This is a genomic window from Streptomyces sp. NPDC018263 (genome assembly GCF_055562575.1).
Window position 1 is genome coordinate 1 of sequence record NZ_JBVHFA010000002.1, and the last position, 110,783, is coordinate 110,783.

The 110,783-nt window shown below is 72.5% G+C and carries 109 protein-coding genes and 2 tRNA genes (1 of these 111 running past the window's edge); 67 read left to right on the plus strand and 44 right to left on the minus strand.

Translation table 11 applies throughout. The features are described from left to right. The 5 genes from ACZ3HQ_RS04755 to ACZ3HQ_RS04775 form a co-directional block, all read left to right on the plus strand. The coding region (locus tag ACZ3HQ_RS04755; protein WP_467508022.1) for a flavodoxin/ferredoxin-dependent (E)-4-hydroxy-3-methylbut-2-enyl-diphosphate synthase at window positions 1-408 on the plus strand (408 nt) is incomplete at its 5' end. 34 nt (window positions 409-442) lie between these two features. After that, window positions 443-2,341, plus strand: coding sequence for a 1-deoxy-D-xylulose-5-phosphate synthase (gene dxs / locus ACZ3HQ_RS04760; protein ID WP_467508024.1), 1,899 nt, complete (start codon window positions 443-445; stop codon window positions 2,339-2,341). Further along, window positions 2,342-3,727 (plus strand): aspartate aminotransferase family protein, encoded by a 1,386-nt coding sequence (locus tag ACZ3HQ_RS04765; protein WP_467508026.1) that lies wholly within the window; start codon window positions 2,342-2,344, stop codon window positions 3,725-3,727. It abuts the gene before it with no gap. Between the two features lie 75 nt (window positions 3,728-3,802). Further along, a complete protein-coding gene (locus tag ACZ3HQ_RS04770; RefSeq protein WP_467508028.1) occupies window positions 3,803-4,426 on the plus strand; it encodes a helix-turn-helix domain-containing protein in 624 nt (207 codons plus the stop codon). Next, window positions 4,423-4,545 (plus strand): DUF6126 family protein, encoded by a 123-nt coding sequence (locus ACZ3HQ_RS04775; protein ID WP_391293363.1) that lies wholly within the window; start codon window positions 4,423-4,425, stop codon window positions 4,543-4,545. The genes ACZ3HQ_RS04770 and ACZ3HQ_RS04775 overlap by 4 nt, the downstream gene beginning before the upstream one ends. Window positions 4,546-4,560: 15 nt before the next feature. Here the strand turns inward: ACZ3HQ_RS04775 and ACZ3HQ_RS04780 are convergent, their stop codons facing one another. Further along, window positions 4,561-5,358, minus strand: coding sequence for a tyrosine-protein phosphatase (locus tag ACZ3HQ_RS04780; protein WP_467508030.1), 798 nt, complete (start codon window positions 5,356-5,358; stop codon window positions 4,561-4,563). Window positions 5,359-5,618: 260 nt separating this feature from the next. Here ACZ3HQ_RS04780 and ACZ3HQ_RS04785 point away from each other — a divergent pair, with 260 nt between their 5' ends. Then, complete coding sequence (locus ACZ3HQ_RS04785; RefSeq protein ID WP_366572586.1) at window positions 5,619-6,404, plus strand: SGNH/GDSL hydrolase family protein; 786 nt, start codon at window positions 5,619-5,621, stop codon at window positions 6,402-6,404. A gap of 246 nt (window positions 6,405-6,650) precedes the next feature. Then, window positions 6,651-7,847 carry an MBL fold metallo-hydrolase gene (locus ACZ3HQ_RS04790; RefSeq protein ID WP_467508032.1) on the plus strand — a complete coding sequence of 399 codons (1,197 nt, stop codon included), beginning with the start codon at window positions 6,651-6,653 and terminating at the stop codon, window positions 7,845-7,847. A 232-nt stretch (window positions 7,848-8,079) separates the two neighbouring features. Here the strand turns inward: ACZ3HQ_RS04790 and ACZ3HQ_RS04795 are convergent, their stop codons facing one another. Both ACZ3HQ_RS04795 and ACZ3HQ_RS04800 read right to left on the minus strand, forming a co-directional pair. Further along, window positions 8,080-8,526 carry an SRPBCC family protein gene (locus ACZ3HQ_RS04795; RefSeq protein WP_467508034.1) on the minus strand — a complete coding sequence of 149 codons (447 nt, stop codon included), beginning with the start codon at window positions 8,524-8,526 and terminating at the stop codon, window positions 8,080-8,082. A gap of 34 nt (window positions 8,527-8,560) precedes the next feature. Next, window positions 8,561-10,495, minus strand: coding sequence for a hypothetical protein (locus ACZ3HQ_RS04800; RefSeq protein WP_467508036.1), 1,935 nt, complete (start codon window positions 10,493-10,495; stop codon window positions 8,561-8,563). A gap of 460 nt (window positions 10,496-10,955) precedes the next feature. On the opposite strand from ACZ3HQ_RS04800, the gene ACZ3HQ_RS04805 reads away from it, so the two are divergent. The 4 genes from ACZ3HQ_RS04805 to ACZ3HQ_RS04820 are packed head-to-tail and all read left to right on the plus strand — an operon-like array spanning window position 10,956 to window position 14,623. After that, window positions 10,956-11,801: an ABC transporter permease gene (locus tag ACZ3HQ_RS04805; protein WP_467509039.1), complete on the plus strand. Its 846-nt coding sequence runs from the start codon at window positions 10,956-10,958 to the stop codon at window positions 11,799-11,801. Window positions 11,802-11,839: 38 nt separating this feature from the next. Next, on the plus strand, window positions 11,840-12,895 hold the full coding sequence (locus ACZ3HQ_RS04810; protein ID WP_467508038.1) for a taurine ABC transporter substrate-binding protein: 1,056 nt from the start codon (window positions 11,840-11,842) through the stop codon (window positions 12,893-12,895). Continuing rightward, window positions 12,882-13,688, plus strand: a complete 807-nt coding sequence (locus tag ACZ3HQ_RS04815) for an ABC transporter ATP-binding protein (RefSeq protein WP_467508040.1) — start codon at window positions 12,882-12,884, stop codon at window positions 13,686-13,688. The genes ACZ3HQ_RS04810 and ACZ3HQ_RS04815 overlap by 14 nt, the downstream gene beginning before the upstream one ends. 59 nt (window positions 13,689-13,747) lie before the next feature. Continuing rightward, a complete protein-coding gene (locus ACZ3HQ_RS04820) occupies window positions 13,748-14,623 on the plus strand; it encodes a TauD/TfdA dioxygenase family protein (RefSeq protein ID WP_467508042.1) in 876 nt (291 codons plus the stop codon). Window positions 14,624-14,673: 50 nt separating this feature from the next. Here ACZ3HQ_RS04820 and ACZ3HQ_RS04825 read toward each other — a convergent pair whose 3' ends face one another. Both ACZ3HQ_RS04825 and ACZ3HQ_RS04830 read right to left on the minus strand, forming a co-directional pair. Further along, window positions 14,674-16,716 (minus strand): FAD/NAD(P)-binding protein, encoded by a 2,043-nt coding sequence (locus tag ACZ3HQ_RS04825; protein WP_467508044.1) that lies wholly within the window; start codon window positions 16,714-16,716, stop codon window positions 14,674-14,676. Then, complete coding sequence (locus ACZ3HQ_RS04830; RefSeq protein ID WP_467508046.1) at window positions 16,713-17,702, minus strand: amino acid ABC transporter permease; 990 nt, start codon at window positions 17,700-17,702, stop codon at window positions 16,713-16,715. Before ACZ3HQ_RS04830 ends, ACZ3HQ_RS04825 begins: the two co-directional genes overlap by 4 nt. Before the next feature lie 609 nt (window positions 17,703-18,311). On the opposite strand from ACZ3HQ_RS04830, the gene ACZ3HQ_RS04835 reads away from it, so the two are divergent. The 10 genes from ACZ3HQ_RS04835 to ssuE are packed head-to-tail and all read left to right on the plus strand — an operon-like array spanning window position 18,312 to window position 27,710. Beyond that, window positions 18,312-19,436, plus strand: coding sequence for an LLM class flavin-dependent oxidoreductase (locus ACZ3HQ_RS04835; protein ID WP_467508048.1), 1,125 nt, complete (start codon window positions 18,312-18,314; stop codon window positions 19,434-19,436). Beyond that, window positions 19,433-19,972, plus strand: a complete 540-nt coding sequence (locus ACZ3HQ_RS04840) for a GNAT family N-acetyltransferase (RefSeq protein ID WP_467508049.1) — start codon at window positions 19,433-19,435, stop codon at window positions 19,970-19,972. Before ACZ3HQ_RS04835 ends, ACZ3HQ_RS04840 begins: the two co-directional genes overlap by 4 nt. Beyond that, the gene (locus tag ACZ3HQ_RS04845; RefSeq protein ID WP_467508051.1) at window positions 19,969-20,919 is read left to right on the plus strand and encodes an ABC transporter substrate-binding protein; all 951 of its coding nucleotides are present in this window, start codon (window positions 19,969-19,971) and stop codon (window positions 20,917-20,919) included. The genes ACZ3HQ_RS04840 and ACZ3HQ_RS04845 overlap by 4 nt, the downstream gene beginning before the upstream one ends. An 18-nt stretch (window positions 20,920-20,937) precedes the next feature. Next, window positions 20,938-21,942, plus strand: a complete 1,005-nt coding sequence (locus ACZ3HQ_RS04850; RefSeq protein WP_467508053.1) for an amino acid ABC transporter permease — start codon at window positions 20,938-20,940, stop codon at window positions 21,940-21,942. Then, window positions 21,939-22,703, plus strand: coding sequence for an amino acid ABC transporter ATP-binding protein (locus ACZ3HQ_RS04855; protein ID WP_467508055.1), 765 nt, complete (start codon window positions 21,939-21,941; stop codon window positions 22,701-22,703). Before ACZ3HQ_RS04850 ends, ACZ3HQ_RS04855 begins: the two co-directional genes overlap by 4 nt. Window positions 22,704-22,740: 37 nt before the next feature. Next, window positions 22,741-23,721 (plus strand): ABC transporter substrate-binding protein, encoded by a 981-nt coding sequence (locus tag ACZ3HQ_RS04860; RefSeq protein WP_467508057.1) that lies wholly within the window; start codon window positions 22,741-22,743, stop codon window positions 23,719-23,721. Between the two features lie 14 nt (window positions 23,722-23,735). Next, entirely contained in the window at window positions 23,736-24,722 is a 987-nt protein-coding gene (locus ACZ3HQ_RS04865) for an LLM class flavin-dependent oxidoreductase (RefSeq protein ID WP_467508059.1), read from the plus strand. Beyond that, window positions 24,719-26,044, plus strand: coding sequence for an NtaA/DmoA family FMN-dependent monooxygenase (locus ACZ3HQ_RS04870; protein WP_467508061.1), 1,326 nt, complete (start codon window positions 24,719-24,721; stop codon window positions 26,042-26,044). The genes ACZ3HQ_RS04865 and ACZ3HQ_RS04870 overlap by 4 nt, the downstream gene beginning before the upstream one ends. Continuing rightward, a complete protein-coding gene (locus tag ACZ3HQ_RS04875) occupies window positions 26,041-27,108 on the plus strand; it encodes an LLM class flavin-dependent oxidoreductase (RefSeq protein ID WP_467508063.1) in 1,068 nt (355 codons plus the stop codon). The genes ACZ3HQ_RS04870 and ACZ3HQ_RS04875 overlap by 4 nt, the downstream gene beginning before the upstream one ends. A 47-nt stretch (window positions 27,109-27,155) precedes the next feature. After that, window positions 27,156-27,710 (plus strand): NADPH-dependent FMN reductase, encoded by a 555-nt coding sequence (gene ssuE / locus ACZ3HQ_RS04880; RefSeq protein WP_161146584.1) that lies wholly within the window; start codon window positions 27,156-27,158, stop codon window positions 27,708-27,710. Between the two features lie 64 nt (window positions 27,711-27,774). On the opposite strand, the gene ACZ3HQ_RS04885 is transcribed toward ssuE, so the two are convergent. Further along, on the minus strand, window positions 27,775-29,268 hold the full coding sequence (locus ACZ3HQ_RS04885; RefSeq protein ID WP_467508065.1) for a SulP family inorganic anion transporter: 1,494 nt from the start codon (window positions 29,266-29,268) through the stop codon (window positions 27,775-27,777). Window positions 29,269-29,439: 171 nt separating this feature from the next. On the opposite strand from ACZ3HQ_RS04885, the gene ACZ3HQ_RS04890 reads away from it, so the two are divergent. Further along, on the plus strand, window positions 29,440-29,784 hold the full coding sequence (locus ACZ3HQ_RS04890) for a barstar family protein (RefSeq protein WP_467508067.1): 345 nt from the start codon (window positions 29,440-29,442) through the stop codon (window positions 29,782-29,784). A gap of 50 nt (window positions 29,785-29,834) precedes the next feature. Here ACZ3HQ_RS04890 and ACZ3HQ_RS04895 read toward each other — a convergent pair whose 3' ends face one another. Further along, window positions 29,835-30,935 (minus strand): hypothetical protein, encoded by a 1,101-nt coding sequence (locus ACZ3HQ_RS04895; protein WP_467508068.1) that lies wholly within the window; start codon window positions 30,933-30,935, stop codon window positions 29,835-29,837. 333 nt (window positions 30,936-31,268) lie between these two features. Here ACZ3HQ_RS04895 and ACZ3HQ_RS04900 point away from each other — a divergent pair, with 333 nt between their 5' ends. The 9 genes from ACZ3HQ_RS04900 (at window position 31,269) to ACZ3HQ_RS04940 (ending at window position 39,588) form a co-directional block, all read left to right on the plus strand. Further along, window positions 31,269-33,710 carry a sensor histidine kinase gene (locus ACZ3HQ_RS04900; RefSeq protein ID WP_467508070.1) on the plus strand — a complete coding sequence of 814 codons (2,442 nt, stop codon included), beginning with the start codon at window positions 31,269-31,271 and terminating at the stop codon, window positions 33,708-33,710. Window positions 33,711-33,799: 89 nt separating this feature from the next. Continuing rightward, window positions 33,800-34,234, plus strand: a complete 435-nt coding sequence (locus ACZ3HQ_RS04905) for a roadblock/LC7 domain-containing protein (RefSeq protein ID WP_467508072.1) — start codon at window positions 33,800-33,802, stop codon at window positions 34,232-34,234. A 2-nt stretch (window positions 34,235-34,236) separates the two neighbouring features. Beyond that, window positions 34,237-34,608 carry a DUF742 domain-containing protein gene (locus ACZ3HQ_RS04910; RefSeq protein ID WP_467508074.1) on the plus strand — a complete coding sequence of 124 codons (372 nt, stop codon included), beginning with the start codon at window positions 34,237-34,239 and terminating at the stop codon, window positions 34,606-34,608. Then, on the plus strand, window positions 34,586-35,230 hold the full coding sequence (locus ACZ3HQ_RS04915; RefSeq protein ID WP_467508076.1) for a GTP-binding protein: 645 nt from the start codon (window positions 34,586-34,588) through the stop codon (window positions 35,228-35,230). The genes ACZ3HQ_RS04910 and ACZ3HQ_RS04915 overlap by 23 nt, the downstream gene beginning before the upstream one ends. Then, entirely contained in the window at window positions 35,227-35,790 is a 564-nt protein-coding gene (locus ACZ3HQ_RS04920; protein ID WP_467508077.1) for a GAF domain-containing protein, read from the plus strand. Before ACZ3HQ_RS04915 ends, ACZ3HQ_RS04920 begins: the two co-directional genes overlap by 4 nt. A 193-nt stretch (window positions 35,791-35,983) precedes the next feature. Beyond that, on the plus strand, window positions 35,984-37,012 hold the full coding sequence (gene tdh, locus ACZ3HQ_RS04925; protein ID WP_161200805.1) for an L-threonine 3-dehydrogenase: 1,029 nt from the start codon (window positions 35,984-35,986) through the stop codon (window positions 37,010-37,012). A gap of 29 nt (window positions 37,013-37,041) precedes the next feature. Continuing rightward, window positions 37,042-38,241: a glycine C-acetyltransferase gene (locus tag ACZ3HQ_RS04930; protein WP_467508078.1), complete on the plus strand. Its 1,200-nt coding sequence runs from the start codon at window positions 37,042-37,044 to the stop codon at window positions 38,239-38,241. Window positions 38,242-38,282: 41 nt separating this feature from the next. Then, the gene (locus tag ACZ3HQ_RS04935) at window positions 38,283-39,188 is read left to right on the plus strand and encodes a LysR family transcriptional regulator (protein WP_031181517.1); all 906 of its coding nucleotides are present in this window, start codon (window positions 38,283-38,285) and stop codon (window positions 39,186-39,188) included. 40 nt (window positions 39,189-39,228) lie between these two features. Next, window positions 39,229-39,588: an MmcQ/YjbR family DNA-binding protein gene (locus tag ACZ3HQ_RS04940; protein ID WP_467508081.1), complete on the plus strand. Its 360-nt coding sequence runs from the start codon at window positions 39,229-39,231 to the stop codon at window positions 39,586-39,588. Window positions 39,589-39,746: 158 nt separating this feature from the next. On the opposite strand, the gene ACZ3HQ_RS04945 is transcribed toward ACZ3HQ_RS04940, so the two are convergent. Together ACZ3HQ_RS04945 and ACZ3HQ_RS04950 are read right to left on the minus strand one after the other, a co-directional pair. Then, on the minus strand, window positions 39,747-40,661 hold the full coding sequence (locus ACZ3HQ_RS04945) for a transketolase family protein (protein WP_467509040.1): 915 nt from the start codon (window positions 40,659-40,661) through the stop codon (window positions 39,747-39,749). 31 nt (window positions 40,662-40,692) lie between these two features. Then, the gene (locus ACZ3HQ_RS04950; protein ID WP_467508083.1) at window positions 40,693-41,391 is read right to left on the minus strand and encodes a transketolase; all 699 of its coding nucleotides are present in this window, start codon (window positions 41,389-41,391) and stop codon (window positions 40,693-40,695) included. A 124-nt stretch (window positions 41,392-41,515) separates the two neighbouring features. On the opposite strand from ACZ3HQ_RS04950, the gene ACZ3HQ_RS04955 reads away from it, so the two are divergent. The 3 genes from ACZ3HQ_RS04955 to ACZ3HQ_RS04965 all read left to right on the plus strand — a co-directional run bounded on the left by ACZ3HQ_RS04955 (window position 41,516) and on the right by ACZ3HQ_RS04965 (window position 43,594). Further along, a tRNA-Pro gene (locus tag ACZ3HQ_RS04955) sits at window positions 41,516-41,589 on the plus strand. A gap of 130 nt (window positions 41,590-41,719) precedes the next feature. Further along, on the plus strand, window positions 41,720-42,316 hold the full coding sequence (locus ACZ3HQ_RS04960) for a TetR/AcrR family transcriptional regulator (protein WP_467508084.1): 597 nt from the start codon (window positions 41,720-41,722) through the stop codon (window positions 42,314-42,316). A gap of 87 nt (window positions 42,317-42,403) precedes the next feature. Next, window positions 42,404-43,594, plus strand: a complete 1,191-nt coding sequence (locus tag ACZ3HQ_RS04965) for an MFS transporter (protein ID WP_467508086.1) — start codon at window positions 42,404-42,406, stop codon at window positions 43,592-43,594. Window positions 43,595-43,620: 26 nt separating this feature from the next. On the opposite strand, the gene ACZ3HQ_RS04970 is transcribed toward ACZ3HQ_RS04965, so the two are convergent. From ACZ3HQ_RS04970 to ctaD, 4 genes are read right to left on the minus strand one after another with little or no spacing between them, the layout of a single operon-like run. Further along, window positions 43,621-43,896: a cupin domain-containing protein gene (locus ACZ3HQ_RS04970; RefSeq protein ID WP_467508088.1), complete on the minus strand. Its 276-nt coding sequence runs from the start codon at window positions 43,894-43,896 to the stop codon at window positions 43,621-43,623. Further along, window positions 43,889-44,635, minus strand: a complete 747-nt coding sequence (locus ACZ3HQ_RS04975) for an SDR family oxidoreductase (protein WP_467508089.1) — start codon at window positions 44,633-44,635, stop codon at window positions 43,889-43,891. Before ACZ3HQ_RS04975 ends, ACZ3HQ_RS04970 begins: the two co-directional genes overlap by 8 nt. A gap of 47 nt (window positions 44,636-44,682) precedes the next feature. Then, on the minus strand, window positions 44,683-45,036 hold the full coding sequence (locus ACZ3HQ_RS04980) for a cytochrome C oxidase subunit I (protein WP_467508091.1): 354 nt from the start codon (window positions 45,034-45,036) through the stop codon (window positions 44,683-44,685). 14 nt (window positions 45,037-45,050) lie between these two features. After that, on the minus strand, window positions 45,051-46,745 hold the full coding sequence (gene ctaD, locus ACZ3HQ_RS04985; RefSeq protein ID WP_467508092.1) for an aa3-type cytochrome oxidase subunit I: 1,695 nt from the start codon (window positions 46,743-46,745) through the stop codon (window positions 45,051-45,053). A 311-nt stretch (window positions 46,746-47,056) separates the two neighbouring features. Here ctaD and ACZ3HQ_RS04990 point away from each other — a divergent pair, with 311 nt between their 5' ends. Beyond that, on the plus strand, window positions 47,057-48,688 hold the full coding sequence (locus ACZ3HQ_RS04990) for an alkaline phosphatase D family protein (protein WP_467508093.1): 1,632 nt from the start codon (window positions 47,057-47,059) through the stop codon (window positions 48,686-48,688). Here the strand turns inward: ACZ3HQ_RS04990 and ACZ3HQ_RS04995 are convergent. From ACZ3HQ_RS04995 to ACZ3HQ_RS05030, 8 genes are all read right to left on the minus strand, one after another. Further along, window positions 48,683-49,006: a CU044_2847 family protein gene (locus ACZ3HQ_RS04995; protein WP_467508095.1), complete on the minus strand. Its 324-nt coding sequence runs from the start codon at window positions 49,004-49,006 to the stop codon at window positions 48,683-48,685. The genes ACZ3HQ_RS04990 and ACZ3HQ_RS04995 overlap by 6 nt on opposite strands. Before the next feature lie 17 nt (window positions 49,007-49,023). Beyond that, window positions 49,024-50,238, minus strand: a complete 1,215-nt coding sequence (locus ACZ3HQ_RS05000; protein WP_467508096.1) for an ABC transporter substrate-binding protein — start codon at window positions 50,236-50,238, stop codon at window positions 49,024-49,026. After that, on the minus strand, window positions 50,235-51,086 hold the full coding sequence (locus tag ACZ3HQ_RS05005; RefSeq protein ID WP_467508098.1) for a hypothetical protein: 852 nt from the start codon (window positions 51,084-51,086) through the stop codon (window positions 50,235-50,237). Before ACZ3HQ_RS05005 ends, ACZ3HQ_RS05000 begins: the two co-directional genes overlap by 4 nt. Then, complete coding sequence (locus tag ACZ3HQ_RS05010; RefSeq protein ID WP_467508100.1) at window positions 51,080-52,480, minus strand: VWA domain-containing protein; 1,401 nt, start codon at window positions 52,478-52,480, stop codon at window positions 51,080-51,082. The genes ACZ3HQ_RS05005 and ACZ3HQ_RS05010 overlap by 7 nt, the downstream gene beginning before the upstream one ends. A 106-nt stretch (window positions 52,481-52,586) precedes the next feature. Next, complete coding sequence (locus ACZ3HQ_RS05015; protein ID WP_467508101.1) at window positions 52,587-54,695, minus strand: tetratricopeptide repeat protein; 2,109 nt, start codon at window positions 54,693-54,695, stop codon at window positions 52,587-52,589. A gap of 3 nt (window positions 54,696-54,698) precedes the next feature. Continuing rightward, window positions 54,699-56,399, minus strand: coding sequence for a trypsin-like serine peptidase (locus ACZ3HQ_RS05020; protein WP_467508103.1), 1,701 nt, complete (start codon window positions 56,397-56,399; stop codon window positions 54,699-54,701). 60 nt (window positions 56,400-56,459) lie between these two features. Further along, window positions 56,460-56,723, minus strand: coding sequence for a DUF3253 domain-containing protein (locus tag ACZ3HQ_RS05025; protein ID WP_467508104.1), 264 nt, complete (start codon window positions 56,721-56,723; stop codon window positions 56,460-56,462). Window positions 56,724-56,741: 18 nt separating this feature from the next. Further along, window positions 56,742-57,605 carry a LysR family transcriptional regulator gene (locus ACZ3HQ_RS05030; protein WP_467508106.1) on the minus strand — a complete coding sequence of 288 codons (864 nt, stop codon included), beginning with the start codon at window positions 57,603-57,605 and terminating at the stop codon, window positions 56,742-56,744. A gap of 93 nt (window positions 57,606-57,698) precedes the next feature. Here ACZ3HQ_RS05030 and ACZ3HQ_RS05035 point away from each other — a divergent pair, with 93 nt between their 5' ends. Beyond that, a complete protein-coding gene (locus tag ACZ3HQ_RS05035) occupies window positions 57,699-58,436 on the plus strand; it encodes an SDR family oxidoreductase (RefSeq protein WP_467508108.1) in 738 nt (245 codons plus the stop codon). Between the two features lie 30 nt (window positions 58,437-58,466). Here the strand turns inward: ACZ3HQ_RS05035 and ACZ3HQ_RS05040 are convergent, their stop codons facing one another. Next, a complete protein-coding gene (locus ACZ3HQ_RS05040) occupies window positions 58,467-59,231 on the minus strand; it encodes an SDR family NAD(P)-dependent oxidoreductase (RefSeq protein ID WP_467508110.1) in 765 nt (254 codons plus the stop codon). A 48-nt stretch (window positions 59,232-59,279) separates the two neighbouring features. Further along, window positions 59,280-59,864 (minus strand): TetR/AcrR family transcriptional regulator, encoded by a 585-nt coding sequence (locus ACZ3HQ_RS05045; RefSeq protein WP_467508112.1) that lies wholly within the window; start codon window positions 59,862-59,864, stop codon window positions 59,280-59,282. Window positions 59,865-59,939: 75 nt separating this feature from the next. On the opposite strand from ACZ3HQ_RS05045, the gene ACZ3HQ_RS05050 reads away from it, so the two are divergent. The 6 genes from ACZ3HQ_RS05050 (at window position 59,940) to ACZ3HQ_RS05075 (ending at window position 63,651) form a co-directional block, all read left to right on the plus strand. Next, window positions 59,940-60,488, plus strand: coding sequence for a TetR/AcrR family transcriptional regulator (locus ACZ3HQ_RS05050; protein ID WP_467508114.1), 549 nt, complete (start codon window positions 59,940-59,942; stop codon window positions 60,486-60,488). After that, window positions 60,485-60,844, plus strand: a complete 360-nt coding sequence (locus tag ACZ3HQ_RS05055) for a DMT family transporter (protein WP_467508116.1) — start codon at window positions 60,485-60,487, stop codon at window positions 60,842-60,844. The genes ACZ3HQ_RS05050 and ACZ3HQ_RS05055 overlap by 4 nt, the downstream gene beginning before the upstream one ends. After that, entirely contained in the window at window positions 60,841-61,164 is a 324-nt protein-coding gene (locus ACZ3HQ_RS05060) for a DMT family transporter (protein ID WP_467508117.1), read from the plus strand. The genes ACZ3HQ_RS05055 and ACZ3HQ_RS05060 overlap by 4 nt, the downstream gene beginning before the upstream one ends. 170 nt (window positions 61,165-61,334) lie before the next feature. Next, entirely contained in the window at window positions 61,335-61,919 is a 585-nt protein-coding gene (locus ACZ3HQ_RS05065) for a hypothetical protein (protein ID WP_467508119.1), read from the plus strand. 130 nt (window positions 61,920-62,049) lie between these two features. After that, on the plus strand, window positions 62,050-62,379 hold the full coding sequence (locus ACZ3HQ_RS05070) for a DUF3040 domain-containing protein (protein WP_467508121.1): 330 nt from the start codon (window positions 62,050-62,052) through the stop codon (window positions 62,377-62,379). 75 nt (window positions 62,380-62,454) lie between these two features. Then, window positions 62,455-63,651 (plus strand): SpoIIE family protein phosphatase, encoded by a 1,197-nt coding sequence (locus ACZ3HQ_RS05075; RefSeq protein ID WP_467508123.1) that lies wholly within the window; start codon window positions 62,455-62,457, stop codon window positions 63,649-63,651. An 11-nt stretch (window positions 63,652-63,662) separates the two neighbouring features. On the opposite strand, the gene ACZ3HQ_RS05080 is transcribed toward ACZ3HQ_RS05075, so the two are convergent. Continuing rightward, the gene (locus tag ACZ3HQ_RS05080; RefSeq protein WP_467508125.1) at window positions 63,663-64,139 is read right to left on the minus strand and encodes a flavodoxin family protein; all 477 of its coding nucleotides are present in this window, start codon (window positions 64,137-64,139) and stop codon (window positions 63,663-63,665) included. 241 nt (window positions 64,140-64,380) lie between these two features. Between ACZ3HQ_RS05080 and ACZ3HQ_RS05085 the strand changes: the two genes are divergently transcribed. The 8 genes from ACZ3HQ_RS05085 (at window position 64,381) to ACZ3HQ_RS05120 (ending at window position 74,276) form a co-directional block, all read left to right on the plus strand. Beyond that, the gene (locus ACZ3HQ_RS05085) at window positions 64,381-65,307 is read left to right on the plus strand and encodes a glycosyltransferase family 2 protein (protein WP_467508126.1); all 927 of its coding nucleotides are present in this window, start codon (window positions 64,381-64,383) and stop codon (window positions 65,305-65,307) included. Next, window positions 65,304-65,801 carry a hypothetical protein gene (locus tag ACZ3HQ_RS05090; protein WP_467508127.1) on the plus strand — a complete coding sequence of 166 codons (498 nt, stop codon included), beginning with the start codon at window positions 65,304-65,306 and terminating at the stop codon, window positions 65,799-65,801. The genes ACZ3HQ_RS05085 and ACZ3HQ_RS05090 overlap by 4 nt, the downstream gene beginning before the upstream one ends. Window positions 65,802-65,878: 77 nt before the next feature. Continuing rightward, on the plus strand, window positions 65,879-66,970 hold the full coding sequence (locus tag ACZ3HQ_RS05095; RefSeq protein WP_467508129.1) for a glycosyltransferase family 4 protein: 1,092 nt from the start codon (window positions 65,879-65,881) through the stop codon (window positions 66,968-66,970). Beyond that, a complete protein-coding gene (locus tag ACZ3HQ_RS05100; RefSeq protein ID WP_467508131.1) occupies window positions 66,967-69,357 on the plus strand; it encodes a hypothetical protein in 2,391 nt (796 codons plus the stop codon). The genes ACZ3HQ_RS05095 and ACZ3HQ_RS05100 overlap by 4 nt, the downstream gene beginning before the upstream one ends. Next, on the plus strand, window positions 69,354-70,499 hold the full coding sequence (locus ACZ3HQ_RS05105) for a glycosyltransferase family 4 protein (RefSeq protein WP_467508132.1): 1,146 nt from the start codon (window positions 69,354-69,356) through the stop codon (window positions 70,497-70,499). The genes ACZ3HQ_RS05100 and ACZ3HQ_RS05105 overlap by 4 nt, the downstream gene beginning before the upstream one ends. Further along, window positions 70,496-71,899, plus strand: a complete 1,404-nt coding sequence (locus ACZ3HQ_RS05110) for a lipopolysaccharide biosynthesis protein (RefSeq protein ID WP_467508133.1) — start codon at window positions 70,496-70,498, stop codon at window positions 71,897-71,899. The genes ACZ3HQ_RS05105 and ACZ3HQ_RS05110 overlap by 4 nt, the downstream gene beginning before the upstream one ends. After that, window positions 71,896-73,140 carry a polysaccharide pyruvyl transferase family protein gene (locus ACZ3HQ_RS05115; RefSeq protein ID WP_467508134.1) on the plus strand — a complete coding sequence of 415 codons (1,245 nt, stop codon included), beginning with the start codon at window positions 71,896-71,898 and terminating at the stop codon, window positions 73,138-73,140. Before ACZ3HQ_RS05110 ends, ACZ3HQ_RS05115 begins: the two co-directional genes overlap by 4 nt. Next, window positions 73,137-74,276: a glycosyltransferase family 4 protein gene (locus ACZ3HQ_RS05120; RefSeq protein ID WP_467508135.1), complete on the plus strand. Its 1,140-nt coding sequence runs from the start codon at window positions 73,137-73,139 to the stop codon at window positions 74,274-74,276. The genes ACZ3HQ_RS05115 and ACZ3HQ_RS05120 overlap by 4 nt, the downstream gene beginning before the upstream one ends. Here the strand turns inward: ACZ3HQ_RS05120 and ACZ3HQ_RS05125 are convergent. Next, window positions 74,273-75,562, minus strand: a complete 1,290-nt coding sequence (locus tag ACZ3HQ_RS05125; protein ID WP_467508136.1) for a cellulase family glycosylhydrolase — start codon at window positions 75,560-75,562, stop codon at window positions 74,273-74,275. The two genes, ACZ3HQ_RS05120 and ACZ3HQ_RS05125, sit on opposite strands and share 4 nt — an antisense overlap. 220 nt (window positions 75,563-75,782) lie before the next feature. Here ACZ3HQ_RS05125 and ACZ3HQ_RS05130 point away from each other — a divergent pair, with 220 nt between their 5' ends. Together ACZ3HQ_RS05130 and ACZ3HQ_RS05135 are read left to right on the plus strand one after the other, a co-directional pair. Then, a complete protein-coding gene (locus ACZ3HQ_RS05130; RefSeq protein ID WP_467508137.1) occupies window positions 75,783-76,103 on the plus strand; it encodes a hypothetical protein in 321 nt (106 codons plus the stop codon). 23 nt (window positions 76,104-76,126) lie between these two features. Further along, window positions 76,127-76,414 carry a hypothetical protein gene (locus ACZ3HQ_RS05135; RefSeq protein WP_030811979.1) on the plus strand — a complete coding sequence of 96 codons (288 nt, stop codon included), beginning with the start codon at window positions 76,127-76,129 and terminating at the stop codon, window positions 76,412-76,414. Between the two features lie 23 nt (window positions 76,415-76,437). Here the strand turns inward: ACZ3HQ_RS05135 and ACZ3HQ_RS05140 are convergent, their stop codons facing one another. Both ACZ3HQ_RS05140 and ACZ3HQ_RS05145 read right to left on the minus strand, forming a co-directional pair. After that, on the minus strand, window positions 76,438-77,199 hold the full coding sequence (locus tag ACZ3HQ_RS05140) for an IclR family transcriptional regulator (RefSeq protein ID WP_467508139.1): 762 nt from the start codon (window positions 77,197-77,199) through the stop codon (window positions 76,438-76,440). A 101-nt stretch (window positions 77,200-77,300) separates the two neighbouring features. Next, entirely contained in the window at window positions 77,301-78,632 is a 1,332-nt protein-coding gene (locus ACZ3HQ_RS05145; RefSeq protein ID WP_467508141.1) for an MFS transporter, read from the minus strand. A 74-nt stretch (window positions 78,633-78,706) separates the two neighbouring features. On the opposite strand from ACZ3HQ_RS05145, the gene ACZ3HQ_RS05150 reads away from it, so the two are divergent. Then, entirely contained in the window at window positions 78,707-79,657 is a 951-nt protein-coding gene (locus ACZ3HQ_RS05150) for a 2-hydroxyacid dehydrogenase (protein WP_467508143.1), read from the plus strand. Between the two features lie 79 nt (window positions 79,658-79,736). Here the strand turns inward: ACZ3HQ_RS05150 and ACZ3HQ_RS05155 are convergent, their stop codons facing one another. Both ACZ3HQ_RS05155 and ACZ3HQ_RS05160 read right to left on the minus strand, forming a co-directional pair. After that, window positions 79,737-80,561: a DUF1684 domain-containing protein gene (locus ACZ3HQ_RS05155; RefSeq protein ID WP_467508145.1), complete on the minus strand. Its 825-nt coding sequence runs from the start codon at window positions 80,559-80,561 to the stop codon at window positions 79,737-79,739. Window positions 80,562-80,607: 46 nt separating this feature from the next. Next, on the minus strand, window positions 80,608-81,531 hold the full coding sequence (locus tag ACZ3HQ_RS05160; RefSeq protein ID WP_467508146.1) for an LLM class F420-dependent oxidoreductase: 924 nt from the start codon (window positions 81,529-81,531) through the stop codon (window positions 80,608-80,610). Between the two features lie 128 nt (window positions 81,532-81,659). Between ACZ3HQ_RS05160 and ACZ3HQ_RS05165 the strand changes: the two genes are divergently transcribed. Next, on the plus strand, window positions 81,660-82,124 hold the full coding sequence (locus tag ACZ3HQ_RS05165) for a hypothetical protein (protein WP_467508147.1): 465 nt from the start codon (window positions 81,660-81,662) through the stop codon (window positions 82,122-82,124). Window positions 82,125-82,195: 71 nt separating this feature from the next. Here the strand turns inward: ACZ3HQ_RS05165 and ACZ3HQ_RS05170 are convergent, their stop codons facing one another. From ACZ3HQ_RS05170 to ACZ3HQ_RS05190, 5 genes are all read right to left on the minus strand, one after another. Next, on the minus strand, window positions 82,196-83,263 hold the full coding sequence (locus tag ACZ3HQ_RS05170) for an alcohol dehydrogenase catalytic domain-containing protein (RefSeq protein ID WP_467508148.1): 1,068 nt from the start codon (window positions 83,261-83,263) through the stop codon (window positions 82,196-82,198). 146 nt (window positions 83,264-83,409) lie between these two features. Further along, window positions 83,410-84,267, minus strand: coding sequence for a universal stress protein (locus ACZ3HQ_RS05175; protein ID WP_467508149.1), 858 nt, complete (start codon window positions 84,265-84,267; stop codon window positions 83,410-83,412). Window positions 84,268-84,284: 17 nt separating this feature from the next. Then, the gene (locus ACZ3HQ_RS05180; RefSeq protein WP_467508151.1) at window positions 84,285-85,211 is read right to left on the minus strand and encodes a universal stress protein; all 927 of its coding nucleotides are present in this window, start codon (window positions 85,209-85,211) and stop codon (window positions 84,285-84,287) included. Window positions 85,212-85,378: 167 nt separating this feature from the next. After that, the gene (locus ACZ3HQ_RS05185) at window positions 85,379-85,906 is read right to left on the minus strand and encodes an NUDIX hydrolase family protein (RefSeq protein ID WP_467509041.1); all 528 of its coding nucleotides are present in this window, start codon (window positions 85,904-85,906) and stop codon (window positions 85,379-85,381) included. 93 nt (window positions 85,907-85,999) lie between these two features. Then, window positions 86,000-86,812 (minus strand): SAM-dependent methyltransferase, encoded by an 813-nt coding sequence (locus tag ACZ3HQ_RS05190; protein ID WP_467509042.1) that lies wholly within the window; start codon window positions 86,810-86,812, stop codon window positions 86,000-86,002. 199 nt (window positions 86,813-87,011) lie between these two features. On the opposite strand from ACZ3HQ_RS05190, the gene ACZ3HQ_RS05195 reads away from it, so the two are divergent. Next, window positions 87,012-87,872 (plus strand): Cof-type HAD-IIB family hydrolase, encoded by an 861-nt coding sequence (locus ACZ3HQ_RS05195; protein WP_467508153.1) that lies wholly within the window; start codon window positions 87,012-87,014, stop codon window positions 87,870-87,872. Here the strand turns inward: ACZ3HQ_RS05195 and ACZ3HQ_RS05200 are convergent. Next, window positions 87,869-88,675, minus strand: coding sequence for an alpha/beta hydrolase (locus ACZ3HQ_RS05200; RefSeq protein ID WP_467508154.1), 807 nt, complete (start codon window positions 88,673-88,675; stop codon window positions 87,869-87,871). The genes ACZ3HQ_RS05195 and ACZ3HQ_RS05200 overlap by 4 nt on opposite strands. 186 nt (window positions 88,676-88,861) lie before the next feature. Between ACZ3HQ_RS05200 and ACZ3HQ_RS05205 the strand changes: the two genes are divergently transcribed. The 4 genes from ACZ3HQ_RS05205 (at window position 88,862) to ACZ3HQ_RS05220 (ending at window position 93,238) form a co-directional block, all read left to right on the plus strand. Next, window positions 88,862-90,049, plus strand: coding sequence for a thiolase family protein (locus tag ACZ3HQ_RS05205; RefSeq protein ID WP_467508155.1), 1,188 nt, complete (start codon window positions 88,862-88,864; stop codon window positions 90,047-90,049). Between the two features lie 74 nt (window positions 90,050-90,123). Continuing rightward, window positions 90,124-91,635 (plus strand): long-chain-fatty-acid--CoA ligase, encoded by a 1,512-nt coding sequence (locus ACZ3HQ_RS05210; RefSeq protein WP_467508157.1) that lies wholly within the window; start codon window positions 90,124-90,126, stop codon window positions 91,633-91,635. A 46-nt stretch (window positions 91,636-91,681) separates the two neighbouring features. Next, the gene (locus tag ACZ3HQ_RS05215; protein WP_467508159.1) at window positions 91,682-92,443 is read left to right on the plus strand and encodes a sulfite exporter TauE/SafE family protein; all 762 of its coding nucleotides are present in this window, start codon (window positions 91,682-91,684) and stop codon (window positions 92,441-92,443) included. Between the two features lie 21 nt (window positions 92,444-92,464). Then, window positions 92,465-93,238 carry a cobalt-precorrin-6A reductase gene (locus tag ACZ3HQ_RS05220; protein ID WP_467508160.1) on the plus strand — a complete coding sequence of 258 codons (774 nt, stop codon included), beginning with the start codon at window positions 92,465-92,467 and terminating at the stop codon, window positions 93,236-93,238. On the opposite strand, the gene cobF is transcribed toward ACZ3HQ_RS05220, so the two are convergent. After that, window positions 93,195-93,968, minus strand: coding sequence for a precorrin-6A synthase (deacetylating) (gene cobF, locus ACZ3HQ_RS05225; protein WP_467508162.1), 774 nt, complete (start codon window positions 93,966-93,968; stop codon window positions 93,195-93,197). The two genes, ACZ3HQ_RS05220 and cobF, sit on opposite strands and share 44 nt — an antisense overlap. A 128-nt stretch (window positions 93,969-94,096) precedes the next feature. On the opposite strand from cobF, the gene ACZ3HQ_RS05230 reads away from it, so the two are divergent. Then, the gene (locus tag ACZ3HQ_RS05230) at window positions 94,097-94,978 is read left to right on the plus strand and encodes an SDR family oxidoreductase (protein ID WP_467508164.1); all 882 of its coding nucleotides are present in this window, start codon (window positions 94,097-94,099) and stop codon (window positions 94,976-94,978) included. A gap of 99 nt (window positions 94,979-95,077) precedes the next feature. Here the strand turns inward: ACZ3HQ_RS05230 and ACZ3HQ_RS05235 are convergent, their stop codons facing one another. The 3 genes from ACZ3HQ_RS05235 to ACZ3HQ_RS05245 form a co-directional block, all read right to left on the minus strand. Further along, a complete protein-coding gene (locus ACZ3HQ_RS05235; protein WP_467508165.1) occupies window positions 95,078-96,253 on the minus strand; it encodes a glutathione-independent formaldehyde dehydrogenase in 1,176 nt (391 codons plus the stop codon). 228 nt (window positions 96,254-96,481) lie between these two features. Further along, window positions 96,482-97,615: a hypothetical protein gene (locus ACZ3HQ_RS05240; RefSeq protein WP_467509043.1), complete on the minus strand. Its 1,134-nt coding sequence runs from the start codon at window positions 97,613-97,615 to the stop codon at window positions 96,482-96,484. A gap of 160 nt (window positions 97,616-97,775) precedes the next feature. Continuing rightward, a complete protein-coding gene (locus ACZ3HQ_RS05245; RefSeq protein ID WP_467508167.1) occupies window positions 97,776-98,291 on the minus strand; it encodes a DUF309 domain-containing protein in 516 nt (171 codons plus the stop codon). 106 nt (window positions 98,292-98,397) lie between these two features. On the opposite strand from ACZ3HQ_RS05245, the gene ACZ3HQ_RS05250 reads away from it, so the two are divergent. The 3 genes from ACZ3HQ_RS05250 (at window position 98,398) to ACZ3HQ_RS05260 (ending at window position 100,960) form a co-directional block, all read left to right on the plus strand. Continuing rightward, window positions 98,398-98,471, plus strand: a tRNA-Pro gene (locus tag ACZ3HQ_RS05250). Window positions 98,472-99,073: 602 nt separating this feature from the next. Next, window positions 99,074-99,919, plus strand: a complete 846-nt coding sequence (locus ACZ3HQ_RS05255; protein WP_467508168.1) for a GNAT family N-acetyltransferase — start codon at window positions 99,074-99,076, stop codon at window positions 99,917-99,919. An 84-nt stretch (window positions 99,920-100,003) separates the two neighbouring features. Then, entirely contained in the window at window positions 100,004-100,960 is a 957-nt protein-coding gene (locus ACZ3HQ_RS05260) for a polysaccharide pyruvyl transferase family protein (RefSeq protein ID WP_467508170.1), read from the plus strand. Window positions 100,961-100,971: 11 nt separating this feature from the next. On the opposite strand, the gene ACZ3HQ_RS05265 is transcribed toward ACZ3HQ_RS05260, so the two are convergent. The 5 genes from ACZ3HQ_RS05265 to ACZ3HQ_RS05285 are packed head-to-tail and all read right to left on the minus strand — an operon-like array spanning window position 100,972 to window position 106,783. Further along, window positions 100,972-101,640 carry a Type 1 glutamine amidotransferase-like domain-containing protein gene (locus tag ACZ3HQ_RS05265; protein ID WP_467508171.1) on the minus strand — a complete coding sequence of 223 codons (669 nt, stop codon included), beginning with the start codon at window positions 101,638-101,640 and terminating at the stop codon, window positions 100,972-100,974. A gap of 12 nt (window positions 101,641-101,652) precedes the next feature. After that, the gene (locus tag ACZ3HQ_RS05270) at window positions 101,653-103,590 is read right to left on the minus strand and encodes an amylo-alpha-1,6-glucosidase (RefSeq protein WP_467508173.1); all 1,938 of its coding nucleotides are present in this window, start codon (window positions 103,588-103,590) and stop codon (window positions 101,653-101,655) included. Further along, complete coding sequence (locus tag ACZ3HQ_RS05275) at window positions 103,587-104,927, minus strand: MGH1-like glycoside hydrolase domain-containing protein (protein WP_467508175.1); 1,341 nt, start codon at window positions 104,925-104,927, stop codon at window positions 103,587-103,589. The genes ACZ3HQ_RS05270 and ACZ3HQ_RS05275 overlap by 4 nt, the downstream gene beginning before the upstream one ends. Beyond that, window positions 104,924-105,724, minus strand: coding sequence for a sugar phosphate isomerase/epimerase family protein (locus ACZ3HQ_RS05280; RefSeq protein WP_467508177.1), 801 nt, complete (start codon window positions 105,722-105,724; stop codon window positions 104,924-104,926). The genes ACZ3HQ_RS05275 and ACZ3HQ_RS05280 overlap by 4 nt, the downstream gene beginning before the upstream one ends. Before the next feature lie 12 nt (window positions 105,725-105,736). Then, window positions 105,737-106,783, minus strand: a complete 1,047-nt coding sequence (locus tag ACZ3HQ_RS05285) for a zinc-dependent alcohol dehydrogenase (protein ID WP_467508178.1) — start codon at window positions 106,781-106,783, stop codon at window positions 105,737-105,739. A 127-nt stretch (window positions 106,784-106,910) separates the two neighbouring features. Here ACZ3HQ_RS05285 and ACZ3HQ_RS05290 point away from each other — a divergent pair, with 127 nt between their 5' ends. The 4 genes in view from ACZ3HQ_RS05290 to ACZ3HQ_RS05305 are tightly spaced (at most 36 nt apart) and all read left to right on the plus strand, a layout consistent with a single transcriptional unit that may run on beyond the window. Beyond that, window positions 106,911-108,314, plus strand: a complete 1,404-nt coding sequence (locus ACZ3HQ_RS05290) for an ABC transporter substrate-binding protein (protein ID WP_467508179.1) — start codon at window positions 106,911-106,913, stop codon at window positions 108,312-108,314. 23 nt (window positions 108,315-108,337) lie between these two features. Next, window positions 108,338-109,357, plus strand: a complete 1,020-nt coding sequence (locus tag ACZ3HQ_RS05295) for a carbohydrate ABC transporter permease (RefSeq protein WP_467508181.1) — start codon at window positions 108,338-108,340, stop codon at window positions 109,355-109,357. Between the two features lie 14 nt (window positions 109,358-109,371). Next, window positions 109,372-110,238, plus strand: coding sequence for a carbohydrate ABC transporter permease (locus ACZ3HQ_RS05300; protein ID WP_467509044.1), 867 nt, complete (start codon window positions 109,372-109,374; stop codon window positions 110,236-110,238). A 36-nt stretch (window positions 110,239-110,274) separates the two neighbouring features. Beyond that, a protein-coding gene (locus ACZ3HQ_RS05305) for an ROK family transcriptional regulator (RefSeq protein ID WP_467509045.1) crosses the window boundary here: on the plus strand, window positions 110,275-110,783 show its start. It continues 691 nt past the right edge of the window; 509 of the gene's 1,200 nt are visible here — the first part of the coding sequence; it begins with the start codon at window positions 110,275-110,277; the stop codon falls past the right edge of the window.

Here is a 110,783-nt window from a genome sequence, read left to right on the forward strand (position 1 = left end):
ATCGGCGACACCATCCGCGTCTCCCTGTCGGCGCCCCCGGCGGAGGAGGTCAAGGTGGGTCTGCAGATCCTGGAGTCGCTGAACCTCAAGCAGCGTGGCCTGGAGATCGTGTCCTGCCCCTCCTGCGGGCGGGCCCAGGTGGATGTCTACAAGCTGGCCGAGGAGGTCACGGCGGGCCTGACCGGCATGGAGGTCCCGCTCCGCGTCGCGGTCATGGGCTGTGTGGTGAACGGTCCCGGCGAGGCCCGCGAGGCCGACCTCGGGGTGGCCTCCGGCAACGGCAAGGGGCAGATCTTCGTGAAGGGCGAGGTCATCAAGACCGTCCCGGAATCGAAGATCGTGGAGACCCTCATCGAGGAGGCCATGCGGCTGGCCGAGAAGACCGGCGCCGCGGATCAGGTGAGTTGAGGCAGAGCACGGCACGGACCGAGAGGGGGCCGGCGTGACGATTCTGGAGAGCATCCGGGGACCACGCGACCTGAAGGCGCTGTCACAGGACGACTTGGGCGAACTGTCCGGTGAGGTGCGGGAGTTCCTGGTGGAGGCGGTGTCGAGGACCGGGGGGCACCTCGGCCCCAACCTGGGCGTGGTGGAACTGACCATCGCCCTGCACCGGGTCTTCGAGTCACCGGCCGACCGCATCGTGTGGGACACCGGGCACCAGAGCTATGTGCACAAGCTGCTGACGGGCCGTCAGGACTTCTCCAAGCTGCGCGGCAAGGGCGGCCTGTCCGGCTATCCCTCGCGCGAGGAGTCCGAGCACGACATCGTGGAGAACAGCCACGCCTCCACCTCCCTCGGCTGGGCCGACGGCCTCGCCAAGGCGCACCAGGTGCTCGGGGAGCGGGGGCATGTCGTCGCGGTCATCGGGGACGGCGCGCTGACCGGCGGCATGGCCTGGGAGGCGCTGAACAACATCGCGGCCGCCAGGGACCGCCCGCTGATCATCGTCGTCAACGACAACGAGCGCTCCTACGCGCCCACGATCGGCGGCCTCGCCAACCACCTCGCCACGCTGCGCACCACCGACGGCTACGAGCGGGTCCTCGCCTGGGGCAAGGAGGCGCTCCAGCGCACCCCGCTCGTCGGCGGCCTGCTGTACGAGGCCGCGCACGGCGCCAAGAAGGGGTTCAAGGACGCCTTCGCCCCGCAGGGCATGTTCGAAGACCTGGGGCTGAAGTACGTGGGCCCCATCGACGGCCACGACATCGGCGCCGTCGAGTCCGCGCTGCGCCGGGCCAAGCGGTTCCACGGACCGGTGCTGGTGCACTGCCTCACCGAGAAGGGGCGCGGATACGCGCCGGCCCTGGCGCACGAGGAGGACCACTTCCACACCGTCGGCGTGATGGACCCGCTGACCTGCGCCCCGCTCAGCCCGTCCGGCGGCCCGTCGTGGACCTCGGTGTTCGGCGAGGAGATCGTCCGGATCGGGGAGGAGCGCGAGGACGTCGTCGCCATCACGGCGGCCATGCTGCACCCGGTGGGCCTCGGTCCCTTCGCCGCGCGGTTCCCCGACCGGGTCTGGGACGTCGGGATCGCCGAACAGCACGCGGCCGTCTCCGCGGCGGGCCTGGCCACCGGGGGAGTGCACCCGGTCGTCGCCGTCTACGCGACCTTCCTCAACCGCGCCTTCGACCAACTGCTGATGGACGTGGCCCTGCACCGCTGCGGGGTGACCTTCGTGCTGGACCGCGCCGGGGTCACCGGCGTCGACGGCGCCTCGCACAACGGCATGTGGGACATGTCGATCCTCCAGGTCGTGCCCGGCCTGAGGATCGCCGCCCCGCGCGACGCGGCCCAGCTCCGCGCCCAGTTGCGCGAGGCGGTCGCCGTGGACGACGCGCCCACCCTGGTCCGCTTCCCCAAGGAGTCCGTCGGCCCCGAGATCCCGGCCCTCGGGCACATCGGCGGCATGGACGTCCTCCACCGGGACGACGAGCCGGACGTACTCCTGGTCTCCGCCGGTGTGATGGCGCCGGTCTGCCTCCAGGTCGCCTCGCTGCTCGGGGCGCGGGGAATCAACTGCACGGTGGTGGACCCGCGTTGGGTCAAGCCCGTCGACCCGGCGCTGCCCGGACTGGCCGCCGTCCACCGGCTGGTGGCCGTGGTCGAGGACAACAGCCGTGCGGCGGGCGTGGGTTCGGCCGTGGCGCTGGCCCTAGGGGACGCCGACGTGGACGTGCCCGTACGGCGGTTCGGCATCCCGGACCAGTTCCTCGCGCACGCCAAACGGAGCGAGGTGCTGGCCGACATCGGTCTCACGCCGGTGGAGATCGCCGGACGGATCAGCGCGAGCCTCGCCGTCAAGGACGTCGGCGCACGGCAGAACCAGGAGAGCTGAATGAGCACGGAGTTCGACCTCGAAGCCCTCCTCGCCGCGCGCGGAGCCGAGCGCTACGACCTGCACACGCGCCATCTCAACCCCCAGCTCCCGCGCATGCTGCACACCATCGGCTTCGACAAGGTCTACGAGCGCGCCGAGGGCGCCCACTTCTGGGACGCCGAGGGCAACGACTACCTCGACATGCTCGCCGGGTTCGGCGTGATGGGCCTCGGCCGCCACCACCCGGTCGTCCGCAAGGCCCTGCACGACGTGCTCGACCTGAACCTCGCCGACCTCACCCGCTTCGACTGCCAGCCGCTGCCCGGCCTGCTCGCCGAACGCCTGCTGGCCCACAGCCCGCACCTGGACCGGGTGTTCTTCGGCAACAGCGGCACCGAGGCCGTGGAGACCGCGCTGAAGTTCGCCCGCTTCGCCACCGGCCGCCCCCGCGTCCTCTACTGCGACCACGCCTTCCACGGCCTCACCACCGGCTCCCTGTCGGTCAACGGTGAGAACGGCTTCCGGGACGGATTCGCGCCCCTGCTCCCCGACACCGCCGTACCTCTCGGTGATCTCGACGCCCTGGCGAGGGAGTTGAAGAAGGGCGATGTCGCGGCCCTCATCGTGGAGCCCATCCAGGGCAAGGGTGTGCACGAGGCCCCGCCCGGTTGTCTCCGCGCCGCACAGGAGCTGTTGCACCGGCACAAGGCACTGCTCATCGCCGACGAGGTGCAGACCGGGCTCGGCCGTACCGGTGACTTCTACGCCTACCAGCACGAGGACGGCGTCGAGCCCGACCTGGTGTGCGTCGCCAAGTCGCTCTCCGGCGGCTATGTGCCGGTCAGTGCCACGCTCGGCAAGGACTGGATCTTCAAGAAGGTCTACTCGTCCATGGACCGGGTCCTGGTGCACTCCGCGAGCTTCGGCGCCAACGCCCAGGCCATGGCCGCCGGGCTCGCGGTGCTCTCCGTCATGGAGGACGAGCAGATCGTTGCCCGCGCCCGGACCATGGGCGAGCTGCTGAAGTCCCGGCTGGCCGCGCTCATCGGCACGTACGAGCTGCTGGCCGACGTGCGCGGGCGGGGGCTGATGATCGGCATCGAGTTCGGCCGCCCCGACTCGCTGAAGCTGCGCGGCCGCTGGACCATGCTCCAGGCCGCCCGCAAGGGGCTGTTCGCGCAGATGGTCGTCGTCCCGCTGCTCCAGCGGCACCGGATTCTCACCCAGGTCTCCGGCGACCACCTTGAGGTGATCAAGCTGATCCCGCCGCTGGTGATCGACGAGGCGGACGTGGAGCGGTTCGTGGACGCCTTCACCGCCGTCATGGACGACGCGCACAGCGGCGGCGGCCTGATGTGGGACTTCGGGCGGACGTTGATCAAGCAGGCGGTCGCCGGACGCTGAGGCTCCTCAGCCGCGGATTTTTGCCTCTGAGGCAAGGAAATTGCCCGACAGGCAAAAGTCGGGCTCAATGGAGGCATGAACGCCTCCGAAGCGGCCTCCCCGGCGGGCCAGGGCGACGACCTGCCCGCCGTGGCGCCGCAACTGCGCGCCCTGCGCCGCCGGGCCGGCCTCACCCTGGAGGCCGCGGCCGGGGCCGCCGGGCTCTCCCCGGCGCACCTCTCCCGGCTGGAGACCGGACACCGCCAGCCCTCGCTGCCGATGCTCCTGGCCCTCGCCCGTATCTACGGTACGACGGTCTCCGACCTGCTCGGTGAGACGGCCGCCGACCGGGACGCCATCGTGCGCGCCGCCGACATGGAACCCACCCGCGCCGCCGGCTGGACCTACTTCCAGGCCGGCGCCCCCGGCCGCGGCATGCAGGCCCTGCGGGTACGGGTGCCGTACCGCGCCCAGGGCGACATCGTGCGCGTCCACCCCGGCGAGGAGTGGCTGTACGTCCTCACCGGCCGGCTGCGGCTGCGCCTCGGGGACAGCGCGCATCTGCTCACGCCCGGCGACAGCGCCCACTTCGACTCGCTGACCCCGCACCGCCTCAACGCCGACGACCCCGACGGCGTGGAGCTGCTGTTCGTCCACACCCTGCTGCAGAGCCCCACGGCCACCCTGTGCCTGGGCCATCCGACCGGAGAGCCGTCATGAGTGACATGGAAGAGAAGCTGCCCCGCTCCCTGTGGGTCCGGCTCGTCGTGTACGTCGCCCTCGGCCATGTCCTGGCCGCCTTCCTCTACCTGCTGTTCTCCCTGGGCGCCAAGGGCTGAGGCGCTGCCCTCGGGTCAGTCCACCAGGCGCTCGCGCAGCCGCTCCCGCGCGGCGTCCGACAGCCGCAGCCCCCGCTCCAGGTACGCGTCCACGCCGCCCCAGGTGTCGTCGATGCTGTCGAAGGCCGCCGCCAGGTACTCCGCGCGGGCGTCGAAGAGCGGGCTGAGCAGCTCCATCACCTCGGGCGTGTACGCGCTGGCCTGGTCGCCGCTGCGGCGGACCTTGTAGCGGCGGTGCTTGGCGTTGGACTCCAGGTAGTCGGCGGTGATCGCGTCCCGCTCCACGCCCACCGCCAGCAGCGTCACCGCCACCGAGATGCCCGCCCGGTCCTTGCCGGCCGCGCAGTGCATCAGCGCGGGCACGCTGTCCTCGGCCAGCGCGTGCAGCACGCGGGAGTGCTCGGCGGTGCGCTCGGTGACGATCTTCCGGTACGAGGCGATCATGCGGCCCGCGCCCTTGCCGTCGGACAGGATGTGCCGCAACTGGTCCAGGTCGCCGTCGCGGACCATCCGCCAGAACTCGGCGCCGTCGGCCGGGTCGCTCAGCGGGACGTTCACGTTCCGCACGCCGGGCAGCTCGACGTCGGGGCCCTCCAGGCGCTGGTCGGCCGAGTTGCGGAAGTCGAAGACCGTGTGCAGGCCGAGGGAGGCGAGGTAGGCCGCGTCCTCCTCGGTCGCGTGCGCCAGGTGCCCGCTGCGGAACAGCACCCCGTGCCGTACCTTGCGCCCGTCCACCGTCGGCAGGCCGCCCACGTCACGGAAATTGCGGACGGCGGACAGCTCGGGTTCGGTCGAGGGGACCTGCTGCGTCACGGGTGCTCCTGGAGGCTCCGCCCCGCCACGCGGCTCGTCGACGGGCGCACCGCCGACGATACGACATCGGATTTCCGCCGCTCCGACCCCGTGATCGCCCGTCCAACAGGACTGCGCACAGCGCTATTCCGGGATTGGCAAATTCTTTAAGCGTGGCTTATCTCACCGTTCGTCAACCCCTGCTTACGGTCGCGTAGGTCACATCCCAAGGTGAATCATGGTCCGATGTGGCAGACGATATGGAGAATGACAACAGGACAGTGATCGGGTCGTACGTCGCGGTGGGGGACAGCTTCACCGAAGGCGTCGGCGACCCCGGCCCCGACGGGGCGTTCGTCGGCTGGGCCGACCGGCTCGCGGTACTCCTCGCCGACCGGCGGCCCGAAGGCGACTTCAGATACACCAACCTCGCCGTGCGGGGGAAGCTGCTCGACCAGATCGCGGCGGACCAGGTGCCCAGGGCGGCGGCGCTCGCCCCGGACCTCGTCTCCATCTGCGCCGGAGGCAACGACATCATCCGCCCCGGCACCGACCCCGACGAGACGGCCGAGCGCTTCGAGCGCGCCGTGGCCCAGCTCGCGGCGGGCGCCGGCACCGTGCTGGTGGCGACCGGCTTCGACACCCGCGGCGTCCCGCTGCTCAAGCATCTGCGCGGCAAGATCGCCACGTACAACGGTCATGTACGGGCCATCGCTGACCGGTACAACTGCCCCGTGCTGGACCTGTGGTCCCTGAAGTCCGTGCAGGACCGCCGGGCGTGGGACGGCGACCGGCTGCATCTCTCGCCCGAGGGCCACACCCGGGTCGCGCTGCGCGCGGGCCAGGCGCTGGGGCTGGAGATACCGGCCGACCCCGAGCAGGAGTGGCCGGTACTGCCGCCGCGCGGCACGCTGGAGATCCGGCGCGACGACGTGCACTGGGCGCGTACGCATCTGGTGCCGTGGATCGGGCGCCGGCTGCGCGGCGAGTCCTCCGGGGACCACGTGGTGGCCAAGGGCGCGCTGTCGCCGAGCGACATCCGGATGCGGATCGCCTCGGTGGCGTGAGGTCTGTCGTCGGTGAGGTCTGCCGCCGCCCCCGCACTGTGGGGGCGGCGGTTTCGTCGCCTGGACGTCGTACAGGCGCAACGGGACCGACCCCTCGTGGTGGGGCGGGGCCGGAACACTGTCCGGGAACAGTGAGGGCCGCGTGGGCGTTGGGACTTGTGGCCGGGCAGCCCGGCCCGCGGCGGCTTCGGGCCGCCGCAGTCGCCGTCGACCATGGAGCCCTGAGCGACTCCACCTGGAGGTACCGTGTCCGGTCCGCTTTCCCTGAGCTCCGGGCTCCGCGCGCTACAGCCCGAAGCCTTCGGCGCGGAACCGAGCGGTGAGCGCCTCGCCCGCATCCGGCGCTCCCCGCACTTCAAGGACGGCGTCTTCCAGAACCCCGGCGGCACGGCCCGTACCCGGCCCTCCGGCTCCACGCTGGATCTCGCCAAGGCGTTCTTCGACAAGGACACGCGTCCCGTCCGCGCGCCGCGGGGCACGATCCCGGTGCATCCGACCACGGTGGCCGATCTGGCCAAACCGCCGGTGAGCGGCCTGCGGGTGACATGGCTCGGACATTCCAGTGTGCTGGTGGAGATCGACGGGCGCCGGGTGCTGTTCGACCCGGTCTGGGGTGAGCGGTGCTCACCGTTCCCCTTCGCCGGGCCCAAGCGGCTGCACCCCGCCCCGCTGCCGCTGGCCGCGCTCGGCCCGGTCGACGTGGTGGTCATCTCCCACGACCACTACGACCACCTGGACCTGCCCACCATCAAGGCGCTGGCCGGCACCGACACCCTGTTCGCCGTCCCGCTGGGCGTGGGCGCGCACCTCGAACACTGGGGGGTGTCCCCGGACCGGCTGCGCGAGCTGGACTGGCACGAGTCCACCGAGGTCGGCGGGGTGCGGCTCACCGCGACCCCGGCCCGCCACTTCTGCGGCCGCGGCCTGCGCAACACCCAGCACACCCTGTGGGCCTCCTGGGTCGTCGCGGGCGAGCGGCACCGCGTCTACCACAGCGGCGACACCGGCTACTTCGACGGCTTCAAGGACATCGGCGCGGCCCACGGCCCGTTCGACGTCACCATGATCCAGATCGGCGCGTACAGCCCCTACTGGCCCGACATCCACATGACCCCCGAGGAAGGCGTCCGCGCCCACCTCGACCTCCAGTCCGACACCCCCCACGGCGTCCTCCTCCCCATCCACTGGGGCACCTTCAACCTGGCGATGCACGCGTGGGCGGAACCGGGTGAGTGGACGAAGGACGCGGGCGAGGCGGTCGGCCAGGTCGTCGCCTCCCCCCGCCCGGGCGAGCCCTTCGAGCCGGGCGACCGGGTGCCGTCCGACGCGTGGTGGCGGTCGGTGTCGGGGCCGATCGCCCACCCGTGGCGCGGCCCACGAGCGGTCGTGCCGGCCGGCGCACCGGAGCGGAGCGACGATCTCGACCGCGTGGGCGACGTGTGACGTCGCATGTGAGCTGACACAGAGTCTGCCGCTCCCCGGAGCGCCCCTCTCGGGTTGTTCGCCGTTCGCATGCGCATCCGCGCCGCGCTGAGCCGGCGAGAGAGGGTCGGCCGGGCAGCGGCGGCTGCGCTGCCCGGAGTTGCCCAGTACGACTGCTGACCGTGGAAGGGCTCAGTCAGCCGCGCAACCGGGTCGAGGCTGATCCGTCCGAGGTGGAACTTCACCATCCACCTCAACTCGGCGGCACCGCCGACTCGATGGCCTTAGGCATGGTGTGGGTGATCTTGTCGCCGAGGCGTTCGAACTCGTTGCGGAGGAAGGGGTCGGCGAGGCGGGCCAGGCCGTGGAACCGGATGGTGGCGTCGTAGGTGATCTCGGTGCCCTCGGGGGTGGGGCGGAGGGTGATGTCGTCGGTGGAGGTGGCCGTCTTGTTGGTGCCGATGAAGGTGAGGCGGTCCTCGGAGCGATGGTCGAGGCGGTACTCGAGTTCGGTGCTCCGGCCTCGGAACTCGGAGACGTTGTGCCAGGTGGCGCCCTCGGTGGGGGTGCCGGTGCCGTTCGTGCGGTCGCACTCCTGGGTGCCGGGATCCCAGTCCACGGCGTGGGCGAAGTCCGCCAGGTAGGCGTTCACCGCGGGCAGGGGGCGGGGGACGGTGAAGGAACGTCGGACGTGGACCATGGTCGATCTCCCGGGGTCGGGCAGCGGGTCGCCGCTACGGCCGGGTACCCCCGGACGGCCCGGAACCGACCTCCGGCAGCCTCTCGCCCGAGGTCAGGCGGGCCCGGACCCTCGCGGAGGCGTCCTTGGGTGCCCGGACCGCCAGGGTGTGCCCGCTCCGGGTGGCCGACACCTCGCCGGTGAGGGTGAGCGAGGTGACGGCGCGGCTGCCCGCCGCCAGCACGTACCAGTGGCCGCGCGGGGACCTCCAGTGCGTGGCGGCGACGACATGTCGGCCGAACCTGCTGCACGCGGCCGTCGACCGCACCCGCGTCACCACCTGCGCCTTCTCGCCCGGCCGGCGCAGCGAGACGGTGATGTTGCCCGGACCCTGCCAGGTGTCCGCCCGCGCGCACGTCCACACCGCGTGGCCCCCGCCGTCCGGGAGGTTCTGCTCGGCGAAGTCCCAGGCGTTGACCGCCCGTACCCCCGAGCCGCCCGCCGAGTCCAGGTCGCAGCCGGTCTGCCCCCAGGCCCGCAGCGCGGCGGGACCGGTCGCCTCGCGCGGCTGGCGGGCGGGCGGTGAGCCGTGGCCCGGCAGGGGGGTGTACGTCAGGTGCGCGAGCGTGAGTCCGCCGAGGTCGGCCAGGAGGAACGCGTGGTGCTCGGCGATCGCCGGGGACGACCGCAATTGCAGCGCCGGGCGCCGTCCGCAGCCGCCGCCCGTCCACCGGGGCACCGGTGCGGTGACCCCGTCCCACGCCACGGAGAGCGGCCGCGCGGGAGAGTCCGGCCGGGTCAGATCGCGCACCGAGGACTCCGTCACCCACGGCGCCAGCAGATACCGCACCGCGCCGCCCCGCTCCTCCAGCACCACGGCCGCGGCCGTCGTCACGTCGGCGTCGTCCACGCGGGCCAGCGCGAGCCGCTCACCGGTGCCCGACTCGCCGTACCGCACGAGGCGTTGGCCGTCGTGGAAGACCACCACCGCGTGCCCGCTCACCGACCCGGCGTACAGCAGGCGCGGGGCGCGCGGCGGGGGATCGGCCGGGGTGCCCGGGGCGCGGTCGACCCGCGTACCGGACGGCGGGTCGGCCCAGACGGCCAGCGCCCGGTCCAGCAGCGCGCGGTCGCGCACCCGGTCCCCGCGCGCGGGCCAGGCGGTGAAGTCCACCCGCGAGGTGTCCGCCCACTCGGCCGGCCCGACCCGGACGAGATCGGCGGACCGGGGCTTGAGCGCGTACGACCCCGGCGTGTCCGGCGCCGAGTGCCGGACGGCGGCCAGTCCGCCCACCGCGAGGGCGCCCGCCAGGACGGCGAGCGCGGCCAGGCGCGCCCGGCGCCGGCGGCGGACCAGGTCGGTGGGGTGGGCGCGCAGGGTGCAGGCGTCGAACTCGTCCGAGGTGAGCACCGCCGCCGCGGTCGCCCCCAGCGAGGTGTCGAGCCGGGCCGCGTCCCGTACCGCCACCTGCGCCCCGTCCACCCCGGCCGCCTCCAGGACACCGCGCGCGTGGTCGGCCGTGAGGCCCTCCACGCGGAGCAGGACGAAAGCGGCGCGGGCCGGGGCGGAGAGGTCGGAGAGGGCCTGGCCGAGCGCCATCTCCTCGGCCCCACCCGAACGCGGCGCCAGCCGCAGCCCCAGCACCACGGGCAGCCGGGGCACCAGCAGCCTGGGCGGCCGGGCCCCCTCGGGCCACAGCCGGGGCCGCCGGCACTGGGCCAGCGCCCCGCGCACCACCGCCACCCGCAGCGACCGGTCCCGGTCGGCCTTTGGCGCGCGGGGCGCCGGTACGGCGGGCGTGGCGTCGGGCAGGCTGCGCTGCACCAGCGAGTGCGCGGCGAGCACCCGGCGGTGCCGGCCGAGGGAGGCCGGAAGGACGAGGTAGGCGAGGCGGACCAGCTCCGCGTACCGCTCGCCGAGTCTGCGCTCGGCGTGCAGCAGGCGGCTGCGCGAACCGTGCGGGGAACGGCTGAGCGAGGACAGGACCATCGGGCGACTGCCTTCCACGACCGGGGGCGGGCGGAGCTGGTGCTACGGCAAACGAGTGAAAGCCGCTCGGGTCACCGGGCGGTTCGGCGCCCTGTCCAGTCAGAACGTTTCTCCCGGCGCCCTCTCGCGCCACCCGTCCCGCCCTGTGGTCCACTTCGTGGACACCTCTTGGTGGTGAGCCCCGGCTGGGGTAGAAAAGGGCCCCATGAATCCCATGCCGCTGGTGCGACGCCTGGTCATCGACCTGTGCCGACGCCCGGCCGCGTGTTGTCGCTGACCGCCGCTGTCCGCGCGTTTTACGACGGTCCGCTCCGCCCGGTGAGGTAACCCGGCGCGGTTTCCAGCGAGTTGTGGCTCGCAGGACCGGTCTCTCCCGCTGTGCAGGCGGCACTTCGCTGTCCCCGCTTACTCGCACCGCCGCTGTTACGAGGCCCCCTGGAGGCCGCCCGTGTCCCTTTCCCTGCGCCCGGAGAAGGCCGACCCGCTCCCGGCCGCCGCCGCGCCCCGACCCCGCCGCGCCTCAACAGCCTTGCGGCGTACGGCACTTCCCCTCGGCTCTCTCGTCCTGTTCCTGCTCCTGTGGCAACTCCTCGCGGTGAGCGGCACCTGGAGCGAGACACTGGTGCCGCCGCCGGCCAGGGTGTGGCGGGCCTTCATCGACGTGTCGACCACGCACGACGGCGTCCGGGGCTACAACGGCACCTATCTCATCGAGCACTTGGGCATCAGCCTGCGCCGCATCGCGTTCGGCGCCGGTATCGGCATCGCCGCCGGAGTGGTGTTCGGGCTGATGATGGGCACCGTCGGATGGGTGCGCTCGCTGTTCGAGCCCTGGATCACCTTCCTGCGGACGCTGCCCCCGCTGGCGTACTTCTCCCTGCTGATCATCTGGCTCGGCATCAACGAGGAGCCGAAGATCACCCTGTTGGCCGTGGCCGCGTTCCCGCCGGTCGCCGTCTCCACCACCACGGCCGTGGCCGCCGTGCCCAAGGCACTCACCGAGGCCGCCCGCGCGCTCGGCGCCTCCCGCTGGGACGTCGTACGGGACGTGGTGATCCCCTCCGCCCTCCCCGAGACGCTGACCGGCGTCCGGCTGGCCGTCGGGGTCGCCTACTCCTCCCTGGTGGCGGCCGAGTTGGTCAACGGCCTGCCCGGCATCGGCGGCATGGTCAAGGACGCCGCCAACTACAACAACACCCCGGTCGTACTCGTCGGCATCATCGCCATCGGCATCTCCGGCCTGATCATCGACGGCCTGCTGCTGCGCCTGGAGCGGGCCGTCGTGCCCTGGCGCGGCCGCACCTGAGACGTTCCTCCAACTCCCGCTACAGAAACGGCACTTCCATGTCCCACGCCCCGCACCGCCCGTCCCGCCGCCAGATGCTCGCGGGTGCGCTCGCCGTCGCCGCCACCGCCGCGGTCACCGGCTGCTCCACGGACAGCTCCGCCTCGGCTTCCGGCTCCGGGAAACGGCTGCGCATCGGCTACTTCGCCTTTCCCAGCGGCGACTTGATCGTCAAGAACAGAAAGCTGCTGGAGAAGGCGCTGCCGGACCACACCATCACCTGGATCAAGTTCGACTCCGGTGCCGGCGTCAACCAGGCGTTCCTCGGCAAGTCCCTCGACATCGCCGCGCTCGGGTCGAGCCCGTTCGCGCGCGGGATATCCGGACCGTCGCCGATCCCGTACAAGGTCGCCTGGATTCTCGACGTGGCGGGGGAGAACGAGGCGCTGGTGGCGCGGAAGAGCACCGGGGTCTCCGATGTGGCCGGGCTGAAGGGGCGCACGATCGCCACGCCGTTCGCGTCGACCTCGCACTACAGCCTGCTGGCCGCGCTGGACAGGGCCGGGCTGAAGCCGTCCGACGTCAAGCTGATCGACCTCCAGCCGCAGGCGATCCTCGCGGCCTGGCAGCGGGGGGACATCGACGCCGCGTACGTCTGGCTGCCCACGCTGGACGAGCTGCGCAAGACGGGGAAGCAGCTCACCAGCAGCAAGCAGGTGGCCGGTGCGGGCAAGCCGACGCTGGACCTCGCCGTCGTCTCGGACGAGCTGATCGCCCGCGACCCCAAGGCGATCGACGCCTGGCGCAAGGCCGAGGCCGAGGCGCTGCGGCTGCTGAAGTCCGACCACGAGGGCTCGGTGAAGGCGGTCGCGGCCGAGCTGAACATCAGCGCCGCCGACGCCCGGGCCCAGCTCGCGCAGGGCGTGTTCCTCACCCCCGAGCAGGTGACCTCGGCCGAGTGGCTGGGCACCGACGGCAGGCCCGGCAAGCTGCTGACCTACGTCGGCGACACCGGTCGCTTCCTGGCCGGCCAGAAGCAGATCGACGCGGCGCCCTCCGCGACCTCCGTCGAGAAGGCGTTCTACCTCAAGGGGCTGCCCGATGTCCTCAAGTGAGCTGGTGAAAACAGAAGTCGCCGCACGCGAGGTCGAGAACGGCGCCGTCCGGCTCGACCACGTCACCCATCGGTACGGTGCCGTGACCGCCGTCGGTCCGGTCGATCTCACCGTGCCCACCGGGGAGTTCCTCGTCCTGGTCGGCGCCTCCGGATGCGGCAAGAGCACCCTGCTGCGGCTGATCGCCGGGTTCGAGCGGCCCACCGAGGGCACCGTGCGGGTCTTGGGCACCGATCCCCGCCCCGGCGACACGGCGGGCGTGGTGTTCCAGACGCCGAGGCTCTTCCCATGGCGCACCGTACGCGGGAACCTCGATCTGGCCCTGCGGTACGCGGGTGTCGACCGTGCCCAATGGCCCGAGCGGCGGGCCGAGTTGCTGGCGCGGGTCAGCCTGGAGGGCACCGAGGCGCGCCGGGTCTGGGAGATCTCCGGCGGCCAGCAGCAGCGCGTCGCCATCGCCCGCGCGCTCGCCGCCGAGAACCCGCTGCTGCTGCTCGACGAGCCGTTCGCGGCGCTGGACGCGCTCACCCGCGAACGGCTCCAGGAGGACGTGCGCCGGATGGCCGCCCAGGCAGGGCGCACCACGGTGTTCGTCACGCACTCGGCCGAGGAGGCCGTGTTCCTCGGCTCCCGCATCGTGGTGCTGACCAGGAGCCCGGGGACCGTCGCCCTCGACCTGCCGATCACCCTGCCGCGCGGCGACGTGGACGCCGAAGGGCTGCGCGGCTCACCGGAGTTCGGGGAACTGCGCGCCGAGGTCGCGCACGCCGTGAAGAGCGCCGCCGCGGCCTGACCGCTGCACTGAGAGAAGACCCAGGTCCCGGACGGGACCGTACCGGAAAGGACACCCGTATGAGCATCCTCAGCGACCGGCCCGTGGCGACGCGGCTGCCGCTCACCGAACTGGGCCCGAACATCGGCGCCGAGATCGACGGCATCGAGCTGGCCCGCCTGGACGACGACGGCGTGCTCGCGCTGCGCGAGGCCCTGGTGCGCCACAAGGTCCTCTTCGTGCGGGGACAGCACCGGCTGGACGACGCCGGGCAGATCGAGCTGGGCCGCCGGCTCGGCGAGGTCACGGTCGGGCACCCGGTGCACGACTCCGGCGACGTGGCGCCCGAGGTGTACTCGCTCGACAGCCAGGACAACGGCTTCGCCGACGTGTGGCACACGGACGTCACCTTCGTGCCGCGCCCGCCCGCCATCTCGGTGCTGCGCGCGGTGGTGCTGCCGCCCACGGGGGGCGACACCAACTGGGCCGACAGCCAGGCCGCGTACGAGTCGCTGTCGCCGGGGCTGCGGGCGCACATCGACACCCTCACCGCCGTGCACGACGGGTCCCGAGAGTTCGGGTACTACCTCGCCCAGCGCCGGCAGGGGAAGGGCAACCTGTGGGAAGGCGAGGTGTTCACGCAGCTCACGCCGGTCGAGCACCCGGTGGTGCGGGTGCACCCGGAGAGCGGGCGCAAGGGGCTGTTCGTGAACCCCGGCTTCACCTCGCACATCACCGGCGTCTCCGAGCACGAGAGCCGGGGGCTGCTGGACATTCTCTACGCACACCTCACCAAGCCGGAACATGTGGTCCGGCACCGCTGGCAGCCGGGCGATGTGGCCCTGTGGGACAACCGCAGCACCTCGCACTACGCCAACCGCGACTACGGCGACCAGCACCGGGTGATGCACCGGATCACCCTGCGCGGCGACATTCCGGTGGGGCCGCAGGTGTAGGCAGCTATGGAGGGGCTGTCCGGTCACCGTCCGGGCAGCCCCCTCGTACGTCAGCCCCCGACCCGCGCGCGGTCGGCCGGGCCCGGCACATGTGGCTCCGGCACGTGTGCCCCTCGCACATGTGGCTCCGGCCCATGTGGCCCTCGCACATGTGGCTCCGGCACATGTGGCTCCGGTTCGGCGTCCAGCGCCCGCAGCACCGCCCGGGCCACCGTGTCGTTCTGCCGGAAGGCCGGCGCGTCGGTGCGGGGGCGGGCGAAGGCGGCGATGGCCCGGCTGTCGGTGGGGGCGCCCAGGGCGATACGGCGCGGGTGCGGGCGGCCCAGACCGGGGTCGATCAGGTGGCCGTCTGCGGGGGAGACGGTGATTCGCCCGGACCGGTGCCGGTATGTGCCGTCGGCCACCACCTCCTCCGCCAGCGCGCCGGTGTGGTGCAGGTGCCGCAGCAGCGGGTCCTCGGTGCGGTCCAGGTTCGGACCCGGCAGATACGCCTCGATCAGGGCGGTCGCGTGCACGGTGTGTCCCGGCACCGTGGGACTCGTCGCCGTGAAGGTGCCCGTGGCCTCGTCCGTACCGACCCTGATGTCGGCGCCGAGGAAGCGCACCACACCGGCGCGGGACAGCGCGTCCAGCTCGCGCAGCCGGAAGCCGGGCGGCCCGGAGGCGAGGAAGCTGAAGAACCCGTGCCACCAGCCGTCCAGCCCGTCCGCCAGCGAGCGTGCCGTCAGCCGTCCGGAGGCGACCAGGCCGGGCAGTTGGCCGTATATCGAGAGCAGCGCGAGGAACGCGCCGAGGTCGGCGCTGTGCTCCGGGTCCTCGCGGCGGGCCAGGTCCTTGCGGGCGTAGGCGCGCAGGTGCTCCTGGAAGGCGTCCGGGGTGTCGAAGACGAGTCCGTCCAGCGGCCGGTCCAGGGCCTCGAAGTCCAGCCGGTCGGCCGGGTCGGGCACGGCGGTGGCGACCAGCCCGGCCAACTGGGCCGAGTACCAGTCGAATCGGTCGTAGGCGGCCAGGAACTCCGGCCAGGGCATCGCGGTGCGCTCGGGGTGGGCGTGGAACAGCTCGTGGTAGTGGCCGAATCCGATCTCCTTGGCCATCAGCGGCCACACATCGCGCCGCAGGTCCAGCGGGCCGCCCCCGGCGGCCAGCGCGTCGACCGCCTCCGGGCCGAAGTGGCGGGGGAGCGGCGGCCGGGGTCCCCGGAGCCGGTAGCCGGTCTTGGCGTGGTAGGGCACCCCGCGCCGCGAGCCGACGTGCAGCAGGGGTTCGCGGCCCGAGGGCAGGTAGGTCAGCGTGCCGTCCGGTTCGGTGCGGTAGGCGCCGCCCCGGCCCTCGGTGAACAGCACCATCAGGTCGATGAACGCCAGCCCGAAGCCGCGCAGCACGACCTCCTCACCGGGCCGCAGGCCGGACAGGTCGGCGTCGGCGGAGAAGGCGGGCGGCAGATGGAAGCGCCCGTGCCGGCGGGCGAAATCGGCGTGAACCCGGTGCGCCGGGGCGGGAGTCGAGCCCAGATGGCCCTGGGTCAGTATCACCAGGTCGGCGCGGAGCGGGTCGCTCCGCCCGGCCAGGCGGACCTCCTGGGGGCCGTCCGCAGGACCGGTGACCGAGGTCGCGGTGGTGCGGTGCCACTCGACGGTCACCGAGGGCGGCAGATCGGCCAGCGCGCGCCGGAACACCCAGTGCAGATAGGCGCTTTGGGCGCGCCGGGTCGGGAAGTCGGCCGGGCCCAGGGCGCGGAGCTCGGCGAGCACCTCCGGGTCGGCAGGTTCCGCGTACGGGGTGAAGCGCGGGGCGTCCGGCGCGGCGAACTGGGCCGCCCACTCGGCCAGCGACGGGCCGGGGCGCACCGGGCCGTCCACGGTGGAGGTCTCGTCGGTGAACATGGTGACGTCCTCGGCCATGGAGTTCATCCGCAACAGCGGCGACTGCTCCTCCCGCCAGACCCGGCCCGGACCGGGCGGATGGGGGTCCACCAGATGGACGCGCAACTCGTGTGCACCGGACCAGAGTTCGGGCGCGTTGGCGCCGATGCGCTCCAGCAGCCCGGTGGCGCGCGGTCCCGCGCCGACGACGACCAGGGTGCGCGCGCTCACCGGTCACCCCCGGTGGAGGGGCGGCGGGTGCGGGCGCGCAGCACGGTGAGCCAGGGTCCGAGCCGGGCGAGCGGAGTGGGCGCCAGGGCGCGGGCGGCGCCCCGGCCGTAGTACCGCTCGACGTGGTACTGGCCCACGCTGAGCACCGACGTCACCGCGATGTACCAGACGGTGGCGACCAGCAGCAGAGGGATGACCTGGTAGGTCCGGTTGTAGATCAACTGGACGGAGAACAACAGGTCGTGCACGGCCAGCACGCTGACGATGCTGGTGCCCTTCAGGGTGCCGATCAGCATGTTCCCGGCCGTCGGCACGATGGAGCGCATCGCCTGGGGTACGACGATCCGGCGCAGGGTGCGCCATCTGCCGAGACCCAGCGCCTGCGCCGCCTCGGTCTGTCCGGCGTCCACGGAGAGGATGCCGCCCCGGACCACCTCGGCCGCGTACGCCGTCTCGTGCAGGGTGAGGCCGATCAGCGCGGTCAGGGTCGGGCCGAGCAGGTTCACCGTCTTGACGGTGACGAACTCGGGGCCGAACGGGATGCCGACGCCGAGCGTCGGGTACAGCGCGCCGATGTTGAACCAGAACAGCAACTGCACCAGCAGCGGCGTCGAGCGGAAGATCCACACATAGCCCCAGCTCAGCGTGCGCAGCACCGGGTTGGCGGAGAGGCGGAGCACCGCGATACCGGTGCCGAGCAGGAACGCCAGCACCATCACGGCGGCCGTCAGCCACAGGGTGAGCAGCAGCCCGTCCAGCACGGCGGCGGTGGTGAAGTACTGCCCCACCACCTGCCACTGGAAGGCGTCGTTGCGCACCACGGAGTTGAGCACCATGGCCAGGACCAGCAGCGCGACCGCCGCGGCGATCCAGCGGCCGAGGTGCCGGCGCGGCACGATCCGGGGCAGCTCGGTGTCGTCGGAGGGCGGCGCGTCAGCCGGGGGCTTCAGCAGAGAAGGGGAGGTGACGTCGGAAGGCGTGGCCATCGGTAGACGCTCCGGGGAGGGAGGTGCGGACGTGGGCGACCGTCCGGTGGCACTCGTACTGGCGTACGGTGCGGCCGGTGGCCTGCGTCGTCACGTGCCGCGTCCCTCAACGCGACCGAAGGAGCCCGCCGCGTGGCAGGCCCGTCCGCCGTCGATCGTATGGGTGTACCGCACATGTCTGTCAACCACACCTGAGGCAACGACACCGGGCACTCGGTCGGTTGTGGTCCGACATGCGGTCATGGGTTGACGAAAAGCGAGATGCGCTGCTCAATTGACCGCATGGATGCCCAGCAGCGCTTGGTCACGCGCGATCACATCGACTTCGGTCGAGTGTGGTCGTCCTCGTGTTGCGCCTGACTCGGCAGCGGGCCGTCTGACCGGCCCTTTCCCTCCGCCGGCGCAACCCCCGGCGCGGGCCGATGCCCACCCCCTCCGCGCGCTGCCGCCGCACCGTTCCACCCGACGCCCGTCGTCGTCACGCCGCGTTTCCCACGTCACCCCATTTCTGCCGGAAATGTTCTGACGCTTCATCAATTTGCTTAGCGCGCATGACCGTTCAGTCCTGCACGCCTGCGTTTCCGTTTCCTCCGCCGGAAAGGCTCACTCATGCCCGTGGAGTTCCTCGGCATAGCCGCGACCAACGACGGCTCCGAAACCACCCCGCGCTCGGGCGCGGCCTTCGACAAGGACTACACCCTCCGCCTCGCCCGGGCCCACGAGGACCACGGCTGGGACCGGGTGCTGTTCGCCTACGGCTCCGGCTCCCCGGACCCCGCGCCCGCCGCCGCGTACATCGCCGCCCGCACCGAGCGGCTCCAGCTCCTGCTGGCCCACCGGCCCAACGTCTCGTACCCCACCTTCGCCGCCAAGACCTTCGCCACTCTCGACCAGATCAGCGACGGCAGGCTCACCGTCCACTTCATCACCGGCGGCAACGACCACGAGCAGGGCCGTGAGGGCGACACCCTCACCAAGGACGAGCGCTACTCCCGCACCCGCGAGTACATCGGCATCGTCAAGAAGATCTGGACCACCCACGAGGCGTTCGACCACGAGGGCGAGCACTATCGCTTCCACGACTTCGTCAGCGATGTCTTCCCCGTCCAACAGCCGCGCCCCGGCGTCTCGTTCGGCGGGTCCTCGGCCGCCGCGTACGCCGCCGGAGGCGCCGAGGCCGACATCTACTGCCTGTGGGGCGAGCCGCTGGCCGAGACCGCCGCGCAGATCGAGAAGGTCAAGGCCGCCGCCCGCGACGCCGGCCGCACCGACCTCCCCCGCATCCAGGTCGCCTTCCGCCCGATCATCGCCCCCACCGAGGAGCTGGCCTGGGAGAAGGCGCACCGCACGGTCGGCGCGATCAAGCAGCGCCGCGAGGCGGGCCTCGTCCGCCACCACCGCAGCGGAGCGCCCGAGAACGCCGGCTCGCAGCGCCTGATCGCCATCGCCGAGGCGGGCGAGCGCTACGACCGCGCCCTGTGGACCCCGACCGCCGCCGCCACCGGCGGCGCGGGCAACTCCAACGCCCTGGTCGGCACCCCCGAGACGGTCGCGGCGGCCCTGCTCGACTACTACGACCTCGGCGTCGACATCCTCTCCGCGCGCGGCTACGACCTGCTCGGCGACGCCATCGACTTCGGCCGCCACGTCATCCCGATCGTCCGCGAGGAGGTCGCCAAGCGGGACGCCGCCCGCGCGGCCGGCACCGGCCCGCTCACGGCGGTGGGCGAGTGACCCTGCCCGCCCTCTCCGCACGGTCCGTCGTCCACGTACCCGTCTCCGACCCGCGCGTACGGCCCCTGCTGCGCGAACTCGGCGAGGAATACTCCGCCCGCTACGGCAAGGACGCGCACGCCGAACTCGCCCGCTACCCCGACGAGGAGTTCACCGCGCCGCACGGCGGTGTCCTCCTGCTGATCCTGGAGGGCGGCGAACCCGTCGCGGGCGGCGCCTTCCGCCGGTACGACGAGGCCACAGCCGAGCTGAAGCGGATCTGGACCCACTCCGGCCACCGCCGCCGGGGCCTGGCCCGCGAGGTCGTCGCCGAACTGGAACGCGAGGCGCGCGCCCGCGGCTACCGGCGGATCTACCTCACCACCGGACCCCGCCAGCCCGAGGCCCGCGCGCTGTACCTCAACACCGGTTACCGCCCGCTGTTCGACACCGAGGCCGACCCGGAGTCCATCGGCCCGCTGCCCTTCGAGAAGCACCTGCCGAGACCCTCCGGCCTCGGGACAGACCTCCGCACCGGAAAGGCCACCGCCCAGTGAAGCTCCCCGGCATCCCCGGCCGCACGCGCCCCCTCCTGGCCGCAGCCGCGCTCCTGCCCCTGCTGGCCCTGACCGGGTGCGGCTCCGGCGACCCCGCCGAGGCCACCGCCGCGGGCGGCTCGCCCGCGCCGACCGCCGACCCCGTGGCCGCCGTCCACAAGGTCGACTCCGCCGCCGCCCTGCTGCCCGCCGACGTACGCGCCGCGGGCACCCTGCGCATCGGCAGCTCGGTCGACGCGCCACCCTCCGCGTACTACCCGAACGGCTCCCGCACCCCCCAGGGCCAGGACATCGACATCGCCTCGGCGGTCGCCAAGGTGCTCGGGATCAGGCTGCAACGCCAGGACGCCTCCTTCGAGACCATCCTCCCCGCCCTCGGCAGCGGCAAATACGACGTGGGCACCGGCAACTTCGGCGTCACCACCGAGCGGCTGAAGACCATCGACTTCGTCACCTACATCGACGACGGCCAGGGCTTCGCCGTGAAACAGGGCGACACCTCCTTCGGAAAAAAGATCACCGATCTGACCCAGCTCTGCGGCCGCACCGTCGGCATCAACGCCGGCACCACCTTCGAGGCCACCCTCGCCGCACAGAAGGGCGTGTGCGCCGAGGCCGGCAAGAAGCCGTACGAGGTGAAGGTGTACGCGGAGAACGGGGCGACGATCACCGCGCTCCAGCAGGGCCGTATCGACGTGGTCATGTCGACCATCAACGGACTGCGCTACCAGGCCGCCCAGCCCGCCGCGCACACCGCGTTCCTCGGCGAGTACCACCGCCTCGACGTCGGCTTCGCCTTCAAGAAGGGCTCCAAGCTGACCAAGGCGTTCCAGGCGGCCGTCAACGAGCTGATCGAGAACGGTACTTACGACCGCATCCTCAAGAAGTGGGGCACCACCGGCTCCGCCATCGACAGCTCGCGGATCAGCCCGCCCGAGCACGCCTGAGAAGCGACGGAACCCACCATGACCACCGCCGCCCCCGACACCGCCCCGGCCGCGCCCCGCGTGCCGCCCGCCGCCGTGGACCCGGCCGCCCTCAAGATCGTCCCCGCCCGGCACCCCGCCCGCTGGGCCGGCGCCGCCGCCGTGATCGTGCTGGTCGCCCAGTTCACGCACGGACTCGCCACCAACCCGGTATGGGAATGGCGGGTCTTCGGCGACTACGTGCTGTCCGAGACGATCGTCCAGGCCGTCTGGGTCACCCTCCAACTCACCGCCTACGCGACCGTCTTGGGCTTCCTCCTCGGCACCGTGCTCGCCTTCATGCGGCTCTCGCACAGCCCGGTGCTCCAGACCGTCGCCTGGACCTACATCTGGGTGTTCCGGTCCATCCCGATGATCGTGCAGCTCGTGTTCTGGTTCAACCTGAGCGCCCTGTACGAACGCCTCGGCGTCGGCGTCCCCTTCGGGCCCGTCTTCTGGTCCGTCGACAGCGACAGCCTGATCGGCACCATCGGCGCCGCCGTCATCGGCCTCACCCTCCACCAGGCCGCCTACGCCGCCGAGATCGTCCGGGGCGGAGTCCTCTCCGTCGACTCCGGGCAGCGCGAGGCCGCCGCCGCGCTCGGCATACCCCGGCTCCGGCAGATCCGCCGGATCGTGCTGCCCCAGGCGATGCGCGCCATCCTGCCCACCGCCGGCAACGAGATCATCGGCCTGCTCAAGGGCACCTCGGTGGTCTACGTGATGGCCATCGGCGAGCTGTTCTACCAGGTCCAGGTCGTCTACGGCCGCAACGGCCGGGTCATCCCGCTGCTGCTCGTCGCCACCGCCTGGTACGTCCTGCTGACCTCGCTGCTGTCGGTCGCCCAGTACTACGTGGAGCGCCGCTACGCCCGCGGCGCCGACCGCACCCCGCCGCCCACCCCGCTCCAGCGGGCCCGCCGCTTCCTGCGCGACCTGCGCGCGGCCGCCGCCCGGCGCGAGGCACCCGTCACCGCACTTCACCTCCGGGGAGAGAGCCGATGAACGACGTCATGGTGGACGTACGGAGCGTCCACAAGAGCTTCGGCCCGCTGGAAGTCCTGCGCGGCGTCGACCTGACCGTACGGGCGGGCGAGGTCACCGTGATCCTCGGCCCCTCCGGCTCCGGCAAGTCCACCCTGCTGCGCACCATCAACCACCTGGAGAAGGTCGACAGCGGCTGGATCAGTATCGACGGCGAACTCATCGGCTACCGCCGCGCCGGGAACAAGCTGCACGAACTGAAGGAACGGGACGTCCTCAAACAGCGCACCCACATCGGGTTCGTCTTCCAGAACTTCAACCTGTTCCCGCACCTCACCGTGCTGGACAACCTCCTCGAAGCCCCCGTCTCCGCGCTGCGCCGCCCCAGGAAGGAGGCCGAGGCGACCGCGCGCCGCCTGCTGGACCGGGTGGGCCTCGCCGACAAGGCCGACGCCTACCCGCGCCAGCTCTCCGGCGGCCAGCAGCAGCGCGTCGCCATCGCCCGTGCGCTCGCCCTGGAGCCGAAGGTGCTCCTCTTCGACGAACCCACCTCCGCGCTCGACCCCGAGCTGGTGGGCGAGGTCCTGGACGTCATCAAGGACCTGGCCCGCACCGGTACCACCATGATCGTCGTCACCCACGAGATCGGCTTCGCCCGCGAGGTCGCCGACACCGTGGTCTTCATGGACGAGGGCACGGTGGTCGAACAGGGCCCGCCGTCCGCCGTGCTGGACGACCCCCAGCGCGAACGCACCCGCGCCTTCCTCGCCAAGGTCCTCTGACCTCCCCAACTCGCCCGCACAACAAGGAGACTTCCGCGTGTCCACCACCGCCCGCCGTATCGCCGTCCCCGCACTCGGCCTCGCCTCCGCCCTCGTCCTGGCCGCCTGCGCCAACCCCACCGACGGCGGCACGGCCGAGGTAGCGGCCGGCAAGGGCACCACCACGAAGATCAACCTCAGCCCCGACCAGCACCGGATCACCACGGACCGGGTCGCCTCCATCGCCGCCGAGGTCCCGGAGAAGGTCCGGAAGAGAGGCACGCTGGAGATCGTCGACTCCTCCAACTCGGCCGCGCCACTGGGCTTCCACGCCACGGACAACAAGACCGTCATCGGCGTCGAGCCCGACCTCGCGTACCTCGTCGCCGGGGTGCTCGGCCTCAAGCCGCACCTCAACACCGTCTCCTGGGAGAACATCTTCGTCGGCCTCGACAGCGCCAAGTACGACGTGGGCTTCAGCAACATCACGGTCACCGAGGAGCGCAAGGAGAAGTACGACTTCGCCACCTACCGCGAGGACAACCTCGGGTTCGCGGCGAAGAAGGGCAGCGGCCTGAAGGTCACCGGCCCCGCCGACCTCGCCGGGCGCAACGTCGCCGTCTCCAGCGGCACCAACCAGGAGAAACTCCTGGTCGAGTGGAGCAAGGAGAACGAGAAGGCGGGCCGCGAGCCCATCCACATCAAGTACTACCTGGACGAGAGCGACACCTACCTCGCCCTCCGCTCCGGCCGCATCGACGTCTACGTCGGCCCCAACCCGACCGCCGCCTACCACGCGGCGACCACCGGCCAGACCGAGGTCGTCGGCACCTACTCCGGCGCCGGCGCCACCCTTCAGGGCCTGATCGCGGCCACCACAAAGAAGGACAGCGGCCTCGCCAAGCCGCTCGCCGACGCCCTCAACCACGTGATCGAGAACGGCACTTACGCCAAGGTGCTCAAGCGCTGGGGGCTGTCCGACGAGGCCGTGACCAAGTCCGAGATCAACCCGCCCGGCCTGCCCAAGGCCGGGAAGTAGGCGAGGAGGACAGCATGACCCGCGAACTCCATCTCTCCGTCGCCCTCGGCAGCGCCGGGCCCCGCCCCGCCGCCCACTGGACCGGCCTGGCCCAGCTCGCCGAACTCGGCGCCCTCGACTTCGTCACCCTCGACGACTCCCTGGACCCCGCCGACGGGGACGGCCGCCTCGACGCCGTCGCCGTGCTGGCCCACGCCGCCGCCCGCACCAGCCGCATCGGCCTGGTCCCCACGGTCACCACCACCCACACCGAGCCCTTCCACACCTCCAGCGCCCTCGCCACCCTGGACTTCGTCAGCGAGGGCCGGGCGGGCTGGCTGGCCGACGTCTCCACCACCGAGGAAGCGGCCCGCGCCGTCGGCCGCCGTGATCCCGCACCCGACGCCGAGCTGTGGGCGGAGGCCGCCGACGCCGCCGAGGTCGCCGCCCGGCTCTGGGACAGTTGGGAGGACGACGCCGAGATACGGGACGCCGGCACCGGCCGCTTCATCGACCGCGACAAGCTGCACTACGCCGACTTCGACGGGCCCCACTTCTCGGTACGGGGACCGTCCATCGTGCCCCGGCCACCACAGGGGCGGCCACCGATCGCCGTCGCGCTCGACGCTCAAGTCCGTAACGCGCGCTGGGAGTTGGCCGTTCGTCACGCCGAGATCGTGCTGCTGGACGCGGCCAGTCCGGCCGCCGCCCGCGAGGCCCACGCAGAGCTGCTGAGCCGGGCCGGCCGCGACGACCTGCGGGTGCTGATACGCGTCACCGAAGGCCCGGACCGGCTCGCCGATCTGCTTGCCGACTGGCACACCGAAGCCGGTACGGACGGCTTCCACCTCGCTCTCACCCACCCCACGGAGGAACTGCCCGCCGTGATCCACGACGTCGTACCCGCGCTGCGCGCCCGCGGCCTCTTCCGCGGCACCCACACCGGCCGCACCCTGCGCGACCACCTCGGCCTGGCCCGCCCCGCGAGCCGCTACGCCGTACCTGCGGAGGCCGCCCTGTGAGTGCCTCAACTCCCGCCGGACGCAAGCAGATCCACCTGGCCGCGCACTTCCCCGGCGTCAACAGCACCACCGTGTGGCGCGACCCCGAGTCCCGCAGCCAGATCGACTTCTCCTCCTTCCAGCACCTGGCCCGAACCGCCGAGCGCGGCCGGTTCGACTTCTTCTTCCTCGCCGAGGGGCTGCGGCTGCGCGAACGCAAGGGCCGCATCCACGACCTGGACGTGGTGGGCCGCCCCGAATCGCTGACCGTGCTGAACGCGCTCGCCGCCGTCACCGAGCACCTCGGACTCGCCGCCACCGTCAACGCCACCTTCAACGAACCGTACGAACTCGCCCGCAGATTCGCCTCGTTGGACCACCTCTCCGGGGGCCGGGCCGCCTGGAACATCGTCACCTCCTCCGACGCGTTCACCGGCGAGAACTTCCGGCGCGGCGGCTACCTCGACCGCGCCGACCGCTACACCCGCGCCGAAGAGTTCGTGGAGGTGGCCCGCGCCCTGTGGGACTCCTGGCCCACCGGTGGCACCCCGCGCACCGTCCGGCACAGCGGCCCCCAGTTCGACATCACCGCCCGTGCCACACTGCCCGCCTCGCCCCAGGGGCACCCCGTCCTCATCCAGGCCGGGGACTCCGACGAGGGGCGGGAGTTCGCCGCGCGCACCGCCGACATCGTCTTCAGCAGGCACGGCACCCTGGAGGCCGGCCGCGCCTTCCACGCCGACGTCAAGGGCCGCCTGGCCCGCTACGGACGCACCCCGGACCAGCTCAAGATCCTGCCCGCCGCGACCGTCGTCCTCGGTGACAGCGAGGCCGACGCGCAGGAACGCGCCGCGCACATCCGGCGGCAGCAGGTCAGCCCGCAGACCGCCATCGCCACGCTGGAGAACGTCTGGGGCCGCGACCTCACCGGCTACGACCCCGACGGCCCGCTCCCGGACGTCGAACCGGTGCCCGACGGCGAACTCGCCCAGGGCTGGGCACACATGGCCGACCGCTTCGGCATCGCCGCCCGCTGGCGGGCCCTCGCCGAGGAGAAGCACCTCTCCATCCGCGAGCTGGCCATCGAACTCACCGCCCGCCAGTCCTTCATCGGCACCCCCGGCTCGGTCGCCTCCGCCATGGACGAACACGTCCAGACCGACGCGGCCGACGGCTTCATCCTCGTGCCCCACCTCACCCCCGGCGGTCTGGACGAGTTCGTCGACCGGGTCGTCCCGCTGCTCCAGGAACGCGGCGTCCTGCGCACCGAGTACCAGGGGCGCACCCTGCGCGGCCACCTCGGCCTCGGCCGCCCCGCACCGCGCCAGGAGGAGTCCGCATGAGGTTCCAGGTCCTCACCATCGGCGGCCACGCCCCGCACCCCCTCACCGGCGAACAGGTGGCCGCCGCCGACCGGTTGACCGAGATCGTGGAGACCGGGGTCGCCGCCGAGGAGCTGGGCTTCGACGCGTACGCGATCGGGGAGCGGCACGCCGGGCCCTTCCTCTCCTCCAGCCCCACCGTGCTGCTCGGCGCGCTCGCCGCCCGCACCTCCCGCATCCGGCTGCTCACCGGCGTCACCGTCCTCGCCATCCTCGACCCCGTACGCGTCGCCGAGGACTACGCCACCCTCCACCAGCTCTCCCGAGGCCGCCTCGAACTCGTCATCGGCAAGGGCGCCGAGGCCGGCCACTTCGACCTGTTCGGCCTGGACGAGGGCCTCCAGTGGGACTACCAGGCCGAGAAGTACGAGCTGCTGCGCAGGCTCTGGCGCGAGGAGGACGTCACCTGGCAGGGCAAGTTCCGCCCGCCCCTGACCGGGGTCACCACCCTGCCCCGCCCCTACGAGGGCCGCCCGCCCCGCGTCTGGCACGGCTCGGCCACCAGCCTCAACTCACCCGAACTGGCCGCCCGGCACGGCGACCCGCTGTTCAGCGCCAACGCCATCCAGCCCCGCGAGGCGTACACCCGGCTCATCGACCACTACCGGGAACGCTTCGCCGCCCACGGCCACGACCCGGCCGGCGCCTACGTCGGCGCGGGCTCCGGCGGCCTGTTCATCGCCCGCACCAGCCAGCAGGCCGTCGCCGAGTTCAAGGACTTCTACGAGGCCCGCGTCCGCCAGTCGTACAAGCCGCACCTGGCCGGCAAGCCGGGCTACAACACGCCGTTCCGCACCGTGGAGGAGGCCATCGCGGACGGGCCGCACCTCATCGGCAGCCCGCAGCAGGTCATCGACAAGATCCTCGGCTTCCACGCGGCCTACCGGCACGACCTCCAGTCCGTCACCGTCGACGGCTCCGGCCTCTTGCTGCCCCGGCAGATCGACCAACTCCGCTGGTTCGCCGAGGAGATCGCACCCGTGGTGCGGACGGAGGCGCCCACCCCCCTGTGGCAGCAGGCGTAGGGGGAGTCCCGTCCCCGCCCACCGAACCCCGCTCGAAAGGTCCCCCCATGGCAACCGTCCTGTCCATCTCCGGCAGCCCCTCCGCCACCTCCCGCACCGGCCGTCTGCTGCGCCACCTGGACGAGCGGCTCAGCCGCCAGGGGCACCAGGTGGTCCCGCTGGACGTGCGCGGGCTGCCCGCCGAGGCGCTGCTCGGCGCCGATGTCAGGCACCCGGCGATCGCGGCCGCCGCCGAACTGGTCGACCGGGCCGACGGCGTCGTGATCGGCACCCCCGTCTACAAGGCCGCGTACTCCGGGCTGCTCAAGTCCTTCCTCGACCTGCTCCCGCAGTACGCGCTCACCGGCAAGACCGTGCTGCCGCTCGCCACCGGCGGCACCACCGCCCATGTCCTCGCCATTGACTACGCCCTGCGCCCGGTGCTCAGCTCCATGGGCGCGGCCCATATAGTCCAGGGCTGGTTCACCCTCGACAAGGACATAGTGGTGCGCGAGGACGGCACCCTGACCGTCGCCCCCGGCACCGCCGAGGCGCTGGCCCAGATCACCGACCAGTTCTCCGTCGCCCTCGGCGGCCGCACCCTGCTGGCCGCGACCGGGTGACGGGCCCCACGGGTCCCCACGGGGCCGGGTGGGCCCGGGTGGGTCCGTGTGGGTCCGTGTGGGCTCAGCCCTTGCCCGCCAGCTCGCCGGACAGCGTGCCGTGCAGGCGGGCGCTGCGCTCGTTCAGGCCGGTGATCTCCACCGACGTGCCGCGCTCGGCGTACCGCGCCTCCACGGCGTCCAGCGCGGCGACGGACGAGGCGTCCCACACATGGGCGACGGACAGGTCGATCACCACCCGGCCGGGGTCGGTGGCGTAGGCGAAACGGTGCGCCAGGCCGTCCGCCGAGGCGAAGAACAGGTTGCCGGTCACCCGGTACACCACCGTCGAGCCGTCCGGGTCCAGCACCGAGGTGACCTCGGCGGACCGGGCGACCCGGCGGGCGAACACCGTAAGGGCGACCAGCGAGCCGACCACCACACCGATCGCCAGGTTCTGGGTAGCCACCACGACCACCACCGTGAGCACCATGACCGCGATCTCCCCGGCCGGCATCCGCCGCAGCGTGCGCGGGGCGATCGAGTGCCAGTCGAAGGTGGCCACCGACACCATCACCATCACGGCCACCAGCGCGGCCATCGGGATCTTCGACACCGCGGGACCGAAGACGACGCACAGCACCATCAGGAACACCCCGGCGAGGAACGTCGACAGCCGGGTACGGGCGCCCGACACCCGTACGTTGATCATGGTCTGGCCGATCATCGCGCAGCCGCCCATGCCGCCGAGAAATCCGGTCACGATGTTGGCGACGCCCTGCCCGACCGACTCGCGGGTCTTGGAGGAGCGGGTGTCGGTGATGTCGTCCACCAGCCGCGCCGTCATCAGCGACTCCATCAGCCCGACCAGCGCCATGGCCAGCGCGTACGGCGCGATCGTGGTCAGCGTGTCCAAGGTGAACGGCACATCCGGCAGCCCTGGCACCGGCAGCGCCGAGGGCAGCGCGCCCCGGTCGCCGACGGTCGGCACCGCGATGCCCGCCGCCACGGTCACCGCGGTCAGCGCCACGATCGACACCAGCGGCGCCGGTACCGCCCGCGTGATCCTCGGGAAGAGCGCCAGCAGCGCCACCCCGGCCGCGAACAGCGGATACACCGGCCACGGCCCCCCGGTCAGCTCCTTGAGCTGGGTGAGGAAGATCAGTACCGCCAGCGCGTTCACGAAGCCGACCATCACACTGCGCGGCACGAACCGCAGCAGCCGCGCCACTCCCAGCGCACCCAGCACGATCTGGAAGACGCCCGCCAGGATCACCGTGGCGATCAGATACCCGAAGCCGTGCTCCCGGTTCATCGGGGCGATCACCAGGGCCACCGCGCCGGTCGCGGCGGAGATCATCGCCGGACGCCCGCCCACGAACGCGATGGTCACCGCCATGGTGAAGGACGCGAAGAGCCCGATGGCCGGGTCCACCCCCGCGATCACCGAGAACGAGATCGCCTCCGGGATCAGCGCCAGGGCGACCACCAGCCCGCCCAGCACCTCGGTACGCAGCACCCTCGGATCGGACAGCCAGGACGGACGGCGGAAACGGAGTGCGGGTGCGGACGTGGTCAAGACGCGGGGTACCTGTCGGGCTCGGGCGCGCCCGGTACGGCTCCGGGACACAAAGGGGAAATTCTACCGTGGCGGCCGTCCAGGCCCCGCCGGGCAGAACTGCGGACCCGCACCGGCCGGGGCATGATGGGTGGACCGACGCAGTCCCCGGACCCCGAAGGCGGTGCCGACATGCCCGCAGCCACCCTCGCCGAGGTCGTCCAGAAGGCCGGCTGGAAGGTCATCCCGCTCGACCTCGCCGGCGTCACCGACCAGGCCGGATTCATGGACCGTGCCACCAAGGCCCTCGACCTGCCCGAGTTCGCCGGACGCAACTGGCAGGCGTTCCAGGACGCCTGCGGCGACATCGGCTGGGGCCCCGAGGTGCCGGGCCGCCTCCTGGTCGTCGTCGGCTGGCGCGACTACGCCAAGGCGCAGCCCGAGCAGTGGGAGAGCGCCCAGCAGGTCCTCGAATCGGTCGCGGGACGCCAGCAGAAGTACGACTCGACGCTCGCGGTGGTCCTGACCCTCCTCTGAGTCTCGGTCCTGCGAGTTTCGGTCCTCCGAGTTTCGAGTCCTCCCAGTCTCTAGTTCTCGACGGGTGCGGGGCCGGTCGTCAGCCGCAGCGTCACGGCGGCGACCGCGCCCGCGATCAGCCCCCAGACCAGCGCGGCGGAGAGGCCCGCGCCCAGGTTGCCGACGATGTACCGCAGGCCCCACTTCATGCCGCCCCCGACCGTCGCCACCCGCAGCAGTTGCCCGGCCACCAGCCCGAGGACGGTGGCGCACACCGCGCCGAGCGCCATCGCCGGGACCGTGGCCCGGGTGAGCAGCCCGGGCAGCAGCCGGAGCGCCCACCACACCACCACCAGCACCAGCACGTCGGACAGCCGGGCGAGCAACCAGTCGCCGACCGGCGTGCCCGCCGGGCCCGACCAGGCGCCGAGCAGGAGCAGCTCGCGCAGCAGATCACCCGGCTCGGAGAAGAACCCACCGCCATAGGGGGCCGTCTGGATCGCGGCGGCGACCCGCTGGTACGACAGCACCAGCAGCGACAGCGCGATCACCGCCGTACCGGCCGTGGCCGCCAGCCGCGCCGCCCGCGCCGGAACCTCCCGCCGGGGCAGCGGGCCCGCGCCCTTGGCGGTGGCCCTCCCCACCAGCACCGTCGCGGCCGCCGTGACCAGTCCGACCAGCACCGCGAGTTGGCGTCCCCCGGCCATCGCGCCCGCCAGATTGGGCAGGAAGCGATAACTGCCGTGCCCGTACGCGGCGATCTGCCACGGTGCCGACACCGTCACCGCGAGCATGGCGGACACCTGCGCCCAGGCCCACAACGTGAGCAGCGCGGCGGCCGCCCGTCCCGCCACCGGCGGCAGCCACCGCATCAGGAACAGCGCGCCGACGGTGAAGAACGCGAAGAGCGCCCCGAACCGGATCTGCCGCGCGGTGTGGAACAGATCGAGGTAGCGCGTGCCGTCGCCGTCCGGCGCGAACTGCCCGGGCTGCGGCGGGTCGTACGCCCACGGGGCGAGCCACTGCTGCAGATCGGACACCGCCTCGCCGCCCAGCAGATCGGTGCTCCCCTGGAGACGCAGCGCGTCCGCGCTCGCCCCCGCCCACCACAGCAACGCCGTGAGCAGCAGCCCGCCGACCAGCGCCGGTATCGCCGCACGTCCCCAAGTCATGTTCCGTCCCCCGCGGTTGTGGCGCGCGCTCGTGCACACCGACCAGGCGGGAGCGTACGGGGTGTTGATCACGTATGGATCACGGAGAATGTTTTCTTCTGATCAAGGCGGATCGTTTTCTTTTCTCTCTGACGCGGAAATTCACCGGCTTTATCGATCGAACGTACGACGCCTCATACCAGAGCGGGACGCGGGCCGGGAGACTTTGTCAACTGCCCGCCGCACCTACCGCACAGGCAACTACCGTGAATTCCCGTCGGACAACTCAGGGCCCTTTCCCTTTCCCCTTTTTCTTTCCGACGCCAGGCCCGACGGACCAGTACGAGGACGCAGATGTCTCACCTCCGCGCACCGGCCGCCCGTGCCGACCGCCGAGAGGGCGGCCGACACGGGAGACCGGTCGCCCGACCCGCTCCCGCACTGCCCGAGACCCTCATTCGGCCCCAGCTCATGCGGCTCGCCGTGCTCCCGCCCGTCGCGGTCGCCCTCGCCGCCGCCGCGGCCGTCGTGTTCACCGTCCGCTCCAGCGGCGCGCACACCGGCCTCGCCCTCTGGGCGGTGCTCGCCCTCACCGTCGTGGTCGCCGGGGCCGCCGTCGCCATCGCCGCCGTGGCCGCCGACCGCGCCGCCCGCTCCGTAGGCGACCGCGTCGGGGCGCTCCGCCGCAACGCCGCCCGCGGCGAGGCCGACCTGCGCGCCCTGGTCGACGCGCTGCGCCGGGGCGAACCGCCGCCCCGCGGCAAACCCCGCCGCCGGCCGCCCGAGGACGCCGACGACTTCGAACTCCTCGCCGCCGACCTGGCCCGCGCGCACGACGGCGCCGTCACCGCCGTCGTCCGCGCGGCCCAGCTCTCCAGCCAGGCCGCCAGCGAGCAGAAACTCGAGGTCTTCGTCAACCTCGCCCGGCGCCTCCAGTCACTGGTGCACCGGGAGATCTCCATCCTGGACGAGCTGGAGAACGAGATCGAGGACCCCGACCTGCTCAAGGGGCTCTTCCACGTCGACCACCTCGCCACCCGCATCCGCCGCCACGCCGAGAACCTCGCCGTGCTCGGCGGCGCCGTCTCCCGGCGGCAGTGGAGCAACCCCGTCGACATGACCGAGGTGCTGCGTTCCGCCATCGCCGAGGTCGAACAGTACTCACGGGTCAAGCTCGTTCCGCCGGTCGAGGGCGAACTGCGCGGGCACGCCGTCGCCGACGTCATCCATCTCCTCGCCGAACTGGTCGAGAACGCCACGGTGTTCTCCGCCCCGCAGACCCAAGTCCTGCTCCGCGCCAACCTGGTGACCTCCGGGCTCGCCATCGAGGTCGAGGACCGGGGGCTCGGGATGCCGGTCGAGGAACAGCACCGGATGAACGCCCTCCTCGCCGACCCCGACCAGGTCAACGTCGCCAGCCTGCTGGCCGACGGCCGCATCGGTCTGTACGTGGTCTCTCAACTGGCCCGGCGGCACGGGATCTCGGTACGTCTCCAGACCAACATCTATGGGGGCGTGCAGGCGGTACTGGTGGTGCCGCAGGGGTTGTTGGGGGCTTCGGCGGGGGTTGTGCCGGGGCTTGAGGGGGCGGGGGCCGGGCCGGCTCAGGAGGTTGCCGGGCCGGGGACCGAGGTGGGTGGGGCGGTGGAAGTCGGCGCTTCGAGTACGCCAGGCGCTCCTGCTCCTGCTCCCGCTGTCGCTCCCGTCGCTCCGGCCACCGGGCGGCATCGGCAGGTCGCTCGGCGGGGGAGCGGGGACGCGGGTGCCGATACGGGGGCTGCCGCGCCGCCTCCGTTGCCGAGGCGCGGGGCGCAGGAGCAGCGGGCCAACCCCGCCGAGGCGGTGCCCGGTATCAGCGTCGGGGAGCGGGCCGTGGTGGAGGCCAACGCGGGCGTGCTGCCGACGCCGCGAGCCGGTACGGCGCCCTCGGGTACGGAGAGGCCCTCCCTGCCCCGTCGTCGCGCCCAGGAGCACATCGTTCCGCAGCTCCGGGGCGGGCCCGCACCGCGTCAGGACAACGATGTTGTCGTGGGCCACGACCCCAATCTGATGGCCGCCTTCCAGCGCGGCATCGGGCTCGCGGAGTCCCAGCAGAGCCTGGAGGCCGCGGGGGAGGGGTTCGGGGAGCCGGCGCCTACGGGTGAGGGGGCGCTCGCGGAGACGGCGTACGGGGAGCGCACCCGGGCGGAGGGCCCGCACATGGGCGTCGACGACATGGCTTCGGCGCACATGGGGGCTGAGCCTATGGAGGGGGCACTTATGTATGGCGCACCTATGGAGGCTGGCCCCACGGAGGTTGGCCACATGGGGCCCGGACGCGTGGGCGTTGGGCACATGGAGCCGGAGCACACGGCCCCCACCCCCAGGGAGTCCGACCATCCCGTAGCGCCCCCTCTGGAGCCGAACCACAGGCAGCCGGACCCCATGGTGTCGGTCCACATGGACTCGAACCACATGGAGTCAGACCCCATGGCGTCGCCCCACATGGAGCCGAACCACGGGGAACAGGACCCCATGGTGTCGCCCCGCGTGGAGCCGAACCACAGGGAGCCAAACCCCATGGCGTCGCCCCACATGGTGTCGCCCCACATGGCATCGCCCCACATGGCGTCGCCCCACACGGAGCCCGACCACAGGGAGCCAAACCCCACGGCGTCGCCCGACATGGCGTCGCCCCACATGGCGGCGGACCACCCAACGCCTCCCCCCACAGCGCCCCACCCCACGGCGGCGGACCCCATGGAGCCGGACCACATGCCCCCCGCCCCCCTCGACAGGAGCGCGCCCCCCGCATGACGCACACCCCCACCGTCCCCACAACCCACGCCGCCCCCAATACCCCCACCGCTCCCGCAGCCCCCCGTACCCCAAGGAGTCGATCCACCATGGCGAGCGATGCGCCGACCGCCCACGCATCCGACCTCGACTGGCTGCTGAGCGGCCTCGTGCAGCGCGTCCCGCACACCGGCAGCGCGGTGCTGCTGTCCTGCGACGGGCTGGTGAAGTCCGTGCACGGGCTGGACCCGGACAGCGCCGACCACATGGCCGCGCTCGCCTCCGGCCTGTACTCGCTCGGCCGCAGCGCGGGTGTCCGGTTCGGGGACGGCGGGGAGGTGCGCCAGGTCGTGGTCGAACTCGACTCCACGCTGCTGTTCGTCACCACCGCCGGTTCCGGCACCTGCCTCGCCGTGCTCGCCGGGCGGGAAGCCGACGCCGCCGTGCTCGGCTACGAGATGGCGATGCTGGTCAAGAGCGTCCGCCCGTACCTCGTCACCGCGCCCCGGCAGCCCGCCGCCGACCCCACGGCGATGAGGACGTGAGCGTGGCCGCCGTGGGCGACGGGCCCTGGCTCGACGACGCGGCAGGGCGGCTGGTGCGGCCGTTCACGGTCAGCAACGGCCGTACCGAACCCAGCGTCGCGCTGGACCTGATCTCCCAGGTGATGGCCACCGGCGTCCCCCCGCTCGGCCATCTCGGCCCCGAGCACGCGCAGGCGCTCGACCTTTCCCGCGCGCCCGTCTCGGTGGCCGAGGTGGCCGCGTACCTCAGGCTGCCCGCCGTGGTCACCAAAGTGCTGCTCTCGGACCTCGTCGACTGCGGGGCGCTGACCACCAAGCCCCCCGTGTTCCGCCACAACCCCACTGACCGGTCTCTGCTGGAGGCAGTGCTCGATGGACTACGACGACAGCTCTGACCCGTACAGCTCCGACCCGTTCCCCACCGCGCTCAAGATCCTGGTGGCGGGCGGGTTCGGGGTGGGCAAGACGACCTTCGTGGGCGCGGTCAGCGAGATCGCGCCGCTCAGCACGGAGGAGCTGCTCACCACGGTCGGCGCGGCCACCGACAACCTGGACGGCGTCGAGAACAAGGTCGAGACGACCGTCGCCATGGACTTCGGCCGGATCACGCTCGACCCCCGGCACGTCCTCTACCTGTTCGGCACGCCCGGCCAGGAACGGTTCTGGTTCATGTGGGACGAGCTGTCCGAGGGCGCCCTCGGCGCGGTCATCCTGGCCGACACCCGCCGCCTGGAGGAGTGCTTCGCCGCCGTCGACTTCTTCGAGGAACGCGGCGTCGCCTTCATCGTGGCCGTCAACGAGTTCGACGGCGCCTTCCGCTACGACCCCGACGAGGTGCGCGCCGCCCTCGACCTGAGCCCCGCCGTGCCGGTCGTCCCCTGCGACGCCCGTATCTCCAGCTCCGGCGTGCAGACCCTGCTCACCCTCGTCCGCCATCTCCTCGCCCACGTCCCGGCGCCCGCCCCCGTGCAGGGAGCCCCCGTCCACGGAGCCCCCGTCCAGGGAGCGCGGTCATGATGTACGAGCCGGTCCGCCGCGTCCGGGGGCTGCTGCTCACCCCGGAGGACAAGGAGGCCCCGGCCCGCGCCTCCCGGCTGCGCCGCCTCGGCCTGGGGGAGCGCGCCGAACCCGCGCTCGACGCCTTCGCCGACCACCTCGCCCAGGTCACCGGCGCGCCGTACGCCATGGTCAATTTCGTCGGTGAGCAGCACCAGTTCTTCGCGGGCCTGAGTGCCCCGCCCGCCGGCCCGCTCACGCGCGAGGACGGGGCCGGCCGGGTGCTGCCCCGCGAACATGGGTTCTGCCCACATGTGGTGGTCCGCCACAAGGCACTGGTGCTGGAGGACGTCCGCGACTACCCCCGCTTCGCGGGCAACCCCATCGTCGACGACCTCGGCATTCGTTCCTATATGGGCGCACCACTCATCGACAGCTCCGGCATGGTGCTCGGCACCGTGTGCGCCGCCGACACAGAGCCGCGCACCTGGGGCAGGGCCGGGCTTGAGGCCATCAAGGGGATGGCCGCCGAACTCGCCGTACGCATCGAACGGGCCGCCGACGACGGTCTGCCCATCTGAACGAACGGAAATACGACCGGAGTTGAGCCGGCGCCCCCGAGGTGTGAAGGAAACCTGTGGCGCCGGTTAAGAAAAGCTCGATGGATTCCGGTCGGCGCATACGGCAGATTGCGGGGTGATTCCACCCCTCGGACCCGGTGCGGACGCCTCGGCGAGCCCGTACGACCGGGCCTCACCCACAGGAGCCGTAGCGTTGAAGGCGCTGGTCAAGGAGAAGGCGGAGCCCGGTCTCCGGCTCATGGACGTGCCCGAGCCCGAAGTGGGTCCCGGTGACGTGCTCATCAAGGTCATGCGGACCGGCATCTGCGGCACCGACCTCCACATCCGAGCCTGGGACGGCTGGGCGCAGCAGGCCATCCGCACCCCGCTGATCGTCGGCCACGAGTTCGTCGGCCAGGTCGTGTCCACCGGCCGCGACGTCACCGACATCCGGGTGGGCGACCGGGTCAGCGGCGAGGGCCACCTGGTGTGCGGCAAGTGCCGCAACTGCCTCGCCGGCCGCCGCCACCTGTGCCGCTCCACCATCGGCCTGGGCGTGGGCCGCGACGGCGCGTTCGCCGAGTACGTAGCGCTGCCCGCGTCCAACGTCTGGGTGCACCGGGTTCCCGTGGACCTCGACATCGCCGCCGTGTTCGACCCGTTCGGCAACGCCGTGCACACCGCGCTGTCCTTCCCGCTGGTCGGCGAGGACGTGCTGATCACCGGCGCGGGCCCGATCGGCCTGATGGCCGCGGCCGTCGCCCGGCACGCGGGCGCCCGCAACGTCGTCGTCACCGACGTCAGCGAGGAGCGCCTGGAGCTGGCCCGCAAGATAGGAGTGAGCCTGGCACTGAACGTCTCGCGCTCCACCATCGCGGACGGTCAGCGGGAGCTGGGCCTGCGTGAGGGCTTCGACATCGGCCTGGAGATGTCCGGCCGCCCCGAGGCCATGCGCGACATGATCGCCAACATGACGCACGGCGGCCGTATCGCCATGCTGGGCCTGCCGTCGCAGGAGTTCCCGGTGGACTGGTCCCGGATCGTCACCTCGATGATCACCATCAAGGGCATCTACGGCCGGGAGATGTTCGAGACCTGGTACGCCATGTCGGTCCTCCTGGAGGGCGGCCTCGACCTCGCCCCCGTGATCACCGGCCGGTACGACTACCGCGACTACGAGGCGGCCTTCGAGGACGCGGCCAGCGGCAAGGGCGGAAAAGTGATCCTCGACTGGACCGCGTAACCCCCGTCAGCACCTTTGAAGGAGCCCCCATGTTCGACACCGTCCGCGACGACCTCCGCGCCACCCTCGACGAGATCCGCGCCGCCGGCCTGCACAAGCCGGAGCGCGTCATCGGCACCCCGCAGTCCGCGACCGTCGAGGTCACCGAGGGTGGGCGCCCCGGTGAGGTCCTCAACTTCTGCGCCAACAACTACCTTGGCCTGGCCGACCACCCCGAGGTGATCGCCGCCGCCCACGAGGCGCTCGACCGCTGGGGCTACGGCATGGCCTCCGTGCGCTTCATCTGCGGCACCCAGGAGGTCCACAAGGAGCTGGAGGCCCGCCTCTCGGCGTTCCTCGGCCAGGAGGACACGATCCTCTACTCCTCCTGCTTCGACGCCAACGGCGGTGTCTTCGAGACCCTGCTCGGCGCCGAGGACGCGGTGATCTCCGACGCCCTCAACCACGCCTCCATCATCGACGGCATCCGCCTGTCCAAGGCCCGCCGCTTCCGCTACGCCAACCGCGACCTCGCGGACCTGGAGACCCAGCTCAAGGAGGCGACCGCCGGCGGCGCCCGGCGCAAGCTGATCGTCACCGACGGCGTCTTCTCCATGGACGGCTACGTCGCCCCGCTCACCGAGATCTGCGACCTGGCCGACCGCTACGACGCGATGGTCATGGTCGACGACTCGCACGCAGTCGGCTTCGTCGGCGCGGGCGGCCGCGGCACGCCCGAGCTGCACGGCGTCATGGACCGCGTCGACATCATCACCGGCACCCTCGGCAAGGCCCTCGGCGGCGCCTCCGGCGGCTACGTCGCGGCCCGCGCCGAGATCGTCGCCCTGCTGCGCCAGCGCTCGCGCCCGTACCTGTTCTCCAACACCCTCGCCCCGGTGATCGCCGCCGCCTCCCTGAAGGTCCTCGACCTGCTGGAGTCCGCCGACGACCTGCGGGTGCGGCTCGCCGAGAACACCGCGCTGTTCCGCTCCCGCATGACCGAGGCCGGGTTCGACATCCTCCCCGGCGACCACGCCATCGCCCCGGTGATGATCGGCGACGCGGCCGAGGCGGCCCGCATGGCGGAGCTGCTGCTGGAGCACGGTGTGTACGTGATCGCCTTCTCCTACCCGGTGGTCCCGCAGGGCAAGGCGCGCATCCGCGTCCAGCTCTCCGCCGCGCACTCCACCGAGGACGTGAACCGGGCCGTGGACGCCTTCATCGCCGCCCGCGCCGAGCTGGCGGGCTGAGCGGCGCCTGAGCGGGGCGGCCGCCTTGCGATAATGGCGGCATGATCGAGGCGCGGCGGCTCCACATCCTGCGTGCGGTGGCCGACCACCGTACGGTCACGGCGGCGGCCGCCGCGCTCTACCTCACCCCGTCCGCCGTCTCCCAGCAGCTCACCTCGCTGGAGCAGGAGACCGGCCACCGCCTGGTCGAGCGGGGCGCGAAGGGCGTACGGCTCACCCCGGCCGGTGAGATCCTGCTCAGCCACACCAACGCGGTCCTCGCCCAGTTGGAGCGGGCCGAGGCGGAGCTGGCGGCCTACGGCAAGGGGGAGGCCGGGACGGTCACCGTCGCCGCCTTCGCCACCGGGATCGCCCAGGTCGTGGCGCCCGCGCTGGCCCGGCTCGGCCGGTCGGCGCCCGGCATAGGAATCCGGGTCCGGGACGCCGAGGGCGACGCGAGCCTGCGCATGCTGCTGGACCGGCAGGTCGATGTGGCGGTGGCCGTCGAGTACCGGGGGGCGCCGCCCGCCGACGACCCCCGGCTGACCCATCTCCCGCTGTACGCCGAGCCGTTCGACGCAGTCGTCCCGCTCGGGCACCGGCTCGCCGACGATGCCGAGGTGCCGCTCGCGGAGCTGTCGAAGGACCCGTGGATCGGCCCGTACCCCGGCAACCCCTGCCACGACGTGGTCGTGCTGGCCTGCGAGAGCGCCGGGTTCCAGCCGCGCCTGGAGCACTCCTCCGACGACTTCCGCGCGGTGGTCGCGCTGGCCTCGGCCGACGCGGGCGTCGCCCTGGTACCCCGCTCCGCGCTGCGCGGCATGGACCTGACCGGAGTGGTCGTACGGCCGGTGGACGGGGTGGCCCCGACCCGGCGCGTGTTCGCGGCCGTGCGCCGGGGCGCGGAGGCGCATCCGCTGATCCGCCCGGTGCTGGAAGCGCTGGGGCAGGCCGCCGCCGGGGGCTGAGCCGGAGCCGTTGTCAGTGCCGGGGGTTACGGTGCGTTGCATGCCGGACGCAGAAGACGTACGCCGTATCGCCCTGTCCCTGCCGGACACGACCGAGAAGACGGCCTGGAGCATGCCCACCTTCCGGGTGGCCGGGAAGATGTTCGCCACGCTCCCGGAGGAGGAGACCTCCCTCGCGGTGCGCTGCCCGAAGGAGGAGCGGGACGAACTCGTGCTGGCCGAGCCGGAGAAGTTCTGGATCGCGGACCACGAGGCGAACTTCGCCTGGGTACGGGCGCGGCTCGCCGCGTTGGACGGCGAGGACGAACTCCGGGACATCCTCGCCGACTCCTGGCGTCAGGCGGCTCCCACACGGCTGCTGGAGGAGCATCCGGGGCTGGGGGTGCCGCAGGAGCGCTAGGGGGTGTCTCGTCGGTCAGGCCGGGCTCGCGGCGTCCGGCACCGCACCTCGCCGCGTTGTCGTCGGTCCCCGATGCTCCGCATCGACTCCCTCCTCCGCCTTGCGATGCACGGCACCGGACGCCGCTCCCTGATCCGGCCTGACCGACAAGACACCCCCTAGGCGCTGACCGCGCCCGCCCCGACGAACGCGCCGATCCGTTCCCGCAGGCCACGGGCGTCCAGGCCGTGCGCGGCGAGGTGCTCGTCCAGCGTGCCGTACCGGCGCAGCTCCCGGCGGCCGACGCCGAGTCCGAGCACCCGGTGCGGCACGTCGGACAGGGCCTCGGTGGCGGCGCGGGCCGAGGTCCCGGCGAGGTAGGGCTCCACAAGGACCACGTCGGTGCCGGCCGCCTCGGTGGCCCGGCGCAGGGCGGCCGCGTCGAAGGGGCGGACGGTCGTCGCGTAGAGCACCGTCACGTCCAGGCCCTCGGTCGCGGCGAGGACGGCGTCCAGCATCGGGCCGACCGCGACGACGACCCCGGCGCGTCCCTCGCGCACGGTGTGGAAGCGGGCGCCGTCGACCGGGAGGGGGAGCCGGTTGCGCTGGAGGGAGAGGCGTACGTACACCTTGTCGTCCCCCGCCGCGACGGCGTGCCGCAGCAGGGTCTCGGCCTCGTCCGGGTGGCCGGGTACGTGCACGGTCCAGTCGTCCAGGGTGTCGAGGAGGGCGACGTCGCCGGGCGACATGTGGGTCTGGCCGCCGGCCGGCCAGTCGAAGGAGGCGCCCGCGCTGACCAGCACCGCGCCGGCGTCCTGGTGGCCGAGGTCCAGCTTGACCTGCTCGAAGGGGCGCTCCACGAGGAACGCGGCGAACGTGTGCACGATGGGCCGCATCCCGGTGAGCGACAGCCCGGCGGCGGCGCCGACCAGGAGCTGCTCGCGGATGCCGACGTTGATCAGCCGGTCGGGGTGGCGGCGGGCGGCGTCCGTGAACGCGTCCCGGCCGATCTCGGCGAGGACGACGGCGACGCGGGGGTCCTCGTCCAGCAGCCGGGAGGCGACGGTGCCGAACCGGTCACGCATGCTTTCGATGGTTTCCACGAGGGTGACCTCTCCTGTCCGGTCAGCGGGCGTTCTTGGGCTCCACCCGGGCGACGACCGCGTGCGGCCGGCCGGGGTGCGGGACGGTGAAGGCTTCGTACAGGGCGGCGTGGTCGCGGCCGTCGACGGTGGCGGTGGACCAGTTCGCGGCCTCGAACCGGGCGGCGATGCCGCCGGGCAGGGCGTGGCTGGCGGAGGCGTTGTCCACGACGACGGTGTGCAGGCGCTCCAGTCCCGCCGCTCCGGCGTAGGCGATGGCCTCGTGGTTGCTGCCCTCGTCCAGCTCGGCGTCCCCGATCAGCACCCACACGGCCGGGCCCGCGAGCCCCTGCGCCCGCAGCCCGAGCGCGCTGCCGACGGCGAGCGGCAGCCCGTGCCCGAGCGACCCGCTGCCGATCTCGGCCCCCGGCACGAGCACCCGGTCCGGGTGATGCCCGAGCGGCGAGTCGTACGAGCCGAAGCCGGGCAGCCACTCCTCGGGCACGAACCCCTTCGCCGCGAGCACGGCGTAGTACGCCATCGGCCCGTGCCCCTTGCTCAGCAGGAACCGGTCCCGGTCGGGGGCCTCGGTCCTCTCGGGGGTGACATCGAGTACCCGGTCGTAGAGCACCCACAGCACGTCGAGCGTGGAGGTCGCGGCGAAGTCGTGCTTCTCGTCGCCGGTCATCAGGCTCATCAGCCGGGGCAGATCGTCGTAGCCGTGGTCCGCTGTGATCGTCATGCCGACGATCCTGCAACCTCAAGCCCACTTGAGGTCAACAACCGACCGGTGCGCGAGCACCGACCCGAGTGCGGTAGAGTTTCCCTGCGCGTTTCGGCCAGGGAAATCCCAGGTCAAACAGCATCGGGACGTGGCGCAGCTTGGTAGCGCACTTGACTGGGGGTCAAGGGGTCGCAGGTTCAAATCCTGTCGTCCCGACTGGAGACAGTCGCAGATCAGGGCCGGTTTCGGAGCAATCCGAAACCGGCCCTCGGTCGTTCCCAGGGGGCCTGTCGGCCGTCCGCGCGGCCTATTGAAACGGGCGATCCAAAACGGCTAGGCTCGCGTCATGGCCCGACCGCGCATGTTCGATGAGGAGCGGGCCCTGGACGCGGCGATGCGCAGGTTCTGGGAGAAGGGCTATGAAGCCACCTCCACCCAGGATCTGTGCGAGGTCACCGGGCTGGGGCGCAGCAGTATCTACAACACGTTCAAGAGCAAGCATGACCTCTTTGAGCGTGCGCTGGCCCACTACATCCACACCATGAACAGCGCGCAGACGGCCGTCCTGGAGGACGCGCGGCGCAGTGCCGCCGACCGTATCCGCGCCCTGTTCGTCATGGTCATTGACGGTGAGGCCGAACACCGGGCCGGCGGTCGCGCTCTGGGCTGTCTGACGGTGAACACCACGGTCGAGCTTGCCGCCCGCGACAGCCGGGCGGCGGAGATGCTGGAGCGGGACACGGCCCGCAGGCTCGCGGTGCTGCGCGCGGTGATCGAGGAGGGCCGCCGGGACGGCAGCATCACCTCTCATCGGGACGCCGGAGCGCTGGCCCGCTTCATCAACGCGGCGATCGGCGGCATGCGTGTCTCGAGTCAGGGAGGCGCCGACCGGGCCGCCCTGGAGTCGATCGCCGAAGTCACCCTCGACGCACTTACGCGCTGATCTTCTGATCCCCGCCCCGTATGCCGTCTGCCGTGCCCATGTTTTGAACTGATCCATCCATAACTTCGACTTCAAGGAGAGCGAATCGTGCCTCGTGCCGTATACGTCCTGGCTCTCGGCATCTTTGCCCTGGTGACCAGCGAGTTCGTGGTTGCCGGGCTGATGCCGCAGATGGCCGTCGGCCTGAACGCCACCATCCCGCAGATCGGATATCTCATCACCGCGTTCGCGGTGGCCATGGCGGTCGGCGGACCGTTCCTCACCGTGGCGCTCCTGAGGGTCGCACCCAGGACCGCGCTGATGGTGCTGTTCGCGGTCTTCCTGGCAGGCAACGTGCTGGCCGCCACCGCTACCGGCTACTCCACGATGCTGGTCGCGCGCATCGTCACCGGCATCGCCGCCCAGGCATTCTTCGGCGTGGGCATCTCGATGTGCGCCCAGATCACCCGCCCCGAGGTCCGCGGCCGGGCGATCGCGGTCGCCATGAACGGCCTGATGCTCGGCACCCTGCTCGGACTGCCCCTCTCCACCCTGATCGGTGAACACTTCGGCTGGCGCGCGGCGTTCTGGGCCATCACCGGAATCACCCTGATCGCCGCTGTGGCCACCTGGCTGGGAGTGCCCCGCCTCGCGCGCGCCGGCGCCGGAAGCGGCTTCCGGCAGGAGCTCGGCGTCTTCAAGAGGCCCAAGCTGTGGCTGGTGCTGTCCACCAGCACGCTCATCATCGGCGCCACCTTCTCCGCCTTCAGCTACTTCAACCCCGTCCTCACCGGCCTCACCGGCTTCTCCACCGGTACTGTCCCCGTCCTTCTGATCGCCTACGGCGCCGCCACGGTCATCGGCAACAACGTCGTCGGCCGCTTCGCCGACCGCCACACCGTCCCTGTCCTTGCCGTCGGCCTCGGCCTCAACGTGCTGTTCCTGACCGGCTTCGCCCTGCTCGCCGACCTGCGTGCCCCGGCCGTCGTCTGCATGCTGGGCATCGGCCTCGTCGGCGTCACCATGAACCCGGCCATGGTCACCCGCGTCCAGCGCACCGGAAACGCCGGCCCGCTGGTCAACACCGTCCACTCCTCCTTCATCACCCTCGGCATCATCGTCGGCTCCTCCGTCGGCGCCGTCGTGATCGAGGCATGGGGCCTACGCGCGCCGCTCTGGCTCGGTGCGATCATGGCCCTGGCGGGCATCGCCACCGTGCTGCCCGACCTCATGCGGCGCTCCGGGCCCGCAACCGGCGCTGTCTCCCGCCGCCGCGCCGAACAGAAAGAGCGGGTCTGAGCGAGTGCGGCTTCAGGGGGTTCCCGTCACGCGCCGCTGCTGCCGCTCCGTCGATTCCTCGTGGCCAGGAAACGGAGCGGGACGTCGTCGCGGTGGTTGGCGTCCTGGTAGTGGATGATGTCGCCGCCCGGTTCCCAGAAGGCTTCGCCCGCTCGGAGGCGGTGGGGCGGGGTGCCGGGGTCGCCGGGTGGGTATTCGACCCGGGCGGTGACGACGTGGGCGCCCTTCGGGAAGGCCGGGGGAGTGGCGTCGTCCAGCTCGGTGACGGCGGTCTTCCACGCCTCGGACGTGGACTCAGGCATGGTGAGTCTCCTGGAGCCACTCCTCGTACGACCTCGTGCCCAGGTGGGCGCCCGGGGGCGCGATGATCGCGTCCTGGGGGACCTGGCCGAAGAGGCCGGCGTTCTCGTCGACGGTGATCTCTCGGCCGTCGGGGTGGGCCCGGAGGGTGAGGCGGCCGAGGTCGGCCAGGGGGAAGACGTCGGGGCCCGCGACGTTGACGATGCCGTTGCGGGGCGGGGTGGTGGCGGCCTCGGCGAGGGTGTCGACCACGTCCTCGACGGCCACCGGCTGGAGCTTGGTCGTGGGCAGACGGACCGTGTCGCCCGATGTCGTCCAGGACATGATCGGCTCGACGAAGTCCATGAACTGGGTCGCCCGCACGATCGTGTACGGGACGGGGCCGGCCTCCACCAGGCGCTCCTGCTCCAGCTTCGCCCGGTAGTACTCCACGTCCGGCACCTGGTCGATCCCGACGATGGACAGGAGGACCACGTTCCCGACCCCGGCCGCGTCCGCCGCGCGCAGCAGCGTCTCCGTCGTGGTGCGGAAGAACGGGACGGCGGACTCGTCGAAGCTGGGGGCGTCGATGGTGTTGACGGCGGCTTCGGCGCCCGCCAGCGCCTCCGGTACGCCCTCGCCCGTCAGCAGGTCGACCCCGGTGGAACGGTCGTGCGCGGTGACCTCGTGGCCCTCCGACCGCAACTTCTTCACCAGGCGTGATCCGACGAATCCGCCCGCTCCGACAACGGCGATCTTCATACGAGGGGTCCTCTCCGGTCGGCGACAGGCGGCTCAGCGGCAGGCGCTCAGCGGCTCAGCGCCAGCGCGGCGGCCGCCGCCGAGGTGAGACCGGCTGCCGCGCCCAGCGTGTATCCCACACAGCGCAGCCGCAACACGCGATAGCGCTCCTCGTACTCGCTCCGCAGCGACCGGCAGCGGGCCGCGACGCGCTCCAGGTCCTGGCGGGCACGGCGCAGGCTGTCGGAGACGTAGAGCTGCTCGATCTCCTCGCGCTGCGCCGTGGTCAGCCAGTCCATGCGCCCGGTGAACTCCCGCGCCCGCTGCTCGGCCACCGAGATGGTGGCCTGCCACAGCAGATACCCCTCGACCTGGTTGCCGAGTCCGGCGCCCTCGGCTTCCTGCTTCGGCAGCTCGGTCATGGTGCTCTCCGGACTCAGTGCCCGATGGCGTACGCCTCGCGCTCCGCCCGCGCGATGTCCGGGTGGTGCAGGTCGAACGCCGGGGATTCGCTGCGGATGCGGGGCAGGGTGACGAAGTTGTGGCGCGGCGGCGGGCAGGAGGTCGCCCACTCCAGCGAGCGGCCGTAGCCCCACGGGTCGTCCACCTCGACCGGCTTGCCGTACTTCGACGTCTTCCAGACGTTGTAGAAGAACGGGAGCATCGACAGACCGAGCAGGAACGAGAAGATCGACGACACGGTGTTCAGGGCCGTGAAGCCGTCGGCCGCCAGGTAGTCGGCGTACCGGCGCGGCATGCCCTCGGCGCCCAGCCAGTGCTGGACCAGGAAGGTGCCGTGGAAGCCGATGAACAGCGTCCAGAAGGTGATCTTGCCGAGGCGCTCGTCCAGCATCTTGCCGGTGAACTTGGGCCACCAGAAGTGGAAGCCGGCGAACATCGCGAAGACGACGGTGCCGAACACCACGTAGTGGAAGTGCGCCACCACGAAGTACGAGTCCGAGACGTGGAAGTCCATCGGCGGCGAGGCCAGGATCACGCCGGTCAGACCACCGAAGAGGAACGTCACGAGGAACCCGGTCGTCCACAGCATCGGTGTCTCGAAGGACACTGATCCCTTCCACATGGTGCCGATCCAGTTGAAGAATTTCACACCGGTCGGGACCGCGATGAGGAACGTCATGAAGGAGAAGAACGGCAGCAGCACACCGCCGGTGACATACATGTGGTGCGCCCACACCGTCACCGAGAGACCGGCGATCGCGATGGTGGCCGCGATCAGGCCCATGTAGCCGAAGATCGGCTTGCGGGCGAACACCGGGATGATCTCGGTGACGATGCCGAAGAACGGGATCGCGATGATGTACACCTCGGGATGGCCGAAGAACCAGAAGAGGTGCTGCCACAGCAGTGGCCCGCCATTGGCAGCCTCGAAGATGTGCGCGCCGAACTTGCGGTCCGCCTCCAGCGCCAGCAGCGCCGCCGCGAGCACGGGGAAGGCGAACAGGACCAGGACGCTGGTCAGCATCACGTTCCACACGAAGATCGGCATGCGGAACATCGTCATGCCGGGGGCACGCATGCAGATGATCGTGGTGATGAAGTTGACCGAGCCGAGGATCGTGCCGAAACCGGAGAAGGCCAGGCCCATGATCCACAGGTCGCCGCCCACGCCGGGGGAGCGGATCGCGTCCGTCAGCGGGGAGTAGGCGAACCAGCCGAAGTCGGCGGCACCCTGCGGGGTGATGAAGCCGCTGACCGCGATGAGCGAGCCGAACAGGTAGAGCCAGTAGGCCAGCATGTTCAGTCGCGGGAACGCCACATCGGGCGCGCCGATCTGGAGCGGCATGATCCAGTTCGTGAAGCCCGCGAACAGCGGCGTGGCGAACATCAGCAGCATCACGGTGCCGTGCATCGTGAACGCCTGGTTGAACTGCTCGTTGGAGACGATCTGCATGCCGGGCCGCGCCAGCTCCGCCCGCATGAGCAGCGCCATCACGCCGCCGAACAGGAAGAACCCGAACGACGTCGCCAGATACAGCGTGCCGATGGTCTTGTGGTCGGTGGTCGTGAGCCACTTCACTACGACGTTGCCGGGCTGCCTGCGGTGGATGAGAAGCTCGTTCTCGCTCGAGTCCTCAGCCGCCGGCTCGGGCTGATTGATGATTGTCACAGGTCGCGCTTCTCCTGATGCTCGAGTTCCACCCGCGCCGTGGCGTCAGTGACGGCCATCCTTGCGGCTCGGGCCGAACCCGGGCTTCCTGAGCGGCCGACACGCCGCCGATCGGGGGGTTTTGACACCCGCATGGAGTAAGAGACCCGCCCGGTGCCGCCGACACGGGGGCGCATCCGGCCCTCGGCGATCCGGCCCGGCCCCGAAGGCGATCCGGCCCGGCCCCGGAGGGGGGACTGTCCGCCCCGTACTTCGTTGACTACCGTACGATCCGCCCCGCCCGCACCGGCCGGGGCGGGACGGAGGACATCGTGCCGAGCCTGACGCTGGGCCCCCTGCTGCGCTACGTCGACGGCTCGTCCGCGACCGTCTGGGTCGAGACGAGCGGTCCGTGCACCGCGGAGGTGCGCTGCTCCGACGGCGCCAAGGGCACCGCGCACACCTTCCGGATCGAGGGCCACCACTACGCCCTGATACCGGTGAGCGGTCTCACGCCCGGCACCGAGGCCGCGTACGAGGTGCTGCTGGAGGGCGAGTCCGTGTGGCCGCTCCCCGACTCGCCCTTCCCGCCGTCCCGCATCCGCGTGCCCGGCCCCGAGGACGGCCTGAAGGTCGCCTTCGGCTCCTGCCGCTGGGCCGCGCCGCCCGCCGACGGCGGCCACGACCCGGCCGGTCCCGACGCCCTCGACACCCTCGCCACCCGGCTCGCCGCGGGCGGCGAACGCCCCGACGTCCTGCTGCTGCTCGGCGACCAGGTCTACGCCGACGAGACCTCCGAGGAGACCCGGAAGCGGATCGCCGCCCGCCGCGACCCGGAGGAACCGCCCGGCTCCCAGGTGGCGGACTACGAGGAGTACAGCGGGCTGTACCGCGAGTCCTGGCTCGACCCGGAGGTGCGCTGGCTGCTGTCCACCGTGCCGAGCTGCATGATCTTCGACGACCACGACGTCATCGACGACTGGAACACCTCCGCCTCCTGGCTGGCCGACATGCGGGCCACCCCCTGGTGGCGCGAGCGGCTGCTGAGCGGGCTGATGTCGTACTGGGTCTACCAGCACATCGGCAACCTCGCCCCGGACGACCTGGCCGCCGACCCGCTGTACACCGCCGTCACCTCCGCCGCCGACGGCACCGACGCCCTGCGCGCCTTCGCCGCCGAGGCCGACGCCGACCCCGCCTCGACCCGCTGGAGCTACCGCCGCGACCTCGGCCGGGTGCGTCTGCTGATGGTGGACTCGCGGGCGGCGCGGGTGCTGGCCGAGGACGAGCGGGCGATGCTCGACCCGGAGGAGGAGCGCTGGCTGCGGGACCAGGCGCTGGCGGACCGGGGGAGTGTCGACCACCTGCTGATCGGGACCTCGCTGCCCTGGCTGATGCCCCACCTCGTGCACGACGCCGAGGCGTGGGACGCGGCCCTGTGCCGGGGTGAACGCGGCCCGCGCTGGGCGAGGTTCGGGGAGTGGCTGCGCCGGGCGGCCGACCTGGAGCACTGGTCCGCCTTCCCGGCGTCGTTCGCCGCGCTGGCGGACCTGATCGCCGAGGCCGGCTCGGGACCCGAGGCGCCGGCGACGATCAGTGTGCTGTCCGGCGACGTCCATCACGCCTACGTCGCCGAGCCGGCCTGGCGGTCCGCGACGGTCGACTCCCGCGTCACCCAGCTCACCTGCTCGCCCGTGCACAACTCGGTACCCCGGTCGATGCGGTTCGGCTTCCGCTTCGGCTGGAGCCGGACCGCGCGGGCGCTGGGGCGGCTGCTCGCCCGGCACGGCCGGTGCGCTCGACTTCCCATCGTCTGGCGGCACACGGGCGGCCCCTGGTTCGGCAACCAGCTCATGACCCTGAACCTGCACGGCCGTTCGGCCCGGCTGCTGCTGGAGCAGGCGCGGTCGGTCAACGGCGAGCGGGCACGGCTGGAGAAAGTGACGGAGCGTCAACTGTCATAGCGCGGGCTCCGATCCGCTCCAGCGGAGGGTGACATCGAGGTGGGCGCTCGTGCCCGCGCTCGTCAGGACCGCGCCGAGCTTGGCGTCCAGGGTGACACCGAAGGTGACCTCCACCTCGTCGGGGCGCTGGGCGACCTCGCGGAACTGGCCGATCACCTCGGAGGCGGCCGCGGTGACCGGCCTGAGCGCCTCCCGGAGGCTTTCGCCCGCACTCTCCAGCCGGGTGCCCAGGCCCACGGCCCCGGTTCCGGTGCGGGTGGGCGGGGCGACGAGGACACAGGTCCCGTCGTCGAGGGTGAACTGGATGGCGTCCGCCATGGGATCTCCAGAAGGGGTCAGCGGGGTTTCGGGGTGCTGCACAGCGGAGTGGGCGCGTACTCCCGTGAGGGGTAACCGAGTTGCCGCTGCACCTTGTCGAGTGCCGTCAGCAGCGGCCCCGGCTCCTTGCCGTTCGCGTAGTCGAGTACCGCCCGGTAGAAGGCGGCGGACACATCGGGGTCCATCGCGTCGGCGGCGCTGAAGCAGAGCGCGAAGTCGGGGGAACGGAGTATCCCGGCGATGCGGCCCTGGACCGCGTTGTCGTACCGCGTCACCTTCCGGTTGGCGGAGACCGCGAAGCCGGGCTGGTTCACCCAGGTCCGCTGGGCCTGGGTGCTCGCCAGGTAGGTGATGAACGCGTCGGCGCCGGTGTTCCCGGTGAACTTGCCGACGAAGTCCGCCGAGACCTCCAGGGCGTCGCGCGAGGACGGTACGTAGGTGTAGTGGTCGTCGCTCACCTGGGCCGGCCCGAAGGGCATCGCGGAGAGGGAACCGTGGCTCAGTGAACACCCCCGCGCGTCCTCGCTGTCGGCGGCCTGGCGGAAGTCGCGCGAGGTCGCGCCCTCGAGGCCGGCGCCCACGAGGTCCCCCCACGCGGTCCACGCGTCCCTGACCGGCCCCTCGGCCCACTTCGCGTCGCCCGACGCCCAGTCGGTGTAGGTGTCGACGCCCGCGTCGGAGAGCACGAGGTCCGCGATCCAGTCGGCCCCCGGCCAGCCGGAGGTCGGACCGGACTCCAGCCCCAGGCACCAGCGATCCCGGCCGGACCGGCCCGGTGAGGGCGGCTCGGTGTTCCGGGCGTCGTACCAGACCAGGCTCTTGAGGTCGGCCTTCACGGGGACCGCGTAGACCTCGCCGCGGTGCGTGCCGAGGGCGCGAAAAGGCTGGACGTAGGCGCTCGTGTCGACGTCCAGTTTCCGGAGCGCGCCCTCCTCGCGGTACTTGGTGATCGCTCCCACGCTGGGCAGTACGGCCAGGTCGGGCTTGGCACCGGCGCCCACCGCCGCGTCGAGCTGCTGGGTGAGGGCGCGGGTGACCTGGGGCTCGACGTCGATGCCGGGGTGGCCGCGCTCGAAGTCCTTGACGACCGTGTAGAAGGCCCGGAACTCGGTGCCGGACCAGGGAACCATGATCGTCACCTTGCTCCGCTCGGGGCCGCCGCACGCCACGGACGCCAGGAGCAGCCCCAGGATCAGGGCGCAGCGCGGGAGAGGTGCCGTGGGCCGTCTCATGGGCGCGGAAATCTGTACTCGGCGAGGCGGGGACGGTATGCCAGGTACCCGAGAGCACCGGCGAGGGCGAGCACGGGCAGTGCGATCGCCACGTTCGGCGGGTTCATCGTGCACATGGGGACGCTGATCGACGCGGTGGCCGGCGGGGCCAGGAGGAGGGCCGGGCCGGGGTAGCGGCGGAAGCGGCGGACGACGAGGTGGCCGGTGACGCCGGTCAGGACCAGCATGACCGCCAGGGGGCCGAGGAACAGGGGCCGCAGGAGGCCGGGGTCGCGCCAGCCCGAGGTGCGCTGGTGATCGCGGGCCGCGGCCTCCAGTGCCTTGAGGTCCATGAGTGACTGCTTGAGGCCGCCCGTGAAGGGGACGGGGTGCGTGCCGTCGTACTCCGGCTCGTCGTCCAGGGCGTCGCGCGCTCGGTCCAGGCCCGGTCCGCCGTCCAGGACCGCCGTGTTGGCCGACTGGACGCAGGTGGTCAACTGGCCCTGGACGAACTGGATATGGCTGAGACCCTGCTCCCCGGCCGCGTTGCCCTCGGTGGCCGAGGTGAGGTGGGAGCTGACGCGGGCGGTGGCGTTGGCGAAGTCGCCGCTGGTGCCGATCAGGTCGATCGCGCCGGTCCGGGAGACCGCCTCCAGGGCGGTGTCGGCCGCGTCGGCCTGGTCGTACGCGGCGCCGATGTGCCGGATGGCCGTCGTCGTACGGTCGGCGGCGGCGATCTGCTCCTCGGCCCCGTTCGCCACCACCAGGTACAGCAGCGCCGTCACCGCCACCATGCCCAGCACGCCCGCCCGCAGCCACCGCAGCAGCACGACCGTGTGCGGCACCCGTAACCGCCGGCCGGTCACCACGCGTCCACCGGGCCCGCGTCCCCGAGCGGGTGGCCGCACTCCTCGCAGAACCTGGCCGTGGGGGAGGTCGCCGTCGTGTCGCACCGGGGGCACACGCGGGGCAACCCGGTGTCCCGGACGGGGAGTTCGCCGGGGTCGGCCGGTCGGCTCACGGTCTTGGTGGAGTCGACGCCGATCCGGAGCATCTGCCCACGGGGGGCGTCCCGCCGCAGCCGGGGCCGGCCGTCCGGGCCGGTGGTCGTCACCGCGCGCAGCAGCCGCAGCCGTGCCGTGTCCCCGAGGGACTCCGCGAGGCCGGTCGCCAGGCGCAGTTCACGGTCCGCGCGGTCCAGGTCGCCGCGCAACCGGGCGTCCGCGCAGGCGCGCATGGCCATGCCGAGTTCGCGCTCGTTCTCGACGCGGGTGAGGTCGGGGGAGCGGGCGACGCCGAAGCCGGGGGTCGCCCGGCGGCGCACGACCATGGCCGCACTCTCGGAGCAGGGGCGGCGGGTGCCGTCGGGGAACTCGGCGTGCAGGGTGACGCGGGCGGCGCGCAGCAGCTCGTCGACGGTCAGGCTGCCGGGGTCGAAACGGAGGGAGATCTGGTACTGGCGTGACTCGGCCGGCCAGGACCCCAGGGGGACATGCGTCTCGTCGTCCCTGAGCTGACGTCCTGTCAGGTCTGCCTCGACCGGGCGGGTCTGCCGTACGAAGGCGAGCTGGAAACGGCTGTTGAGGCGCAGGCCCAGATACAGCCGGGGGACCACGATGCGCTGTGCCTCGCGCATCAGGCGGGTGAAGTCCTCGGTGAGGTCGGCGATGGTGACCACGGCCTCTGCGGTGCCGTGCAACGACTGCGTGATGCGCAGGAGTTCGGCGTGGTGCCAGTCGTCGCCCAGGCCCCGTGCGTGGCAGATGAACCGGTCCGCGCACAACTCCAGGATCTCCCCGAGCTGTTCGGGTGTCTCGTGCTCGTCCTTGCCGTCCGTGTAGAGCACCGCGTGGCGCACCGTGCCGGGGGAGTCGACCGAGGCGAAGAGGTCGCGCGCACGGTCGAGCCACTGCCCGATCGCTGTTCCGCCCTCGGGAAGCTGGCCGACGATCCGGAGCTTGGCGTCCTCGCGGGACCGGGCGTCAACGACCGCCAGACCGCCCGCCGGCGGGAAGATCACCTCGGCCCGGTGGTTGCCCGCGACGATCCCCAGCAGGGTGCCGTCGCGCAGGGTGTCGACGGCCGCGCACATCGCGCGCTTCGCCTCGTCCAGCTTGTGCCGGGACATCGACAGCGAACGGTCCATGATGAGGACTTGAGCGCTCTGGACCTGCGGTTCCGGGCCGGCGGCGGAGCGTGCCGTGACGGTGATCAGGGCGTCCGCCCGCCGCTCGTCGTAGGGCAGGTCCGAGGGCGAGTCCACTTCCAGGGCAAAGCTGAGCCCCAAGGGTGTCCTGTCCCCCACCGGCACCACCCGATCTGTCGCTGCGCCTCGTTGCGGAGCGTGCTCCCGTCATCGACGGAACGTCTTACGAGCTTAACCTTCCCGGTGCGGGGCCGGAACGGTTGTGACCCGATCTGTCGCGCTTTCCCCACCATCCCCAACTCGGCGCGGGCCTCAGCTTGTTCGCCAGGTCCACCAGGGCGACGTACTCACGCTCGATGGGCGCGTGCGGGCCGAGGGCGCGGACGGCGTCGGACAGCTTCAGCCGGTCGCGGGTGCGCAGGAACTCCGCGTACTGGATCTCGGCACGGAGTGCGGCGGCCGCCGCGTCGGTCACGTCGAGGCCGGGCAGGGCCACCCTGGCGCGGTCCACGTCGTCCTCGGTGGGAGGCTCCAGGTCCGGGCCGGCCATGACGCGCAGGCGCACCGCCGCCACGCGCGCCTCGCGCTCGTACCGGAACTCCTTGGCCAGTTTGTCGGCGACCTCCACCGCCTTGGCGCGCTCCCCGGCGAGCAGCAGGACGCGGGCCAGCCCGAAACCGGCCGCGCCGAGCGCGGGGGAGGTGTCGAAGACGGTGCCGTAGTGCGAGCGGGCCGCGGTGCGGTCGCCGCGGAGTTCGGCGCACAGGCCGAGGGCGAGGCTCGGGATCAGCTCGCCGGGCAACGCCCCGCGCACCTCGGTGAACGCGACGGCCGCCCGCCGGGGGTGCCCGGCGGCCAGGGCGGTCAGGCCGCAGTACCAGCCGGTGAGCCAGTGCCAGTCGGGCAGGCCCGCCGCCGCGAGCCGTTCCGCCGCCGCTGCGGCGTCCCGTCGGCGCAGGGCGAGCCGGGCCTCGGTGAGCGCGGCGCCGACACCCGCTCCGGGGTCGTCGGGGTCGGACAGCGGGGCCGGGAGGGCGGCCGCCACATCGCCGGGGTCCGGTGAGCGGAACGGCGGGGGCATCTCCAGCAGGTCGTCCCCGTCCGGCCGCGCGTCGGCCCAGTGGGCGAGGGGGCGGGCGGCGCCCAGCCCGCCGTGCAGCGGTTCGGGTGCCGGCCCGAACAGGGCCGAGAGACGGGTGACTTGGCGGCACGTGGGCGGGGCCGCCACCACCTGCCGTACGACACCGCTGAGCTGCTCCGCGAACTGCCGGGCCGAGCCGAACCGGCGCCACCGCTCGGGGTGCGTGGCCCGCTCCAGCAGCAGATGGAGCGAGTCGACGCCGGGGGCGGAGCGGTCGGTCCCGTAGGAGCGGCAGACCTCGCGCAGGGTCATGCCGAGCCCGTACAGGTCGAAGCCGGGGCCGGGGCGCAGATGCTCCGGGTCGGACTCGGGGGGAGCGTACGCGCGGGTGAACGCCACCACCGGGCCGGTGTCCTCGCTCTGGCTGCGCACCGCGCCGAAGTCGATGAGCCGGACCCGGTCGAGCGCGCCCGCCGGGTTCTCCTCCCGGAAGCGGATGATGTTCAGCGGCTTGACGTCACAGTGCAACAGGCCGCGCGCGTGCAGGTAGTCGAGCGCCTGGAGGACCCGCACACCGTGCGCGAGCAGGGTTTCCAGACGGTCGCCTGGGCGGGCCGCGAGCGGTTCACCGGGGACGTACTCGAGGACCAGATGCGGCCCCTCCTCCTCGTAGCCGAGGATGCGGACGATGCTGTCGTGCCGCAGCTCGACCAGGATGTCCCGCTCGTGCAGCGCGGTCTTGGCCACCGACTTGTGCAGCGCCTTCAGGACGACGTCGGTCGCCAGGTTGCGGTCGTGGGCGAGGTAGGCGGCGCCGTACGCCCCCGAGCCGAGGGTGCGCCGGACCTCGTAGCGGTCGGCGATGGTGAAGCCGCCCGGCTGGGTGAAGTCGAAGGGGGTGCCGCACCGGGGGCAGAAGCCGGAGGTCCGGCCCGGCCGGCCGTCGTGGTCGCGGCCGACCGGCTGCCCGCACACCGGGTTGGGGCAGAAACGGTGCTGCTCGGCGACCGGCTCCAGGGCTCCGTCCTGGGCCACGGGCGCGTCCGGGGCCTGGACGGGGTCGACCAGGCCGAGGCCGTACCAGGGGTCCGGGCGCACCTGGGCCACACCGGCGCCGGCCCGCACCGGGCTCGGGGTTGCCGCTTCGCGGCGCGGCAGCGGCGGGCGGTCGCACCGGTCGCAGAAGCCCTGGTCGTCGATGGTGCCGCGCCCGCAGTCGGGGCGGTCGCACAGCGGACGGCTCGTCGTCACCCGTCACCTCTCCTCGAACCGGCGGTTCACCTCGTCGATGTAGCGCCGGACCAGCTCGCGGGCGGACCCGAGGTCGATCGGCTCGGTCTGGAGGGCGCGGGCCGCCGGGGCATGGCGTTCGGCGAGCGGGCGGTCCTCGTCGCCGAAGTACCGGGCGGCCCGGACGCGGTGCAGCTCCAGGGAGGTGGTGAGGTCCTCGTGGGCCGTGACCATGCGGCGCAGGCCGCGCTCGAAGCGGGTCAGGGCGGCGCGGGCTTCGGCGGCCCGGTCCTGGATCGCGCCGAGTTCGGGGTTGGGCTCGGTCGCGCGGGCCACGGCCAGCCGGACCCGCAGGCGGGGCGCGGTCAGGGGTGGCAGCCGGGGTGCGGCGAAGAACCGTACACCCCAAGCCAGTTGGAGCGCGGCGGCGGCCTCCTCCTGGGCGGCGAGCTGTCCGACGGCCGCCTGGGCCTCGGCGGCGCCCGCACTCCGGGCGGCGTCCCCGCGCAGCGGCTCGGGGTCCAGCCAGACGTCGTGGGCCACGCCGGGCGGAGGTGTGCCCTCGAAGCCGAGGACGAGACGGAGACCGCGCGAGCGGGCGCGGGCGGCCAGTTGGCCCAGCAACTCCCGTACGAGCGCGTCGGGTTCCTCGGCCCGGTCGACGCCGGCGACCACCAGGCAGGCGGGCGGTCTGCGGCGCAGCAGTTGCCGCCGCACCTCGTGGGGGTCGCCGCCGGGGAGCCCGAACCGGCGGGCGAGGTAGCCGGCGAAGTCGCCGACCGATCTGCCGCGCGCGTCGTAGGCCGCGTCGATGGTGCCGAGCCCGAGGACCGTGTCGCCCGGGGAACCGGTCAGCTCTGCGTCCGTGACGCCGACGCGGGCGGCCGGGTCGGCCGTGCGCACCAGCCGGACGAGCCAGGAGTCGCCCACGGCGGTCGTGCCTCCGGTGCCGACCACGGCGGTGCCGGACCAGCCGCTGTCGAGCAGGCGGGTGAGTTCCTGGGTCAGCGCGAGCCGGAGCGGGTCGCTCAGCACGTCCGCGGGCAACTCCCCGTGTGACGGGCTCAGTTCGTCGTTGCGGTCGCCGCCGGTGAACTCCTCGATCGCGGGGAGGTATCTGAGGATCGTCTCGGTCGGCAGCATCCAGGCCGCCTTCTCGTCGCCGTTGACGTAGTCCGCCACCACGATGCCGATCACGTGGCCGTCGAACTCCCCGCCCACCGCCATCGCACCCGCGCCCGAGTAGCCCGGCTCGATCCACGGGACGCCGTCACGCATCCGGTGCAACAGGCCCCACTCGCCCTGCCGGTGCCCGGACCCCGCCAGCCGGGCGTCGGCGCCCATGCCGAACGGCGCGTGCCGCGGGAAGCCGTACACCTGGACCGTGCCCCCGGAGATGGGCGCCTTCCACAGCGTGGTCCGGACGGCGCACCCGGCCGGCTCGTCGAGTTCGAGCAGCGCCACATCGCCGCGCTGCGTGCCGTACTCATGCACCCAGGTGCCCGGCGCCACACGCGCGGTACGGCTCCACTCCGGGCGGCACGCCACGCTGCTGATCCGCACACGGGACGTGGTGCCTTCCGGGGCCGCCCCGGCGTAGCGCACCACATGCGCGCAGGTCAGCACGTGCCGGTCGTCCAGCAGCACTCCGGCGCCACAGGGCGTGCCCTCCTCGTCGTCCACTCGCACGCGCCACGGCCGGTCACTGTGGTGATGCAGCGCCATGCGCCAACGGTAGGGCAAACAAGGGGAGTTAGACCCCGGCCGTAGAGACGAGGAGGCGCGCTACCGGCGCGCGCGGCGGATACGGATCGGGCCGCGCGCCTCAGACTCCTCGACCGGGCGCCCGGACCGGGTCACCTCGACCGCACCGGCCGCCACCAGCCGCCAGGCCGCCCGGCGTGCCGGCTCCATCAGGTCCCGCCAGCCGTCGTCGTCACCCTCGTAGGCCGCGCGGGCGGCGTCGGACGGGCAGATGGAGGACGTGTCGGCACGCTGTCCCAGCAGGCCCATGATGGTCTGCTCAAGCCGCTGATCCAGGTCCGTCACACGACCAGTCTGGCACCGTCAGAGCCGGGTCGCCGTACGGATCAGACCGGCCAGGGCGACCGAGCGGCTGTGCGCCGGCCAGGCGATGTGGGTGACGACCGGGGGCGCGTCGGTCAGCGGCACGGCGGCGTGCTCGGACCACAGCCACGCGCGCGCGGACTCCGGGAAGACGGCCATGGTCCGTCCCAGCGCGATCAGTTGGGCCAACTGGGTCTGGTCGTGGATCTCGGGACCCGGCCCCGGCGGATACGCGCCGTCGCGGGGCCAGCGGGCGTGCGGCAGGCCGGGTACGTCGGTGATGTCGGCCAGGGTGAGGGACCCGCGCGCGGCGAGCGGATGCCCGGCGGGCAGGACGGCGATCTGCCCCTCGCTCATCAGCTCCTCGTGGTCGAACCCGGCGAGGGAGTTGAACGGGGCGTGCATCAGGGCCACGTCGGCGCGGCCGTCGCGCAGCATCTCCTCCTGCTCGCACATTCCGCTGGGCAGCACCTCGATCTCGGCGGCGCCGGGCTCGGCCGCGTAGGCGCCGAGCAGCTTCTGCAGCAGGTCGTGGGAGGCGGCGGCCTTCACCGCCAGCACCAGGCGGTCACGGGTGCCGCCCGCAGCGTCGGCGTCACCCGCCCGGCGGGTACGGCGGGCGGCGGCGGTGGCCGCGTCCAGCGCCACCCGGCCCTCGTGCAGCAGCACCTCACCGGCGCCGGTCAGCGAGACGCCCCGGCGGTCGCGGGCCAGCAGGGAGACCCCGAGGCGCCGCTCCAGCCGCTGGATCGCCCGCGACAGCGGCGGCTGGGCCATGCCGAGGCGCTCGGCGGCGCGCCCGAAGTGCAGCTCCTCCGCGACGGCCATGAAATACCGCAGCTCACGGGTCTCCAGTGCCTCCATGCCTCCAGCGTAGTCCCGGTGATACCCGCCGGGTATCACAGCCCACCGCATCGGTGTTGGCACCACCCCCGGTGCGCGAGCGAGCATCGGAACATGAGCGAAGCGAGGACCGCGCTGGTGACCGGCGCGAACAAGGGAATCGGGTACGAGATCGCGGCCGGGCTCGGCGCCCTCGGCTTCCGGGTGGGCGTCGGCGCCCGCGACGGGGCGCGGCGCGAGGCCGCCGTCGAGAAGCTCCGGGCCGCCGGGGTGGACGCGTTCGGGGTGCCGCTGGACGTGACCGACGACCGGAGCGTGGCCGAGGCGGCGGCGCTGATCGAGAAGCGAGCCGGAGGGTTGGACGTCCTGGTCAACAATGCCGGGATCTCAGGGGACTTGGGGCCGGACTGGGTGCAGGACCCCACCACGATCGACCTCGGCCTGGTCCGCACCGTCGTGGACACCAACGTCCTCGGCGTCATCCGGGTCACCAACGCGATGCTGCCCCTGCTGCGCCGCTCGGCCGCGCCGCGCATCGTCAACGTCTCCAGCTCCGTCGGCTCCCTGACCCGGCAGGCGGACCCGGACATCGAGGTCGGACCGGTCATGGCGGCGTACGCCCCGTCGAAGACGTTCCTCAACGCCTTCACCGTGCAGTACGCCCGGCAGCTCGCCGGTACCGGCGTCCTGGTCAACGCCATGTGTCCCGGCCTGGTGGCCACCGACTTCAACGGGCACGCGGGTTCGCGCACCCCCGAGCAGGGCGCGGCCACGGCGATCCGGCTCGCCACCCTGCCCGACGACGGGCCGAGCGGGGCGTTCTTCGAGGACGCGGGCGTCGTCCCCTGGTAGCCGCGTCAAGGCCGCCGCCGGTGAACCGCGTCAGGCCGCCGCGCCCCCGTCCACGACCAGGTCGGTCCCGACCACGGAAGCGGCGTCGGGCGAGGCCAGGTACAGCACCGCCGCCGCGATCTCGGCGGTGGAGGACACCCGCCCCAGCGGCGCCACGTCCTTCATCCGTGCCGCCCGGTCGGCGTCCGATTCGCCCGGCCGCAGCGACATCGCGGTGTCGGACGGGCCGGGGCTCACCGCGTTGACGCGCACCCCGTCGGCGATGTGGTCCAGCGCGGCCGCACGGGTCAGCGCGGAGACGGCCGCCTTGGTGGCGATGTACGCGGCAAGGCCCGGCGCACGCCGGTGCGCGCCGAGGTTGGAGGCGATGTTGACGATCGCCCCGCCTTCGGGCTGGGTGCGCATCTGGGCGACCTCGGCCTGAAGGCTGAACAGGACCCCGCTGACATTGGTGTCGAGCAGCGCCCGCCAGTCCTGCTCCGGCAGGTCGGCCACGGGTTTGCCGCCCCGGAAGACGCCCGCGTTGTTGACCGCGACATCGAGGCGGCCGAACCGCTCGACGGTACGGCGGACCAGCTCCCGGACCTCTGCGGAGCGGCTCACATCGGCGGTGATCGCGGCCGCCTTGCCGCCGGCAGCCTCGATCAGGGCGACCGTCTCTTCGAGCGGGGCGGCGGTGCGGCCCGCCGCGACCACCGAGGCCCCCTCAGCCGCGAAGGCGAGCGCGACGGCCCGGCCGATGCCGGAACCCGCGCCGGTGACGAGGACGGTCCTGCCGGTGAAGCGTGCGGTCACGGTGACGACTCCCCATAGTTGACTGATCGTTCCATATGCGAGGCCCGCTCAATCCAGGAGCCTCAGTGCCTGCTCGGCCGCGTCCCGTACCCGCCCCGGATCGCTCGACGCCTTGCCGGCCACCCGCAGGCCCTGCATCAGCACCAGCAGCATCCGGGCGAGGGCCTGCGGATCGCTGTCCGGGGCCAGCTCGCCCTGGGCGCGGGCCCGGACCAGTGCCGAGTGCAGCAGGGTCTCGATGTGGTCCCAGCTCGCCCTGACCCGGCCGGCCGCGGCAGGGTCGTCCGTGCCCAGCTCGACTGCCGTGTTGGTGACGAAACACCCCTTGTCGCGCAGGAGTTCACTGCTCGCCTCGGCCGCGAAGCGCCGCACCACCGCCCGGACGACCGGCAGGGCGGGTCCCGGCTGGGACAGTTCGTGCAGGAGGGTCAGGTCGCGGTGCTCGTTGTAGCGGTCCAGCGCCTTCAGGTACAGGTCGTGCTTGTTGCCGAAGGTCGCGTAGACGCTGGCCCGGCCGATGCCGAGATGCTCCACGAGGTCCGCCATCGAGGTCGCCTCGTAGCCGCGTCGCCAGAACAGTTCGAGGGCTGACTGGAGTGCCGCGTCCGGGTCGAATTCCTTGGTCCTGGCCACGGGGGAACCGTATCCATTCTTGACCGAACGGTCCAGTGAATGCGAGCTTTACCAACCGGTTGGTAAAGTCGAGGCATGGCCAAGAACGCGAAGCAGCGCATCCTCGACGGCGCGCTGAACCTGCTCCGGGCCGAGGGCGGCGGGGCGATCACGCTGGAGGCGGCGGCCAAGGAGGTCGGGCTGTCGAAGCCGGGGCTGATGTACCACTTCCCGACCAAGGAAGCCCTGATGCTGGGGGTCGTCGGCCATGTCGCCGACCGGTGGGAGAGGCTGCTGCTCGAACAGCTCGGCCGGCCCCTGGAGACCGCCACCCCGGCCCAGCGCATCCGGGCCCACGTCGAGGTCGCGCTGAACGCCCCCTTCGACCGCGCGGACTTCGCCGTCTACACCGACGCCCACTACCGCACCGCGCTGACCGACACCTGGGTGCGCCGTATGGAGCCCTGGCTCACCCTGCCGGACGGCCTGCCGGGCGCCACGCGGGCCCGGCTCACGGCGGCCCGGCTGCTGGCCGACGGGTACTGGACGGCCGCCGCCACCGGCGTCTTCCCCGTCCCCGGACGCGACCGCGCCGAGCTGCTGAACGTCGTGGAGAGCCTGCTGGAGGGGGGCCGCGCGTCATGAGGAAGTGGCTGCTGCTCACCACGGCGATCCTGCTCGAAGTGGGCGCCACCCTCTCCCTGCGCGGCGCCCTCGACCGTCCGGCGCTCTACGTCCTCGTTGTCGTCGGCTACGTCGGGTCCTTCGTCGCCCTGGCCCTCGTGCTGCGCGCCGGACTGGCCCTCGGTGTCGCCTACGGCATCTGGGGCGCCTGCGGTGTCGCCCTCACCGCGATCCTGGCCGCCCTCTTCTTCGGCGACCCGCTCACCGGCGTCATGGGCATCGGCATCGCCCTGGTGATCGCGGGCGTGCTCTGCGTCGAACTCGGCGCGCAGTCCGCCCGCGCCCGCCGTTCCCGTGAGGAAGGAGCACCCTCGTGACCTGGGCCTTCCTCGCCGCGGCCATCCTCATCGAAGTCGCCGGCACGCTGTGCCTGGGCATGGCCTCCCGAGGTCGCGGCACGAGGTGGCTCACCGGCACAGTGACCGGCTACCTGGCCGCTTTCACCTTCCTCACCCTGGCGCTGGACGGAGGCATGGCCCTCGGCGTCGCCTACGGCATCTGGGCCGCCGCCGGTGTCGCCCTCACCGCCGTGGCCTCCCGCGCCCTCTTCGGCGAACCCCTCACGAAGGTCATGGGCGCGGGCATCTGCCTCATCGCCGTCGGGGTCCTGTGCATCGAACTCGGCGCCGGGCACTGACCGGCTGCCCGGGATCGCGGCACGGGGTGGCGTCCGGGATCGCGGCGCCATCGCCCGCCCGGCGGGTCCGGGCGGCGTACCTCACCGGGCCCTCGGTCCACGTCGCCCGCCTGACCCGCAAGGGGACGCCGGAGATGCAGGCCGGGGCCCCCTTCGCGACACTGAGACGCATGGACGTGACCTTCACCACGTCGGCGTACCCGCCGCTGGCCCTCGGCTTCTTCGGACTCGGTACCGGCTACCTCATCTGGGGTCTCCAGGAGGCGTTCGGGTGGCCGCCCCGCGGCGAGGCCGTGGACCGGGCGCTCGGCACCTGGGCCATCTGGATGCCGGGCTTCTGCCAGTTCGTCACCGGCATCATCCTCGCCATCGGCCTGACCTGGTTCGAGGTGTTCCGGGAGCCGCCGCTGTACATGGCCTCGCTTGCCTTCTCCGCGTACGGCATCCACTGGTTCGCCCTCGGCTGGGACCGCTACCGGGGCAACGACCCACGGGTGAACGTCGGCTTCTCGATCTCGTTCATGGTGCTCGGCGCGCTCGGCATCCTGGTCTTCTTCGCGGCGCACTCCTGGCCGGTCGGGGTGCTCTTCATCGGGCTGTTCCTGGTCTACGCGACGAAGTTCGTGACCTTCGTCGGCGTCCCCGCCCTGGAACGGCTCATGGGCGTGTTCCGCCTCCTGACCGCCGTGTGGTGCATGTACCTGACCTTCGCCGTGGTGGTCGACTTCTCCCTCGGGTACACCTGGCCGGCCTGACCGCCCTCGGATTCGGCCCCTCCGCATCGGCCCCCGCCTCGCACGACGGCATCACGCGGACAGCCGCCGCATCCGGGGGCGGGCGGTCGCCGGAAGCACAGGTGACGGCTCCCGGCAGGAGGTGCTCGCCGTGAAGGACGTCCGGCTGTCCCCGTACGAGAAGCGCGTACTGGCCGACATGGAGCGGTCGCTCGGCCGTGACCCGGCGCTCGCCCGCCGGCTCCAGGAGATGCGGGCCCCGCTCGCCGCCCCGGGCGGCCGGCGGTGGCGTGCCCTGACCGCCGCCGTGATCGTCTTCGCGGTCGTCTCGCTCACCCTGCTGGCCGTCGCGGTCGCCTACGCGCACCCCGTCCTGCTCTGGGTCTTCGCGGCCACCTGGCTGCTGACCCTGGCCGGGCTGATCCGGCTGACGCTGCGCTGGAGCCGGGGCATGCGGTCGACGCCGCCGGTCGTCGAGTGAGGGGGCCCACACGGATCACGCTCGTGTGCCGGTCCGGCCGACGGGAAGGAGAATGGTCGACTCAGGGAGGCGCATGTGAAGCGGGACAGGATCGGACTGGCCGAAGTGCTGGAGGCGGCGGGTGCCGCGGCACCGGTGTCCTCCCTCGACGTGGTCGCGCGCATCCTGCGCGAGAGGTTCGGCGCCCGGTACGTCTCGTTCCTGTTCGTCGACGTCGTCGGGCGCCGCGTGGTGCGGGTCACCGAGGAGACGTCCATCCAGCAGGGGCGCCGCGCCGACCAGATCCCGCTGGCCGGCAGCGTCTACGACGAGGTCCTGCGCACCCAGAAACTGGTGCGGGTCGCGGACGGCGGCGAGGGACAGCGGGTCCTCGCGCCCGTCACCAACCGCGGCGACACCATCGGGGTGCTCGAACTGTGGCTGCCGGAGGTCACCGAGGAGGTACTGGAGCAGGTCGAGGAGGCCGCGCACGCGCTGGCGTACATCGTGGTGACCGACCGCCGCTTCACCGACCTCTACCACTGGGGCCAGCGCACCACCCCGGTGAGCCTCGCGGCCGAGATCCAGCGCCAGCTCCTGCCCTCCGCCCCCTCCTGCGAGGCCGCCGAGTTCGCGCTCGCAGGTGCCCTGGTCCTGGCGGACAGCAGCGCCGGTGACACGTACGACTACGCCCTCGACCACGACACCCTGCACCTGTCCATCACGGACGCGATGGGCCACGACGTCGACGCCGCCCTCATGGCCACCCTGCTGGTCAACGCCTCGCGCGGCGCCCGCCGGGCCGGGACCGGCCTCGGTGAGCAGGCCCAGCGCGTCCACCAGGCCCTGCTGGACCACGGCCGGCGCACCTTCGCCACCGGCCAACTGCTGCGCATCGCCCTCGACGGGAGCCGCGCCCAGATCGTCAACGCCGGGCACCTGCTGCCGCTGCGACTGCGCGACGGCGTGGTCGAGCAGATCCCGCTGGACGTCAACCTCCCCTTCGGCGTGGCCGGACAGCGCGGACCGTACGAGGTGCAGGACCTCGATCTGCGGCCCGGCGACCGCCTGCTGCTCTACACCGACGGCATGCAGGAACGCCGGGCGCAGTCCGTGGACCTCGCCGCGCTGCTGCGCGCCACCGCCGCGGAGCACCCGCGCGAGGTCGTACGCATCATGGTCGCCGCGGTCGTCACGGCCTGCGGCGACCGCGTCGACGACGACGCCACCGTGCTCTGCCTGGACTGGTACGGCCCCACCACCGAGGACCGGCACGCCGGCGCGGGCGTCTGACCCCTCGGCGGTCAGGCCGGGGGAGCGGGCACGGGGTGCGCGGCGAGCGCCCGCGCCGTGTGGAACAGGCTGGACGCCATGGCCCGCCCGGTGGAGGCCGCCCAGTCGTGGCCGCGCTCCTCGTCCAGGTAGTCCGGGCCCGGGCCGGGACCCAGGTGCCAGTAGGTCCACGCCTGGCCGGGGATCGTGTACCCGATGTCACCGAGGGCGCCGTCGATCTCGCTGATCACGTGGTGGGCGCCGTCCTCGTTGCCGGTGACCACCACACCCGCCACCCGGTTGTACGCGACCGGCCGCCCCTCGTCGTCCGTCTCGCTGATCATGGCGTCCATCCGCTCCAGCACCCGCTGCGCCACCGACGAGGGCGTGTCGGCGCCCGGACGGACCGGGCACGGGCCAGGCCGGAGGCCGGGCGTGATGGCGTCCAACGTCCACTGGAGGCTGCGGTGCGATGTGCTCTGGCCCGCGCGGGGGACGTGTTGAGACATCCATAACAACTCCGTCAAGGAGTTGTGTAGATGGAGTGAGGGTCGGCTAGTGTGCGCTGAAGTTACTTGAAATAGGCATCAGTTCGGCGGTGCGTAGGGGTGCGCCGCAGGCAGGGGAGTCCCACCGGTGTGGGGTGGGCTCGTGTCATGAGACGCGGGTCGAGACACCGGAGGGAGCGGGCAAGGGGGCCCGTCGTTCCCAGTGGTGCCTTACAAGCACGCCTGCCCAGGGGGGCCTTCTGTGAGATCTCTGTCCATCATCATTCCCGCGCTCAACGAAGCCGAGAATCTGCCGACGGTGATGGCGTCCATTCCGCGCCGGGAACTGGCCGAGGCCGGCTGGACCGTCGAAGTCATCGTCGTGGACAACGCCTCGACCGACGCCACCGCCGAGGTGGCCGCGTCGCTCGGCGCCACCGTCGTCCCGCAGCCCAAGCGCGGGTACGGCCACGCCTACCAGGCCGGGTTCGACGCGGCCGGCGGCGACGTCATCGCCACGGGCGACGCGGACTGCACGTACCCGTTCGACGCGCTGCCGCATCTGCTGGTCATGATGGACGCCCGCCAGGTCGAGTTCATGACCACCAACCGGCTCGGGGTCGAGAACCGGAGCGCGATGAAGCCGTCCCACACGGTGGCGAACCACGCGCTCAGCGCGCTGAGCCGGGTCCTGTTCCGCAACGGGCTGCGCGACTCCCAGTCCGGCATGTGGATCTTCCAGCGCCATGTCTGGCAGACCATCGACGTCCGCTCGCCCGGCATGGCGTTCTCCCAGGAGATCAAGAACGCGGCCACCCGGGCCGGCTTCCGCTGCCTGGAGGTGCCCATCGAGTACCGGGTCCGCGGCGGCGAGGTCAAGCTGAACGCACTGCCCGACGGGGTCGCCAATCTCCGTCAGCTCTTCCTGCACAAGCTCCGCGACAACCGGCTCCGTGCCACGTCCGTGCGCATGGTCCCGCTGGCCGAGGTGGCGCGCGCCAAGGCCGCCGCCGCGAGGGCCGCCCAGGCGGCCGAGCGTGCCACCGCCGCGATCCAGGAACTCAACGCCCGGACCCGGCTTGTCTCCGAGCGCACCGTCGAGAAGGCCGAGCAGCTCAACACGGTCGTGACGCTGCCCAGCATGCCGAGCCAGCGCGCCTCCGACGAGGCACCTCTGGAACTGGCGTGAGCGGACCGCCCTCCGAAGGCGGGCCGAAGCGGTGGGCTGCCGGGAAGCAGGATGCCCGGCAGCCCACCGCCGTCGGCCGCGGCGGGCCGCTGCGGCGGGTTCTCGCACCGGTCGCGGCCGTGCTGGCCGTGCTCGGGCTGTGCGGAGCCGTCTGGTCGGTCCCCGAAGCGCGGTCCGTGCTCCGCGACTCCTTCACCGAGCGCCAACAGGCTTACATCGAGCTGTACTTCGCCAAGGAACCGTATGCGCAGGGCCACGAGCTGGTCGTGCCGCTGAGGCTCGTGGAGCACGGGGAGACAGGCGGCCGGCACGCCGTGCGCGTCTGGGCCCAGGACGCCGAGGGGCACCGCCTGGCCTCCCGCACGGAGACGGTCACCACCAAGCCGGGCGCACTGATCGGTGTCGACGTCCGGCTGCGCATCAAGGGGAGCGCGGAACTGGTCGAAGTGACGCTGCCAGGACACCCGCAAAGACTCCGTACCCATCTGCGCTGAGCGCCCCACCCTCGGCCATCAGCCCACGGACCACCCGCCCGCTCACCGGAGCCGCACCCAGCCCACGGGGAAGCCTCATGCGCACCATCGTCCAGATCACTCCCTACTACCCCCCACACCTGGGCGGGCTCGAACGCGTCGTCTCCCATCTGGCGCGTGAGCAGGCCAAGCGGCACGACGTACGCGTCCTCACCACCGGTCTCGGCTCGGCAGGCGCACCGCGTGCCGCGCGGGAGCACGGGGTCATGGTGCATCGGCACCGCGCGGTGGAGGTGGCTCACACCGCCATCGCCCCCGGCCTGCCCGCGCACCTGACCCGGCTGCCCAAGGACGCCGTCCTCCACCTGCACTGCGCGCACGCCCTGCTGCCGGAAACCGTCGCCCTCGCCGCCCGGCTGCGCGGCACCCGCTTCGTGCTCCACTTCCACCTCGACGTGGACGCCTCCGGACCACTGGGCGCCCTCCTGCCGTACTACAAGAAGCACGTCTTCGGCCGCGTCCTGCGCGCGGCCGCCGGTGTCATCGCGCTGACGGACGCGCAGGCTGCCTTCCTCACCGAGACCTACCGGGTGCCCGCCGAGCGCGTGCACGTGGTGCCCAACGGTGTGGCCGAGACCTACTTCATGCCGCCGCGCGTACCGGGGCCGGGGCCCTTGAACCTGCTGTACGTCGGCCGGCTCGACGCCCAGAAGAACGTGGCCCGGCTGATCGACGCACTGAGCCTCGTACGGCGGGACGTACGGCTCCGGATCGTCGGTGACGGGGAACTGCGCGGCCGGCTGGAGGCGCACGCGGACCGGCTCGGGCTGCGGAACACGGAGTTCAGCGGCGGGCTCCACGGGGAGGACCTCGTCAAGGCGTACGCCGGCGCGGACGCCTTCGTGCTGCCGTCGGACCGGGAGGGCATGCCCCTGGTCGTGCTGGAGGCGATGGCGGCCGGGCTGCCGGTCATCGCCACCGACGTGCCGGGCACCCGTGAACTGGTCGGCGGCACCGGCGTATTGGCCGCGCCCGAGCCGGCCGCCCTCGCCGAGGCCATCGACTCCGTCGCGGCCGACCTGCCGCTGAGGGCCCGGCTGTCCGTCGCCAGCACCGAGCGCGCACGCGTCCACTCCTGGGAGACCGTCGCCCGGCTGGTGGAGGACGTATACGCCGAGGCGGGTCTGTGACGACGAGGGAGACCCTGACGCTGCGCATCCCCGAGCCCGCTCCGCGCCCGTCGGCCGGCGAGGAGGGGCAGTCCAGGCCGGACCGCGGCATCCGGCGTCCGCTGTTCCATCGCCGGTTCGCCGTCCTGCTCAGCCTGGCGCCTGCTTGCGTCGTCGAACTGGTGCCCCACTCGCCCGCCGCGCTGCACACCCTGGCCGGGCTGTGGCTGCTGTTCGGCGCGCCGGTACTGCTCTGGCGTGACGTGGCCGGTCGCATCGTGACCACCGGCACCGCCGCGCTGCTGACCGCGGTGGGGTTCACGGTGATGACGGACATGGCCGTCGCGCTGGCCGTGAACACCGCCCTGCCGCCGCTCGGCGTCGAACGCCCGCTGACCCGGCTCATCCTGACGATCGCCACCGCCGCGGCCCTGATCGTGCTCGGAGTGCTCGCCCCCGAACCGAAACGGGCCGAACGCCCGCCAGGACAAGGGATCTTCACCACGCGCGGGGTGAAACCGGTGCTCCTCCTCGGCGGGGCCGCCCTCGTCCTCTCCGTGGCCGGACCCATCCGGCTCAACAACGGCCTGGGCGGTGCCGTCAGCACGGTGGCCATCGTTGTCGTCGCCGCGCTGTTCACGCTGCTCCTGCTGCGCAGGGGCCGCTACCCCGTGCCCGCCCTGGAAGTCGGCCTCTACTGCGCGTCGGCCGCGCTGCTGCTGCTCACCTCGCTGCGTGGGCAGTACATCACGGGCCACGACATCCAGAAGGAGTTTCTGTACTTCCGGCTCACTCTCGGTGGCGAGTATTGGGACATCGGCGCCTACACGGACCCGTACAACGCCTGTCTGAGCATCACCATGCTGCCGGTGAGCGTCTTCCAGCTCACCGCGCTGCCGGAGACCGCGATCTTCAAGGTCGTGCTGCCGCTGCTGTTCGCGTTCACTCCGGTGCTGGTGCACCGGGCGGTACGCAACGTCGCTCCCCGCGTGGTCGCGCTGATGTCGGCGGTGTACTTCGTCGTCTTCCCGACGTTCTTCACCGACATGCCGTACCTCGGCCGCCAGGAGATCGCCTTCCTGCTGCTGGGATGCGCGATGGTCGTGCTCACCGACTCACGCGGCCCACTGCGCTCGCGCCGCGTCGTCTTCGTGGTGCTGCTGGGCGGCATCGTGCTGTCGCACTACTCGACCACCTATGTCGTGGTCGGCACGCTCGCCGTCTCCTTCCTCATCGACAAGGCATGGCGGCTGGCCTCCCGGCGGGGCCGGAACCGCTCACGGCGCAGGCGGCGCGAGGACCGGATGCGCTCCTTCCTCACCTGGTGGGTCGTGGCCGTCCCCGCGGTGCTCGCCCTGCTGTGGGCGGGACCGCTCACCCACACCGGCGGCCAGGCCCAGCGCACCCTGCACGCCGTGGCGTCGGCGGTGCTCGGCGGCAAGTCGGAGGCCGGTTCGTCCGACACCGCCTACAGCATCTTCGGCGGCGGCAAGGTGCCCGCCACCGAGCGCATGAAGGAGTACCAGGCCGATCTGCTGAAACAGACGGCCGCGGAGCGGGCAAGCGGGGACCACCTGCCGCAGAAGGAGATCGAGGCGGTCACCACGCCCGTCGTCCCGGTACCGGCCATGAAGCTCACCGCCGCCGGACGGGTACTCGACGGCGCCGGCATCAGTGTGCCCGGCCTCAACGGCGGACTTCGTCAGGCGGCCGCGCTGTTCTTCCAGGTGATGGCGATGGCCGGGTTCGTGGTGGCGGTGTGGGCACGCCGGTCCGCCTTCCGCCCCGTGCGGGACCAGGTCACCATCGCGGTCGGCGCCTGGTGCATGGTCGCCCTCTTCACGCTGGTGCCGCAGCTCTCCGTCGACTACAGCCTGCTGCGCGCCTTCCAGCAGGGGCTGTTCTTCTTCGCGCCGTTCCTCGCCACCGCCACGCTGTGGGCGCTGCGCTGGGCCGGACGCCGCACCGTGCCGCTCGCCTGCGCCCTGCTGGCCGGGCTGCTCCTCGACCTGTCCGGGGTGGTGCCGAAGGCACTCGGCGGCTATCCGGCGCAGCTCCAGCTCTCCAACACCGGCCAGTACTACGCCATCTACTACCCCCACGCCGGGGAGCGCCGGGCCGCGCTGTGGCTGGACGCGCGGCTGACCGAGGAGGGCACCGGGGTGACGCAGACCGACCGGTTCACCTACAGCAGGCTCCAGGCCCTTCTCACGCATCCGACCCTCGCCGACGTCCACCCGGCCGCGCTGCGCACCGATTCGTACGTGCTGCTCGGCACCACGCCCACGCGCACGGGCGAGGTCACCGTGTTCTACGGCGGTGACCTGATCACGTACCGGTACCCGATGGCCGTCCTGGACTCCCGGGACCTGATCTACAGCAACGGGGGAGCGGTGATCTACCGATGAGCGCACGACCACTGAAGGTCCTGCTGGTCAGCCACTACTACCCGCCACACGTCGGCGGCATCGAGAACGTCGTCCACCGCGAGGCCAGGGGTTTGACCGCGCAGGGCGCCGACGTCACCGTCCTCACCAGCGCCGACCGCTCCTCCACCACGGTCGAGGAGGGGGTACGCGTGGTGCGCGTGGCCGCCTGGAACGGTGCGGAACGCCGGGCCGGGGTGCCCTTCCCGCTGTTCTCGCCCGCCCTGGTCACGACCGCACTGCACCTGGCGCGCCGGGCGGACGTCGTACACATCCACGACTGCCTCTACCTCAGTTCGTGGGCGGCCGGCCTCGCCGCCCGGCTCACCCGCACCCCGTACGTCCTGACCCAGCACGTGGCCCTCGTCGACCACCCCTCCGGCCTGGTGCGGTCCGTCCAGCGCGCGGTGTACGGGGGGCCGGGGCGGGTACTGCTGCGGGGCGCCCGCGCGGTGTTCACCCTCAACGCCTCGGTCGCCCGCTTCGTACGCCGGCACGGCGCGCGGGAGCACCGCGCCCACCACCTGGCCAACGGCGTGGACACGGCGCACTTCCGGCCCCCGGCCTCCGCCGCCGAACAGGCCCTGGCCCGCGAGCGGTTCGGCCTGCCCGCCGACCGCGTCCTCGTCCTGTTCGTGGGCCGTCTCGTCCCCAAGAAGGGATACGACCTGCTCCTCGCCGCGCACACCCCCGACGCGGGGTACGACCTCGTCCTCTGCGGCGACGGCGACACCAGGGCCGTCACCGGCCGGCAGAGCGTCCATCACCTGGGCGCCCAGTCCCCGGAGGCCGTAGCCGACGCCTACCGCGCCTGCGATGTGTTCGCGCTGCCCTCCACCGCCGAGGGCTTCCCCCTCACCGTCCAGGAGGCGATGGCCTCCGGGCTGCCGGTCGTCACCACCGACGACCCCGGCTACGCCCCCTACCTCCTGGACCGCGACCGGGTGTCCCTGCTTCCACGCGATCACACCGAACTCGGTCGCACGCTGGCCGAGTTGGCGGTCGACGCGGAGCGCCGGACCCTCATGGGCGAGTACTCCCGCACGTACGCGGAGAAGGCGTTCGCCTGGGACGACCACGTCCGGACGCTCCTGGCGCACTATCGGGGCGGTGCACGCCGATGAGCGAGGCCACCGACGCCACGACGGCACCGGAGCGCGGCCGTCACCGCCGCTCGGGCGACCGTATCTACCGCAACTCCTTCTTCCTGCTCGTCTCCACCGTCGTCACAGCGGGCCTGGGCTTCGTGTTCTGGGTGGTCGTCGCCCGCTTCTACACCGCCGCCCAGGTCGGCCTCGCCACCTCGCTGATCTCCGCGACCTCCCTGCTGGCCACGTTCAGCCTGCTCGGCCTGAACAACACCCTGATCCGCTTCCCGGCCGAGCGGGAGGCGCGCAACGCGCAGATCACCCGAGCCCTGCTCATGGTCGCCGTCGTCGGCTGCGCGGCGGGCGGGCTCTACCTGCTGGGGCTGCCCTGGTACGGAGCCAAACTGCAGTTCGTCCGGGACGACTGGGTCTCCGCCGCGGCCTTCGCCGTCTTCTGCGGCTTCGCGGCCACGAGCATGCTGGTGCGGTCGGTGTTCAACGCCGCCCGCATCCCCGAGTACAACGTCCTGATCGACGGGCTGACCCAGGGCGCGGCCAAGGTCGCCGTGCCGGCGGTCCTCACCGGGCTCGGCGTCTTCGGCATCGTCGCCTCCGCCGGTGTGGGCTATGTGGTGACGGCGGTCGTCGCGCTGGTGGTGATCAGGCGCCGCCTCGGCTTCCGGGCCGACCTGCGCACCCGGGGCACCCGGCTGCGGGAGAAGTTCCGCTTCTCGGCGGCCAGTCACGCCTCCAACTTGATCAACCTGGCTCCGGTGCTGGCCATGCCGCTGATCGTGCTGCACCATCTGGGCGCCGCCGAGGCGGGCTACTACTTCGTGGCCTTCCAGATGGCGGCCATGCTGAACGCCGTCTCGACCGCCGTGGGCGAGGCGGTCTTCTCCGAGGTGTCGCACGAAGAGTCCCGGTTCCGGGAGCTGATCCTCCGTTCGGCCCGGATCATCGCCGCCGTACAGGTGCCCGCCGCCGTCCTGGTGGTCGTCGGCGGGGGGCTGCTGCTGCGGGTGTTCGGCGCGGAGTACGCCACGCACGCCCGGACCCTGCTGACCGTCCTGGCGATCGCCGCCCTGCCCGTCGCCCTCAACACCTGGGCCTGCTTCGCGCTGAAGCTGGCCCAGCGGATGCGCAGCCTGATCGTCGCCAACACCCTCATGGCCGTCCTGTCCATCGGCCTGAGCGCGGCCGTCGCCGACCGGGGACTTGTCTGGGTCGGCTGCTCCTGGGCCGTGGGCAACACCGTCGCCGGCGTCTTCGCCACGGCCGGCCTGGCACGCGGCCGGACGAAGACAGCCCCGCTCCCGGTGGTCGCCGAGGGCGTGGAGCCCCCGCACCTGTCCGAGGACCCGCACCTCGCGGTCCCCGCCCGCTCGACCGGCCCCGCCTGGGCCCATCCCAGCCCCGAGAGGCTCGCCCCGTGAACATCGTGGTGATCAACGCGTACGTCCGCGAGAACGCGGGCGACGCCGCGCTGCTCTCCGTGTGCCTGCGGCACGTCCAAGACGCTTTCCCCGGCGCCGATGTGGTGATCGCGGGCATGGAAGACACCTCCGTGCACCCGGAGTTCGAGGGAACACCCAACATCGGCTCCATCCGCCGGTACGCCGCCGACGGCACGGTCACACTGCCGCGCCGCCTCCTGCGCAAGGCACTGACGGGTCTCGTCGGCACCGCCGCCGTGGCACTCCCCGGCCCGCTCGCCCGCGCGGCCCTACGGATGCTGCCCGCCGGGGCCCGGCGCGAGGCCGACGCCGTCTCCAGCGCCGACCTGGTCGTCTCCATGGGCGGCGGCTATGTCCTGGCCCGACCCGGCCTCGACGGCTATCAGAACGTCTTCTTCGTCCTGCTCCCGGCGCTGCTGGCCCAGCGGGCGGACGTACCGGTGGTCTGGGCGCCGCAGTCCTTCGGCCCGTTCCCGGCCGCCGCCCAGCGCCGTCTGGTCGGCCGGGTCATGCGCCGTTCGGCCGCGGTGCTCGCCCGTGAGGACGTCAGCGTGGGCGAGCTGCTGGCGTGCGGGATCCCCGCCGACCGGGTCGAACGGGCGGTGGACGCGGGCTTCGCCTTCCAGCCGGAGCGGCGGACCGACTGGCGGGCCCGGCTGGGTGTCGGCCCGGACGAGCGGCTGGTCGGCATCACCGCCCGCCGCTGGCTGGCCCCCGCCGCCCAGGAACGCTACGAACGCGAACTCGCCCGCACCATCGACGCCGTCCAGGCCACAGGTGCCCGCGCGCTCCTGATCCCCCAGGTCAGCACCGACTACCTGGGCGACGACGACCGAGTCTGCGAGCGGAGGATCGCCGGGTACTGCGCCGGTGACCCGCTGATGGTCGACGAGGTCGTGGACCACCGCGACCTCAAGGGCCTCTACGACGAGTGCGCCCTGCTGCTCGGCACCCGCTTCCACTCGGTGATCTTCTCGCTCACCAGCGGTGTCCCGTGCGTGGCCATCGAGTACGAGCACAAGACACGCGGCATCATGGCCGACCTGGGTCTCGGCGAGTGGGTGCTGCCCATCGCCGACGTCACCCACGACCGGTTGTGGGCGCTGACGGAACCGCTCCTGAAGGACTCCGCGCCCTACCTCGACATCCTGGCCGCCCGTCTGCCCGGTTACGTCGCCCGTGCCCAGTCGTTCCCCGCCCGGCTCCGGGAGGCGGTGTGACCCGCCGCCGTACCGTCGCCGTCGTCATGCCCTACTACCCGCCGAAGATCGGGGGAGTGGAGCAGTACACCGCGCGCCTGGCGGCCGCCGTCGCCGCCGACGCCGGGATGCGGGCCGTGGTGATCACCACGCGTCTCGACGGCGGACTGCGCACCCGCGTCAGCACTGAGGACGGCGTGCTGGTCGTCCGGCTGGGCGCCTGGCTGAAGCTGTCCAACACCCCGCTCAGCCCGCTGTGGCCGCTCCAACTGCGGCGGTGGTTCGCGCGGACCGGCACCGACGTGGTCAACGCCCACGCCCCGGTTCCGGGACTCGGTGACCTGGCGATCGCCGTGGCCGGCCGTCGGCCCACCGTGCTGACCTATCACGCGGGCTCCATGCACAAGGGCGAACGGGATAGCGGCCTCGCGGACCGGCTGATCGGCCTGTACGAGCGCGCCCTCCTGCCCCGGGTCTTCGCCCGTGCCCGCCGCCTGGTCGCGGTGTCCCCTGTCTCCCTGGCCGAGGGACAGCCGCACGCCCTGCGCATCACCCCCGGCGTCGACACCGACCGCTTCACACCGGGCGTCCCGGCCTCCCGGCGCCCTGGAACCGTCGCCTATGTGGGGCGCATGGACCGCTCCTCGGCGTGGAAGGGCGTCGACGTGCTCGTCCGTGCCTTCGCCCGGCTCGCGGCCGACGTGCCCGAGGCACGGCTGCGGCTGGTCGGCGACGGGGACGCGCTGCCCGGCCTGCGTGCGCTCGCGGCCGAACTCGGTGTCGCCGAGCGGCTGGAGACGCCGGGGGCGCTGAGCGGGGCCGCCTTGGCGGACGCGGTGCGCACGGCGGCCGTACTCGTGCTGCCCTCGCTCACGGAGGCGGAGTCCTTCGGGATGGCCCTGGTGGAGGGCATGGCGTGCGCGACACCGGTCGTCGGCTCGGCCGTGGGCGGTATCCCGCATGTGGTCGACGACGGCGAGACCGGACTGCTGGTCCCGCCCGGAGACCCCGGAGCCCTGGCGGTGGCCTGCGCCGAACTGCTCACGGACGGCGAGCTGGCCGACCGGCTGGGAGCGGCGGGCCGACGCACCGCCGAGGAGCGCTACGCCTGGCCGCACCTGACGGACCGGTACCTGGAACTCTTCCGGACCCTCTAGTTCCCCTGGTCGTGCTTGGCACGATAGGCACGGACAGCCCTCTCGAAAGCGTCGAAGGCGGGCTTGCGCCGACCGTCGTAGTACGTCAGCCCGTAGTGCTGCGACTTGCGGCTGGCCGGAGTCTCGGGGCCCCCGTCCCGGTACGAGAACCAGAACACGGCCCTCACCGAGGGGGTCGCCGCCGCAGCGGTCACCGTGTCCGTGGCGATCTCGGCCTGGAGCCGAGGCGTCACGTGACCGGTGTTCCGCGCCGTCTGACTGTCCGCCGCGCTGCCTTGGGACCAGGTGGGCGCACCGGTCTCGGTGAGCCAGATCGGCATGTGGGGTTCGCCGTACCGCGCCAGGATGTCGACGAGGCTGTCCTTGGTGCGGTCGATGTCCTCGAAGCGGGTACCGGTCGCGGTCTTCGCGCTGGGCAGCAGGGGATAGGTGTAGGGGTGGTACGAGACGGCGTCGACCTGCTTCAGCGCGCCGAGACGGCCCAGCTCGGCGAGGAACGTCTTGTGGGACACGTACTGCTTGGAGGGGATGGTGTCCACGGCGGCGAGACCGCCCAGCAGCAGGTACGCGTCGGAGTCGGCGGAGCGGACGGCGGAAGCGGTCGCGCGCAGGAGCGCGGTGTAGCGGGTTGCGTCCGGACCGGTCTGCCAGAAGGGCTTGATGTTGGGCTCGTTCCAGATCTCCCAGGTGTGCACGCCCTTGGGCGCGTACCGTTCGGCGGCCTGACGGGCGAACTCGGCGAACCGGTCGCTGTCCGCGGGCGGGCATGCCTGGCCGGCACTCGCGCAGCCGGGATCGGCAGCCCAGCGCGGGGTGTAGGAGAGGGTGGGCAGCACCTCGAGCCCATGAGCGCGGGCCGCGCTCACGACCGGGTCGAAGCGTTCCCACAGGTACTGGTCCGGGGAGTCGGGTTGGATGTTCCGCCACGACAGGTCCACCCGCAGCCAGTGCACGCCCAGTTCCCCGGCGTCCGCCATGGCACGGGCTCGCTCGTCGTCCGTCATCCAGGTCAGTGAGTCACCGAAGGAGAGCCCGAAGCCCAACTCCCGTCCCGCGGTACGCGCCGACGCCGAGGGCGCGTCGGACTCGGGCGTCCGCGCACCGACACCGGACTCGGGCCTGCGTGTCGAGGGCTCCGAACCGGTCAGGGCAACCGCGATGGTCGCGGACCCGGCGAGCACGGCGACGGCCACAAGAGCACCGAGAAGCCGTCGTCTGATTCCCGCCCGCTCCGGGGCGCCGGAACTCAGGAGCGCGGACGTGGGTGGGATGGGCTGGTGAGGCACGCGCGCAGCTTAAACCGAGGCGGGGGTGGCGGGATGAGGTCGTGCTGCGCATCTGCGTGTCAATAGTGACTGTCGAGTACGCATATGCGGTCAGGGGAGCCCGAGCATCTGGTATATGCATAGACGCGGCCCATCCCGCGCACTCTGTTGCGCGCATGTCAATCCGCGCTACGGTCTACCCGCGTCACCCCACACCTCCCCCACGAGGAGTCGATGCGCCGTGCCCCTGATCGGACGAGCCCTCGCTCTCGCCGCACCCGTGCTGGCCACCGCCGCGCTGCTTCAGATCCCCGCCCCGGCCCAGGCGGCCGTCGTCCCGGATCACGCGATCATCATCTGTCAGAGCGCCAGCTTCTACGCCAACTACAACAGTTCCTCCGGCCCCACCGGCCTGGTCCGGACGCTGTACTACGGCGACAAGGTCGGCCATACCCGAGGCGCGCACCCCGTGTACAACGGCTGGGCCGCCACCTTCGACTTCGGCCCCAACGACTGGGGCTATGTGCGCGACGAATGCATCGGCGGCTACGGCTCATGGTGAGCCGGGATCTGGGAGGCAAGGGCATGTCCGCACCCCGTACCGTCCGCTTCGCGGCGCTCGCGGCCGCCGTCGGCGCCGTTCTGATGCTGGGTTCCGGCCCGGCGCAGGCCGCCAACGGCACCGTCGGCACCCGCGAGACCGTCTGCGCGCAGGACCTCTTCGTGCGGACCGAGCCGCTGGGCGCCTGGATGGGCACGCTCTACAAGGGGCAGACGTTCCTGGTGGAGAGCAAGCAGTCCGGCTGGGCGTACGGCTTCGCCTACGGCGACATCAACCGCCGGGGCTGGGTGCAGGACGGCTGGTTCTGCTAGAGCCGTCGTATCCGTGACCGCCCTCAGGGCGACATCCGCGCCGCCACCTCCTCCGCGCACTCTCGCAACGCGGGCGCGTGTGCGCGGAGTTGGTCGGCGTCCGTCAGGATGACGGTCGCGGCGACGGACAGCGCGAGCGGCGGTGAGCCCTCCGGGGTGTCGGGCAGCGCCACCGCGATCGAGCGGACGCCGATCTCGTTCTCCTCGTCGACCTCCGCCCAGCCCCGCTCCCGTACGAGGGCCAACTCCGCGCGCAGCAGGGCGGGATCGGTGATCGTGCGCGGGGTCACCGCCGGGAGCGGGCCGGCGAGCAGGCGTTCGCGGTCCGCCTCCGGCAGCCAGGCGGCCAGCGCCTTGCCGAGCGAGGTGGCGTGCCAGGGGTTGCGCGTGCCCTCGGCGTTGCGCAGTTGGAGATGCTGGGTGCCCTGCACGGAGAGGACGAGCAGCACCTCGCTGTCGTTCAGGATGCCCGCGATGACCGGCAGTCCGGTGCGCGCGCCGAGTCTGCGCATCGGCGCGGCCGCCGCCGAGTAGCCCGCGGGGGAGCGCTGGAAGCCGCGGGACAGCTCCAGTACGCGCGAGCCCAGCGCGTACCGCCGGGCCTCCTCGTCGTAGGTGGCGAACCGTTCCTCGACCAGGCGGCCCAGGATGCGGTGGGCGCTGCTCACGGGCAGCTTGGCGGCGCGGGCGGCGGCGCTGACGCCGAGGCCGGCGGGGTGCTCGGCCAGCACGGTGAGCAGCCGCAGCCCCCGGCCCAGCATGTCGTCGCCGGATGGTGTGGTCACCGTGCGCGCCTCTCGTCGTTCACTGCCGCCGTCGTGGCCGGGGTGGGGATGGGGTGCGGCGGCCGTCCGTGCGCTTGCCGGGGCGGCCGCCGCTTCGACGGTCACCGTACCGGGACCGGGCCGGCGCTCCTCGCGGGTTCGGGTGCCGCGAGGGTCAGCGCGGCGGCGATCAGGGTGCACGCCGCCATCAGGCCGAAGGCGCCCGCGTCGCCCAGTCCGGTGCCGCGCATCCAGCCGACCAGGTAGGTCCCGGCGAACGAGCCCAGCGCGCCGAAGGAGTTGACCAGCGCGACGGCCGCGCCCGCGATCCCGGGCGGGGCGAGGGTGGTGACGAGCGCGAAGTACGGGCCGTACGGGGCGTACAGGCAGACGCCGGCCACCACGAGCAGGGTGAGGGCGAGCGGGAAGTCGCCGCCGGCCGCGTACGAGCCGAGCAGGGCGAGACCGCCGCAGGCCAGCCAGGGCCAGACGGCCACCCGGCGACGGCCGCTGCGGTCGGACAGGCGGGAGTTGACCAGCATCGCCACGGCCGCGCAGGCGTACGGGATCGCGGTGAGCAGGCCGGTGGCGCCGATGCCCTCGCCGGAGCCCTTCTTGATGATGGCCGGGAGCCAGAAGACGAAGCCGTACATGCCGAAGGACCAGAAGAAGTACTGCGCGGCCATGGTGAGCACGGCGGGGGAGCGCAGCACCCGGCCGTACCGCTCGCGCAGGGTGCCGGTCACCGGCGGTGCCGCCGCCTTCTCCGCCGCCAAGTCCGCGCGCAGCGAGGCGAGTTCGGGCTCGGGAAGGTTACGGGCCTGCTCCGGGCGGTCCTTGATGAGCCAGAGGCAGCACACGCCCCACAGCACCGACGGCACGCCCTCGGCGATGAACATCACCCGCCAGTCGGAGACCGACACCAGCCAGCCGGAGACCGCCGACAGCCACATCACCGTGACCGGGTTGCCCAGGATGAGGAAGGTGTTGGCCCGGCCGCGCTCGCCGCGCGTGAACCAGCGGCCGAGCAGCATCACCATCGACGGCAGCACCGCGCCCTCCACCACACCGAGCGCGAAACGCGCCGCTATGAGCTGGGCCGGGCTGCTGAGCATGCCCTGGAGTACGGCGAGCAGTCCCCAGGCCACCGTGGACCAGGCCACCAGGCGGCGGGCGCTGCGCTGTTCGGCGTAGATCGTGCCGGGGATCTGGAAGAAGAAGTAGCCGAGGAAGAACGAGGCGGCGATCAGGGAGTCCGCCCCCGCCGACAGTCTCAGGTCCTCAGCCATGCCGCCCGCGGAGGCGATCGCGTAGTTGGACTTGTCGAGGTAGGCGAGCGAGTAGGTGACGAACGCGACCGGCATCAGATACCGGGCGCGGGAGGACCGCCAGAAGCCTGTCTGCGTGGGTGCCGCCGCCGCTGCGGTGTCGGTGGCGGGTGACGTCGCTGTCATCCCAGACCCCCTGTTTTCCGTGTGGTGGAAAGTGTTTCACTGGACGGAAAGCACGGTACGAGACGGAGGGTCCGATGACCAGAGATCTGCACCACACCGCCACCGGCGTCCTGCTGCCCTGGCCGGACCTGGACCGCCACCACGGCCCCTGGCCCGAAGGTGTGGATGTCCACATGTGGGACGGCACCACCCCCGGCACCGAACCCGCCGACGACGTGCTCGCGAGCGTCGGCCTGTGGGTGATGCCCTACGCCGTGCCGGACGCCGTCGACCTGCTGCCGAAGCTGCCGAACCTGCGCGCGGTGCAGTCACTCAGCGCCGGGGTCGAGAAGCTGCTCCCGCTCATGCCCGCCGGGGTCGCCCTGCACAACGGGCGCGGTCTGCACGACGCCTCCACCGCCGAGCACGCCCTCGGGCTGATCCTCGCCGCCCAGCGGGACCTTCCCCAGTGGGTCGCCGACCAGGGCGCCGGACGCTGGGAACCGCACTTCACCCGCTCCCTCGCCGACGCCCGCGTCACCATCGTCGGCTACGGCTCCATCGGCGCGGCGCTGGAACGGCGGCTGCTCGCCTGCGAGGCGGACGTGGTCCGGGTGGCCCGGCGCGCCCGGCCCGAGGAGGGCGTCCACGCGGTGGCCGACCTGCCCGCGCTGCTGCCGGGGACGGACATCGTGGTGCTCGTGCTGCCCGAGAACCCGCACACCGTCGGCATGTTCGGCGCCGAGGAGCTGGCCGCGCTGCCCGACGGCGCGCTGGTCGTCAACGTCGGGCGCGGCCGCACGCTGGACACCGGCGCCCTGCTCGCCGAGACCCGGTCGGGCAGGCTGCGGGCGGCCCTGGACGTCACCGACCCCGAACCGCTGCCCGCCGGCCACGCCCTGCGGCACGCCCCCGGCGTCCTCCTCACCCCGCATGTCGCGGGTGGCTCGGCCGCGTTCCGGCCGCGCGCGGAACGCCTGATCGTCGAGCAGGTACGCCGGTTCGCCGCCGGGGAGCCGCTGCACCACCTCTTCCCGCGCGACTGAGGCTCTTTCCGCGCGACTGAGGTCACGCGACTGAGGTCACGCGACTGGGGTCAAGGGCCCTTGCCGGAAGGGCCCTTGATCAGATCCCGCCCCGCTCGCGCGGGATCTTCAGCCCCGCCTCGATCGCCACCGGCAGCCGGTTCTCCGCCGGGGGCAGCGGGCAGGTGGCGAGGTCGGTGTAGGCGCAGGGCAGGTTCGCCGCCCGGTTGAAGTCCAGCACCACCGTGCCGTCGGCGGCGGGCGGCGCCAGGGAGAGGACCCGGTTCGCGGCGTACGTGGTGCGGCCGGAGGTCTCGTCGGTGAACAGCACCATCAGCCCGCCGGGGCCCTGGCCGGGGAACGCCGTCAGGGCCAGCGGGCGGCCGTCCAGCTCGAACGTGATCCGGCCCGGCGCGTCGTACACATGCCGCAGGTCCTCCACGGCCGCGCCCACGGTGGTCGGGCGGGGCTCGGGGAAGGGCTCGTAGCGGCCCGTCACCACCCAGCGCGGGTCCGGCGCGTAGGACGGCGTGCCGGCGAAGGCGGTGCGCAGCGGTGCGTCCGGGTGCCGGGGGCGGACGATGTCGTGGCCGCCGCGCTTGGCCACCTCGATCACCGCGTCCCCCCATACCGCCTCGACGCCGCCGCGCTCGGGGAGCACGCCGAAGCGGTGCTCGCCGCGCACCGGTTCCCCGGCCACGGTGAGTTCCTCGCCCTCGTCCAGGGTGACGGTGACGCCCTCGGGGCCGGTGCGCCAGGTGCCGGGGGCGTCGGGGAAGCGCTGCGGGTGCTCGTCCAGCCAGTTCAGGCTGGTCACCGCGAGGAAGCCGTGCGGGTCGGCGAGGTTCTCCTCGTGCGCCCGGCACCAGTCCAGCCAGGACTCGGTGAAGGCGTGGAGGTCCGTCGCGGGGGCGTGGGCGGTCATCGGTGCTCCTTCGTCGTCTGCCTCAAAGCGTCTGTCTCAAGTGGATTCAGGCCGCCAGCTCGCCGAGCAGGGCGTACGTGCGCAGCCGGGACGCGTCGCCGGCGATCTCGGTGCCCGTCAGGACCACCTCCGTGGCGCCCGCGTCCCGGTAGCGGCGCACCTCGGCCGCGACCGTCTTCTCGTCGCCGATCACCGCCAGGTCGGCGGCCCGGCGGGCGCCCGAGAGCTCCAGGACCCTGGCGTAGGACGGGATCTGCTCGTAGAACGCGAGCTGTTCGGTGGCGGTCTCCCGCACGGCGTCCGCCTCGTCGGTGACCACGCCGGGGACCAGGGCCACGATCCGGGGCGCGGGCCGCCCGGCCGCCTCGGCGGCCGCGTTGACCGCCGGGACGATGTCCCGCTCCAGCGCCCGGGGCCCGGCGAGGTACGGCAGGATGCCGTCGGCCAGCTCGCCGCTGACCTGCAGCGCCTGCGGGCCCATCGCGGCGACCAGTACGGGTACGCCGTCCTCGGCGCCCGGCACGCGGGCCGGGACCGGGGTGGCGGCGGTGAGCAGTTCGCCGTGGAAGTCGGCCTCGCCGTGCTCGGTGAGCTGTCGCAGCGAGGTGAGGAACTCGCGCAGCCGGGCGATGGGACGCTGGAAGGGCAGGCCGAAGCCGCCCTCGGTCAGCAGCCTGGTGCCGAGCGCCAGGCCGAGGTGGTAGCGGCCGTGGGTGGCCGCCTGGGCGGTCTGCGCCTGGCTGGAGACGACCAGGGGGTGGCGGCCGAAGACCGGGATCGCGGAGGTGCCCACCTGGAGTCCGGGTACCTCGCGGCCGACGAGCGCGGCGAGCTGGGGCGAGTCCGCGCCGAAGGTCTGCCCGAACCAGACGGACCGTACTCCCGCCGCGGCGGCCTCGCGGGCCTGGATGACGGAGGCGTCGACCTGGTTCGCGGCGCCGGGCGTGTTGAGCGCTACTCCAACAGTCATGACAGGAAGAACGGCCGCCGTCCGGGGCCGCATTCCGGTCCTTGTGTGACAGGTTCTTTGCGGGTCTGTGGAGGCCCGTCACCCGTACGGCACGGTTCGCGGACGGGGTTCAGGGAACCCGGGGGCGCATGATTCACAGCATCCTGCGTGGCGGCGCGGCAGGCGCCGCCGGGACCACCGCCCTCAACGCCGCCACCTACGGTGACATGGCCCTGCGGGGCAGGTCCGCCAGCAACGTGCCCGCAGAGGCCGCCGACAAGCTCGCCGGGGACGTGGGTCTCCATGTCGGCGGGACCGGGGAGCAGCGGGAGAACCGGCTGTCCGCCCTCGGCGCGCTCAGCGGCATCGGCGTCGGCGTCGCCACCGGCGTGGTCGTCTCCCTGGCGCACCGCGCCGGTGCCCGGGTGCCGTGGTGGCTGGGGAGCCTGGCGACCGGCGTCCTCGCCATGGCGGCCACGGACGCGTCCATGACCCGGCTGGGCGTCACCGACCCCCGGACGTGGTCGCCGACGGACTGGGTGTCGGACCTGTTGCCCCACCTGGTCTTCGGCGCCGTCACCTACGGGGTGGTCGCCGGCGACGGCCGTCCCTGACCCCTTGTCGCAGCCGTGCCCGGTCGTTCGTACACGTGCGGAACGGCCGGGCACGACTGGGCGGCGCGCGCTCACGGCATCGGGATGGCCACCTCGTGCCGGTCCGCGCCCAGCACCACCTTCAGCGCGCCGGTCTCGGCGGCGTGGGCGAACACCTCGTACGCCTCCTCCATGTGGTTCAGCGGGAAGGTGTGCGTGACCAGCTCCGCGGTCGGCAGCCGGCCGGCTGCCGCCATCCGCAGCAGGGTCGGGGTGGAGTAGGTGTCCACCAGGCCCGTCGTGATGGTGACGTCCCTGATCCACAGGTTCTCCAGGTGCAGCATCGCCGGGGAACCGTGCACGCCGACGTTGGCCACGTGCCCGCAGGGCCGCACCACCTGCGTGCACAGCTCGAAGCTCTCCGGCACGCCGACCGCCTCCACGGCTACGTCCGCGCCTAGCCCGCCCGTGAGGTCGTCCACCAGGGTCCGGGGGTCCTCCCCGGCGAAGGCGACGACATCGGCGCCGAGCCGCCGGGCCGCCTGCAGCCGGGCCCGGGCCAGGTCCACCACGACGATCCGTTCCGGGGCGTACAGCCGGGCCGCGACCACGGCCGCGAGACCGATCGGCCCGGCGCCGACGATCACCACCGTGTCGCCCGCCCTGACCTGGCCGTTGAGCACACCCACCTCGTACGCGGTCGGGAAGATGTCCGCCAGCAGCACCGCGACCTCGCTCGGCACGGCGGCCGGCAGCGGATGCACGGAGAGGTCGGCGAACGGGACCCGCACATACTCGGCCTGGGTGCCGTCCACGAGATGGCCGAGTATCCAGCCGCCACCGCCCAGGCACTGGCCGTACCGGCCCTCCCGGCAGAAGCGGCAGCGGCCGCACGACGCGATGCAGGACACCAGCACCCGGTCGCCCGGCCGGACCGTGCGCACGTCGCTGCCCACGTCGACGATCTCGCCGACCGCCTCGTGGCCCAGTACCGTGCCGGGCGGCACCCCGGGCACGTCGCCCTTGAGGATGTGCAGGTCGGTCCCGCAGATGGACACCATGCCGACCTTCACGATCGCGTCGGTCGGCTCCCTGATGCCGGGGTCCGGGACGTCCTCCCAGGACGCCTGGCCCGGACCGTGAAAGACGAAGCCCTTCATGACGCTCCTCACCTCGTCGGCCGGCCGGCCGCTGACCCCGCGTCTGCCCGTCACGCCCAGGAACCGGCCCCTGCTTCCAGCTTCGCCGCCCCGGCCCTCACGCGCACGCGCCTGCTGCGCGCCGCCGGCGGCCGGCTGAGCCGTGCCTACGCCGGTTCCGGGACCACCGCGACCGGACAGGGCGCGCGGTGGAGCACGCCGTGGGCGACCCGGCCGAGCTGGAGGCCGAAGCCGCCGTGCCGGGGATGGCCGCCGACCACGAGGAGGGTGGCGCCCCGCGCGGCCTCGACCAGGGCGTCCCGGGTGTGGCCCTCCGGGGTGCGGACGACCGTAGCCACCTCCTCCGGCACGTCCCGCAGCGCGTCGGCCACCACCTCCCGCGCGGCCTCCTCCGGATCACCCTCGCCCGCGTCGTGGCCGGTGAAGGGGCCCGAGGGCCGCCGCCAGGCGCGTACCGCCTCCAGCGGGAGCCCGCGCAGCCGGGCCTCCTCGGCCGCGAACCGGACGGCGGCCGTGTCCCGCGGCTTGTCGCCCACCGCCACCACGATCCGCGGCGAGCCGCCGGGCTCCTCGTCCTCCGGGCCGTCGCGCAGCACGAACACCGGGCAGTGCGCGTGTCCGGCGACCGTCAGGCTCACCGAGCCGAGCAGCGCCTCGGTGAACCCACTGCGGCCCCGGCTGCCCAGCACCACCGCGCGGGCCGTACCGCTCTCCCTGACCAGCGCGTTCTCCGGCTCGCCGGCCAGCACATCGGTGGTGACCTGCACATCGGGGCGGCGCGACCGGGCTCGCGCCTCGGCGGTACCGACCACGTCCCGCGCCATGACCTCCTCGACGGGCCGGTTCAGCTCCTGGGCGATCAGCTCGCCCTCGTAGCGCTCCCAGAGCGAGGCGTACACCAGGCGCAGCGGCGCCCCGCGCAGGGCCGCCTCCTCGGCGCCCCAGTCCACGGCCCGCAGGCTGGGCGCGGAACCGTCCACACCGACCACGATCGGCTCGTCCATCGGGTTCTCCACTTCGGTCAGGCGTGCGGGACGACGGCGACGGGGGCGGGGGAGTGGTGCAGCACGGCGTGCGCGACATGCCCGAGGTGGGCGCCGAGCCGGCCCGCGCGCACCCGGCGGCCCACCACGACCAGGCAGGCGTCGCGGGAGGCGTCCACCAGCACCGACCCCGCGCTGCCCTCGACGGCGGCCTCCGCCACGTCGACGTCGGGGAACGACTCCCGCCAGGGCTCCACCGCCCGGCCGAGCATGAACGCGTTGCGCGGTTCGAGCGCCTCCTCGGCGACCGGGGTGGCCTCCGCCTCGTAGGCGTAGCCGGGGCTGTTGTACGCGGGCGGGGGCTGCGGCGCCCAGGCATACACCACCCGCAGCGGGGCGCCGCGCAGCGCGGCCGTGCCGAAGGCGAACTCCAGCAGGGCCGCGTCGGGGGCGGTGATGTCCAGGCCCAGCACCACCGGCCGGAACGGCGTCGCCGCCGACGGGATGCCCGTGGGGTCGGCCCGGTGCTCGTCGGCGGCCTGCTCACCGGCCCTGACCAGTACCACCGGGCAGTCGGCGCGGCCGGTGACGGCCATGCCGACGGAGCCCACGACGAACCCGTGCAGCGCGCCCAGGCCGCGCGAGCCCAGCGCCAGCAACTCGGAGGTCCCGGCGGTCTCGCACAGCACGTCCACCGGATCGCCGGTGCGCCGCTCGGTGATCACCTCAAGGCCGGGGTGACGCAGCCGGAGCCCCTCGGCGCTCTCGTCCGGGGCCCGCTCGGTCCAGTCCTGCTCGGCCTCGGCACCCAGCAGCGGGGCCTGTGCCAGCGGGTCCGGCAGCGGCTCCCACACCTGGACGAGCCGCAGCGGCAGCCCGCGCAGCACCGCCTCGCGCGCCGCCCACTCGACGGCGGCCCGGCTCTCGGCGGAGCCGTCCAGTCCCGCGGTCACGGTTCGGGTCATCGCCCGCACCTCCCTGGCTCTTCCGGCGTGGCTTCCGAGGGCTGTTCGGAGACCCCACCCACCAGCCTGACCGCAACCGGCCCTCCGGGCCACGGCGCCCGGTCCCTCCGGGGGACCGGGCGCCACTTCCGGCCCCGGCCGGACCGGCGCCGGAAAGGAGGTGAGCGCTAGAAGACGATGCCCACGTGGGCCAGCGCCTGCTTCAGCAGGGCGCCGTGGCCGCCCGGCATCTCGCCGTGCAGGGCGGCCGAGGCGGCCTCCTGCGGGGTGAACCAGACCAGGTCCAGCGCGTCCTGCCGGGGCCGGCAGTCACCGGTCACCGGCACGATGTAGGCCAGCGACACCGCGTGCTGACGCGGGTCGTGGTACGGGGTGACACCGGCCGTCGGGAAGTACTCCGCGACCGTGAACGGCTGCGTGGAGGCGGGGACCCGGGGCAGCGCGACCGGGCCGAGGTCCTTCTCCAGGTGCCGCAGCAGCGCGTCGCGCACCCGCTCGTGGTGCAGGACGCGGCCGGAGACCAGATTGCGGCTGACGGTGCCGTCCGGGCCGATCCGCAACAGCAGCCCGATGCTGGTGACTTCACCGCTGTCGTCCACCCGCACGGGCACGGCCTCGACGTACAGGATCGGCATCCGGGCCCTGGCCATCTCCAGCTCGTCCGTGGTCAGCCAGCCGGGCGTGGTCTCGGTCATGTCAGACATTGCTTGATCATACTTTCCGGGTGGGGACCCGCCGCGGGCGCGGGCGGGCTCGGACAGGGGCTCTCTCCGTGTGACCCGCGGCGCTCACGGTTTCACGGCGACGGCCCCGAACTGCGGTACGGGAGCCGCGTCCGCCGCCTCCGGACGCCACTGCGAGCAGGGCACGAGGCCCGGCTCGACCGGCTCCAGACCTTCGAGGAAGGACGCGATCCCGGCGCGGCTGCGGCCGGTGATCGGCGGGGTGGCGTGGGCGTTCCAGAACTCCATGGCGGTCACGTTCCCCGCGCCGCCCACTTCAGCGTCGAAGGTCGGGTGGGTGAGCACCAGCACACTGCCGGACGGGACGGCGGCCATGATCCGGCGCACGATCTCCCGCGCCTCGGTGCCGTCCAGGACGAAGTTGAGGATGCCGAGCATCAGCACCCCGACCGGCCGGCCCAGGTCCAGCGTCTTCGCGGCGCGCTCCATGACGCCGTCGGGATCGCGGACATCGGCGTCGACGTAGTCCGTGACGCCCTCCGGGGAGCCGGCGAGCAGCGAGCGGGCGTGCGCCAGCACGACCGGGTCGTTGTCGACGTAGACGACCCGGGACCCGGGGTCCACGCGCCGGGCGACCTCATGGGTGTTGTCCGCCGTCGGCAGCCCGGTGCCCAGGTCGAGGAACTGCCGGATGCCGCGCTCGGCCGCCAGGTACCGCACGGCGCGCACCAGGAAGTCCCGGTCCGCGCGGGCCACCTCCCGGATCACCGGGAACATCCCGGCGACCTGCTCACCGACGCGCCGGTCGACCTCGTAGTGGGCCTCGCCGCCGGCCCAGAAGTTCCAGACCCGCGCGTTGTGCGCCACGGAGGTGTCCGGTCGCGCCGCCCCGGCCGTGGCGGAGCCCTCGTCGCTCAACGTGCCGTCCTCCCGCCGCCCCTTGATCACGCCGTCCCGTCATTGTGCCGTCCGGCGATCCCGGTGTCCCGAAAATCGCGCACGGTACGCGAACGGGCACCGAACGGGCATCCCCGGGCCGGCCTCTTCGACCCGGGGAAAGCCCGCCCGGGCCATGAGGAACACTGGGGGAGTCCCGCGAACCGACCGGAAGCAGCACATGTCAGCGACGCCCGCGCCCCTCCTCGACGTCCCCGGCGAGCCCTCGGGGCCCGCCGACATCCGCCTGGTGGTGACCGACATGGACGGCACCCTGCTGGACGACGACAAGCGGCCGCCCGTCACCCTGCGGCCCCTGCTCGCCGAACTCCGGCGCCGGGGCGTGCTGTTCAGCCCGGCGAGCGGGCGCCAGTACGCCACCCTGGCCGAGGAGTTCGCCGACGTGGCCGAGGGCATGGTGTTCATCGCGGAGAACGGCACCTACGTCGTCCGCGACGGCGTCGAACTCAGCTCCGACCCGCTGGACCACCAGGCCGCCGCCGAGATCGCCCGCACGGTACGGGGGCTGGCCGCGCGGGGCGTGGACGCGGGCGCGGTGGTCTGCGGCAAGCGGGCCGCGTACGTGGAGCGGACCGACGAGGCGTTCCTCGCGGAGGTGCGCAAGTACTACGTCTCGCACCGCGTGGTCGAGGACGTGACCGCGGTGGACGACGAGATCATCAAGGTCGCGGTGTACGACTTCGGCTCCGCCGAGCGGGGCGCCGCCCCCGCCCTCGCGCCCTTCGCCGAAACCCACCAGGTCGTGGTGTCCGGCGAGCACTGGGTCGACGTGATGAACCGCACCGCCAACAAGGGCGCCGCCCTGCGCGGCCTCCAGCGCGAGCTGGGCATCACCCCGGCCCAGACCATGGTCTTCGGCGACTACCTCAACGACCTGGAGATGCTGGACGCGGCCGACTGGTCCTTCGCCATGGCCAACGCCCACCCGGACGTCATCAGCCGCGCCCGCCACCTGGCCCCGTCCAACAACGACCACGGGGTGATCCGGACGGTCGCGCGGATACTGGGCATAACCCTCTAGCCGAGCACCGAGTCCAGGAAGCCCGTCAGCTCCGCGAAGACCTTCGCGCGGTCGGTCTCGTGGAAGACCTCGTGGCGGGCACCGGGGAAGACGCGCTCGACGGCGCGGCCGGCGCCGAGGCGCTCCACGCCGATGCGGCTGCCCTCGACCGGGACCAGCCGGTCGTCGTCGCCGTGCAGCCACAGCAGGGGCAGCTCACCGATGCCGCCGCCCGCCGCCACGGCCGCGAGCCCCCGCTCGAAGGCCATGAGAGTCGGCCGTTTCATGGGGCCGTGCCACACCAGCGGGTCGGCGGCGTAGGACGCGCCCACCGCCGGGTCGCGGGAGAGCGCGGCCGGGCTGACCGGCACGTCCGGGATCTCGTCCAGCGCGAGCAGCCGCCCCGGCAGTGCCCATGTGCCGATCACCGGCCCCGACAGCACCAGCGCGCTCAGCTCGGACCCGTACCGCTGGGCGTACCGCGCCGCGATCAGACCGCCCATGGAGTGGCCCACCATGACCAGCGGCAGACCTGTGTGTTCGGCGCGGGCCAGGTCGGCCGCCGCGTGGAGGTCGGTCACCACGTCCTCGAAGTCCTCGATCAGCGCCCGCTCCCCGGCCGACCTGCCGTGCCCGAGGTGGTCGGGCGCGTACACCGCCGCGCCGTGCCCGGTGAGCACCCCGGCGACCTCGTCGTACCGGCCCGCGTGCTCGCCGTACCCGTGCACCAGCAGGGCGAGGTAGCGGGGCCCGGGGTGCGGCCAGGCGCGGACGTGCAGCGCGCCGTGGACGCCCTGGCGGGTGTGGGCGCGTACGTCGGTCATGGCGGGCTCCTCCGGGGTCGCGCGGGTCACTCCGGGGGGATCTTCCCAGGGGGCCGGTGTGCGGTCTATAGTCCGGTAGAGCCCAAAACTAGCAGTGCTAATTAAGTCGCTGCCGGTCAAGCCGTCCCGCCCCGGCGGGGCGTAGGTTCATGCTGATCCACAACGTCGTCGGTCAGGAGTCCCGAGTTGCGTCCCGTCCACTTCGCGGCCGCCCGCCGCACGCCCATCGGCAAGCTGCGCGGCGCCCTGTCCTCCGTGCGGCCCGACGACCTCGCGGCGGCCGTCGTCCGCGACCTGGTGAGCGGCGTGCCCGCCCTCGACCCGGCCCGGATCGACGACGTGTACTGGGGCGCCGCCAACCAGGCGGGCGAGGACAACCGCAACATCGCCCGCATGGCCGTCCTGCTCGCCGGGCTCCCCGACTCCGTGCCCGGTGCCACCGTCAACCGGCTCTGCGCCTCCGGCCTGGAAGCCGTCACCGCCGCCGCCCGCACCATCGCGGCCGGTGAGGCGGACCTCGTGATCGCGGGCGGCTCGGAGTCCATGAGCCGCGCCCCCTTCGTGCTGCCCCGCCCCGACGAGGCGCTCCCGCACCGCATGGAGACCTACGACACCCGCCTCGGCTGGCGCCTCACCAACCCGGCGATGAAGGACCTGCACGGCGTCCTGGCCATGGGCGAGACCGCCGAGGAGGTCGCCCGGCGGTACGGCATCTCCCGTGAGCGGCAGGACGAGTTCGCCCTGCGCAGCCACCAACTCGCCGCCACCGCACGGAAGAACGGCCACTTCGACGCCGAACTCCTGCCCGTGGAGCGCCCGGACGGCATCACCGTCGACCGTGACGAATGCGTACGCGAGGACACCTCCCTGGAGAAACTCGCCCGCCTGAAGCCGGTGTTCCGGGGCGACGGCACGGTCACCGCGGGCAACGCCTCGCCCATGAACGACGGCGCCGCCGGACTCCTCCTGGTCAGCGAGGAGATGCTGGAGGAACTGGGTCTCGAATCCCTCGGCCGGTACGTCGCCGGCGCCTCGGCGGGCGTCCACCCCGACGTGATGGGCATCGGCCCGGTCCCCGCCACCCGCAAGGCGCTCGCCCGCGTCGGCTGGAGCGTCGAGGACCTTCAAGAGGCCGAGTTCAACGAGGCGTTCGCCGCCCAGGCCCTCGCCTCCGTCGACCAACTGGGCATCGACCCCGGCCTGGTGAACCCCACCGGCGGCGCCATCGCGCTGGGCCACCCCCTCGGCTGCTCCGGCGCCCGCATCCTCACCACCCTGCTGCACCGCATGCGCCGCACCGGTGCCGGACGCGGCCTCGCCACCATGTGCGTCGGCGTCGGGCAGGGCAGCGCGGTCCTGGTGGAGCGCCCCTGAACCACCCCGACGGACCTTCCCCGCACGAAGGTTCCGCAAGCCGAGTCGCACCGCAGGAAACGGAGCCGCACCTCATGGCAACCCTGTCCGTCGCCGCCATCCTGGCCGAGAACGCCCGCCGCCGCCCCGACCGGACGGCCCTGGTCGAGGGCGACCTGCGCCTCACCTTCGCCGAAGCCTGGCGGCGCTCCCTCGCCCAGGCCGGCGCGCTGGCCGCGCTCGGCGTACGGCCGGGCGACCGGGTCGCCCTGATGGCCCCCAACACCGCCGAGTTCCCGCTCGCCTACTACGCGGCCATGGCGGTCGGCGGTGTCGTCGTCCCGGTCCACCTGCTGCTCTCGGCGGCCGAGGTCGAGCACGTCCTCAAGGACAGCGGCGCCACCCTGCTGCTCGTCCACCCCGCCCAGGAGGCCACCGCCCGCGCGGCCGCCGAGCCCCTCGGCATCCGCGTGGTCGTCCTCGGCGAGGAGCTGGAGAAGCTCGCCGTCGACGCCGAGCCGCCGCACTCGTACGTCACGCGGTCCGCCGACGACCCGGCCGTCGTCTTCTACACCAGCGGCACCACCGGCGTCCCGAAGGGCGCCGTGCTCAGCCACTTCAACATCGTGATGAACGCGACCGTCAACGCCTTCGACGCCAACGACATCCGACCCGACGACATCGTCCTCGGCGCGCTCCCGCTCTTCCACGCCTTCGGGCAGACGGTGTCGCTCAACTCCACCTGGCGGGCGGGCGCGACGCTCGTCCTGATGCCCCGCTTCGACGCCGCCCGCGCGATCGAGATCATGGTCTCCGAGCGCGTCAACACCTTCCACGGCGTCCCCACCATGTTCGTCTCGCTCGCCGCCGTCGCGGCCGACGCCGCCGCCCTGCCCGACCTGCGGTTGTGCATCTCCGGCGGCGCCTCGCTGCCGGTGGCCGTGCTGGAACGCTTCGAGTCGGCGTTCGGCGCGCAGATCTACGAGGGGTACGGCCTCTCGGAGACCTCCCCGGCCGCCACCGTCAACCAGCCCGTCTTCGGCACCCGCGCCGGCACCATCGGCCACCCGCTCTGGGGCGTGGACGCCGAGATCGCCCGGGCGGACGTCGAGGACCGGATCGAACTCCTCGCGCCCGGCGAGCTGGGCGAGGTCGTCATCCGGGGCCACAACGTCTTCTCCGGCTACCTCGGCCGCCCGGAGGCCACCGCCGAGGCGCTGGTCGACGGCTGGTTCCGCACCGGCGACCTCGGCACCAAGGACGAGGACGGGTTCCTGCGGATCGTCGACCGCAAGAAGGACGTCATCATCCGCGGCGGCTACAACGTCTACCCCCGCGAGGTCGAGGAGGTCCTCGCCCGGCACCCGGAGATCGCCCAGGTCGCCGTGATCGGCCTCCCCGACGAGCTGCACGGCGAGGAGGTCTGCGCGGTCGTCGTGCCCGCGCCGGGCGTCACCCCCGACGCCGCCGCCGTCACCGAGTGGTCCAAGGAGCACCTCGGCAAGCACAAGTACCCCCGCCGCGTGGAGTTCACGGACGCACTCCCGCTCGGCCCCAGCATGAAGGTGCTCAAGCGGGAACTGCGCACCCGGTACGCCGCCCGCTGAGCCCCCGGCACCCGGCCGGACGTGTGCACATAGCATCAGTCTCCGCATGAACATGATGACGCTCTGGCACATATCCGGCTGGGAGTTCGCCGCCCTCGCCCTCGCCGCCCTCCTGGTCGGCTTCTCCAAGACCGCCGTCAGCGGGGCCAACACGGTCAGCCTCGCCGTCTTCGCGGCCGTCCTGCCCGCCCGCGCCTCCACCGGCGTACTCCTCCCGCTCCTCATCGCGGGCGACACCCTCGCCGTCCTCACCTACCGGCGGCACGCCCACTGGCCCACCCTGTGGCGGCTCTTCCCCGCCGTCGCGGCCGGGGTGGTGGCGGGCACGCTGTTCCTGGCCCGGGCCGGCGACGGGATCGTACGGATCTCCATCGGCGTGATCCTGCTGATGATGACCGGCATCACCCTGTGGCGACGGCGCCAGGAGACGACCGAGGACGTCAGTACCCGGACCGGACGGGCGACGGCGGGGGCGTACGGCGTGACGGGCGGCTTCACCACCATGGTCGCCAACGCGGGCGGGCCGGTGATGTCGATGTATCTCCTTTCCGCGGGCTTCCGGAAAATGGGCTTCCTCGGCACCTCCGCCTTCTTCTTCCTCATCGTCAACGTCGCCAAGATCCCCTTCAGCGCCGCCCTCGGGCTGATCGACGGCGACTCGCTGCTGCTGGACGCGGCCCTGCTGGTCTTCGTCGTCCCCGGCGCGTTCCTCGGCCGATGGGCCGTCCACAAGATCAACCAGCGGCTCTTCGACCGCATCGTCATCGTGGCGACCGTCGTCGGGGCGGTCGAACTCCTGCTGACCTGACCGGCTGCGTACGCTCACCCCATGCCCGCGCACGTCCTGATCCTCGGCGGCACCACCGAGTCCCGCCGCCTCGCCGCCGCCCTCGCCCCGCGGCCCGGCCTGCGGGTCACCACCTCGCTCGCGGGGCGCGTGAGCCGGCCGGGGGCGGTCGACGGCGAGGTACGGGTCGGCGGGTTCGGGGGCGCGGCGGGGCTGGCCGGCTGGCTGCGCGCCCACCGGGTGACCGCGCTGGTGGACGCCACGCATCCCTTCGCCGAGCGGATCACGGCGAACGCGGCGGAGGCGGCACGGTCGGCCGGAGTCCCGCACGCCGTCCTGCGCCGCCCCGGCTGGGACCTCGACGACGACTGGTACCCGGTGACCTCCCTGGAGGAGGCGGCGCGGCTCGTACCCCGCCTGGGACAACGGGTGTTCCTCAGCACGGGTCGGCTCGGGCTGGCCGCCTTCGCCTACCTGACGGACACTCAGGTAGTGGTCCGCTCGGTGGAATCACCGCAGCCGCCGCTGCCTCCGCAGTGCGAACTTCTCCTCGCGAAAGGCCCGTTCAGCCTCGCCGACGAGCTGGACCTGCTTCGCGCGCACCGCATCGACGTACTGGTCACGAAGGACAGCGGGGGAGCGGCGACCGCACCCAAGCTGGCCGCCGCCCGCTCGCTCGCGTTGCCCGTGGTCGTCGTACGCCGCCCCGAACTCCCCTGCGGTGTACGGGTGTTGCCGGACGTGGACGGCGTACTGGACTGGCTGGCCGGGGTCATTCCCCCCGAGGGTGCCTGCGCAGCAGATACGTGTCCATGATCCAGCCCTTGCGCTCCCGCGCCTCCGCCCGCACCCGCTCGATCTCCGGACCGGCCTCCGCGAGCGGGCCGGAGACCAGGATCTCGTCCGGGGTGCCGATGTACGCGCCCCAGTAGATGTCGATGTCGTCCCCGGCGTACTCCCGGAACGCCTGGTGCGCGTCGAGCATCACCACCACGTCGTCCACCCCCTCCGGGAACCCCTCGGCGAGCCGCCGCCCGGTGGTGATCTGCACCGGCCGCGCCACCCGGTTCAGTCCGGTCCGGTGCCGGGCGACCAGCGCGGAGACGCTGCTGATGCCGGGCACCACGTCATAGGTGAACTCCACCGCCCCCCTGGCCAGCACTTCCTGAAGGATGCCGAGCGTGCTGTCGTACAGCGAGGGGTCGCCCCACACCAGGAACGCGCCCGTGCCGTCCTCCGCGACCTCCTCCGCGATGAGCCGCTCGTAGATCCCCGCGCGGGCGGTCCGCCAGTCCTCGACGGCCGGCGAGTAGGCCGCCCCGCCCGCCCTCCGGTCCCGCTCCGGGTCCCGGGCCGCCACCACCCGGTACGACCCCTCCGGCAGATGCGCGTCCAGGATCTCCCGCCGCAGCCGCGTCAGATCACTCTTCACCTCGCCCTTGTCGAGCAGGAAGAACACGTCCGTGCCCCGCAGCGCCTTGACCGCCTGCAACGTGAGCTGGTCCGGGTCGCCCGCACCGATGCCGATGACATGAATCTTTCGCACCCGCCGAGTCTGCCGCACGGGGTGCGGGGGGCCGGGCACGGGGGCGGCGCTTGATGTCCCGCACCTGGGTACTCGGCCCTTTCGGTGCGCCCGGACGGGCCGGGTGCCGGGGATGGAGGCAGGCCGCCATGTATGACAGCCCCCTCGCAGGCCGTACCGTCGTCGTGACCGGGGCCGCACGCGGCCTGGGCGCGGCCCTGGCCCATGCCTTCGCCGAGCGCGGCGCGCGGCTCGCGTTGCTCGGTCTGGAGCGGGAGCGGCTGGAGGAGGTGGCCGCCTCGCTGCCGCCGCCGGTGATCGCGCTCGAGGTCGACATCACCGACTTCCGTGCCCTGGAGCGCGCGGCCGTGGAGGTGCGGGACCGGCTCGGGCGGCCGTCCGTCGTCGTGGCCAACGCGGGGATCGCCGAGGGCGGCCCCTTCGCCGGGTCCGTCCCCGAGTCGTGGCGGCGGGTGATCGACGTCAACCTGGTCGGCAGCGCCCTGACCGCGCGGGCGTTCCTCGCCGACCTGCTGGTCACGTCCGGGTACTTCCTCCAGGTGGCCTCACTGGCGTCGTTCGGCGCCTCGCCGATGATGAGCGCCTACTGCGCGTCCAAGGCGGGCGTCGAGTCGTTCGCCCGCTCCCTGCAGGCCGAGGTCGCCCACGAGTCCGTCGGCGTGGGCATCGCCTACATCAACTGGACCGACACCGACATGACCCGCGACGCCGACCACTACCCCGTACTCCGCGAACTCCGCGCCCACATGCCGGGGCCGGCCCGCAAGGTGTACCCGGCGGCGGTGGTCGCCGAACGCCTGGTGCGGGCGGTGGAACACCGGCGCACGTCGGTGTACGTACCGGCCTGGCTGCGGCTCGCCCAGTGGGGGCGCGCGGTGCTGCCGCCGGTCGTACGGCACGTCTCCGGCCGGGCGCTGCCGCGCCTGCAGGCAAAGCGGACGCTGCCGCCCACGGGGTTGCTGGGGGCGGGGGGAGTGGCGGACGAGGAGTGGCGGGAAGGGCGGGCCTGAGGAGGCGGGCCGCGGCCGGGAAGGCGGTCGTGTCCTCAGCCCGCCGCGGCCCGTGAGACGGACCGCCGGCCGGCAGGCGGCCGGCGGTCCGCGGGTCCCTCAGCCCCTGTGGCCGTTCCCCCGGCCGTCCGGATGCAGGACGACCTTGGTCCAGCCGTCGTCACGGGCGTCGAAGTGCTCGTAGCCCGTGGGGGCCTGGTCCAGGCCGAGTTCGTGGCTGACGACGAAGCTCGGCTTCGCCTTGCCTCCGGCGATCAGGTCGCGCAGCGCCCGGTTGTACCTCTTGACCGGCGCCTGCCCGGTGCCGATGTGCTGGCCCTTGAACCACATCAGGCCGAAGTCGATCGGCACCTTGCCGTGCGCCTCCAGATCGTTCTGGGCCTGCTCGCCGCCGGGGTCCTCGGGCAGGAACACGCCCACCACGCCGATGTCGCCCGTGAACCTGACCGAGTCGATCAGCCCGTTGAGCGTGAGGCTGGCGTCCTCGTGTCCCTGGGCGTCATGGGCCTGATAGCCGACGCACTCACAGCCGTTGTCGGCGCCCAGGCCCAGGGTGGCGTCCTTGACGACCTCCGCCGGGTCCTGCTCGGCGGTGTTGACCGGGATGGCCCCGATCTCCTCCGCCTTCTGCAGCCGGTCGGGCTGGTGGTCGACCACCCAGACGCGCCCGGCGCCCTTGAGGAGGGCGGAGTAGGCCGCCATCAGCCCGACGGGACCGGCCCCGAAGATGACGGTCTGGTCGCCGGGTTTGACGTGGGCCATCTCGGTGGCGTGATAGCCGGTGGGGAAGATGTCCGCGAGCATCACGTAGTCGGTCTGCCGCTCGGCCGCGTCCTCGCCGAGGCGCAGGGCGTTGAAGTCGCCGTAGGGCACGCGCAGCAGCTCCGCCTGGCCGCCCTGATAGGGGCCCATGTCGGCGAATCCGTAGGCGGCTCCGGCGAGAGCCGGTTCCGGCTGCATGGTCAGGCAGTAGTTGGTGAGCCCGCGCTCGCACTGCTTGCAGAAGCCGCAGGCGATGTTGAAGGGCAGCACCACGTACTCGCCGACCTGGACCTTGCGCACCGCCGGGCCGACCTCCACGACCTGGCCCATGTTCTCGTGGCCGAAGGCGCGGCCGGGCTCGAACGAGGTGCGGCCCTCGTACATGTGGAGGTCCGACCCGCAGATGTTGGTGGTGGTGATCTTGACGATGATGTCGCAGGGGTGTTCGATCTTCGCGTCCGGTACGTCCTTCACCGCTACCGTTCGCGGTCCTTCATATACCGCTGCTTTCATGATGACTTCTCTCGGCCGCGGCTCCGCCGCGGCACGTCGATATAGGCCGTCCACCCGGATCGGGGGGAGCGGCGGTGCCGCCGTGGGCCGCCGGAGGGGGCTCCGGCATCCCGGGCGGCGTGCTGTGTCCGGGTCCCCGTCGGCCTCCGGCGCGAAACAGATACTCACCGCCCGATCAGCCGAATTTCCGGGCCCTTTCGAGCCGCCGGCCGCCGGCGGATCTCCGCCTCAGGTCTCCGACCGGTCCCCGTCGTCGTCGTCCTCCTGAAGCATGTCCCGGCGTTCCTGCTCGCGCTTGGAGAAGGCGGCCGCCCGGATCGCCTCGTCGCTCTCCAGACCCGACCCCAGCGCGCCGCCCACCGTGGCGACCGAAGCGACGAACCAGGCCAACGTCCAGTAGTCGGTGGCGTGCAGCGGGGTCTGTGTCGTGGTGGCGAAGACCCGGTCGTTGAGGATGAACAGCGCCCAGACCAAGTTGACGGCCAGCAGGCCCACGTAGCAGGCGATGACCCCGATGGCCACGGTCAGGATGGTCGAGGCGTTGTAGAGGCCGGCCCTCTTCCTCTCCTCCGGCGAGGTGTCCGTCGACCGGTACCACAGGTGCGCGTCCACCGTCAGCCACCCGATCATGAGCGCGATGGACCCGACCGTGGCGATCACGAGACGCGGGGTGCTCAGGGCCTCCGACAGGCTCCAGACGGTGGAGTTCACCGTGGCCACCGCCCCGGTGGCGAGTGCGGCCGCCAGAGCCTTGGACAGCCCCGGCACCAGGCGCCACGGCCGGTTGGCGCGGACCATGCCGACGAGCACTCTCAGGAAACCGCGCGGCCCGGCGACGACGTACCGGAGGTCGGCGGCCTCCTCCTCGTCGACCGGGCCCCGGTGGATGGGAGCGAGACGGCTGACGAAGCGGCCCAGCGGCCGGCTCCGCGGATGTCCTTGGGCGCCGGTGGTCTGCGGGGCGGCCAGGGTGAGGACGGCCTCCTCGACGGCCCGTCGTGCCCTGGTCACCAGGCGCAGGCCGCCCAGCGTGGGCAGCGAGAGCAGTGCCAGGCCGTGCTCGTGACTGAGGTCCACGACGAGTTTGTGGCCGTGCGAGTGCAGCGGAAGGTCGGTGAGGGCCACGACGATGTCCCAGTCCTCCGTCCTGGCGCGCTCGGTGATCCGGCGCATCAGGGTGGGCGGGTCCTCTGTTCCCGCGGTGAAGGGCTCGCTGACCACGCGGACCTCGAACCGCCGTCCCCGGCCCGCCCTTTCGGCGAGACGGTCGGGGAGGGTCCGGGCCAGGCGCCGCGCGATCTCGGTCGGCGTGTCCGGGTCCGCCAGGAGAGCCACGACCGTAACGTCCTGGGACGACACCAGCGTGACTCCTTCTCAGTCGGCTGCCCCCGCTGTGGCGAGTGCCCCACAGCATGCCCCCGGGGTGACCTCGGCACCACGTGACACGCTGGCCCCCGCCCGCCGCGCCCCGGGCGGCCGGGCCGGGCGGGCCGGGTGCTTCCCGCCGGGGCGGCCGCGCGCGTCAGCCCCGCCGCAGACGGGGTCCCTCGGCGCCGGCGTCGACGGGGGCGGAGGTCACCTCCACCCGCCCGGCGAGGTCCACGGCCCAGGTCGCGAGGCCGGGCAGGTCGAGGTCGTAGGGGTGGGGCTGGTTCCGGCCGGACCAGGACGTCACCGCCGCCGCGCCCCGGCGGAGCAGGCGGGGGCCGCCGGTGATGTTGCCGCGGGCGGAGTGGGTGAGGCCCACGGCGAGCTGGGCGAGGCCGCGCCACAGCTCGCGCTCGGCGTCGGGGCCGGACTTCCAGGCGTCCTCGAACACCTCGTGCGCGTGGAACGGCTTCCCGGCGTCCAGCAGCGCCTGCGCCTCCGCGACGGTCTCCTCCGGGCTCCGCACGACCCCCTCCGGCTGCCGTTCGACCCCGTCGGCCCCGTACGGCAGGGGCCGCCCCAGCCCGTCGCGGGGCCGCGCGTTCCGCGCCCGCCCCTCGGTGTCCCGGTCGCGCCCGCCGATCTCTCCGCCCGCCTCTGCGTCTGCCATGGGGCCGATTCTCCCCCTCCCCGCCCACAACCCGCTTCGGAGGAGTCCCGTACGTGGGGTAAAGTGCTGTTCGCGCGATCACGCGGGTCACCGCGAGTGAGCGCATCGGGACGTGGCGCAGCTTGGTAGCGCACTTGACTGGGGGTCAAGGGGTCGCAGGTTCAAATCCTGTCGTCCCGACTTTACGAAGTCGCAGGTAAGGGCCGGTTACGGAGAAATTCGCAACCGGCCCTCAACCGTTCGGCGAACCGTGCCCCATGCCCGGCAGGCCCAGCCCGGGGAACGGGCCGTGGTCGTATCCCTTGATCAGCCCCCTGGGACCCTGTTATCAGCCCCTGACACGCCCCGATCGGGGACAGGTGTGAAGATGCCCTCGTCACGGGACGGCTTGTAGGGGAGACCTGCCGCACCCGACCGGCTCACGAGGGGGAGGAACATGCCTGGAAGAAGGCGCGCCTCTTGTTCGACCCGAGGCTGCTGATACTCGCCGCCGGGGCGGCAGTTGGTGGTCCATGCAGTGCGGTCCTCCAGCAGACCGATGCCGCGGAGCGACGCCTGTGGGCCGCGACAGGCGTGCTGGGCTGGTGGTACCTGTTTCGGTGCGTGAAGGAGATGCGGGCACGTCGAACCGTGGAGTCCGACGACACAGACGCTCCGGCAGCCCCTCGGGCACGCGACGGCGGGCGCCGGGACCCGGACGCCGGAGGCGGGCACGCCTGAGCTCGGACCTGACCGTCAATTCCGCATGCGGCAGGGCGCGGTCGCGTGGTGGGATGCACCGCATGAGCGACTCGCTGCGTGCTCGTATCGAGCAGTACTACGCCACTGTGCCGTTGCTGTTCTCCGACGCCGAAGTGTTCGGCCCCTTGCGGTTGTTCGTGCGCGGCGAGCCAGGCGCTCCGTATTACGGCGGTCCCAGCCACGCCCAGCCCACCGCTGAGGGGGCGTCGTCGGTGACCGCCGCCGACATCGCCCGGGTGCGGGCCCGGCAGTGTGAACTCGGTGTGCCGGAGGCTTTCGAGTGGCTGGCCGAGGTGGCCCCGACCCTGCGTGCCCGCATCGAGGCCGTCGGCCTGCCGGTCGAGGAACGCCCGTTGATGTCGCTGGACCCGCATCGACAGCTCGAACCCCGGCCGTTGCCGGACGGCGTGACGCTCCGCGTGCTGACGGCCGACGATCCCGCCCTGCCCGCGGCTCTCGCCCTCCCTCGCCTGGCCTTCGCCCAGGAGGGTACCGCCGTGGGCCTCGCGGGCAGCAAGGAGTTGTCGGCAGTGGCCGGGGAACTGACCGAGGACGGCACCGTGGCGGTGATCGGCTCCTCGATCCGCGCAGGGCACAAGACGCTCATCGCGGCCCTCGGCCCGGACGGCACCCCGCTGGCAGTCGGCCATTACCACCCGGCAGGCGGTACCACCGAGATCGGCGGCATCGGAACCCTTCCCGGCGCCCGCCGCCAGGGGCTGGGCGCAGCCGTCACGGCGGCCCTGGCGGGCCATGCCCGCGACCACGGGGTGAGTACCGTCTTCCTCGCCTACGCGCAGGACGCCGTCGCGCGCATCTACGCACGCCTGGGCTTTCGTCCCGCCGGCAGCACCCTTCTCATCGCCAACCAGCCCGCACGGTCGTAAGTCCCCTGTTCCCGGAGAAGGGGTACTCGGTGCCGGAGGCGCCGGACGACTGCGCCCGTCCGGACGGGAGACACCATGGCCGGCATGAACCCGATCGAGCCCGACGACGGGCGAAGGCGGTCGTCGGCCACGGCTGACCCCGGCGCGCGACGCGTCCTCGTCACCGGATGGTTCAGCTTCCTGCACGGGGAGGCGACCGCCGGTGACCTGCTCGCGCTGGACCGGGTACGGGACCTGCTGCGCGGCGCGGCCGTACCGCACGACGTCGCCTGGAGCCCAGGCTTCCGGCCGGAGGGGCCCTCCCTGGACGACAGCCACCCCGAGGACTACTCCCACCTGCTCTTCGTCTGCGGCCCCGCCCACGGCCCCCAGGTCGAGGATCTCCACCGGCGGTACGCCGACTGCGTACGCATCGCCGTTGGCACCTCCGTGCTCGACACCGGGGACCCCGCCGTACGGGGCTTCCACCACGTCCTCGCGCGCGACGCCCCGGACACCGTCCCCACGCTCGACCTGGCCGCCCGCGCGCCGCTGCCGCCGGCGCACCCCGTGGTGGGCGTCGTCCTCACGCACGGCCAGCACGAGTACGGCCCCCGCAGACGGCACGAGCGGGTGGCCCGGCTGGTCACGCGGTGGCTGTCCGATCAGGACTGCGCCTGCCTGGAACTGGAGACCCGGCTCGACCCCCACGACTGGCGGCTGTGCGCGACTTCCGGACAACTGGAGAGCGTGCTCGCGCGCTGCGACATGATCGTCACCGACCGGCTGCACGGCCTGGTGCTCGCACTGCGCGCCGGGGTGCCCGCCCTCGCCGTCGACCCCGTGGCGGGCGGAGCCAAGGTCACCGCGCAGGCGCACGCCTGCGGCTGGCCCGCGCTGCTGCCCGCCGAACGGCTCGACACCGCCGCGCTGGACCGGTGGTGGGACTGGTGCCTCACCTCCGGCCGTGCCCACGCCGGGCGCCGTGCCGACGGCTTCCGCCGGGACCGGGTGGCGGACAGCGCGGACGGCTTGCTGCGGCTGCTGCGCGACCCGTGCTGAGGGCCGGCCGCCTACGGATGGAACCGCCACCGGCCCTCCGAGACGACGTCCACCTTGTCGTCGCGGACGCGCAGCGCCGTGTCGTCGTCGATGAAGTGGATCGGGAAGTCCGCCCGCGCGGCGATGCGATCGGCCCAGGCGTCGTCGCGTTCCGGGAAGTCCGGCGAGTACAGATGGGGCTTCAGGTACGAGTCGAGGAGGCCGAAGGGCGGGGTCACGGTGGTCGCGCCGAGGAGGTGGAGGTCCGCCGTGTCCCCGAGGACCTCGGCGGAGTGGGTGGTGAGATACCGGCTGAGGATCATCGATCCGGCGCTCAGCCCCACGTAGACCCGGTCGGCCAGCGCTTCCAGGAAGCCGTCGGCCAGGCCGTTGCCGGTGATGCTGCGGGCGAGGTGGTAGTGGTTGCCGCCGCCGACGTAGATGACGTCGGCGCGCAGCAGCCGGTCGAGCACCAGCCGCCGCGGCAGGCCGTTCAGCTCCAGGACGTCGAACTCCCGCCAGCCCAGCCCGTGGACGCGGGCCAGGTCGGCGAGGAGCCACCCGTGGTCCCCGGACTCGGCCGTGGACGCCGTCGGGACGTACACGATGTTCGCCGACCCGAACGGCTTGCCCAGCATGTCCCGCAGGGCATCCTTCAGGGTCTCGTTGCGCAGACCGGCCGACGTCAGCAGAAGTTCCATCGGCCGAGCCAATCACGCACGCCGGACTCGGGCAACGCCCTCCGTCTGTCCCAGCGCGGTGCGCAGGGCCAAGGGTGTTGCCGCTGCCCACGCCTGCGGGGAGCAGGAGTGGGGGTACGGGACCGGGGTGGAGGTCGATCCGCGGGCGTAGCCGGCCAGGACTTCCGGGAGGCGGTGGCCGTGGTGGGCCGCAGCCGTCGCCAACCCCTCGGCCAGGGTGCGGAGTTCGTCGTTCAGGCCGTGCCGGGCCAGGCCGAGGGCGATGACGGCGTTGTCGTGGGGCCAGGCGCTGCCCCGGTGGTAGGAGAGGGGGTGGTAGGGGCGCTGGCCGGCGGCCAGGGTGCGGATGGCCCAGCCGGAGAAGAAGTCGGGCTCCAGCAGACGTCGGCCCACCCGCCGGGCGCGGTCGTCGTCGAGGATGCCGGACCAGAGGAGATGCCCGGCGTCCGAGGCCAGCGCGTCGACCTGGCGGCCGTCGCCGTCCAGGGCCAGCGCCGGGAAGTCCGCCCCCGGCATCCAGAAGCCGTCGGCGAAGCGCTGCCTCAAGTCCGCAGCCACCGCACGGAGTCGACTCGCATACTCCGGGTCCCCCCAGACCTTCTCCGCCAGTTCCGCCGTACGGACCAGCGCGTCGTACGCGTACCCTTGCGCCTCGCACACCGCGATCGGGCCCTTGGCCTGGGTGCCGTCGGTGAAGCAGATCGCGCCGGCCGAGTCCTTCCAGTTCTGGTTGACCAGACCGTTCGGGTCGGGGGTGTAGACGAGGTAGCCGTGCCTGCCCAGGCCGCCGTCGGTCAGCATCCAGTCGACGGCGCGCCGGGCGTGCCGCTCCAGGCGTGACGCGAGTGCCGGGTCGCCGGTGATCTCGTGGTGGGCGTGCAGCAGGACCAGGAACAGCGGGGTGGCGTCCACGGCGCCGTAGTAGCGGCCGTAGGGGACTTGGCGGAAGTGGGCCAGCTCGCCCTGTCGGGTCTCGTGCACGATCCGGCCGGGCTGCTCGCCGCTGAAGTCGTCGTACCGGGTGCCCTGGGTCGCCGCGAGGGCGCTGAGGGTGGCGGCGGCCGTGCCGGGGCGGTGGGGGAGCAGGAAGTACGACGTCAGCAGTGAGTCGCGCCCGAAGAGGGTGAGGAACCACGGGATGCCGGCGGCCGGGACGCACACCTGCTCGCCGTCCACGCCCTCGACCGCGATGGTCAGCAGGTCGATGTCGGCCAGGCCGCGCTCGCAGGCACGCGCCAGGTCGTCGGTGGCCTCCTGCGCGGTTCGCCCGGATGCCGGGGAGCCGGATGCCGGGGCGGGGGAAGGCGGGGACGGGTCGGTGCGGACCGTCAGACGCAGTTCCGCCTCTCCGTGCTCGGCCAGGTCCAGCTCCCAGGTGAGGGTACGGGCCGTGGTGCCGGCGTCCGGAGCGGCGGCGATGCCGTCCGGCGCCGGGTGGCAGGTGAGCGTCGTCCCCGCATGCCAGTCGGCGCGGCGGTACTCGTAGACAAGGCCCCCGGGCACCGTCCGTACCTCCCGCCCCCCGTCCGGCTTGGGGTAGACCCGGTCGTCGGCCCGCAGCTCGAACAGGTCGGCGAAGTCGCAGTCCACGGTGAGCGCGAGGCGGGCCGTCGCCGCGTCCGGGCGGTTGTTGACCAGCCGCAGACGCTCGGTGAACTCGCCTGCCGCCACGCTCTGTCGGCGGAAGACCGTGTAGGCGGGCGGGGCATCCCGCGTGCCCTTCGGGGTGAGGACGCACTCCGTCGCGTGGTCGTCTTCGCGCGAGGCCGGCACGAGCACGGCCGGGTGGCTGCCGTCGACGGTGAGCTGCCAGCGGCTCAGGTGGCGGCCGTCGCGCGCGAACACCCCGTCGGGGGCGGTGCCGCGTACGCCGGTGATGCCGCCGGTGGCGTCGAGGCGGGCGAAGGTGGCGTCCCGGACCAGTTGGACGTGAGGGTCGGCCGGGGTCATGGCAGGGGCTCCTCTTCGTGAGCGAGCAGGTCGAGGGTGAGGGCGGCGGTCCAGGAGAAGTTCCGGGCGCCCCGGCCGGCGCCGGTGGTGGGGTCGACGTACTCCGCGAAGCCGGACCGTCCCGCCTCGGCCAGGAAGCTTTGGCGCAGCTCATCGGCCCGTTCGAGGTGACCGTGGGTGCGCAGACCCCGGTGGACCAGCCAGGCGGTGTTGAACCACGCCGGTCCGCGCCAGTAGCGCTGCGGGTCGAAGGCGTGCCCGGTGAGGTCGTAGCTGGGGACCAGCCCGGTGGCAGCAGCCTGGAAACGGGGCCCGGCAGCGGTGTCGGCGAGCCGGCGGGCGATCCTGGCCGGCAGCCCCGGCACGAGAAGCGGAACGAGACCCGTGACGCCGCGCTCCTCGATCGACCCGCCCGCCACCAGATCGCGGGCGCGGAACAGCCCGGCCTCCTCGTCCCACAGCCGCTCCACCAGCCGCTCGGTGAGAACCCGCGCGCGCTTGACGTGCTCGGCGCCGCTCCCGCCGAGATGCTGGGCCATCGCGGCGAGGGCCCGCTCGCTGGCGATGAGCAGCGCGTTGAAGCAGGGGTCCTCGACGGCGAAGGCGTGGCCGGTCGCGCGGTCGTCGTAACCGGTGGCCCGGTAGTCGGTGGCCAGGCGGACGTAGCGGCCGTAGTCGAGGTCGGTGGGGCGGTCGGCGGCCTGGCCGTGGTCGAGATCGGCGCGCCGGTAGCTGCCGGGGTCGGCCGGGTCGACCGACCCCAACGGGCCGTCCCAGCAAGGGCTGTTGTCCATGCCCGGCTCCCACGGGTGGACCACGGCCGCCAGGCCGCCGCCCCCGAGGTCGCGCCGGGTGAGCAGGTAGTCGTGCCAGGCGGCCAGCCGGGGGTGGACGCGGGCGAGGAAGCCGCGCCGGTCGGACTCGGCCGGGTCCGCCTGATGCACGAGCCAGGCGGCGAGCGCGTGGACGGGCGGCTGGACGATGCCCGAGGTCTCCGGGGCGGCGGGCGCGCCGGAGGGCCGTCCGGCGGTGGACGACTGCCAGAAGTCGGGGCTCGGGAAGTAAGCGCCGTACGGCTGGGCCGGGTTGAAGACGATGTGCGGGATGCGCCCGTCGGCCCACTGCCCGGCGAGCAGGGACTCCAGCTCGCGCTGGGCGCGCCGGGCCGAGAGGTGGCGCAGCCCGATGGCGATGAAGGCGGAGTCCCAGCTCCACTGGTGCGGGTAGAGCGTGCGGGAGGGGACGGTGGCGGTGCCGGTCCAGTTGTCCAGCAGGACCCGCGCCGCGCCCCGCCTCAGGGCCCGGGCGGGGGAGGGGCGTTCGAGTACGGCCGTCATGCGCCCGACCTCCGCAGGAAGGCCGGGACCGAGCGGACGGCCTCGACGGGGTCGCCGCCGAGACGGCATTCGGCCGCGAGCACGCCGTCGTAGCCGATGGTGTGCAGGGCGCCGAGCCAGGCGGGCCAGTCGAGGTGGCCGGCGCCGGGCTGGAGGCGGTTGGAGTCGGAGACCTGGGCGTGGCCGATGTACTCGGCGTGGGCCAGGATCGCGGCCGACGGGTCGCTCTCCTCGATGTTCATGTGGTAGCTGTCGATGCCGATCCGGACGGAGTCCAGACCGGTCGCGCGGATCAGGTCGGCGGCCTGCTCCAGCCGGTTGACCATGTGGTCCTCGTACCGGTTGAGCGGCTCCAGGTACAGCGTGACGCCCTCCCGGCGGGCGTGTTCGCCCAGTTCGGTGAGGCCGGCGAGGAGGATCTCGCGGTCCTGCTCCTCGCTGCGCGGGGGCTCGAAGGGCGGCAGGCGGCGGGAGAACATGCCGTAGGACGCGGGGGTCTGGGCGCCCCGGCCGCCGATCTCCGCGATCACGGTGAGCTGGGACTTGAGCTGGGCTACGGCGTCGCGGCGCAGCTCCTCGTCGAAGGCGCCGAGGAAGTGGAGCATGTCGACGCAGACGGTGGGCATGACCACCCCGTCCTTGGCGGCCTGCTTGAGTTCGTCGAGGCGGCCGGCGAAGTGGAGGTCGCCCTTGGCGCGCAGCTCGATGGCGCCGTATCCGGCGTCCTGCGCGAACTCCCACTTGGCCTGGAGGGTGTCACCGGGCAGCAGTTGCTCCTGGGCGGCGATCGTGAGCATGAAGAAGACCTCTCAGAATTCCAGGACGACCTGGAGCGCGTCGGCGGGGCGCTCGTCGAGCAGTACGTAGGCGTCGGCGGCGTCGGCGGCCGGGACGACATGGCTGACCAGGGAGTTCACATCGACCTGGCCCTCGGCGACCAGGCGCAGGAAGGCGTGCTGGAGGCGTTCCTGACTCCAGCGGTGGGACAGCGCCGGGGGTACGCCGCCGATCTGGGAGCAGACGAGCTGGACGCGGTTGTGGTGGAACTCGTCGCCGAGCCGGAGCCCGATGCCGTCGCCCTGGTAGAAGCCGGAGGCGACCACGCGGCCGCCGACCGCGACCGAGCGCAGGGCCTCCTGGAGGGCGGGGTGGGCGCCGCTGATCTCGATGGCGAGGTCGGCGCCGAGCCCGGCGGTGATCTCGCGGACGCGTTCGGCGACGGCGTCGGTACGGGCGTTGAGGGTGTGCCGGGCGCCGTAGCGCTTCGCGGCCTCCAGGCGGTCGTCCAGGGCGTCGACGGCGATGACGCGGGCGCCGTTGAGCTGGGCGAGCCGGGTGGTGAGCAGGCCGATCACGCCCTGGCCGAACACGGCGACGTCCTCGCCGAGGTGGATGTCCCCGGCCAGGATCGCGTTGTACGCGATGGCCCCGACCCGCGCGAACGCGCCGGAGAGGTCGTCCAGGCCGGCGGGCAGGGTGTGCCCGATCATGCGCTCCACGGGGACGATGCCCTCGCTGCGGTGCCCCCAGATGCCCCACACCGTGTCGCCGGTGCGCGGTACGCCCGGCGTACCGGTCAACTCCGGTGAGACTTCCGTGACTTCGCCGACCTCGGAGTAACCCCAGCCGGCCACCGGGTACTCGATGCCGGCCGCGCCGTCGCGGAAGAGGCGGGCTTCGGGGTCCCAGGTGCGGGTGAGATAGGGGTTGGTGCCCCGGTAGGCGGTCAGCTCGGTGCCGGCGGATATGCCGGAGTAGCGGGTGCGGACCCTGAGATGGCCGGGCGGGAGGTCGGCGCGAGCGTGCTCGGCCACCTCCACCTGACGCGGACCGGTGAATTGAACGACGCGTTCCACGGATGGCTCCGGAAGGTTGCGGCTGCGGGTTGCGTCGACAATAACCACAACTTATGTCTTGTCAACAAGCAAAAGTGATGCTGAGATGCGTGATCGGCAGACGTAAGTCGACACGAGGACAGACGCAATGCGCACCAAGAGCCGACGGTCGCTGACGACCACGGTGGGCCTCACCTCAGCCCTGGGACTGGCGCTGGTCACGGGCTGCTCCGGCAGTACCGGCCCCGGCAGACCCGACCACGAGATCACCGTGTGGTCGCTGGAGAACCTGCCCGACCGCGTCGGGGCGACGCGGAAGATCATCGACGGCTTCGAGCAGAAGTCGGGCGTCGAAGTGCACCTCGTCGGGGTGGACGAGGGCCAGCTACCGCAGTTGATCATGTCGGCGGCCGCCTCGGGCGACCTCCCCGACGTGATCGGCGCAGCCCCGATGGGCCAGGTCTGGCAGATGTACGGAAACGGCCTGCTCAACACCGAGATACCTGGGCGGATCGTCAAGGAACTCGGGCCCGGTACGTTCAACGCCAACGCGCTCGGGCTCACCTCCGACGGCCGCACCCACCTCGGCGTCCCCTCCGACGCCTGGCTCCAACTCCTCGTGTACCGCAAGGACGACTTCGCCCGGAAACACCTCGCCGCCCCCGACACCTACGACCGCGCGCTCACCGCGGCACGGGCACTGGACGGCGGCGGCCACGACGGCATGTCGGCGGCCACCGACCCCTCCGACGTGTTCACCGCGCAGAGCTTCGAGAGCGTGGCCCTCGCCAACGGCTGCCAGCTCGTCGACGACGACCACCAAGTGGACCTGCGCAGCCCGCAGTGCGTAAGGGCCTTCCGCACCTACGACCAGCTCGCCCGCGAGCACGGCGCCCCCGGCACCCAGAGCGTGGACTCCACCCGCGCGACCTACTTCGCCGGCCGCTCCTCGATGGTCATCTGGTCCTCGTTCCTGCTGGACGAACTGGCGGGCCTGCGCAAGGACGCCCTGCCGAGCTGCCCCGAGTGCGAGAAGGACCCCGGTCAACTGGCCCGCGACAGCGGCATCGTGACCGCGCTGAAGGGCCCCGACGCCCGCGAGGGCGCCCAGTTCGGCGAGATCACCTCCTGGGTGACCACCAAGACCGCGGAGACGGCGGCCTCGCAGCAGTTCATCGAGTACATGATGAACTCCGGCTACGAGTCCTGGTTCGGGATGTCGCCCGAGGGCAAGATCCCGGTCCGCCACGGCACCGCCGCCGAGCCCCACCGCTATCTCGACGCCTGGCGGCACAGCGACATCGGGGTCGACACCAAGAAGCCGTTCGACCAGGTCTATCCGCCGGGCCTGCTCGACGAACTCGCCGCCGGAGTCGGCAACATGCGCCGCTGGGGCATCGAGCAGGGCGAGGGCGCCCTGGTCGGGGCCACCAACGGCGAGCTGCCCGTACCGAAGGCGATCGGCGCGATGACCAGCGGTCAGCTCTCCCCCGAGGAGGCGGCCCGCGAAGCCGACGACGAAGTCGCCGCCCTGCAGAAGTCCCTCCAGTAGCCGCACATCACTAAGGCATCCCCATGACCCGAGCCCCTTCCGGCGCAGCGCCGCGCCCGGACACCGAGCCCCGGCCGCCGGCCGTGCGGCCGCAGCAGCCCGCGAAACCGATGACCGCCGAGCGGCGGGCCAACCGCGCCGGTATCGCCTTCGTCTCTCCCACCCTGATCGTCGTCCTCGTCGTGGTCGTCCTGCCGATCCTGTGGACGCTGCTGCTGGCCTTCCAGCACGCCCGGCTCGTGGACATCCAGGGCATGGGCCTGTTCGGCCGCTGGACGCCGGACAACTTCGCGGCGGTCTTCCAGTCGGCCGGCTTCTGGTCCAGCCTGTCGACCACCCTGCTCTACACGGCGGGCAGCACCCTCGGCTCCGTCCTCCTCGGCCTGGTGGCCGCGCTCGCCCTGCGGCGCCCGTTCCGCGGCCGGGCCCTGCTGCGCGCGGCCATGCTCCTGCCGTACGTGGCCCCCGTGGTCGCCGTGGCCTTCGTGTGGGAGGTGGCGCTCAGCCCGCAGTACGGCATCGTGAACGACTGGGGGCGCCGCCTGTTCGGCTGGGACGATCCCGTGGCCTTCCTCTCCACCCGCTCTTACGAAGTCGGCCTGTTCGGCGCGCACTTCCACATACCGCTGGCGCTGCTGACCGTCATCGCCTTCGAGTGCTGGCGCTACTTCCCGTTCGCCTTCCTCTTCCTGCTCGCCCGGCTCCAGGCGGTCCCGGACGGGCTGGAGGAGGCCGCCGAGGTCGACGGGGCCACGGTCTCGCAGCGCTTCCGGCACATCCTGCTCCCGCAGCTCATGCCGGTCATCGCCCTGCTGTGCGTCCTGCGCTTCATCATGACGTTCAACAAGTTCGACGACGTCTATCTGCTCACCGGCGGCGGCGCGGGCACCGACGTCGCGGCCGTGCGGGTCTACGACTTCCTGACCGCCCGCTACGACGTGGGCGCCGCGGCCGCCCAGGCGCTGGTCCTCGCGGTCTCGCTGATGATCCTGCTGGGCTGCTACTTCAAGTTCTTCGGCAACAAGGTCCAGGAGGAAGCGTGACCCGCAAGGCCGTCCTGTCCCGGGCCCGGCTCGAGGAGCGGTTCTTCGGCGTGGCGCGCTGGTGCGTCATCGCCTTCCTCGCCGTGATCACCGTGCTCCCCTTCTATTACATGGTGCTGCTGTCGCTGAAGCCCATCGACGCGCTGCTGCTCGACCCCGGCTCGCTGTGGGTCTCCGCCCGCGATGTCACCCTCGACACCTACCGGAACGTGCTGAAGTCGTCCGACGACGGCGGGCAGGGCTTCCTCGGCTTCCTCGCCAACTCCGCGCTGGTGTCGCTCGGCACGGTCGCGCTCACCCTGGTGGCCGCCGTGCCGGGCGCCTACGCGGTGAGCCGGCTGAAGTTCTTCGGGCACCGCCAGGTCAGCGCCCTCTTCCTCGCGGTCTACCTCTTCCCCGCGACACTGCTCGCCGTCCCGCTGTTCGTCATCTTCGCCCGGCTCGGCCTCTCCTCCAGCCTGGTGGGCCTCGCCGTCGTGTACGTCGCGCAGACCGTGCCGGTGTCGATCTACATGCTGAAGAACTACCTGGTCACCATCCCGTACTCGGTCGAGGAGGCCGCCGCGCTGGACGGCTGCTCGCGCCTGCAGACCCTCCGCAAGGTGATCCTCCCGCTGGCCCTGCCCTCGCTCATGGCGACCGGCCTGTACGTGTTCATGATCGCCTGGAACGAGTTCCTGTTCGCGCTGCTCTTCCTGGCGGCCTCCCCCGGCAAGTGGACCGTCTCGCTGGGCCTGGCCCAGCTCTCCAACGGCATCGAGGTGCCCAAGACGGTGCTGATGGCCGGTTCCGTGGTGCTGACGGTGCCCGTGGTACTTCTGTTCTTCGCCGCCGAACGCCTGCTCACCGAGGGCCTGACCAGCGGTGCCGACAAGAGCTGAAGCACCGAGGTGCGAGGAGTCCAGGGGGACATCATGATGACACCCAGTCAGGTCAGCGCGGGAGGGCTGCTCCAGCTCATCCGCGACGGACGCGCCAACACCCGCGCCGACCTCCAGCGTGTCACCGGCCTGTCCCGCTCCACCGTGGGCCAGCGGCTGGACCTGCTGAACCGGGCGGGCTGGGTGCGGCACACCACCGGCGCCTCGACCGGGGGCCGCCCCTCCGACCGGATCGTCTTCGACCCGGCGCACGCGGCCGTCCTCGCCGTGGACCTGGAGACCCGGCACGCGCGGGCCGCCGTCCTGGACCTCGCAGGCACCATCCTCGCCGAGCACACCGGGCCGATGGAGATCGCGGACGGCCCCGACCAGGTGCTCGACCGGCTCGTCGGCTGGTTCCCGGACCTGCTGGCCGCGGCGGGCGTCTCCCCGGCCCGGATCTGCGGGATCGGGGTGTCCGTCCCCGGCCCGGTGGACTTCGCCACGGGCCGGGTCGTGGAGCCGCCCATCATGCCGGGCTGGGACCAGTACCCGATCCGGGAACG

Excerpts from the sequence above, each read along its gene's own strand:
- ACZ3HQ_RS04765 (WP_467508026.1), top strand. The coding sequence starts at position 2,342 with ATGAGCACGGAGTTCGACCTCGAAGCCCTCCTCGCCGCGCGCGGAGCC.
- ACZ3HQ_RS04770 (WP_467508028.1), top strand. The coding sequence starts at position 3,803 with ATGAACGCCTCCGAAGCGGCCTCCCCGGCGGGCCAGGGCGACGACCTG.
- ACZ3HQ_RS04775 (WP_391293363.1), top strand. The coding sequence starts at position 4,423 with ATGAGTGACATGGAAGAGAAGCTGCCCCGCTCCCTGTGGGTCCGGCTC.
- ACZ3HQ_RS04795 (WP_467508034.1), bottom strand. The coding sequence starts at position 8,526 with ATGGTCCACGTCCGACGTTCCTTCACCGTCCCCCGCCCCCTGCCCGCG.
- ACZ3HQ_RS04800 (WP_467508036.1), bottom strand. The coding sequence starts at position 10,495 with ATGGTCCTGTCCTCGCTCAGCCGTTCCCCGCACGGTTCGCGCAGCCGC.
- ACZ3HQ_RS04810 (WP_467508038.1), top strand. The coding sequence starts at position 11,840 with ATGTCCCACGCCCCGCACCGCCCGTCCCGCCGCCAGATGCTCGCGGGT.
- ACZ3HQ_RS04815 (WP_467508040.1), top strand. The coding sequence starts at position 12,882 with ATGTCCTCAAGTGAGCTGGTGAAAACAGAAGTCGCCGCACGCGAGGTC.
- ACZ3HQ_RS04820 (WP_467508042.1), top strand. The coding sequence starts at position 13,748 with ATGAGCATCCTCAGCGACCGGCCCGTGGCGACGCGGCTGCCGCTCACC.
- ACZ3HQ_RS04830 (WP_467508046.1), bottom strand. The coding sequence starts at position 17,702 with ATGGCCACGCCTTCCGACGTCACCTCCCCTTCTCTGCTGAAGCCCCCG.
- ACZ3HQ_RS04835 (WP_467508048.1), top strand. The coding sequence starts at position 18,312 with ATGCCCGTGGAGTTCCTCGGCATAGCCGCGACCAACGACGGCTCCGAA.
- ACZ3HQ_RS04850 (WP_467508053.1), top strand. The coding sequence starts at position 20,938 with ATGACCACCGCCGCCCCCGACACCGCCCCGGCCGCGCCCCGCGTGCCG.
- ACZ3HQ_RS04855 (WP_467508055.1), top strand. The coding sequence starts at position 21,939 with ATGAACGACGTCATGGTGGACGTACGGAGCGTCCACAAGAGCTTCGGC.
- ACZ3HQ_RS04865 (WP_467508059.1), top strand. The coding sequence starts at position 23,736 with ATGACCCGCGAACTCCATCTCTCCGTCGCCCTCGGCAGCGCCGGGCCC.
- ACZ3HQ_RS04875 (WP_467508063.1), top strand. The coding sequence starts at position 26,041 with ATGAGGTTCCAGGTCCTCACCATCGGCGGCCACGCCCCGCACCCCCTC.
- ssuE (WP_161146584.1), top strand. The coding sequence starts at position 27,156 with ATGGCAACCGTCCTGTCCATCTCCGGCAGCCCCTCCGCCACCTCCCGC.
- ACZ3HQ_RS04890 (WP_467508067.1), top strand. The coding sequence starts at position 29,440 with ATGCCCGCAGCCACCCTCGCCGAGGTCGTCCAGAAGGCCGGCTGGAAG.
- ACZ3HQ_RS04895 (WP_467508068.1), bottom strand. The coding sequence starts at position 30,935 with ATGACTTGGGGACGTGCGGCGATACCGGCGCTGGTCGGCGGGCTGCTG.
- ACZ3HQ_RS04900 (WP_467508070.1), top strand. The coding sequence starts at position 31,269 with ATGTCTCACCTCCGCGCACCGGCCGCCCGTGCCGACCGCCGAGAGGGC.
- ACZ3HQ_RS04905 (WP_467508072.1), top strand. The coding sequence starts at position 33,800 with ATGGCGAGCGATGCGCCGACCGCCCACGCATCCGACCTCGACTGGCTG.
- ACZ3HQ_RS04915 (WP_467508076.1), top strand. The coding sequence starts at position 34,586 with ATGGACTACGACGACAGCTCTGACCCGTACAGCTCCGACCCGTTCCCC.
- ACZ3HQ_RS04920 (WP_467508077.1), top strand. The coding sequence starts at position 35,227 with ATGATGTACGAGCCGGTCCGCCGCGTCCGGGGGCTGCTGCTCACCCCG.
- ACZ3HQ_RS04930 (WP_467508078.1), top strand. The coding sequence starts at position 37,042 with ATGTTCGACACCGTCCGCGACGACCTCCGCGCCACCCTCGACGAGATC.
- ACZ3HQ_RS04935 (WP_031181517.1), top strand. The coding sequence starts at position 38,283 with ATGATCGAGGCGCGGCGGCTCCACATCCTGCGTGCGGTGGCCGACCAC.
- ACZ3HQ_RS04940 (WP_467508081.1), top strand. The coding sequence starts at position 39,229 with ATGCCGGACGCAGAAGACGTACGCCGTATCGCCCTGTCCCTGCCGGAC.
- ACZ3HQ_RS04950 (WP_467508083.1), bottom strand. The coding sequence starts at position 41,391 with ATGACGATCACAGCGGACCACGGCTACGACGATCTGCCCCGGCTGATG.
- ACZ3HQ_RS04960 (WP_467508084.1), top strand. The coding sequence starts at position 41,720 with ATGGCCCGACCGCGCATGTTCGATGAGGAGCGGGCCCTGGACGCGGCG.
- ACZ3HQ_RS04970 (WP_467508088.1), bottom strand. The coding sequence starts at position 43,896 with ATGCCTGAGTCCACGTCCGAGGCGTGGAAGACCGCCGTCACCGAGCTG.
- ACZ3HQ_RS04975 (WP_467508089.1), bottom strand. The coding sequence starts at position 44,635 with ATGAAGATCGCCGTTGTCGGAGCGGGCGGATTCGTCGGATCACGCCTG.
- ACZ3HQ_RS04980 (WP_467508091.1), bottom strand. The coding sequence starts at position 45,036 with ATGACCGAGCTGCCGAAGCAGGAAGCCGAGGGCGCCGGACTCGGCAAC.
- ACZ3HQ_RS04995 (WP_467508095.1), bottom strand. The coding sequence starts at position 49,006 with ATGGCGGACGCCATCCAGTTCACCCTCGACGACGGGACCTGTGTCCTC.
- ACZ3HQ_RS05000 (WP_467508096.1), bottom strand. The coding sequence starts at position 50,238 with ATGAGACGGCCCACGGCACCTCTCCCGCGCTGCGCCCTGATCCTGGGG.
- ACZ3HQ_RS05020 (WP_467508103.1), bottom strand. The coding sequence starts at position 56,399 with ATGGCGCTGCATCACCACAGTGACCGGCCGTGGCGCGTGCGAGTGGAC.
- ACZ3HQ_RS05030 (WP_467508106.1), bottom strand. The coding sequence starts at position 57,605 with ATGGAGGCACTGGAGACCCGTGAGCTGCGGTATTTCATGGCCGTCGCG.
- ACZ3HQ_RS05035 (WP_467508108.1), top strand. The coding sequence starts at position 57,699 with ATGAGCGAAGCGAGGACCGCGCTGGTGACCGGCGCGAACAAGGGAATC.
- ACZ3HQ_RS05050 (WP_467508114.1), top strand. The coding sequence starts at position 59,940 with ATGGCCAAGAACGCGAAGCAGCGCATCCTCGACGGCGCGCTGAACCTG.
- ACZ3HQ_RS05055 (WP_467508116.1), top strand. The coding sequence starts at position 60,485 with ATGAGGAAGTGGCTGCTGCTCACCACGGCGATCCTGCTCGAAGTGGGC.
- ACZ3HQ_RS05065 (WP_467508119.1), top strand. The coding sequence starts at position 61,335 with ATGGACGTGACCTTCACCACGTCGGCGTACCCGCCGCTGGCCCTCGGC.
- ACZ3HQ_RS05080 (WP_467508125.1), bottom strand. The coding sequence starts at position 64,139 with ATGTCTCAACACGTCCCCCGCGCGGGCCAGAGCACATCGCACCGCAGC.
- ACZ3HQ_RS05095 (WP_467508129.1), top strand. The coding sequence starts at position 65,879 with ATGCGCACCATCGTCCAGATCACTCCCTACTACCCCCCACACCTGGGC.
- ACZ3HQ_RS05105 (WP_467508132.1), top strand. The coding sequence starts at position 69,354 with ATGAGCGCACGACCACTGAAGGTCCTGCTGGTCAGCCACTACTACCCG.
- ACZ3HQ_RS05110 (WP_467508133.1), top strand. The coding sequence starts at position 70,496 with ATGAGCGAGGCCACCGACGCCACGACGGCACCGGAGCGCGGCCGTCAC.
- ACZ3HQ_RS05135 (WP_030811979.1), top strand. The coding sequence starts at position 76,127 with ATGTCCGCACCCCGTACCGTCCGCTTCGCGGCGCTCGCGGCCGCCGTC.
- ACZ3HQ_RS05145 (WP_467508141.1), bottom strand. The coding sequence starts at position 78,632 with ATGACAGCGACGTCACCCGCCACCGACACCGCAGCGGCGGCGGCACCC.
- ACZ3HQ_RS05150 (WP_467508143.1), top strand. The coding sequence starts at position 78,707 with ATGACCAGAGATCTGCACCACACCGCCACCGGCGTCCTGCTGCCCTGG.
- ACZ3HQ_RS05155 (WP_467508145.1), bottom strand. The coding sequence starts at position 80,561 with ATGACCGCCCACGCCCCCGCGACGGACCTCCACGCCTTCACCGAGTCC.
- ACZ3HQ_RS05160 (WP_467508146.1), bottom strand. The coding sequence starts at position 81,531 with ATGACTGTTGGAGTAGCGCTCAACACGCCCGGCGCCGCGAACCAGGTC.
- ACZ3HQ_RS05165 (WP_467508147.1), top strand. The coding sequence starts at position 81,660 with ATGATTCACAGCATCCTGCGTGGCGGCGCGGCAGGCGCCGCCGGGACC.
- ACZ3HQ_RS05170 (WP_467508148.1), bottom strand. The coding sequence starts at position 83,263 with ATGAAGGGCTTCGTCTTTCACGGTCCGGGCCAGGCGTCCTGGGAGGAC.
- ACZ3HQ_RS05175 (WP_467508149.1), bottom strand. The coding sequence starts at position 84,267 with ATGGACGAGCCGATCGTGGTCGGTGTGGACGGTTCCGCGCCCAGCCTG.
- ACZ3HQ_RS05180 (WP_467508151.1), bottom strand. The coding sequence starts at position 85,211 with ATGACCCGAACCGTGACCGCGGGACTGGACGGCTCCGCCGAGAGCCGG.
- ACZ3HQ_RS05185 (WP_467509041.1), bottom strand. The coding sequence starts at position 85,906 with ATGACCGAGACCACGCCCGGCTGGCTGACCACGGACGAGCTGGAGATG.
- ACZ3HQ_RS05195 (WP_467508153.1), top strand. The coding sequence starts at position 87,012 with ATGTCAGCGACGCCCGCGCCCCTCCTCGACGTCCCCGGCGAGCCCTCG.
- ACZ3HQ_RS05200 (WP_467508154.1), bottom strand. The coding sequence starts at position 88,675 with ATGACCGACGTACGCGCCCACACCCGCCAGGGCGTCCACGGCGCGCTG.
- ACZ3HQ_RS05210 (WP_467508157.1), top strand. The coding sequence starts at position 90,124 with ATGGCAACCCTGTCCGTCGCCGCCATCCTGGCCGAGAACGCCCGCCGC.
- ACZ3HQ_RS05215 (WP_467508159.1), top strand. The coding sequence starts at position 91,682 with ATGAACATGATGACGCTCTGGCACATATCCGGCTGGGAGTTCGCCGCC.
- ACZ3HQ_RS05220 (WP_467508160.1), top strand. The coding sequence starts at position 92,465 with ATGCCCGCGCACGTCCTGATCCTCGGCGGCACCACCGAGTCCCGCCGC.
- ACZ3HQ_RS05230 (WP_467508164.1), top strand. The coding sequence starts at position 94,097 with ATGTATGACAGCCCCCTCGCAGGCCGTACCGTCGTCGTGACCGGGGCC.
- ACZ3HQ_RS05235 (WP_467508165.1), bottom strand. The coding sequence starts at position 96,253 with ATGAAAGCAGCGGTATATGAAGGACCGCGAACGGTAGCGGTGAAGGAC.
- ACZ3HQ_RS05245 (WP_467508167.1), bottom strand. The coding sequence starts at position 98,291 with ATGGCAGACGCAGAGGCGGGCGGAGAGATCGGCGGGCGCGACCGGGAC.
- ACZ3HQ_RS05255 (WP_467508168.1), top strand. The coding sequence starts at position 99,074 with ATGAGCGACTCGCTGCGTGCTCGTATCGAGCAGTACTACGCCACTGTG.
- ACZ3HQ_RS05260 (WP_467508170.1), top strand. The coding sequence starts at position 100,004 with ATGAACCCGATCGAGCCCGACGACGGGCGAAGGCGGTCGTCGGCCACG.
- ACZ3HQ_RS05265 (WP_467508171.1), bottom strand. The coding sequence starts at position 101,640 with ATGGAACTTCTGCTGACGTCGGCCGGTCTGCGCAACGAGACCCTGAAG.
- ACZ3HQ_RS05270 (WP_467508173.1), bottom strand. The coding sequence starts at position 103,590 with ATGACCCCGGCCGACCCTCACGTCCAACTGGTCCGGGACGCCACCTTC.
- ACZ3HQ_RS05275 (WP_467508175.1), bottom strand. The coding sequence starts at position 104,927 with ATGACGGCCGTACTCGAACGCCCCTCCCCCGCCCGGGCCCTGAGGCGG.
- ACZ3HQ_RS05280 (WP_467508177.1), bottom strand. The coding sequence starts at position 105,724 with ATGCTCACGATCGCCGCCCAGGAGCAACTGCTGCCCGGTGACACCCTC.
- ACZ3HQ_RS05290 (WP_467508179.1), top strand. The coding sequence starts at position 106,911 with ATGCGCACCAAGAGCCGACGGTCGCTGACGACCACGGTGGGCCTCACC.
- ACZ3HQ_RS05295 (WP_467508181.1), top strand. The coding sequence starts at position 108,338 with ATGACCCGAGCCCCTTCCGGCGCAGCGCCGCGCCCGGACACCGAGCCC.